The organism is Komarekiella delphini-convector SJRDD-AB1 (assembly GCF_014831675.1).
GTDB lineage: Bacteria > Cyanobacteriota > Cyanobacteriia > Cyanobacteriales > Nostocaceae > Komarekiella.
In genome coordinates, this window is the sequence record NZ_VJXY01000001.1 from 228,338 (window position 1) to 343,680 (window position 115,343).

At 41.6% G+C, this 115,343-nt stretch carries 108 protein-coding genes, 4 tRNA genes and 1 CRISPR repeat array (2 of these 113 running past the window's edge); of the genes, 70 read left to right on the forward strand and 42 right to left on the reverse strand.

Annotated elements, in window-relative coordinates:
• Positions 1–227 carry the 5' portion of a Mo-dependent nitrogenase C-terminal domain-containing protein gene (locus FNW02_RS00975; protein WP_191755729.1) on the reverse strand. 133 nt of this gene lie to the left of the window's left edge, so 227 of the gene's 360 nt are visible here — the first part of the coding sequence; its start codon is at positions 225–227; its stop codon lies beyond the left edge, outside the window.
• Between the two features lie 674 nt (positions 228–901).
• On the opposite strand from FNW02_RS00975, the gene FNW02_RS00980 reads away from it, so the two are divergent.
• Positions 902–1,075, forward strand: a complete 174-nt coding sequence (locus FNW02_RS00980) for a hypothetical protein (RefSeq protein WP_191755730.1) — start codon at positions 902–904, stop codon at positions 1,073–1,075.
• Positions 1,076–1,099: 24 nt separating this feature from the next.
• Here the strand turns inward: FNW02_RS00980 and FNW02_RS00985 are convergent, their stop codons facing one another.
• Both FNW02_RS00985 and FNW02_RS00990 read right to left on the reverse strand, forming a co-directional pair.
• Positions 1,100–1,822: a Uma2 family endonuclease gene (locus FNW02_RS00985; RefSeq protein ID WP_191755731.1), complete on the reverse strand. Its 723-nt coding sequence runs from the start codon at positions 1,820–1,822 to the stop codon at positions 1,100–1,102.
• Positions 1,823–1,872: 50 nt separating this feature from the next.
• Complete coding sequence (locus FNW02_RS00990; RefSeq protein WP_191755732.1) at positions 1,873–2,694, reverse strand: HAD family hydrolase; 822 nt, start codon at positions 2,692–2,694, stop codon at positions 1,873–1,875.
• A 105-nt stretch (positions 2,695–2,799) separates the two neighbouring features.
• Between FNW02_RS00990 and FNW02_RS00995 the strand changes: the two genes are divergently transcribed.
• The 4 genes from FNW02_RS00995 (at position 2,800) to FNW02_RS01010 (ending at position 6,942) form a co-directional block, all read left to right on the forward strand.
• On the forward strand, positions 2,800–3,621 hold the full coding sequence (locus FNW02_RS00995; protein WP_191755733.1) for a hypothetical protein: 822 nt from the start codon (positions 2,800–2,802) through the stop codon (positions 3,619–3,621).
• 333 nt (positions 3,622–3,954) lie between these two features.
• Positions 3,955–4,380, forward strand: coding sequence for a hypothetical protein (locus tag FNW02_RS01000; protein WP_191755734.1), 426 nt, complete (start codon positions 3,955–3,957; stop codon positions 4,378–4,380).
• Positions 4,381–4,390: 10 nt separating this feature from the next.
• On the forward strand, positions 4,391–4,681 hold the full coding sequence (locus tag FNW02_RS01005) for an antibiotic biosynthesis monooxygenase family protein (RefSeq protein ID WP_191755735.1): 291 nt from the start codon (positions 4,391–4,393) through the stop codon (positions 4,679–4,681).
• A gap of 110 nt (positions 4,682–4,791) precedes the next feature.
• Positions 4,792–6,942, forward strand: coding sequence for a single-stranded-DNA-specific exonuclease RecJ (locus FNW02_RS01010; RefSeq protein WP_191755736.1), 2,151 nt, complete (start codon positions 4,792–4,794; stop codon positions 6,940–6,942).
• A 132-nt stretch (positions 6,943–7,074) separates the two neighbouring features.
• Here the strand turns inward: FNW02_RS01010 and psb30 are convergent, their stop codons facing one another.
• Positions 7,075–7,206, reverse strand: a complete 132-nt coding sequence (gene psb30, locus FNW02_RS01015; protein WP_191755737.1) for a photosystem II reaction center protein Ycf12/Psb30 — start codon at positions 7,204–7,206, stop codon at positions 7,075–7,077.
• A gap of 252 nt (positions 7,207–7,458) precedes the next feature.
• Here psb30 and FNW02_RS01020 point away from each other — a divergent pair, with 252 nt between their 5' ends.
• The 3 genes from FNW02_RS01020 to FNW02_RS01030 all read left to right on the forward strand — a co-directional run bounded on the left by FNW02_RS01020 (position 7,459) and on the right by FNW02_RS01030 (position 8,751).
• Positions 7,459–7,809, forward strand: a complete 351-nt coding sequence (locus FNW02_RS01020; protein WP_191755738.1) for a YkgJ family cysteine cluster protein — start codon at positions 7,459–7,461, stop codon at positions 7,807–7,809.
• Between the two features lie 104 nt (positions 7,810–7,913).
• Positions 7,914–8,345 (forward strand): TMEM165/GDT1 family protein, encoded by a 432-nt coding sequence (locus FNW02_RS01025; protein WP_191755739.1) that lies wholly within the window; start codon positions 7,914–7,916, stop codon positions 8,343–8,345.
• Positions 8,346–8,448: 103 nt separating this feature from the next.
• Positions 8,449–8,751, forward strand: coding sequence for a TMEM165/GDT1 family protein (locus FNW02_RS01030; protein ID WP_191755740.1), 303 nt, complete (start codon positions 8,449–8,451; stop codon positions 8,749–8,751).
• Between the two features lie 96 nt (positions 8,752–8,847).
• Here the strand turns inward: FNW02_RS01030 and FNW02_RS01035 are convergent, their stop codons facing one another.
• The 3 genes from FNW02_RS01035 to FNW02_RS01045 form a co-directional block, all read right to left on the reverse strand.
• On the reverse strand, positions 8,848–9,345 hold the full coding sequence (locus tag FNW02_RS01035; RefSeq protein ID WP_191755741.1) for a hypothetical protein: 498 nt from the start codon (positions 9,343–9,345) through the stop codon (positions 8,848–8,850).
• A 664-nt stretch (positions 9,346–10,009) separates the two neighbouring features.
• Positions 10,010–12,595: a GAF domain-containing protein gene (locus FNW02_RS01040; protein WP_191755742.1), complete on the reverse strand. Its 2,586-nt coding sequence runs from the start codon at positions 12,593–12,595 to the stop codon at positions 10,010–10,012.
• A 516-nt stretch (positions 12,596–13,111) separates the two neighbouring features.
• A complete protein-coding gene (locus FNW02_RS01045; protein WP_191755743.1) occupies positions 13,112–13,321 on the reverse strand; it encodes a hypothetical protein in 210 nt (69 codons plus the stop codon).
• Between the two features lie 109 nt (positions 13,322–13,430).
• Between FNW02_RS01045 and FNW02_RS01050 the strand changes: the two genes are divergently transcribed.
• From FNW02_RS01050 to FNW02_RS01060, 3 genes are all read left to right on the forward strand, one after another.
• Positions 13,431–13,646, forward strand: coding sequence for a hypothetical protein (locus FNW02_RS01050; protein WP_191755744.1), 216 nt, complete (start codon positions 13,431–13,433; stop codon positions 13,644–13,646).
• 221 nt (positions 13,647–13,867) lie between these two features.
• Entirely contained in the window at positions 13,868–16,693 is a 2,826-nt protein-coding gene (locus FNW02_RS01055) for a beta strand repeat-containing protein (protein WP_191755745.1), read from the forward strand.
• A gap of 405 nt (positions 16,694–17,098) precedes the next feature.
• A complete protein-coding gene (locus FNW02_RS01060; RefSeq protein ID WP_191755746.1) occupies positions 17,099–18,670 on the forward strand; it encodes a S8 family peptidase in 1,572 nt (523 codons plus the stop codon).
• A 113-nt stretch (positions 18,671–18,783) separates the two neighbouring features.
• On the opposite strand, the gene FNW02_RS01065 is transcribed toward FNW02_RS01060, so the two are convergent.
• The 3 genes from FNW02_RS01065 to xth all read right to left on the reverse strand — a co-directional run bounded on the left by FNW02_RS01065 (position 18,784) and on the right by xth (position 22,622).
• A complete protein-coding gene (locus tag FNW02_RS01065; RefSeq protein WP_191755747.1) occupies positions 18,784–20,280 on the reverse strand; it encodes an HlyD family efflux transporter periplasmic adaptor subunit in 1,497 nt (498 codons plus the stop codon).
• Positions 20,281–20,457: 177 nt separating this feature from the next.
• Entirely contained in the window at positions 20,458–21,333 is an 876-nt protein-coding gene (locus tag FNW02_RS01070; RefSeq protein ID WP_191755748.1) for an SDR family oxidoreductase, read from the reverse strand.
• A gap of 506 nt (positions 21,334–21,839) precedes the next feature.
• Positions 21,840–22,622, reverse strand: coding sequence for an exodeoxyribonuclease III (gene xth, locus FNW02_RS01075; protein ID WP_191755749.1), 783 nt, complete (start codon positions 22,620–22,622; stop codon positions 21,840–21,842).
• 443 nt (positions 22,623–23,065) lie between these two features.
• Between xth and FNW02_RS01080 the strand changes: the two genes are divergently transcribed.
• The 7 genes from FNW02_RS01080 (at position 23,066) to FNW02_RS01110 (ending at position 27,459) form a co-directional block, all read left to right on the forward strand.
• The gene (locus FNW02_RS01080; RefSeq protein WP_191755750.1) at positions 23,066–24,136 is read left to right on the forward strand and encodes a glycosyltransferase family 4 protein; all 1,071 of its coding nucleotides are present in this window, start codon (positions 23,066–23,068) and stop codon (positions 24,134–24,136) included.
• A 52-nt stretch (positions 24,137–24,188) separates the two neighbouring features.
• Entirely contained in the window at positions 24,189–24,383 is a 195-nt protein-coding gene (locus FNW02_RS01085) for a hypothetical protein (RefSeq protein ID WP_191755751.1), read from the forward strand.
• Positions 24,384–24,514: 131 nt separating this feature from the next.
• Positions 24,515–25,537: a zinc-dependent alcohol dehydrogenase gene (locus tag FNW02_RS01090; protein WP_191755752.1), complete on the forward strand. Its 1,023-nt coding sequence runs from the start codon at positions 24,515–24,517 to the stop codon at positions 25,535–25,537.
• A gap of 34 nt (positions 25,538–25,571) precedes the next feature.
• Positions 25,572–25,844 (forward strand): DUF3303 domain-containing protein, encoded by a 273-nt coding sequence (locus FNW02_RS01095; protein ID WP_191755753.1) that lies wholly within the window; start codon positions 25,572–25,574, stop codon positions 25,842–25,844.
• Between the two features lie 223 nt (positions 25,845–26,067).
• On the forward strand, positions 26,068–26,328 hold the full coding sequence (locus tag FNW02_RS01100; RefSeq protein WP_191755754.1) for a hypothetical protein: 261 nt from the start codon (positions 26,068–26,070) through the stop codon (positions 26,326–26,328).
• The gene (locus tag FNW02_RS01105; RefSeq protein WP_191755755.1) at positions 26,318–26,764 is read left to right on the forward strand and encodes an HNH endonuclease; all 447 of its coding nucleotides are present in this window, start codon (positions 26,318–26,320) and stop codon (positions 26,762–26,764) included. The genes FNW02_RS01100 and FNW02_RS01105 overlap by 11 nt, the downstream gene beginning before the upstream one ends.
• 83 nt (positions 26,765–26,847) lie before the next feature.
• A complete protein-coding gene (locus tag FNW02_RS01110) occupies positions 26,848–27,459 on the forward strand; it encodes a hypothetical protein (protein ID WP_191756030.1) in 612 nt (203 codons plus the stop codon).
• Positions 27,460–27,519: 60 nt separating this feature from the next.
• Here FNW02_RS01110 and FNW02_RS01115 read toward each other — a convergent pair whose 3' ends face one another.
• From FNW02_RS01115 to cas3, 13 genes are all read right to left on the reverse strand, one after another.
• Positions 27,520–27,888 carry a Dethiobiotin synthetase gene (locus FNW02_RS01115; protein ID WP_191755756.1) on the reverse strand — a complete coding sequence of 123 codons (369 nt, stop codon included), beginning with the start codon at positions 27,886–27,888 and terminating at the stop codon, positions 27,520–27,522.
• Between the two features lie 153 nt (positions 27,889–28,041).
• Entirely contained in the window at positions 28,042–28,242 is a 201-nt protein-coding gene (locus FNW02_RS01120) for a hypothetical protein (protein ID WP_191755757.1), read from the reverse strand.
• Between the two features lie 223 nt (positions 28,243–28,465).
• Positions 28,466–32,938: direct repeats of the CRISPR family, unit length 37 nt; unit sequence GTTTCAATCCCTAATAGGGATTTTGATTGATTGGAAC.
• Between the two features lie 268 nt (positions 32,939–33,206).
• Positions 33,207–33,494 carry a CRISPR-associated endonuclease Cas2 gene (cas2, locus tag FNW02_RS01125; protein WP_191755758.1) on the reverse strand — a complete coding sequence of 96 codons (288 nt, stop codon included), beginning with the start codon at positions 33,492–33,494 and terminating at the stop codon, positions 33,207–33,209.
• Between the two features lie 40 nt (positions 33,495–33,534).
• On the reverse strand, positions 33,535–34,539 hold the full coding sequence (cas1d, locus tag FNW02_RS01130; protein ID WP_191755759.1) for a type I-D CRISPR-associated endonuclease Cas1d: 1,005 nt from the start codon (positions 34,537–34,539) through the stop codon (positions 33,535–33,537).
• Positions 34,540–34,569: 30 nt separating this feature from the next.
• Positions 34,570–35,199, reverse strand: coding sequence for a CRISPR-associated protein Cas4 (gene cas4 / locus FNW02_RS01135; RefSeq protein ID WP_225225330.1), 630 nt, complete (start codon positions 35,197–35,199; stop codon positions 34,570–34,572).
• A gap of 165 nt (positions 35,200–35,364) precedes the next feature.
• The gene (gene cas6 / locus FNW02_RS01140; RefSeq protein ID WP_191755761.1) at positions 35,365–36,213 is read right to left on the reverse strand and encodes a CRISPR-associated endoribonuclease Cas6; all 849 of its coding nucleotides are present in this window, start codon (positions 36,211–36,213) and stop codon (positions 35,365–35,367) included.
• Entirely contained in the window at positions 36,203–36,823 is a 621-nt protein-coding gene (locus tag FNW02_RS01145) for a 2OG-Fe(II) oxygenase (RefSeq protein WP_191755762.1), read from the reverse strand. The genes cas6 and FNW02_RS01145 overlap by 11 nt, the downstream gene beginning before the upstream one ends.
• A 114-nt stretch (positions 36,824–36,937) precedes the next feature.
• Entirely contained in the window at positions 36,938–37,645 is a 708-nt protein-coding gene (gene cas5d, locus FNW02_RS01150) for a type I-D CRISPR-associated protein Cas5/Csc1 (protein ID WP_191755763.1), read from the reverse strand.
• 5 nt (positions 37,646–37,650) lie between these two features.
• Positions 37,651–38,685 (reverse strand): type I-D CRISPR-associated protein Cas7/Csc2, encoded by a 1,035-nt coding sequence (gene cas7d, locus FNW02_RS01155; protein ID WP_191755764.1) that lies wholly within the window; start codon positions 38,683–38,685, stop codon positions 37,651–37,653.
• 55 nt (positions 38,686–38,740) lie between these two features.
• The gene (gene cas10d, locus FNW02_RS01160) at positions 38,741–42,043 is read right to left on the reverse strand and encodes a type I-D CRISPR-associated protein Cas10d/Csc3 (protein ID WP_191755765.1); all 3,303 of its coding nucleotides are present in this window, start codon (positions 42,041–42,043) and stop codon (positions 38,741–38,743) included.
• The gene (locus tag FNW02_RS01165; RefSeq protein ID WP_191755766.1) at positions 42,043–42,426 is read right to left on the reverse strand and encodes a DUF5615 family PIN-like protein; all 384 of its coding nucleotides are present in this window, start codon (positions 42,424–42,426) and stop codon (positions 42,043–42,045) included. The genes cas10d and FNW02_RS01165 overlap by 1 nt, the downstream gene beginning before the upstream one ends.
• Positions 42,423–42,683: a DUF433 domain-containing protein gene (locus FNW02_RS01170; RefSeq protein ID WP_191755767.1), complete on the reverse strand. Its 261-nt coding sequence runs from the start codon at positions 42,681–42,683 to the stop codon at positions 42,423–42,425. Before FNW02_RS01170 ends, FNW02_RS01165 begins: the two co-directional genes overlap by 4 nt.
• A gap of 28 nt (positions 42,684–42,711) precedes the next feature.
• Positions 42,712–44,823, reverse strand: coding sequence for a type I-D CRISPR-associated helicase Cas3' (gene cas3, locus FNW02_RS01175; RefSeq protein WP_191755768.1), 2,112 nt, complete (start codon positions 44,821–44,823; stop codon positions 42,712–42,714).
• Between the two features lie 319 nt (positions 44,824–45,142).
• Between cas3 and FNW02_RS01180 the strand changes: the two genes are divergently transcribed.
• Positions 45,143–46,006: a WCX domain-containing protein gene (locus tag FNW02_RS01180; protein WP_191755769.1), complete on the forward strand. Its 864-nt coding sequence runs from the start codon at positions 45,143–45,145 to the stop codon at positions 46,004–46,006.
• Positions 46,007–46,217: 211 nt separating this feature from the next.
• Positions 46,218–46,511, forward strand: a complete 294-nt coding sequence (locus FNW02_RS01185) for a DUF2442 domain-containing protein (RefSeq protein WP_191755770.1) — start codon at positions 46,218–46,220, stop codon at positions 46,509–46,511.
• 25 nt (positions 46,512–46,536) lie between these two features.
• Here FNW02_RS01185 and FNW02_RS01190 read toward each other — a convergent pair whose 3' ends face one another.
• Positions 46,537–47,391 (reverse strand): fructosamine kinase family protein, encoded by an 855-nt coding sequence (locus FNW02_RS01190; RefSeq protein ID WP_191756031.1) that lies wholly within the window; start codon positions 47,389–47,391, stop codon positions 46,537–46,539.
• 47 nt (positions 47,392–47,438) lie between these two features.
• Positions 47,439–48,725, reverse strand: coding sequence for a M16 family metallopeptidase (locus FNW02_RS01195; protein ID WP_191755771.1), 1,287 nt, complete (start codon positions 48,723–48,725; stop codon positions 47,439–47,441).
• Positions 48,726–48,871: 146 nt separating this feature from the next.
• Between FNW02_RS01195 and FNW02_RS39450 the strand changes: the two genes are divergently transcribed.
• Positions 48,872–49,006 (forward strand): hypothetical protein, encoded by a 135-nt coding sequence (locus FNW02_RS39450; RefSeq protein ID WP_263627707.1) that lies wholly within the window; start codon positions 48,872–48,874, stop codon positions 49,004–49,006.
• A gap of 136 nt (positions 49,007–49,142) precedes the next feature.
• Here the strand turns inward: FNW02_RS39450 and FNW02_RS01200 are convergent, their stop codons facing one another.
• Complete coding sequence (locus FNW02_RS01200; protein WP_191755772.1) at positions 49,143–49,370, reverse strand: hypothetical protein; 228 nt, start codon at positions 49,368–49,370, stop codon at positions 49,143–49,145.
• Between the two features lie 493 nt (positions 49,371–49,863).
• On the opposite strand from FNW02_RS01200, the gene tatC reads away from it, so the two are divergent.
• The gene (gene tatC, locus FNW02_RS01205) at positions 49,864–50,658 is read left to right on the forward strand and encodes a twin-arginine translocase subunit TatC (protein ID WP_191755773.1); all 795 of its coding nucleotides are present in this window, start codon (positions 49,864–49,866) and stop codon (positions 50,656–50,658) included.
• 77 nt (positions 50,659–50,735) lie between these two features.
• The gene (locus tag FNW02_RS01210; RefSeq protein WP_191755774.1) at positions 50,736–51,071 is read left to right on the forward strand and encodes a tRNA-binding protein; all 336 of its coding nucleotides are present in this window, start codon (positions 50,736–50,738) and stop codon (positions 51,069–51,071) included.
• Positions 51,072–51,284: 213 nt separating this feature from the next.
• Here the strand turns inward: FNW02_RS01210 and FNW02_RS01215 are convergent, their stop codons facing one another.
• Positions 51,285–51,593 (reverse strand): DUF3067 family protein, encoded by a 309-nt coding sequence (locus FNW02_RS01215; protein ID WP_191755775.1) that lies wholly within the window; start codon positions 51,591–51,593, stop codon positions 51,285–51,287.
• Positions 51,594–51,822: 229 nt separating this feature from the next.
• On the opposite strand from FNW02_RS01215, the gene petC reads away from it, so the two are divergent.
• The 6 genes from petC (at position 51,823) to FNW02_RS01240 (ending at position 55,168) form a co-directional block, all read left to right on the forward strand.
• The gene (petC, locus tag FNW02_RS01220; protein WP_191755776.1) at positions 51,823–52,362 is read left to right on the forward strand and encodes a cytochrome b6-f complex iron-sulfur subunit; all 540 of its coding nucleotides are present in this window, start codon (positions 51,823–51,825) and stop codon (positions 52,360–52,362) included.
• A gap of 213 nt (positions 52,363–52,575) precedes the next feature.
• Positions 52,576–53,577, forward strand: a complete 1,002-nt coding sequence (gene petA / locus FNW02_RS01225; RefSeq protein ID WP_191756032.1) for a cytochrome f — start codon at positions 52,576–52,578, stop codon at positions 53,575–53,577.
• A gap of 293 nt (positions 53,578–53,870) precedes the next feature.
• Positions 53,871–54,188: a hypothetical protein gene (locus tag FNW02_RS01230; protein ID WP_191755777.1), complete on the forward strand. Its 318-nt coding sequence runs from the start codon at positions 53,871–53,873 to the stop codon at positions 54,186–54,188.
• Positions 54,188–54,625, forward strand: a complete 438-nt coding sequence (locus FNW02_RS01235; RefSeq protein WP_191755778.1) for a type II toxin-antitoxin system YhaV family toxin — start codon at positions 54,188–54,190, stop codon at positions 54,623–54,625. The genes FNW02_RS01230 and FNW02_RS01235 overlap by 1 nt, the downstream gene beginning before the upstream one ends.
• Before the next feature lie 130 nt (positions 54,626–54,755).
• On the forward strand, positions 54,756–54,947 hold the full coding sequence (locus FNW02_RS40065; protein WP_431356785.1) for a DUF6888 family protein: 192 nt from the start codon (positions 54,756–54,758) through the stop codon (positions 54,945–54,947).
• Entirely contained in the window at positions 54,944–55,168 is a 225-nt protein-coding gene (locus tag FNW02_RS01240; RefSeq protein WP_191755779.1) for a DUF6887 family protein, read from the forward strand. Before FNW02_RS40065 ends, FNW02_RS01240 begins: the two co-directional genes overlap by 4 nt.
• A 184-nt stretch (positions 55,169–55,352) precedes the next feature.
• On the opposite strand, the gene ald is transcribed toward FNW02_RS01240, so the two are convergent.
• The gene (gene ald, locus FNW02_RS01245) at positions 55,353–56,444 is read right to left on the reverse strand and encodes an alanine dehydrogenase (RefSeq protein WP_191755780.1); all 1,092 of its coding nucleotides are present in this window, start codon (positions 56,442–56,444) and stop codon (positions 55,353–55,355) included.
• Positions 56,445–56,756: 312 nt separating this feature from the next.
• On the opposite strand from ald, the gene FNW02_RS01250 reads away from it, so the two are divergent.
• From FNW02_RS01250 to FNW02_RS01260, 3 genes are all read left to right on the forward strand, one after another.
• Positions 56,757–56,927 carry a chlorophyll a/b-binding protein gene (locus FNW02_RS01250; protein WP_191755781.1) on the forward strand — a complete coding sequence of 57 codons (171 nt, stop codon included), beginning with the start codon at positions 56,757–56,759 and terminating at the stop codon, positions 56,925–56,927.
• A 343-nt stretch (positions 56,928–57,270) separates the two neighbouring features.
• Positions 57,271–57,564: a hypothetical protein gene (locus FNW02_RS01255; RefSeq protein ID WP_191756033.1), complete on the forward strand. Its 294-nt coding sequence runs from the start codon at positions 57,271–57,273 to the stop codon at positions 57,562–57,564.
• Between the two features lie 111 nt (positions 57,565–57,675).
• Positions 57,676–58,725: a WD40 domain-containing protein gene (locus FNW02_RS01260; protein ID WP_191756034.1), complete on the forward strand. Its 1,050-nt coding sequence runs from the start codon at positions 57,676–57,678 to the stop codon at positions 58,723–58,725.
• 27 nt (positions 58,726–58,752) lie between these two features.
• Here the strand turns inward: FNW02_RS01260 and FNW02_RS01265 are convergent, their stop codons facing one another.
• The 3 genes from FNW02_RS01265 to FNW02_RS01275 all read right to left on the reverse strand — a co-directional run bounded on the left by FNW02_RS01265 (position 58,753) and on the right by FNW02_RS01275 (position 62,266).
• Positions 58,753–59,823, reverse strand: coding sequence for a PstS family phosphate ABC transporter substrate-binding protein (locus FNW02_RS01265; protein WP_191755782.1), 1,071 nt, complete (start codon positions 59,821–59,823; stop codon positions 58,753–58,755).
• Positions 59,824–59,917: 94 nt separating this feature from the next.
• Positions 59,918–61,081: a serine/threonine-protein kinase gene (locus FNW02_RS01270; protein WP_191755783.1), complete on the reverse strand. Its 1,164-nt coding sequence runs from the start codon at positions 61,079–61,081 to the stop codon at positions 59,918–59,920.
• Between the two features lie 579 nt (positions 61,082–61,660).
• On the reverse strand, positions 61,661–62,266 hold the full coding sequence (locus tag FNW02_RS01275; protein ID WP_191755784.1) for a J domain-containing protein: 606 nt from the start codon (positions 62,264–62,266) through the stop codon (positions 61,661–61,663).
• A gap of 28 nt (positions 62,267–62,294) precedes the next feature.
• Here FNW02_RS01275 and FNW02_RS01280 point away from each other — a divergent pair, with 28 nt between their 5' ends.
• From FNW02_RS01280 to trxA, 5 genes are all read left to right on the forward strand, one after another.
• Positions 62,295–63,392 (forward strand): tocopherol cyclase family protein, encoded by a 1,098-nt coding sequence (locus tag FNW02_RS01280; RefSeq protein ID WP_191755785.1) that lies wholly within the window; start codon positions 62,295–62,297, stop codon positions 63,390–63,392.
• 33 nt (positions 63,393–63,425) lie between these two features.
• Positions 63,426–63,499: transfer RNA gene (locus FNW02_RS01285), tRNA-Arg, on the forward strand.
• A gap of 267 nt (positions 63,500–63,766) precedes the next feature.
• A complete protein-coding gene (locus FNW02_RS01290) occupies positions 63,767–64,294 on the forward strand; it encodes a YdcF family protein (RefSeq protein ID WP_191755786.1) in 528 nt (175 codons plus the stop codon).
• Positions 64,295–64,635: 341 nt separating this feature from the next.
• Positions 64,636–65,799: a GuaB3 family IMP dehydrogenase-related protein gene (locus tag FNW02_RS01295; RefSeq protein WP_191755787.1), complete on the forward strand. Its 1,164-nt coding sequence runs from the start codon at positions 64,636–64,638 to the stop codon at positions 65,797–65,799.
• Positions 65,800–66,292: 493 nt separating this feature from the next.
• A complete protein-coding gene (trxA, locus tag FNW02_RS01300; RefSeq protein WP_162395912.1) occupies positions 66,293–66,616 on the forward strand; it encodes a thioredoxin in 324 nt (107 codons plus the stop codon).
• A gap of 481 nt (positions 66,617–67,097) precedes the next feature.
• Here trxA and FNW02_RS01305 read toward each other — a convergent pair whose 3' ends face one another.
• From FNW02_RS01305 to FNW02_RS01320, 4 genes are all read right to left on the reverse strand, one after another.
• Positions 67,098–68,552 (reverse strand): amidohydrolase, encoded by a 1,455-nt coding sequence (locus FNW02_RS01305; RefSeq protein WP_348535347.1) that lies wholly within the window; start codon positions 68,550–68,552, stop codon positions 67,098–67,100.
• A 193-nt stretch (positions 68,553–68,745) separates the two neighbouring features.
• The gene (locus tag FNW02_RS01310) at positions 68,746–69,303 is read right to left on the reverse strand and encodes a PEP-CTERM sorting domain-containing protein (RefSeq protein ID WP_191755788.1); all 558 of its coding nucleotides are present in this window, start codon (positions 69,301–69,303) and stop codon (positions 68,746–68,748) included.
• 306 nt (positions 69,304–69,609) lie between these two features.
• The gene (locus FNW02_RS01315; protein ID WP_191755789.1) at positions 69,610–70,563 is read right to left on the reverse strand and encodes a heme o synthase; all 954 of its coding nucleotides are present in this window, start codon (positions 70,561–70,563) and stop codon (positions 69,610–69,612) included.
• Positions 70,564–70,849: 286 nt separating this feature from the next.
• A complete protein-coding gene (locus FNW02_RS01320; protein ID WP_191755790.1) occupies positions 70,850–71,785 on the reverse strand; it encodes a COX15/CtaA family protein in 936 nt (311 codons plus the stop codon).
• 480 nt (positions 71,786–72,265) lie between these two features.
• Here FNW02_RS01320 and FNW02_RS01325 point away from each other — a divergent pair, with 480 nt between their 5' ends.
• The 10 genes from FNW02_RS01325 (at position 72,266) to FNW02_RS01370 (ending at position 81,352) form a co-directional block, all read left to right on the forward strand.
• Positions 72,266–73,354 carry a cytochrome c oxidase subunit II transmembrane domain-containing protein gene (locus FNW02_RS01325; RefSeq protein ID WP_191755791.1) on the forward strand — a complete coding sequence of 363 codons (1,089 nt, stop codon included), beginning with the start codon at positions 72,266–72,268 and terminating at the stop codon, positions 73,352–73,354.
• A gap of 72 nt (positions 73,355–73,426) precedes the next feature.
• Positions 73,427–75,163, forward strand: coding sequence for a cytochrome c oxidase subunit I (gene ctaD / locus FNW02_RS01330; RefSeq protein WP_191755792.1), 1,737 nt, complete (start codon positions 73,427–73,429; stop codon positions 75,161–75,163).
• A 197-nt stretch (positions 75,164–75,360) separates the two neighbouring features.
• Positions 75,361–75,987, forward strand: coding sequence for a cytochrome c oxidase subunit 3 (locus FNW02_RS01335; RefSeq protein WP_191755793.1), 627 nt, complete (start codon positions 75,361–75,363; stop codon positions 75,985–75,987).
• A gap of 450 nt (positions 75,988–76,437) precedes the next feature.
• Complete coding sequence (locus FNW02_RS01340) at positions 76,438–76,671, forward strand: hypothetical protein (protein WP_191755794.1); 234 nt, start codon at positions 76,438–76,440, stop codon at positions 76,669–76,671.
• Between the two features lie 9 nt (positions 76,672–76,680).
• Positions 76,681–77,160: a hypothetical protein gene (locus FNW02_RS01345; protein WP_191755795.1), complete on the forward strand. Its 480-nt coding sequence runs from the start codon at positions 76,681–76,683 to the stop codon at positions 77,158–77,160.
• Between the two features lie 232 nt (positions 77,161–77,392).
• Positions 77,393–78,859 (forward strand): signal recognition particle protein, encoded by a 1,467-nt coding sequence (ffh, locus tag FNW02_RS01350; protein ID WP_191755796.1) that lies wholly within the window; start codon positions 77,393–77,395, stop codon positions 78,857–78,859.
• 158 nt (positions 78,860–79,017) lie between these two features.
• Complete coding sequence (gene rpsP / locus FNW02_RS01355) at positions 79,018–79,275, forward strand: 30S ribosomal protein S16 (RefSeq protein WP_162398688.1); 258 nt, start codon at positions 79,018–79,020, stop codon at positions 79,273–79,275.
• Positions 79,241–79,672, forward strand: coding sequence for a KH domain-containing protein (locus FNW02_RS01360; protein ID WP_191755797.1), 432 nt, complete (start codon positions 79,241–79,243; stop codon positions 79,670–79,672). Before rpsP ends, FNW02_RS01360 begins: the two co-directional genes overlap by 35 nt.
• A gap of 259 nt (positions 79,673–79,931) precedes the next feature.
• On the forward strand, positions 79,932–80,885 hold the full coding sequence (locus tag FNW02_RS01365; protein ID WP_191755798.1) for a PhoH family protein: 954 nt from the start codon (positions 79,932–79,934) through the stop codon (positions 80,883–80,885).
• Between the two features lie 62 nt (positions 80,886–80,947).
• Positions 80,948–81,352, forward strand: a complete 405-nt coding sequence (locus tag FNW02_RS01370; protein ID WP_191755799.1) for a ChuX/HutX family heme-like substrate-binding protein — start codon at positions 80,948–80,950, stop codon at positions 81,350–81,352.
• Between the two features lie 43 nt (positions 81,353–81,395).
• Here the strand turns inward: FNW02_RS01370 and FNW02_RS01375 are convergent, their stop codons facing one another.
• Positions 81,396–82,475, reverse strand: coding sequence for a toll/interleukin-1 receptor domain-containing protein (locus tag FNW02_RS01375; RefSeq protein ID WP_191755800.1), 1,080 nt, complete (start codon positions 82,473–82,475; stop codon positions 81,396–81,398).
• 395 nt (positions 82,476–82,870) lie between these two features.
• On the opposite strand from FNW02_RS01375, the gene FNW02_RS01380 reads away from it, so the two are divergent.
• The 4 genes from FNW02_RS01380 (at position 82,871) to FNW02_RS01395 (ending at position 85,887) form a co-directional block, all read left to right on the forward strand.
• Complete coding sequence (locus FNW02_RS01380; protein ID WP_191755801.1) at positions 82,871–83,668, forward strand: DUF6816 family protein; 798 nt, start codon at positions 82,871–82,873, stop codon at positions 83,666–83,668.
• Positions 83,669–83,753: 85 nt separating this feature from the next.
• Positions 83,754–85,562 (forward strand): ABC transporter ATP-binding protein, encoded by a 1,809-nt coding sequence (locus FNW02_RS01385; protein ID WP_191755802.1) that lies wholly within the window; start codon positions 83,754–83,756, stop codon positions 85,560–85,562.
• A 94-nt stretch (positions 85,563–85,656) separates the two neighbouring features.
• A tRNA-Tyr gene (locus FNW02_RS01390) sits at positions 85,657–85,739 on the forward strand.
• 76 nt (positions 85,740–85,815) lie between these two features.
• Positions 85,816–85,887 (forward strand) — tRNA-Thr (locus tag FNW02_RS01395).
• 113 nt (positions 85,888–86,000) lie between these two features.
• Here FNW02_RS01395 and FNW02_RS01400 read toward each other — a convergent pair.
• A tRNA-Arg gene (locus FNW02_RS01400) sits at positions 86,001–86,073 on the reverse strand.
• 341 nt (positions 86,074–86,414) lie between these two features.
• On the opposite strand from FNW02_RS01400, the gene FNW02_RS01405 reads away from it, so the two are divergent.
• The 4 genes from FNW02_RS01405 (at position 86,415) to cutA (ending at position 89,422) form a co-directional block, all read left to right on the forward strand.
• Complete coding sequence (locus tag FNW02_RS01405) at positions 86,415–87,074, forward strand: Npun_F0813 family protein (protein WP_191755803.1); 660 nt, start codon at positions 86,415–86,417, stop codon at positions 87,072–87,074.
• 141 nt (positions 87,075–87,215) lie between these two features.
• Positions 87,216–88,067, forward strand: coding sequence for a hypothetical protein (locus FNW02_RS01410; protein ID WP_191755804.1), 852 nt, complete (start codon positions 87,216–87,218; stop codon positions 88,065–88,067).
• Between the two features lie 21 nt (positions 88,068–88,088).
• Positions 88,089–89,090: a transposase gene (locus tag FNW02_RS01415; RefSeq protein WP_191755805.1), complete on the forward strand. Its 1,002-nt coding sequence runs from the start codon at positions 88,089–88,091 to the stop codon at positions 89,088–89,090.
• 5 nt (positions 89,091–89,095) lie between these two features.
• Positions 89,096–89,422, forward strand: coding sequence for a divalent-cation tolerance protein CutA (gene cutA / locus FNW02_RS01420; protein WP_191755806.1), 327 nt, complete (start codon positions 89,096–89,098; stop codon positions 89,420–89,422).
• Between the two features lie 38 nt (positions 89,423–89,460).
• Here the strand turns inward: cutA and FNW02_RS01425 are convergent, their stop codons facing one another.
• Complete coding sequence (locus tag FNW02_RS01425; RefSeq protein WP_191755807.1) at positions 89,461–90,402, reverse strand: ADP-ribosylglycohydrolase family protein; 942 nt, start codon at positions 90,400–90,402, stop codon at positions 89,461–89,463.
• Positions 90,403–90,796: 394 nt separating this feature from the next.
• Here FNW02_RS01425 and FNW02_RS01430 point away from each other — a divergent pair, with 394 nt between their 5' ends.
• From FNW02_RS01430 to FNW02_RS01445, 4 genes are all read left to right on the forward strand, one after another.
• Entirely contained in the window at positions 90,797–91,336 is a 540-nt protein-coding gene (locus FNW02_RS01430; RefSeq protein WP_191755808.1) for a porin family protein, read from the forward strand.
• A 244-nt stretch (positions 91,337–91,580) separates the two neighbouring features.
• Positions 91,581–93,626 (forward strand): sulfite reductase, ferredoxin dependent, encoded by a 2,046-nt coding sequence (gene sir, locus FNW02_RS01435; protein WP_191755809.1) that lies wholly within the window; start codon positions 91,581–91,583, stop codon positions 93,624–93,626.
• 38 nt (positions 93,627–93,664) lie between these two features.
• Positions 93,665–94,372 carry a 16S rRNA (uracil(1498)-N(3))-methyltransferase gene (locus tag FNW02_RS01440; protein ID WP_191755810.1) on the forward strand — a complete coding sequence of 236 codons (708 nt, stop codon included), beginning with the start codon at positions 93,665–93,667 and terminating at the stop codon, positions 94,370–94,372.
• 68 nt (positions 94,373–94,440) lie between these two features.
• Complete coding sequence (locus FNW02_RS01445; protein WP_191755811.1) at positions 94,441–95,529, forward strand: tetratricopeptide repeat protein; 1,089 nt, start codon at positions 94,441–94,443, stop codon at positions 95,527–95,529.
• A gap of 139 nt (positions 95,530–95,668) precedes the next feature.
• On the opposite strand, the gene FNW02_RS01450 is transcribed toward FNW02_RS01445, so the two are convergent.
• Positions 95,669–96,280, reverse strand: a complete 612-nt coding sequence (locus tag FNW02_RS01450; RefSeq protein ID WP_191755812.1) for a hypothetical protein — start codon at positions 96,278–96,280, stop codon at positions 95,669–95,671.
• 416 nt (positions 96,281–96,696) lie between these two features.
• On the opposite strand from FNW02_RS01450, the gene FNW02_RS01455 reads away from it, so the two are divergent.
• Positions 96,697–97,365, forward strand: a complete 669-nt coding sequence (locus tag FNW02_RS01455) for an esterase/lipase family protein (RefSeq protein WP_191755813.1) — start codon at positions 96,697–96,699, stop codon at positions 97,363–97,365.
• Here the strand turns inward: FNW02_RS01455 and FNW02_RS01460 are convergent.
• Complete coding sequence (locus FNW02_RS01460) at positions 97,295–97,726, reverse strand: VOC family protein (protein ID WP_191755814.1); 432 nt, start codon at positions 97,724–97,726, stop codon at positions 97,295–97,297. The genes FNW02_RS01455 and FNW02_RS01460 overlap by 71 nt on opposite strands.
• Before the next feature lie 493 nt (positions 97,727–98,219).
• Between FNW02_RS01460 and FNW02_RS01465 the strand changes: the two genes are divergently transcribed.
• From FNW02_RS01465 to FNW02_RS01500, 8 genes are all read left to right on the forward strand, one after another.
• The gene (locus FNW02_RS01465) at positions 98,220–99,026 is read left to right on the forward strand and encodes a TIGR00297 family protein (RefSeq protein WP_191756036.1); all 807 of its coding nucleotides are present in this window, start codon (positions 98,220–98,222) and stop codon (positions 99,024–99,026) included.
• A gap of 330 nt (positions 99,027–99,356) precedes the next feature.
• Positions 99,357–100,115 (forward strand): peptidylprolyl isomerase, encoded by a 759-nt coding sequence (locus FNW02_RS01470; protein WP_191755815.1) that lies wholly within the window; start codon positions 99,357–99,359, stop codon positions 100,113–100,115.
• Positions 100,064–102,769: a peptidase domain-containing ABC transporter gene (locus tag FNW02_RS01475; RefSeq protein ID WP_191755816.1), complete on the forward strand. Its 2,706-nt coding sequence runs from the start codon at positions 100,064–100,066 to the stop codon at positions 102,767–102,769. The genes FNW02_RS01470 and FNW02_RS01475 overlap by 52 nt, the downstream gene beginning before the upstream one ends.
• A gap of 245 nt (positions 102,770–103,014) precedes the next feature.
• Positions 103,015–103,944 carry an SPFH domain-containing protein gene (locus FNW02_RS01480; protein ID WP_191755817.1) on the forward strand — a complete coding sequence of 310 codons (930 nt, stop codon included), beginning with the start codon at positions 103,015–103,017 and terminating at the stop codon, positions 103,942–103,944.
• 3 nt (positions 103,945–103,947) lie between these two features.
• A complete protein-coding gene (locus FNW02_RS01485) occupies positions 103,948–104,163 on the forward strand; it encodes a type II toxin-antitoxin system antitoxin (protein ID WP_191755818.1) in 216 nt (71 codons plus the stop codon).
• 323 nt (positions 104,164–104,486) lie between these two features.
• Complete coding sequence (gene treZ, locus FNW02_RS01490; protein WP_191755819.1) at positions 104,487–106,331, forward strand: malto-oligosyltrehalose trehalohydrolase; 1,845 nt, start codon at positions 104,487–104,489, stop codon at positions 106,329–106,331.
• A 114-nt stretch (positions 106,332–106,445) separates the two neighbouring features.
• Positions 106,446–109,244: a malto-oligosyltrehalose synthase gene (gene treY, locus FNW02_RS01495; protein ID WP_191755820.1), complete on the forward strand. Its 2,799-nt coding sequence runs from the start codon at positions 106,446–106,448 to the stop codon at positions 109,242–109,244.
• A gap of 173 nt (positions 109,245–109,417) precedes the next feature.
• A complete protein-coding gene (locus tag FNW02_RS01500; RefSeq protein ID WP_191755821.1) occupies positions 109,418–110,929 on the forward strand; it encodes a trehalase family glycosidase in 1,512 nt (503 codons plus the stop codon).
• A gap of 39 nt (positions 110,930–110,968) precedes the next feature.
• Here the strand turns inward: FNW02_RS01500 and FNW02_RS01505 are convergent, their stop codons facing one another.
• Entirely contained in the window at positions 110,969–111,568 is a 600-nt protein-coding gene (locus FNW02_RS01505; protein WP_191755822.1) for a Uma2 family endonuclease, read from the reverse strand.
• A gap of 211 nt (positions 111,569–111,779) precedes the next feature.
• A complete protein-coding gene (locus tag FNW02_RS01510) occupies positions 111,780–112,982 on the reverse strand; it encodes a 3-dehydroquinate synthase (RefSeq protein ID WP_191755823.1) in 1,203 nt (400 codons plus the stop codon).
• A 452-nt stretch (positions 112,983–113,434) separates the two neighbouring features.
• Between FNW02_RS01510 and FNW02_RS01515 the strand changes: the two genes are divergently transcribed.
• Together FNW02_RS01515 and FNW02_RS01520 are read left to right on the forward strand one after the other, a co-directional pair.
• Positions 113,435–114,316 (forward strand): EboA family metabolite traffic protein, encoded by an 882-nt coding sequence (locus FNW02_RS01515; protein WP_191755824.1) that lies wholly within the window; start codon positions 113,435–113,437, stop codon positions 114,314–114,316.
• Positions 114,317–114,504: 188 nt separating this feature from the next.
• On the forward strand, positions 114,505–115,343 hold the 5' portion of the coding sequence (locus tag FNW02_RS01520; RefSeq protein ID WP_225225333.1) for a TatD family hydrolase. 70 nt of this gene lie beyond the right edge of the window; only the first 839 of its 909 coding nucleotides appear in the window; its start codon is at positions 114,505–114,507; its stop codon lies beyond the right edge, outside the window.

Consider the following 115,343-nt stretch of genomic DNA (forward strand, 5'->3'; position numbering starts at 1 on the left):
AACAGCATCACATCACGCTCGAACGGACACTGAGCAGGAATCAGTTTAGCAATAAACTTAGCTAATTTCCGATTCGGAATTTCGAGTTTGTCAAGCCATATACGTAATGGTTGCAGTAAATCTAATTTAGGCTGAGCAAACTTGTTTTTATTCCCTACTTTCTGGTTTTCTCCTACAGCATTAATAAAAGCAGGGAAAACAATACGCCGATTATTTGTTTTGAGCATTGTTGTAAGCAAGGTTTTCCTTGTGTTGATAAACTATTCGCTAATTTGAGATGTTAGTATGCAACATATTTCGGTCATTTACTTTGTGCTTGTAGATATAAGACGAGCACAAAACAAATAATTAACATCCAGTATTGGAACAGGGAAATGGTTTAACTAATTGATATTTAAACCCACCAAATGATGAAGAACTGTCCCACTAAATACAAAATAACAAAGAAATTATAAAAATGGTATTTCTTTAACTTATTAATTGCTAATACCCAAAATAGCAATCTCATATCTTGAATATAAATGCTTGGTTTTGAAACTACATAGTACCTTGAGGTGTAGTTTTGCAGACAAAATTGCGGTTTTGCTCTGACTCCAGCTAGAGATTCCAGGATTAGCCCTTCATGAAAACAGATTCTAGGGTATTGAGTATCAAATCAAATGTCATGGATGTTACATAAACTGACCTGAATATTATTTAATAAGTTGCAAAACCTGGTTTGATCAGTACAAGCTAATATTCTTGTGCAATTAACTGTAATTTAGGTAAAACTGGTTACAAAAATGTGGAGCAAATACTGAGTTTGCACTCAAAGAAGACCAAAAAGTTAGAGCTTGATCTACTAATATCTGTTGACAAAGCTACTCCTGTATATGTTCCTATAAAAAAACTATCTTTGGCAATGCAAGTTGCGAGCTATGTCTACGCATCTGTGAACGGCGCAATTGCTATGGTCGGTGGTAAAAAAGAAATATGGCCAGGCGATCGCGTTATTAATCAGTTAACCAGCAGTAACAGGAACGACAATTTAAAGCCTCTACCTGAGCGAAACCTCTACCTCAATAATGATTTCTAATTCTGTATCACCTTGATTAGACTCTTATTGCAGAGTATCAGGGTCGTCAACGCCGAGCGTTCTCAACCTTGCCTTTAATTGTTCTATTTGCAATTGTGCTTGTTCTGCTCGTTGACGTTCTTGTTCTGCTCGTTCTTCTGCTTGCTGCCTTGCTGCAACTTCTAGCCGTAACGCCTCTGCTAGCTCACCGGGGATCAGTAATTTTTCACCCGTATCCTCTCGATAAAACCCAATCAGCCGACCCTCAAGCACCAAGCGCAGTTGTAAAGGTTCACTGCGGCCATCTTGAATAGCTTCGTAGGTTTCTCCCCGCAAGCGATAACCACGTAACTGTTGCTCTACCCACTCGCCTTTCGGATCAAACAACCAGTATTCCTTAACACCTAGCTGCTCATAGAGAGTCTTTTTGAAGATTTCATCTTGTTCCTTTGTACCAAAAGATGTCATTTCAAAAATGACTGTGGGTACTTGACCCTCTTCCCAGATTTTATAGTTGTCTCGACCGCCAGGTGCTACATCAAAAATTACCATCACATCTGGGGCAACCCGCAACTTGGGAAATCCCTGTGCATAGTAAAGAAATTGATTTCCCAATACTGTTGCTTGACGCTCTGCTAAATATTGTTTGAGCACTTCCAGGGTGGTAAGCAATGCATAAAGGTGATCGTAGGTTTCCGCCACTGGTTGACCATCAGCACTAGGGTAGAAGGGTTGAGATTCGATACTGACAGGTAGAATAGCTGTCATGGTTATAAATTCAGTGCTACCAATTTATTCTAGAGCAAGTCTGGCGCTCCCTAACTTCTGGGTATTTCCAAGCTTTTCAGAAGATAACTACATAACTCACAAAATCCTTCTACTTCGGCATATGTAGTTACATAAGCAGGCTGATATTGTAATTGATTGACATATTCCAGCACATTCGCCACGCCTACAGAAACCGGAAAATAGCGGGGATCAAATAAACTTTCATCATTGGGGCTATCGCCAACAGTGACAACTTGTTCTGGTGAGTACTGAACGTATCCGCGCAATACCTGTAACAAGCCCACAGCTTTATCTTGCCCTTGGGGTTTAATATGGCATTGCACATTGCTGTAGGTGAATCCCCAACCCATTTGCTGACAAAGATTATCGAGGGTTTGTAGTTCACTTAAACTCAAAGCAGCTACATCAAAAGTCCAGTCAGTAATGCGAAAGCGATTGTCAGCAGATTCCTGAATTTGGGGAAATTTGGTTTGTAATTGCTTAAAAGCTATAGCCAAATGCTGGCGATGCTCAGCTAAATCGGCAATAGGTGTTAAAGTTACTGGTTTCTGGTTCCCGGATGGAAAGAATAAACCGCCATTTTCTGCCATAGCCCCCGCAATCGGCATCAAGCTACTCAATCCACTTACCCAACCGGCTGAACGTCCCGTGACAATTAGCACTGGGATGCCAGATGCGGCCAAATCCTCCAGCGCTTGCAAGAGTGTAGCAGTGAATTTTCCTCGTTTGGTTAGAGTGCCATCCATATCTGTGGCAACAAGACGAATATTGCTCAAGCAAGTAGATGAAATCTTAGACAAGGGTATTAGGTTTGTTGAACCTTCAGCAGGGACGCTTAAGTGTCTGGACATATGCGGTTTGAGAAAAGCTGTAAAAAATATTAATGGTACAGCAAGATGGTATTCCAGATTTGGGCATCCTAAAAATCAGGAGTCAAGTTTTTCAGTTTGTCAACTATGCTCACTTCGATGTTTCTTGCCCAATCCCCAGGGTCAAAAACTAAAAAGGCATCCCAGGAAGTGCCCGCAAGCGATCCTCAAACACCACCTTTTTTGGTGATAACTTCTGGAGGACTGGCTTTAGCGGTGATTGCTTTGATTGTATATAGCAAACTCCAGATGAATCAGCTGGAGAAAAAAATCAAGTTTGAAAAATTCCGTGTGCGAGAACTAGATAAAAAGTTTAAGCTGGCGCTGGAAACAATTCGCAAAATGGAAACTAATCCCGATTTGGTCAACTCACGGGACTTTAACCTAGATTATCTGCGAATGCGGATGTCAGAGGAGGTGTTTCATTTTGCAATCCTTAATCAAGTTAAGATCAAGGTCAAAGATAAAATTTCTCAAGCTCTGCGTCCAAATCAAGCTCAACAAGGAACATTAGGAATTGCTAATAGTACTGGACGACAGGTCGATGAAACTTTTGATGTAGAGTATGAAACTGGTAGCCCAGCGAACCCTGCTAAGCGAGTACTGTTTCGCATCCAAATCCGGTTAATGAAGTTACCTACGCAAGCAACTTCTGCGACTATTAGCCAAATTATTGACTGTATTGAAACTTACCTGAGTCCAATAGAAGATGAAGATACATGGCAACCGACAATTCAAGGTCGGATTGCTTCCATGCATTGGGATCAAAAGGCTAAGCCTACGCCTCTTTTAGTGCTAGAACAATCGAATGAAGGCGTGAATGTGACTTTTCGCACTAGTCGCCAACCAAATGCCCCAACTCAACCTCAGCAACCTGGAATGAAAAAATCAGGCTCGGCTAGACAATAAACCTGCTTTGAAAGTCTACTTTCATCATTCTTTGTGAGCGCAGCTAATAGAGTCTCTTGCATATAAAAGGCTTCATTTGTGTACTTGACTTACATAGAGAGAGCGATTTATCGCTCACTACGAACAAAATCTTTATCTAATATTGGGCTAGGAGTTTACTTCTTCAGTAGATTAAATATTCTTATTGACTAAAAACACTGTAATGATGCTACGGAATTATTTTGAGCGCTTTCGCAAGTTTTAAGTAAAAAATTTGACACAAATATTACACAAATAATCGTGGATAATGCTAGATTCAGGTATTAAAATTTACATAAATATAATTGTGATTTCATGTTGAAGCTAGTACCAGTAACTTTAATAGCAACAGTTCTTAGCCTTGCATTAATCGATAACCCCAGCGCTACACTGGCTGGAACTTGCGCTTCTAAGTGCGGTTCACGCCCAGTTCAGTTTATACCTGGTCAACGTGTCCGCTTGGAAGTGGTAAATACCACATCTGGCTTGGTGAAACTAGAGAAACTGCAAGGAACCACTCCAATTCCCTTGCAACCTGGGCAGAAATTACGATTGGAGCAAGGAGACGGTACACAACCAAATGTCTCTCTTGTATTCTGGGATGAAACAGGGTTGCCATTACAAGCAATTGTTTCTAAACCAAATTTTGGTACATTACGTCTAGAAATCCGTCCTGGTAATAGTTACCCAGGCGATCGCTCTCTCTACATACTCAACGATGGTCGCGTAAACGTATTTTAAAATACACATTATGATTTTGGAAGTAGTAATGCTCAGTGTCAAAAGTAATACAGAGCAAGATTTTGAAAGCGCTTTCCAACAAGCCTCAGATCTGATTTCGTCGATGCATGGTTATATATCCCATGAACTCCACAAATGTCTTGAAGTTAAAGGCAAATATTTATTGCTGGTGAGATGGGAAACTTTAGAAGCGCATACAGTCGGATTTAGAAGATCTCCTGAATATCAGGAATGGAAACAACTTCTGCATCATTTTTACGATCCATTTCCAAAAGTTGAACATTTTGAACTCATCTTATAAAGTAAACAGTTGGTAGAGTTTTTTGACCTTTGGGTATAAGTAATCAAAAGGGTGAAGTATGCTTCACCCTTTTGACTGTAAGCTGATACCTGATAGCAGCTAATAGCTAAATGCCTGATAGACCTTCATCCGAACCCCCAAAACGCCACAGACGCTTGCCTGATCAACGCTGGCAGATTTCGCCACAGCAAACGGAATTAGCTCAAAAGCTAGCGGTTGCGACAAATATCTCACCCACAATCGGCCAGCTATTGATTAATCGCGGTATTGAAACACCAAAGCAAGTAGAAACATTTTTAGATCCAGAGTCTTTAATATTGCCTTCACCACTAGAAGAATTCCCAGATTTGGCGATTAGTTTGGAGTTGTTGCAAGAAGCGATCGCTTTTCAAAAAAAAATCGCCATTTGCGGTGATTATGATGCTGATGGCATGACTAGCACTGCTTTATTATTGCGTAGTCTCCGCGCTTTAGGCGCACAAGTAGATTACGCAATTCCCAGTCGGATGCATGAAGGCTATGGCATTAATAAACGCATTGTTGAAGAATTTCACAGCGAAGATGTATGGCTCATTCTGACTGTCGATAACGGTATATCAGCATTTGAACCCATAGCCAGAGCTAGAGAACTTGGTCTTGCTGTTATTGTCACCGACCACCACGACATTCCCCAACAATTACCACCAGCTAATGCTATCCTCAACCCCAAATTGATCGCAGAATTTTCACCTTATCGCGGTGTTGCTGGCGTTGGTGTTGCTTATATCTTGGCTGTGTGTCTAGCACAACATCTAGGTCAGGTGCAAGGTTTGATTAAGCCGATGCTAGCATTGTTTACCCTAGGCACGATCGCAGATTTAGCTCCGTTAACTGGTGTGAATCGCCGCTGGGTAAAACGCGGTTTACAGCATTTACCGAAATCACAATTACCTGGAATACAGGCGTTAATTCAAGTAGCTGGGGTGCAGGCGCGGGGGGATGAGAGAGCAGGGGGAGCAGGGGGAGCAGGGGGAGCAGAGGAGCAGGGGAAGAGTAGCAATAACCAAATAACAATTACCAATCCAAAATCTAAAATCCAAAATCCAAAATCGTTGAAGCCGGAAGATATTGGGTTTCGCTTAGGGCCGCGAATTAATGCTATCGGTCGGATTGGTAATCCCCAGACAGTAATTGAACTGCTGACTACAGATGATATGGGGATAGCGTTAGAACTTGCAATGCAGTGCGAACAAACAAACACTAGTCGCCAGCAAATGTGTGAGCAAATTGAACAAGAAGCGATCGCTTATGTAGAGACAGAATTTGTTACCTCTCTACAACAAGATCGTGTATTGTTTATTGTCCAACCCAACTGGCATCATGGCGTTATTGGAATTGTTGCCTCCCGCTTACTAGAACGCTATGGCGTCCCGGTGTTCATCGGTACTTATGAGGATGAAGAACACATACGCGGTTCAGCAAGAGGAATTCCAGAGTTTCATATATTTGAAGCTTTGGAATATTGTCACGATTTACTCGGCAAATTTGGCGGACACAAAGCAGCCGGGGGATTTTCTCTAAAGGCGCAGAATTTGCAGGCGTTGCGATCGCGTTTGAGTGAGTTTGCTAATCAGTGTCTTGAACCTCAGCACCTCAAACCTCTACTCAAAATTGATGCTCAACTCAACCTTAATGAAATCAATCAGCAGTTTTATCAACAGCTTAATGCCCTGCACCCCTGCGGTATGGACAACCCCGATCCGATATTTTGGACACCCAATGTTCAAGTAGTTGAGCAACAAACCATTGGCAAAGGTCACATCAAACTCACACTCATCCAAAATATTGATCATCAGCAGTATAAAATCAAAGCGATCGCCTGGCGTTGGCGCGACTACTTCCCTCTACCACCACGAGTGGATGTGGCATACAAACTACGAGAAAATCACTTTAATGGCAACACCACCATTGAGCTAGAGCTAATAGGTGTCAGACTCCCACAGTCTCACCAATTTTTTGCCTTGCCACGTACCCCGTCAAGCACCACCTTTGAATATCACCAGCGTCAGTATACTTGTGGTTTTTATAAAAATGGTTTGGAATCAGAATTAAGAATTAAAAATCCTGAAGGCAAAGTATTAGTTATGCAGCCAGGACATATCATTGGTTTACTAGGTACTAATCGTGAGAATGCCAAAGAAGTTGATTTATCTCAACCACAGTATGACAGTATTATCCAAGCTGCTCTTAAAGCATTGTCAGTCTTGAGTGCTGAGTTGTAAGTATCAGTAATGAGTTTTGAGTTTTAACTTCAACAAATTTCTTCAGTTTAGCAATGCCAGTTGCCACAATGGAGGAAATCCCTGCAACAAACTGGCTCCTCTACACTTCTTCATACTCAGCACTCAGCACTCTTATAGATTTCCGTTGCGAAATGCCAGCAAAAAGATTACCACTGGCCCAGCAATTATAATCAGAGCTACAGACAGTAATTGGAAAATAACTTCCCAATTGATACTAGTGAAGGTGTTAAACAAAGCGTCCATTTTTTCTCTTTTCCTCCCAATAGCCTTAAAAAATTCAATAGCTTAGTTGCAAAACCCGCCTTCGATCATATCCGGCGAGCGTCAGTCGCATTTAATTTACTTAACAAAAGTATAAGAAAAAACATAAAAACGTAAAATATGGGGATTGGGGACTGTTGACTGTTGACTGGAAGGAATTTTGCTAATTTCCAATTTTTAATCCCTAATCCCCAATACCCAGTCCCCAATACCTAATCTCTAATCCCCAAACAAATGGCAACTTGGCAATGTGTAAAGCAATGTGGAGCCTGCTGTAATCTTGATCCAGCAGAGCGTCCAGACTTAGAGCAGTATCTTTCACCAGCAGAACTGGAACTATATTTCAGCATGGTAGGTGAAGGAGGATGGTGCGTTAATTTAGACCGTACCACACGAGAATGCCGCATTTATGATAATCGTCCTCGTTTCTGCCGTGTAGATCCAAAAATATTTCAAGATATGTATGGAATTGAGCCAGAAGAACTCAACGATTTTGCCATTGACTGCTGTCGCCAGCAAATAGAGGGAGTATATGGCGATCGCAGCCTGGAAATGCTCCGCTTTGACCGATCTGTTGGGCTGTGATTTTGTTTCTCACTCTCTTTCTTCTCAATGGGGTTGCAATTTATTACAGAAATCTGAGAATATGATAAGAATATGAAAGCAACCTATGAAGAAAACTACTGCCTGTGAAACTTGATTCTGCACCTTTGGGCTTTTCTGGCATATCTCAAACTGAGATCGAGCTAGAACTGGAAGACAGCATTGATTCCAAATTAACTACTGCGACGCTAATTGAGCCAGTTCAGCCTGTAGTTGCCGATAGTCCTCAAAAGCAGCAATCAGCAGTGGCAATTTTTGGTACAACCTTCATCACCATTTTTCTAGCAGAAATCGGAGATAAGACTCAGCTATCCACTTTGTTAATGAGTGCAGAATCTCAGTCACCGTGGATAGTATTTATAGGATCTGCGGCTGCACTGATAACCACAAGTTTATTGGGTGTGCTTTTAGGTAGTTGGATAGCCAACCGACTCAGCCCCAAAATTGTGGAAAAATCAGCAGGAGTAATGTTGCTGGTGATTTCTCTAATGCTATTTTGGGATGTTTTTCAGGGGTAGTTAGAAAATAGGAGTCATTTGTTAAGAGTCAAGAGTCAAAAGTCAAAAGTCAAAGGTCATTAATTATTTTCTTCCCCCACTCCCCTACTCCCCTTTAATTAATATGGACTGGCATCTTTTAGGACTAAGCTTTATTACAGTTTTTTTATCAGAGTTAGGTGACAAAAGTCAGTTAGCGGCGATCGCACTTTCAGGGCGTTGTCAATCTCCGCGTGCTGTGTTCTTCGGTGCAGCCGGCGCACTACTATTAACTAGCCTTTTAGGAGCATTAGCAGGGGGAGCAGTAGCAGAATTATTACCCACACGCTTGTTGAAAGCGATCGCTGCTGTGGGGTTTGCTATCCTTGCTGCACGCTTGCTGTTGTTTAACAATGAAGCTTCTTCGGATTCTGAGCAAACGCCGTAACTAAATCCTTTAGGTTGTGCATTCAGATAAACCATATAGCAAAAAGACGCCAAGTGTTTCTTAGCGTCTTTACAATTTTTACGTGAGATTGAATTCTTAAAATTGTTGTCGCCAGCACCAGCTTAAAAGTGTGCCACCAGCCACTAGCTTAACTATTTCTAGTAGCCAATAGCTACCGTGCAGTAAATTCATCGTCGATGGAATTGCAGCAGCGGCTTCAAATAGATTGAGTTGAACTCCTATGGCGCACATTTGCGGAGTTAAAAAATAGGTATCAAGCAAAGCTATAGTTAGCAGCAGCGCAGATAAAACAATACCACCAAGACGCCAGTGAGATTGTGTTTTGCTTAAAGCCAGCGCCCCAGTTAATACTACAGCAGCAGATAATAATTCCATGCGATTAAAATTCCAAAAAATCACATAGCCTGCTGTAGTAAAACCAGCCTGATTCATCATCCCAGAAAGATAAAGACTAGGCATAATTACCCAATCTAAAACTACACTGGCACTGAGCCAAAAGCCCAAAGTCAGCATAATGGCGGTTTGCCAAATGGGTCGCTTTATTTCAAAGCTAGAACTAGAAATAGCAGTCATAGAATAATTGCCTGTGTTGTACTTCTAGTGTGTAACCTCACCAGTTAGTTTGACAACAAATATCAATTATCCTTTACAAAGTAATTGCCACCTCAGAAGCGATCGCTGTTATTTTTAATTCAATTCCAAGATTTTTAAACTTAATTTAAGAAATATTAATTTTATTCAGAAAACAATTTAAATATATTTTTTCTATTACAACGATCTAAATTTGAACTCAGTGTGCATATTAATATTACCTTCTGTTACAGAGCGAGTAACAGTTAATTTTAAGCTATATTCCAAGATAGCTGTACTTTCCATTTTGGGTTATAAAATCCAAATTTAGTGAATGTGAAACAATGTTTTTTATAGCTATAAAAAAAATCGCCTCTTGTGAATTTAATTAGAGGCGAGGAAATATTCATTAACAATTATTAGATGAAAAAAATGACTTAAAGTGCATCTTGAATTTCATCTAATAATGCACCACCAGCACTAATTCCAACGATAATGCCAGCAGACCCGGCAATAAAAAATCCTGCCACACCTCCTACAATGCTGCCAATGATTCTTCCAAATAACTAAATAAAAATGCGATCGCAATTGGCCATCTCAAGTTCGGACATAGTGCGATCGCATTATAAATTCAGCATGATAAATTAATTAATCACAGCTACAAAGCTTATTTCTCATGAAACGTCCAAACGCCTTCATCCCAATCTGCATCTGATGGGGGTGATTGCAACCAATGCTGGCAACGTCGCAGATGTAACATAGCAGCTTTGTCATTCTTATCAGCGGACAAAACTTTAACAAACTCGGCTTTAGCAAAAGTAAACTGGCGATTGAGATAATACTCGCGTCCTCTATGATAATGCTCAATTACTTGCAATTTTTCGCTACTAATTGGGTCAGAACGCAAACTAACTAATTCGTATATGGCTACTGGCTCATTTCTACCTTTAACGCGAATGTAATCTAGTTCTCTCGCCCAAATATCATTTTGGCAAGGTTGATAAGTGTTATTGCTAATAATAATGTCGCAACCATACTGTTTACTAACACTTTCTAATCGGGAGCCAAGATTAACACCATCACCAATGGCGGTAAATTCCATCCGTTTACTAGAGCCAATATTACCGCTGATCACGGTATCAGAATTGATGCCTATGCCGATGTTAATTCTTGGCTTATTAGCTATATAACGACGTTGATTAAAATCTTGTAGGCGATGGCGCATTTCTAGAGATGTTTGTACTGCCATCCAAGCGTGTTCTTCTAATGGTAAAGGAGAACCAAACACAGCCATGATCGCATCGCCGATGTATTTATCAAGAGTACCTTTATGTTTAAAAACTGCCTCTACCATTGATTCAAAATATTCATTGAGCATACTCACCACTTCTTCTGCTTCCAAGTTTTCCGTCAAAGTAGTGTAGCCACGAATATCAGAAAATAAAATTGAAACTTCTTTGCGATCGCCTCCTAATTTAGCATCATCCAATTTCAGCAATTCTTCCGCTAATTCCTGGGTCATATAGCGGTACATTGTACTCTTGAGGCGCTTTTCATCACTGATATCTTCCATGACAACTAGCGCCCCACGAACTTGCTGTTGATCGCTAGCATCAGCAATTGTGTTAATTGATAAATTAATACTGTGCTGTTCTGTACCAGTGGTCAGGAGTGTGCGATCAGGGTAATACTGCTGACGACTTTTGAATTCAGTTCCATGTAAAGCGTCCTGACACCACTTGCTAAAGTCGCTTTCTTTGATGCCAATTACATCATTAACTAATTTACCTTCTAAACGGTCTTCTAATTCTACCCCTAGCAAACGCTTGGCACTTTCATTTGCAGCGATAATTAACCCGGTTTTATCAGTGGAAACCACTCCATTGGAAAGACTACGCAGAATGTCCCGCTGCATTTGTTCTTGTTGTTTGACTGTGGCAAACAATTGAGCATTTTGTAATGCCACACCTGCTTGAATATTAAAAGCTTCCATGAATTCTTCATCATTGCGGTCAAAGCTAGCTTGGAAGCATTCGGGAGCCTTGGGCCAATACGCTGGATTATAAAGCGGCAAATCCCCTGATTTCTTTTTATTTACTAGCTGGGTAACACCAATCAATTCTTGATCGGCGTTAAACACTGGCATACACAGTAAACTACAGGTGCGATAGCCATTTTGTTGGTCAATTTGCTTTGCTGTTTCAGAATCAGGATGGTCATATAAATCAAAAGGAATATTTAGCTTTTTGCCAGAAGCAGCTACTATGCCAGCAAAGCCTTTACCTACAGGTATTCGCAATTCCTTTGTTGAGCCATCGTCTTGGGTGATTTTCGTCCATAATTCATGACGATCGCGATCTATTAACCATAAAGTACTGCGATCGGCGTTCATCAGTTCCTTCGCTTCATCCATCACCCGCTTTAGAGTATCTTCTAAGTCGAGACTGCTTTGAGAGAGCGATTTAATTGCTTTCATCAGCGCCGCCACCGCTCTTTGTTTTTGGGTTGCTACATAAAAAGAGCGCGACGACTCTAAAATTAGTCGAATTGAAGGAGCAAATTCTTGAAATAATTCTTCGTCAGTACTTGTAAAACCTTTAGTATCAATGCGCTCTGCAAGTGGAGCATGGGGATTATTAGAAGAGTTTAATTTATTTAGTAATTGCACCACTGCAACTAATTGCCCATGTTCATTCAACAGTGGCAAAGCCAGCATGGTGTAAGTGCGATAGCCAGTTCTTTTTTCTTGTTCCTGGGCAAAACGCGATCGCGGATCGTTATAAAAATCAAAAGGGATATTGATAACTTGCTTGAAAGTAGCGACTTCACCACCAATGCCTTTATCTGCTGGGATGCGAATTTCTAAAGAGCGATCGCCCTCCGCTTCCGCTACTATTGACCAAAGTTCTTTTTTTTCTTCATCTAATAAAAATATTGTCGTGCGGTCTGCCCCCAATAATTCCCCAGTTTTTAAGGTAATTGAATGCAACATTTCTTGCAGAATTGTTTCAAACCCCTGAGAATCAAGCATTGACAGGGTTTGATGAACAATCTGTAATTTTTGCTCGACATCCCTAACAACCTGTTTAAAAGTATCCTGAGTCAGAGGAGCAAGAAACGTAGAAATAGTTCCTTGCCTTGTGGCAAGAGCACCTACAGGAGCAGAATTTGGTTGTAAGTCATGGTTTTCTTGGTTACGAACACCAATAATCAAATCGGCGGTTTCCCCTGAACTACCTTGATACACTGACATAACTACCATTTGATATAACAGGATTAGATTTTAGGATGTTTAACAATGCAATTTAATTTATGTAAGTAGTGCTAAAAGCAACAATTGCTAGACATTATCCACAGTTTAGTCGCTTGTTCAGCTAGCGTCATCCTAGAGAGGAAGTGGGAGCAACAATTCAAAATTACTTGCACAGCCACCACAGTCCTCATCCCCCAGTTTTAAAAGCGGGATGGTTTGCCATTTACATTCAGTGACCTGAATTTTCTCAACCTCCTGCGTGAAAGCTGGCTATGGAAGTAAAACCCAGTAGAGATTTCGCTATTATCGATTACTTGGGAAGCTTAACAGCCTACTAAATGGCAGATACGGTGTAGATAACTTGCCAAATCTGAACGAACATCCAATCTGAAAATGCATTAGTTCTAACTAATCTGCGATCGCAGGACTTGCAGATGTTATCAGCCCACTTAGCTATTATTTACTTGACTAGCAATACTTGTGCAGGTAATGTATACATAGTTCCCAAATATACGGCTAAACTAACAGTTTCCTATTCAAAATAGTCAGGTCGCCAGGGCGAAAAACGTAATATTTTTCTAGGTAAGCCAGACAAATCAATCCCAGTAATGTATGGGCAGGTAAGGTACTTAGCTCAGAATCATATAAAGTTGTGTAAAAAATTTTTGGTTGTTGCATAAAACCTAGATAATAGCCGTAGATATCAAAGGAGACACTAAATTCCATCAGGAAAGTCTCCAGGTTACTAAACTACTTTTTGGTTATCGTTCATCCTCAGCAACCCATTTCAAAAGATTTATTCAATTGCTGTTTCTTGAAAGAGGTACATTTACATATGACTAACAAATCAGGGCTACTGGATAATTTAGTGAAGAGTGGGGCGATCGTTGCCACCCAATCGGGTGACAAAAAACCCACAAGACCAGGCTTTCCTCTTATAGGAACTCCACCACGTCGATTATTATCAGATGAGGAACAGCCATCCTCCCCCCCACAATCAACCCCCAATGAGCCGGAAGAGGCATCTGAACAGCCTAAAAAACTTCCTTAATCTGCCGCAAGAGCTATCTCATACCTTCCACTCACCCTAAAGCCATCCCAAAAAACATTGTTGTATTCTTCTGAAGGAAGAATCGTTAAAGGGTGTGAGAAAAAGAAAAATAACCCCCTCTCTGCTTGTGGCGAGGGGGTTTAGATATGAGGCATTTTCATAAGTAGTAAACATAGTTTTGAACGCCACTTGCGAGTTTTTGATCAGAGGCACATTCTCAAATGACTCAAAACGGTAAAGGTTGCTCTCGGCAATTAGATTTAGCAAGTTCTTTAGCGACTACTGCGGTATTGGCCTTTGGCATTGTCTTTTATTTTGCAAGTTCTGCCTTTGCCCAGAGTGTGATCACTAGTGATAACAGCTTAGGAAATGAAAGCTCTCAAGTTATCAACAACTACCTTGGTAATCCTACTGAAGCGCTGACAGGTGGGGCAACTCGTGGCAGTAATCTGTTCCACAGTTTTCGAGAATTCAATGTTAGAGAAGGTAGATCAGCCCTTTTCTTGAATCCGAGTAATATTCAGAACATTCTAGTTAGGATAACGGGTAGTAACATCTCTGAGATTCTAGGCAGGCTTGAGACTTCTTTTGGTTCTAATACTAATTTATTTTTGATTAATCCTAACGGGATTGTCTTTGGCTCAAATGCCACACTCAATGTGGGTGGCTCATTTGTGGCGAGTACAGCTAGCGGTATTAAGTTTGCTGATGATACTGTTTTTAGTGCAACTGCTGTCCAAAAAACACCCCTACTGACAGTGAGTGTACCGATTGGACTGCAATTTGGAAGGACTGCGGGAGAGATTAATCAGCAGGGGACACTAGCGGTATCAGCAGGTAAAACTTTGGCTTTGGTGGGCGGTAATGTTACCCTAGATGGCGGTAATGTTAATTTAGAGCGTAACAGTCTATTTGCTCCAGATGGTCAGATTGCATTGGGAGGCGTACTGGGAGCAGGAATAGTAGGACTGAACTTAGATAGCAAGAACCAGCAGACTTTAAACTTCCCTAATGAAGCAGCACTAGCAAATGTATTGCTGAGAAATCAAGCTCGCTTAGATGTTAGTGGCGAGGGCGGTGGTTATATCCAGATCCAAGGTAGAAGCATCACGCTCAGCGATACTTCGCAAGTATTCGCACAAACAAAAGGAAGTCAAAACGGTAGAGAAATCTATATTGAAGCAGAGCAGTTAACTCTTCAAGATGGATCGCAAGTAACAACTTCTGCTCTTGAGAGCGCGACGGGTTCTGGGGGAAGTTTAAATGTGAAAGTAACTGATTCTGTGCAAGTGATCGGAACAGTACCAAGTGGTAAGACCAATGCTGGTAATCCAAGTGGTTTATTTACTCGAACTTTTGGCGAAGGCGCGGCAGGCAACTTGACCATTGAAACGAAAAAGTTAATCGTTCAGGATGGGGGAAACGTATCAGCAAGTGCTCGTAAGGGTAGCGGTTCTGGGGGAACATTGAAAGTAAACGCCTTGGAGATTATAAAACTGAACGGAACTTCAGTAATTACTGGCAAACCTAGCGGCTTGTTTACTCAAACTGAAGATATTGGAGATGGGGGTTCCTTGTCAATTGATACGAGCCAGTTAATTGTTCAGGATGGAGCAGCGGTATCATCTAGTACGTTTAGTCAGGGCAAGGGTGGGGATATTACAGTACGCGCCTCTGACTTTGTAGAATTAAGCGGGACTAGTGGCTTGTTTGCTCAGACTGAAAATATTGGAGATGGGGGTTCTTTGTCAATTGATACAAGCCAGTTAATTGTTCAGGATGGAGCAGTGGTATCATCTAGTACGCTTCTTCAGGGCAAGGGTGGGTATATTACAGTACGCGCTTCTGACTTTGTAAAACTTAACGGAACAGATTCCGATGGATACCCTAGTGGCTTGTTTACTCAGACTCAAGGTGTCGGAAATGCAGGTTCTTTAACAATTAAGACAAGGCAATTGAGTGTGCGAGATGGAGCAGTGGTATCAGCGGGTACGAGTGGCCAAGGCAAAGGAGGAACTCTTAGCGTACACGCTTCTAACTTTGTGGAACTGAGCGGAACATCACTTGATGGTTTTCCCAGTGGTTTGTTTGCGCGGAGTCGAGGTAGCGGTGATGCAGGTTCTTTATCGATTATTACAGGGCAGTTGATTGTGCGAGATCAAGCTCTGGTAACTGTAGGTGCTTTAGAGTCAGGAAATGCAGGTAATCTGGATATTACAGCTCGTGAAATCCGTTTAGATAGAGAAGGAAAATTACTGGCTGAAACCACATCAGGGAATGGTGGCAATATTACACTGAAATTACAAGACTTGTTACTGTTACGCAATAATAGTCAAATCTCTACTACGGCAGGTACTGAGGCTGCTGGTGGTGGGAATGGCGGCAATATTACTATAGATACCCCCAATGGCTTCATCGTTGCTGTTCCTGATGAAAATAGCGACATCAGTGCTAATGCTTTTACGGGTTCTGGTGGCAAGGTCGAAATCACAGCTTATGGTGTCTTCGGTATAGAACCGCGTAGTCGAAAAGACTTGGCGAGACGCCTGCAAACCAACGAGCCAACAAAACTAGACCCACAAAATTTACAAACTAACGATATCACGGCAATTTCCCAGACTAATCCGACTTTAAACGGTGTAGTAAATATCAATACCCCCGATATTGATCCTAATGAGAGATTAATCAAATTACCAACCCAGCCAGTTGAGCCAAAAGTAGCCCAAGTTTGTAAAGCAGGTACAGGTCGCAATCAAAACACTTTTACCATTACTGGACGCGGTGGCGTGCCTTCCAGTCCTACGGAACCCCTCAGCGCTGATGCTGTTTTAGCAGATTGGATTACTCTTGATATTAGCGAAATTTCATCTAATACAACTGTTACGCAAAATCCCACTAAGCCCAACCCAGAAACTATCGTCGAGGCTACAGGGTGGGAAATAAATGCTAAGGGAGAGGTAGTTCTCATTGCTAATGTGTCTAATATTGAACCTCATAATTCCTGGCAAAAGTCAACTGATTGTAGTGAGCTTCAAGCATCGTCTTAAACTGGGGTATGAGGTAGTAGTTTTAGCACGCTCCTGAAGTAACAGTAACAATATTGATAAAATCTTTTCCCTTGTGGAATAAAAAACCATGCCTACTTTCTTGCATGGTTTTTGGCATAGGGAATGGGACATTGGCAATACTTCTCTATGCCTTATGCGGTGGTACGGCTTTCCAATAACGCCCACAAGTAAACGAGGTTTTTCGCCGCTTTCTATAAATCAACTCTTAATAAGAATCACACTTTTCATAGTGTTTTTTTGTAATAAAATTAGCATTTTATTCTCATTTTTCATAGTAATTATTGGCAATAGAAGATTTTTCATGAATTAAAACCTTTTTTTGGCAAAGGTTTTAACAGATTAATTTTTCAAAAGAAGATTGCTATCTTTGAGGAGAAAATACTTATGCCCATTGATGATATTAGTAAAAATTTGTTGTCGAATCAAGGGCTAAATTTTACTCCTATTTCTTCAGTAGATAGCTTCAATAGTAAGGAGGACTACGGTTTCAGTCTCAGCGGTCGTAGTAGCTTCAACTCAGCTATCAGTAATCTAGAAGTAGATGATACTAATGTAGAGTTGCTCAATAGTAGTGGTTCAGAAAATGTTACTGACATTACTACTACTGCTTTTAGTACTAGGAATTATAACTCTACCTATGGCTATGGCTTAATTAATGGAGCAGCAGCAGTGGCTCAAGCTGCTGGTAAAAATACTTTCGCTGATGTTCCTGATCTTGGTGGTAATAATTGGGGAGCAGATCTTGTGAAAGCTCCAGAAGTTTGGGCACAAGGATACACAGGTCAAGGTGTTGTTGTCGCTGTTGTAGATACTGGGGTTGACTATAACCATGAGGATCTAAAAAATAACATCTGGACGAATACTAAGGAAATCGCTGGAAATAGTATAGATGATGATGGCAATGGCTACATTGATGATGTTTACGGCTGGAACTTTGCCAACAACAATAACAACATCCAAGACAACAATGGTCATGGTACTCATATTTCCGGCACGATCGCAGGAGAGAATAATAACTATGGTGTCACTGGCATTGCTTATGATGCCAAGATTATGCCAGTCAAAGTTTTGAATGAATCTGGCTCTGGTTCCTCTACTTCTGTAGCCAATGGCATCTACTATGCTGTAGACAATGGAGCTGATGTCATTAACCTCAGCCTAGGAAGCAATTCTTCTAACCGGACTCTCAAGTCAGCCATTGAATATGCTAGCAGCAAAGGAGTGATTGTTGTTATGGCAGCAGGTAATGATGGCGAAGCATTACCTGACTATCCTGCTCGTTATGCAAACAAGTCGGGTATTGCAGTCGGCGCAGTAGATAGGAACAACAAAATAGCTGATTTCTCTAATCGATCTGGCAGCAATGAAATTACTTATGTTACAGCTCCAGGCGTTGGTATTTACTCCTCAGTGCCAGGAAATCAGTATGGCAGATATAGCGGTACATCTATGGCAACTCCCCATGTTGCTGGTGTAGTTGCGCTGATGCTCAGTGCTAACCCCAATCTGACTGATGCTCAAGTACGTCAAATCGTCACAGAGACGGCAGGAAATAGTACACAAGCTTCAACTCCTAGCTTTAATAGTTTCAATGTTAATTCTTTGGTAAGTCAGACAATTACACAGACGGAAAATTATCTGACACCAGCTTCAACTCCTAGCTTTAATAGTTTCAATGTTAATTCTTTGGTAAGTCAGACAATTACACAGACGGAAAATTATCTGATACCAGCCAATAATTTTAATACCATTTATCAACTTGAAAACAATGACATGTCGGTTAATCCAGAATCATGGTTGCAATTACAATACTCGGACAGAATTCTAAGCAACAATACCAACATTCCAGGTGATAATAGTGATAATAACAATGGCAATAATCCTGATTTTGGTAACTTATTACAAATAATCCAACGACGAATAGAGGCGTATAGAAAATTGTTGGGAATGAGTTAATCTGGGGACTGGGCAATTTTAAGAGAGGGAAAAGGTTAAAGAGCAAAAGGATGCTTTTTCCCTTTCCCATTTATCCCTTACCCTTTCCCCAATGCTCAGTCCCCAGTTCAAACTTATCGCACTGAAAATGCTTCATTAAACCGTCGCGTTACAGGCTCGGTGATGAATGTCAAAATCGACTTTTTACGTGTGACAATTTCACCTGTTGCTGCCATCCCTGGTGTAAATTCTACATTTTTACCTTGCACATTAACTGAATGTTTGTTGAGTTTAATTCTTGTGGGAAAAACTAAGCCTAATTCTTTATCAACAATTGAATTCGGACTAACTTGCACAACTTCGCCTGCAATAGTACCAAATTCCTGGAAGGGGAAAGTTGCCATTTTTACTTTTGCCTTCATTCCCTGACGTATAAACCCAATATCACGGTTAAGGACTTTCACCTCTAACAGCATTTCTTCACCTTCGGGTAAAATTGACAGCAATTCTTCACCCGATTGTACTGGGCCTTTAGTCGCTTTGACTCTGTAAATCGTACCGTCAAAGGGAGCCTCGATTGTTTCTAAAGCTTGTTGCTTTCTCGCCTGCTCTAGTTCACCTTGAACGGTGGTCAATTCTTCTTTGCGCTTGTTCATTAGTGTCAAAATTTCACTTTGGCGTTCTGATGCTACGCGCTGGGCTTGATTGCGTGCGGTTTGATAGGCTTGTTCAGCTTGGCGAATTTCTTGGATTTGGGCAGCAATATCTTTTTCTAGAGATGTAACTTTGTCTTGAGCCTCTGTGATTCGATTTTGGGCGTTGACTACTTCATCTTGTGCTTTGGTAATATCTGTTTTCGCACGAACTAATCTTTCTTGTGCTTCTAGGTAATCGACTCTAGGGACAGCGCCAGGAGAAATGAGGGTGCGTAAATTTTCTTCTCTTGATTGAGCGATCGCCAAGACACTTTCAATTTTGATTCGGATACTTTCAACGTTAGCAAGATTTGTCTTGGCGTTGGCCACACTGCTTTTGGCGTTGACTAAGTTGTCTTGCAATCGAGTCAAGCGGACTTTCGCCTGATCGATGAGTGCTAGTTGGCGATTTGCTTCTGCTTCCGCCCCTGCTTGACGCGCTTGGTAGTCTTGCAGGCGAGAGTTTAAAAGTTCATCTTGCAGTTTTGTACCAGCAATTTTGCCTCCAGTGCGTTCTGCATCTAAACGTTGCAAGTCGTCTTGAATCAATTTAGTAGATTGAGCGAGGCGGGTTACATCGGTTTTTTGCAAGTCTGGATCTTTTTGAACTAAGATTTGACCTTTGGTAACGCGATCGCCTTCTTGCACTCTGACAGCAACAATTGATCCCCCACCCAAGGATGTCACAGGTCTTACCTGTGTGGAAGCAATTAATTCCCCTGGTGCTGTCGCTACTTCATCGACTTTCGAGAAATGCGCCCAAGCGATCGCCCCAAAAACTATGACGCTAATTGTCCCCGCCAATAATCTAGTATATAAGGGTGGTAATTCCTGTACAGCCTTCCCCAATTCAAAAGTTAGTTGTTCTTCTGGTTTGGCGAAGCGCTCTTTTGTTTGACGTGCTTGAGCAGCATTTGTAGCTATGGGAGATCTCATAGAATTTTAGATTTTAGATTTTGGATTTTGGATTTTAAATTATCGAATATTGAGGATTGGGTATTGGCTATTAGCTATTAGGTATTAGGTATTAATTATTTATTCACCTTGTCCCCAGTCCCCAGTCCCCAGTCCCCAGTCCCCAGTCCCCAGTCCCCAGTCCCCAGTCCCTAGCCCCTAAACTGCTAGATAACGACGCAAAAAACTTTCTAAAGTCTCCAATTGAAAGTTGAAAATCGCCTCTAAATTGGCGATTTCTTCTTTTGTACAGAAAAACTCATTTGCTAGCAATGTCCGATAGGTTCCCAAAGCTGTTTGTCCTTGAGGATTAAATAAACCCAATGCACTGCGTAACCCATCAATTACAAATAGTGGCGAGTTAATTACTACTGGTTCTTTGTTGAAGATCCGACCAAAAATTTGGGGAATATCCTCTCGTAATAAAATCTCCGGGCCTCCGACGGGGAAAATCTGGTTACGAGCACCTTCAACTGTTACAGAGTCTACTACTATCCTTGCTAAATCATCGGTACTGACAATTGAAGTTCGGTTTTTGCGATCGCCAATGAGCAAATACAACTCAGTTTCGCGAAACCGTTCTGCTAATGGCAGTAAATTTGATGCTAATCCAGCTGGGCGTAAAATAGTGTAATTTAAGCCACTACCTTCCAAGTATTGCTCTACCGCTCGTTTGGCTTTGAACGTCGGAGCATCTTCATATCCCCGGTCGGCTCCCAATACAGAAATAAAAACAAAGTGCTCTACTCCATTAACTTTTGCTTGGTCAATGAGTTCAATATTGGCGCGGTAGTCCAAAGATAAAGCATCACCATCAGAACCGTGAGCGCTGATCATATAGCGGATGCCTTGACTAGCTTTTTGGATATCTTTTTCCAGGCGTAAATCACCGATGAAGATTTCTGCACCCCGATGTTCTAACTCGCTGTAGCGCGAGGTGAGGCGGACAAATGACCGCACGGATTGCTCCCGTTGACGTAGGAGTCGCACAACTCTGCGACCAATTCCTCCCGTTGCTCCAGTTACCAAAAACATATAAATACCTAAATTCAATACTTTCAGCTTTTATAGTTCTCGAAATGCTCGGTCTATGCTCAAAACCCATTTATCAATTCTTGAACATGAAGATGAGCATATTTTTATACTTAATAATCATGCTCAAGATATCCTCACGCCAACGTCGGCGAATTAGGTCACACTTTATCCATCTTAATACTCCAAAAACTATCCCCCACATCTTTGTAGATGCAGGGGATAGTGTAATCAGGTTATGAAATCCATGCCGATAATAGGGTTTCGTCCTCTTGAGAGGACTTCTGCTATCAGCCATAGGTTTTCAACCTGTGGCGGAAGATGGTTCAAATGCGAAATTTTAAACTTACGCATTTGATAATTACAGAATCTTCGCATTTCCTGCATGTCCGCTTCAGAATTAATTTTGCGGTTCATAGCAAAACTCAGCTAAAGCTGACTGAAATTGTTGTTTTCACAATTTCCAATCCCATCGAACCAATTCGCAATTGTGAATTGTTCGGTCATATCTAAAATTCAACAATTACCGGCACATGGTCACTGGGTTGGGTTAATTTTCTGGGTGCTACATCAATGATGCAACTTTTTGCCCGTTCGTAAAGCACAGGTGTAAGATAGTGGTGATCAATCCGCCAACCTAAGTTGCGACGAAAGGCAGCGGCGCGATAGTCCCACCAGCTGTAGTGTCCACCTTCTGTGGTGAATTTGCGAAAGGCATCGGCAAATCCCAGGGTAAGAATATCCCGTAAAGCTTGGCGCTCTAGTTCGGATGCCATAATGTGATTGTTTGTACTAACTTGCTCGTGAATATCTTTGGCTTCCAAGGCTATGTTGAAGTCGCCGCACACACAAATAGCAGGTTGTGATAGCAGGAGCAACTGCAAATACTCTCGCAGCACTTTCAACCAGCGCAGTTTGTATTCGTATTTCTCAGTTCCCACGGCTGCGCCATTGGGAACATATAAATTCACAATCCGAATCTTATCAATTACACCTGTAATCACCCGTTTTTGCTCATCCCATTCGGGCTGAAGTTTTGGCAGAAACGCTGTGAACCCATTACTTACATCTACGAGCGGTTGGCGGCTAATTAGGGCTACGCCGTTATAAGATTTTTGTCCTGATAAGTAAAGATGATAACCCAATTGCTCAAAAGGCGATCGCGGAAATTCGGCATCTACAACCTTGATTTCTTGCAAGCAGAGGACATCAACGGGATTTTTACTTAACCAATCGATCACCTGTTCTAGGCGAATACGAATCGAGTTGACGTTCCAAGTAGCGATTTTCATTAGTTAGTTAACAGTATTGAGTCAAGTTGAAATTAAGAATTATGTAAATTATGCACGTTTATTTAACATTAATAATTCCTTTCTTCATTTTGCTATTTCGCCAAAAGGAGGCTTTATTAAATTGATCCCATCTAATAATTTAGTATTTTCAGCTACAAAATATGCAATTTTGTAGGTTTTGCTACAAAATTTTCCAGAAAGTTATGATCCCCAAGATAGATGAAGTTAGTAAGCGATCAGCTGTAATTTAGAAGTGTAGTTGAGTACTGCTCACAAGTCTAAATTTGTCGGTGGCGAATTTGCGGTACGGTTAACCAATATTGTGCTTTTAGCAGTCAATTAGGTTAATTTAAATGTCGGAAGAGTAAGTACAAATGCTCTGCCTCATAAAATGTAATTCATTACTATTGAGGACAACTTCACCGACTGAATCAAAACAACTTATGAAAATCGCTCAAGTTGCCCCCTTATGGGAAAGAGTTCCACCTCCTAGTTATGGAGGAATTGAATTGGTAGTGAGTCGCTTAACAGATGAACTAGTTCGTCGTGGTCATGAAGTAACTTTATTTGCCTCTGGCGATTCTCACACATTGGCTCATTTAGAAACAGTTTGTCCGCGTGCATTGCGCTTAGACCCCAGTGTCAAAGAGCATGACGTGTACGAAATGCTAGAACTAAGTCAAGTTTACCAACACGCTGCGGAATTCGATATTATCCATTCTCATGTAGGGATTTCGGCACTACCTTTAGCGAGTTTAGTAACAACAACCCCGACCGTGCATACCCTGCATGGTAATTTTACTAAGGATAACCGTAACGCTTTTAGCTACTATCAAAAACAACCATACGTCAGCATTAGTAACGCGCAGCGCCAACTTAATCTCAACTATGTTGCCACGGTTCATAACGGGATCGAACTCGAAGATTACAAGTTTGTAGCCGCAGCGCAAGAACCACCGTATTTAGCATTTTTGGGACGCTTTTCACCAGAAAAGGGCCCACAACATGCGATCGCTATTGCTAAGCAGACTGGTTGGCGCTTGAAGATGGCAGGAAAAGTTGATGTAGTAGACTCTAAGTTTTTTGAACAAGAGATTGCCCCCCATATTGATGGTCAGCAAATTGAATATTTAGGCGAAATCAACCACGCCGAAAAAACTGAACTTCTGGGCAATGCTGCAATAACTCTTTTCCCAATTACTTGGCAAGAACCTTTTGGTTTAGTTATGACTGAATCAATGGCAACTGGCACACCAGTGATTGCCATGAATTTAGGTTCTGTGTCAGAAGTGATTGCTCACGGTAAAACAGGTTTTGTCTGCCAAAGCTATGAAGAAATGGCGGCAATGATTCCACTAGCTTTGAAATTAAATCGCCAGACCTGTCGAGAATACGTAGAAAGCAATTTTAGCGTTAGCCAAATGGTTAACGGTTATGAAGCTGTTTACAGACAAATTATCAAAGACCGCATAAAATCGAATGGCCGCATTCACGCAGCTAAAATCCAGTTTTAATCAACAACTTTTTTATCCATCTAAAACAACTTTTTTAAGGAGGACATTTGGTATGAGTATGAGAGCCAACACCTGCCCATGTTGCGGTGGTTCCCTCCTGCGTCATGTTCGTCATGGTGAGCTGTATTGGTTTTGTCAATCGTGCCGACAAGAAGTACCGCTGTTAACTGTAACTCGTTTACCTAATCCTACTAATGTGGAAACCCGAAACACGGGAGTACTTCCCCAACCTGCTGTCAGTTCATAGAATTTCAAATTTGTAGGATAAATGACAGGCTAATTTAGCTACTTTTGAAAATTCAAGACTGATTTAGTTTTAACCTATCAATTAGCTCCAACTGGTAAAATCAGGTATAGCTAATTGGTGGGTTAAAAACTTTGTTAGCAGCGCTGCTTTATGGGCAAGAAGATTTACGTCTAGAAGAAGTTGTTGACCCTACTCCGGCGACTGGCGAAGTGGTAATTCAAGTAGGAGTAGCAACAACCTGTGGCACAGATTTGAAAGTCTGGCGTCGTGGTGGTCATGCGAAGATGCTAAAACTGCCGACGCTATTTGGTCATGAAGCTGCTGGAAAAATTGTAGCAGTAGGCGCTGGTGTCACGAGTTGGCAAGTAGGCGATCGCGTTGTTGCTAATAATTCTGCTCCTTGCATGGAGTGCTTTTTTTGTCAACATCAAGAGTATTCGTTGTGTCCGAATTTGACATGGAATAATGGGACTTTTGCCGAATATTTGAAAATTCCTGCACCGATAGTGCAGCATAATTTGTTAAAGGTTCCCGATGAATTGCCTTGGGAATTAGCAGCTATGACTGAACCTTTAGCTTGTGTGTTGCATGGGGTAGCGCGTTCTAACATCAAAGCCAAAGATAGAGTAGTTGTCTTGGGAGATGGGGCGATCGGGCTGATGTTTGTAGCGGCGTTGAGTGGGAAAGCTGAAGTTTTACTGTGGGGAGGTAATGACCACAGGTTAGAAATTGGTAAGAAGTTAGGTGCAGCCCAGACCTTTAATTATCATCAAATCTCGGATATTCCTAGTGTAGTAAAAGACCTCACACAAGGATGGGGTGCAGATGTGGTGATTGAAGCAACTGGAGTACCAAGTGTTTGGGAAACTGCGATCGCCTGCGCCCGTCCCGGTGCAACTGTGAATTTATTCGGTGGATGTCCACGAGATACCACGATTACCGTCAACACAGAGCAGCTACACTACAGTGAACTGACGCTAAAAGGGGTATTTCACAACACACCAGAGTATGTGCGGGAGGCGCTTGCACTTATAGCTAGTTGCAAAATACCCTTTGAATTACTCATCAGTGAACAACGCCCATTAAAGGATTTAGAACAGGTGTTTTGTGAAATGAAGGCGCGTAAGGTAATCAAGGTAGCGATGATTCCTTAAATCGTATTAGTTACAGTGTGAGGAAGAAGACAAGATGTTATTTGTGGTGGTCGAGCGATTTAAGAATGGCAAGGCTAAAGAGATATACCGCCGATTTCAAGAGAAAGGGCGCATGATGCCTGAAGGTTTGAAGTATTTAGATAGCTGGGTTGAAGTCAATTTTGATCGTTGCTTTCAACTGATGGAATGTGACGATCTACGTTTATTTCAGGAGTGGATATTCCACTGGCAGGATCTTGTTGAATTCGAGATAATTCCTGTCGTTTCGTCGAAAGATACAGCAGAGGTAGTTACTAAGATGCTTTAGCACCAGACAGATACATAAATTAGCCCAGCCTCCGACTAGGAATGCCTATTAAGAGGGCTGCTGCCTCCCTGATTAAGCTAATGAGCATTTAAGTTGTATAAAAGCAGGGCTGGAGCCGCTTACTACAAGCGAATCATTCTGGAAAAATGAATGACGATGCTAGAGCAACCTGTTGCTACTACAATGACTAGATATAGCACCACAGACTTTAGGCTAAAGCACTATGACTCCTCAAGTCATTACCCCAGTATTAATGATTGAACCCTCGTCATGGCTACGCTCTGGCATCACCATCGAGAAAGTTGATAATGTTAACCTTGCTAAGTTCACAGATGAGTTACATGCTCGTCTAGAGGAATTGCTTGAGAAAAGAAAAGCTGGATTGCTGACTCCTGAAGAAGAAGCCGAATATGCTGGAATTGCTGAACTGGAGCGTATCCTGACTTTTGTTAACGCTAAACTGATTGCTAGTCGTGGGTGTTAAAGATAGCACTCGGCAGTTTGTGCGTGAAAGAGCTAAATATCTGTGCGAATATTGCCACTCTCCAGAACGTTCCAGTTCAGATCGCTTCACAATCGATCATCTTATTCCCCAATCATTAGGTGGCTCAGATGAAGATGACAACTTAGCTCTAGCTTGTCGTCGCTGTAATGAGCGTCGTTATAACTTCACAACTGGCGTTGATGCTCAAACTCAGCAAGAAGTCGCGCTATTCAATCCTCGTCAGCAAGCGTGGGTAGATCACTTCATTTGGACAGGTGATGGACTAAAGATCATTGGCAAAAGTCCTACAGGTAGAGCAACTTGTCATCGACTAGATATTAATGATGAATTTCACAACCAAGGATTTATCCAAGAATCTAGGCAGTTATGGATACAAGGAGGCTGGCATCCACCTGTAGACGATCCTCGTCTTTGACGCTTGAAATAATCTTGCTGAAAAACGGGAAAACTATGGTTACTCTCTAACGGGGAATTTCCATGAAAGTCCTGAACAGAAAAATGCTCAGAAAATCTCTGCTTAACTTTTTGATTTTGCCTTTTTCTTTAGTGCCCTGGCTGTGGGTAGGAACGCTTGTAGATTCCAAAGCTAATGCTTTACCAGGTCAAAGTACAGAAGAAGTAAGTACCTGGATTAAAGCACATCCTACACTTCGCCCCGGTGTTGGTGAACGATTATTTGTCCAAAAAAGTGACACAGCAGCCCAACGATTCACTTTTCTAGCATCGGTATTGCCTCCCGGTAAAGTGGCATTTACCCAAGACCGTGGCAGAATTCGCACTGAGCGCATAACTATGTATGATGCCATTAACGGCATGTCAGTTGCGCGTCTCCAAGAATCCTTACGGGTAATTTATAGTTTGGATGTTTATCAAGACTACGATCGCGCTCAAGTCGTGTACCAATATCCCAACCAGAGTACAATTAACTCGGCGCGTCATGCCAAAACTCCCATCAGAGAAGCTTTACAGGGAGAATTGCGAGTAGGCGATCGCTACGTCTACTGGGTGGAAGTTGCCCAACCCAAAGCAGGAAAAGCTTTCACTGGTCAGATGACGATTTTACTCAAAACTGATTTAGACAAGTTGGAAGCAGAACTGCGAACTCGTTAACAGGACAAAAGATGAAGGATGAAAGCTGATAAAAGTTTGAAATTTCATCTTTCATACTTCCTACAGCCTCCCCAACCCCACAGTAGCAAGGGTTTGCCACGTACCAGAAAAGATACTTTCAGATGCTAAGGAAATTCTTAGCAAGTCTTCCTTTAACAGTGGCGGCCATTCAATCCCCGCTTTGCGACCTGCGGCAAATAGCTGTTGAGCCTTAATACCCAACTGATAAAGAGCCAAAGCCAGTTCTCGGTCTAGACTGGGGGCATCTTTGAGGGCTTCAAATACCACTTTTAATGCCAACAAAATCGAGGTGATCTGACCGGGTACTGGGGGTTTTCCCTGCTTCATACGCGTTAACAGGGCATCTGGGTTTTCCTCAGTTGCGATTGTTTGGTCGATGAGGATTTTGCGAGCTGTTTCGTAGTTCATTACTCAAGCGTAACCCAGATTATGGCACATAGGGATGCCGTTGACTGTTACTATTATGTCCGACATGGATTCTGGTAAAAACGCTACATCATCATAGCTCTTATTTTCAAGGCGATCGCTCCTATTCAGATTGCTAAAAAGTTTCTCAACCACCTATGCAAGTAAACTTACCTTTTTCCCATGTTCAGGCAAAGGAGCGATTAATAAAATCTCTCCTGGCCGATATTTAATGCGAGGCACAGTGCGATCGCCAAACTGCAAAAGCAGCTTTTGGTAATCTTGCCAGTTTCCCAAGAGTTTCAAGACAGCGCCAGGAGGCAAATCAATTCTTTCTGGTGTAATTAGGGTATCCATCTATTTTCGCCGCTATCTTACACTCTTGCATCCATAAAACTGATTTTAGCGCCAAAGATTGTTTCAATACCTAATAGATATCTTTAGAAATTAAATATATGTTATCTAGAACCCTTGTAGAGACGTAGCAGTGCTACGTCTCTACATTCATTTTTGGAGATGTTTAATAGGGATTTTGATTAATTGGAACTCTCGCTCTAATTTGAGAGATTAGCCCAGTAGTGTTTCAATCCCTAATAGGGATTTTGATTAATTGGAACCTGGTTGTTTGAGCGCTTCTAGAGCGGCTACCAGTTTCAATCCCTAATAGGGATTTTGATTAATTGGAACGATGGCACTAGCACACTTAAACCACTAATTAATCCCGTTTCAATCCCTAATAGGGATTTTGATTAATTGGAACTCAAGTTAAAAAATGCAGCCGATGTAAAGAGATTAGTTTCAATCCCTAATAGGGATTTTGATTAATTGGAACTTAGTACCAACAATCATGGTCATCAATACTGATTTCAAAGTTTCAATCCCTAATAGGGATTTTGATTAATTGGAACTTTTAAGTTTTTCAATGATGCAGTTGAGCAATATAGTTTCAATCCCTAATAGGGATTTTGATTAATTGGAACTTTGCAACGTTCATTCGCCCCTCCAATCAGCAGCCCAGTTTCAATCCCTAATAGGGATTTTGATTAATTGGAACATTATTAGGAAGATTTGCGGAATTACCTGCTATTTTTGGTTTCAATCCCTAATAGGGATTTTGATTAATTGGAACATTAAAGCATCGAGCAACGGTATTTCATCAGAGGTTTCAATCCCTAATAGGGATTTTGATTAATTGGAACTTAAACCTGTTCTCAATTTTAGCAAAAAATACTACTAGTTTCAATCCCTAATAGGGATTTTGATTGATTGGAACGCTATGTGAGTAGTAATGTAATTTGATATTTGATTAGTCAGTTTCAATCCCTAATAGGGATTTTGATTGATTGGAACTGGATCTGATTGCATTCCCATGATCAAAGATACGGGAGTTTCAATCCCTAATAGGGATTTTGATTGATTGGAACTGCAACAGATGACATTTTTTAAAGAGATAGGTTACGAGTTTCAATCCCTAATAGGGATTTTGATTGATTGGAACTCTTTTCGCATTTCTCGATTGATTAAGTCAAAATCACCGCCGTTTCAATCCCTAATAGGGATTTTGATTGATTGGAACCCACTATCTACCACAGTTGTTACGCTGCTGTTTCGTTTCAATCCCTAATAGGGATTTTGATTGATTGGAACGAATATGATTAATCTTATTTATACAGATAAAGCTGTTTCAATCCCTAATAGGGATTTTGATTGATTGGAACGGCTGATCCGTCTAACCTGGAATTGTTGGATATCGTTTCAATCCCTAATAGGGATTTTGATTGATTGGAACCAATGATTCGGTGGGCATCTCTGTGTTTGCCGCCAAAAGTTTCAATCCCTAATAGGGATTTTGATTGATTGGAACTTATATACATTTCTTCAGGATAATAAAAGCGCTATTCAAGTTTCAATCCCTAATAGGGATTTTGATTGATTGGAACTTTACGCCTACGCGCTTTCTATGTCATACAACGAAATGTCTGTTTCAATCCCTAATAGGGATTTTGATTGATTGGAACTTTAAACATCTTGCAATATTAACCGTGGCAGTTTTATCAGGTTTCAATCCCTAATAGGGATTTTGATTGATTGGAACGGTTCCCAGTATTTAACATCATTTTTACCATTTTGGTTTCAATCCCTAATAGAGATTTTGATTGATTGGAACATTATTCTAGAATCTTCTAGAATAATATTACCACGAGTTTCAATCCCTAATAGGGATTTTGATTGATTGGAACTCCATATATAACTATTTAGTTCTCTGCGAATCGCTGTTTCAATCCCTAATAGGGATTTTGATTGATTGGAACCTTTTAAAGTAACTCCTATATATTTTGTGTTCTTTAGTTTCAATCCCTAATAGGGATTTTGATTGATTGGAACTTTAGTCTCGAAGTAGGTAAAAAGCGTACCGTTAGCGTTTCAATCCCTAATAGGGATTTTGATTGATTGGAACTGTACCAGTTTTATGTAGATCAGGAACAATCACTGAGGTTTCAATCCCTAATAGGGATTTTGATTGATTGGAACATTTTATCCCAAGCAGTTGATAGTCTCATTGAGTCTGTTTCAATCCCTAATAGGGATTTTGATTGATTGGAACAATCATTAATTTTGCTGACTGGGACTCGAATGTTTCAATCCCTAATAGGGATTTTGATTGATTGGAACCCTAAATATGGATACACCAGCGTCAGTTGGTGGGTTTCAATCCCTAATAGGGATTTTGATTGATTGGAACTTTACTAAAGTGACCAGTATGCAACAACTCTACACGTTTCAATCCCTAATAGGGATTTTGATTGATTGGAACTCTGTGTAAGAAACACCTTCAATAACCATTAGAGCCCGTTTCAATCCCTAATAGGGATTTTGATTGATTGGAACATGGCTGGCAACAGTTCCCCAGCACTGTGAACCAAGAGTTTCAATCCCTAATAGGGATTTTGATTGATTGGAACCTGCCTGCACAAGCTTTTACTTGTCCCACTCCTGGTTTCAATCCCTAATAGGGATTTTGATTGATTGGAACGATATCCACATGATTTGCGCTTTTCAATTTATCGGTTTCAATCCCTAATAGGGATTTTGATTGATTGGAACCTCGATCCATTTAAAGATGGGGCTAATGATATGGATGTTTCAATCCCTAATAGGGATTTTGATTGATTGGAACTGGCTCTGGCAAGTCTCTCTATCAACTTGAGATTGGTTTCAATCCCTAATAGGGATTTTGATTGATTGGAACCTTCTGGTGTTCAATCTCTCCGTAATTCTGCTAGAGTTTCAATCCCTAATAGGGATTTTGATTGATTGGAACTCGGAGTAGGTCAGCCCGGTCTTGGGCATCTGTCCGTTTCAATCCCTAATAGGGATTTTGATTGATTGGAACTCTAGCTCTGTTCGCGCTTGTAGTTCGGCGTATACGTTTCAATCCCTAATAGGGATTTTGATTGATTGGAACTTTGGTCAGTTTGGCTCTGGCAAGTCTCTCTATCGTTTCAATCCCTAATAGGGATTTTGATTGATTGGAACATGAATGTGGCATATCTCTCAATGCCCGTGATTGGGGTAGTTTCAATCCCTAATAGGGATTTTGATTGATTGGAACTTAAAACAGCCTGAACGTTTAGAGCATTGAAAATTGTTTCAATCCCTAATAGGGATTTTGATTGATTGGAACGCGGTACTCCAAGTGGAGAAAATCCAGTAAATCTGTTTCAATCCCTAATAGGGATTTTGATTGATTGGAACCTAACTGTGCTGATGGAGTCCGTAAGCAGAAGTAGTTTCAATCCCTAATAGGGATTTTGATTGATTGGAACCCATGTCAGCGAACTGCTCTAGGTTACGGACGTGTTTCAATCCCTAATAGGGATTTTGATTGATTGGAACGTGCTGCGAAAAAGCCAACTGCTGCAAAGGCTATGTTTCAATCCCTAATAGGGATTTTGATTGATTGGAACTACGTGCCAGCGGTGCTGTAGTTTATAGTCGTGTTGTTTCAATCCCTAATAGGGATTTTGATTGATTGGAACCCTAAGCAGCAAGAATTGTTAGAGTGGGCTGCTAGTGTTTCAATCCCTAATAGGGATTTTGATTGATTGGAACTTTGTATCAGCCAGAGAAAGGATATTTGCCAGACGTTTCAATCCCTAATAGGGATTTTGATTGATTGGAACAATTTAGGTTGATTAGCGCATTTTGAGAGCTAATGTTTCAATCCCTAATAGGGATTTTGATTGATTGGAACAAAGCAGGTTGGAAGTAGTGGGATAAACTTTAAAGTTTCAATCCCTAATAGGGATTTTGATTGATTGGAACTGAAAGTGCATCTATAGCGCTAGAAAAATGTAAAGTTTCAATCCCTAATAGGGATTTTGATTGATTGGAACTAGTCACGTTACGTAGTTGTACCACTGCGTTCGTAGTTTCAATCCCTAATAGGGATTTTGATTGATTGGAACTTGGAATGATTTTTCATTTGGGCAACTTTTTCTAAAAGTTTTGTTTCAATCCCTAATAGGGATTTTGATTGATTGGAACAACTCCGATTCTTCTGATAGTAATTCTTGGGCTATGTTTCAATCCCTAATAGGGATTTTGATTGATTGGAACCTTTTCAGTTGCTTTAACTCTTTTGCTCGACTAGAGCGTTTCAATCCCTAATAGGGATTTTGATTGATTGGAACGATTCTTGCTAATACAGGTCAAACTGCTGTTCAAGTTTCAATCCCTAATAGGGATTTTGATTGATTGGAACAATGCAATACGCTGAATAAGAGGAGAAAGCTTAGCCCGTTTCAATCCCTAATAGGGATTTTGATTGATTGGAACTCTAGGCGAAGCAAGAACACAAAATACAGCATAGTTGTTTCAATCCCTAATAGGGATTTTGATTGATTGGAACAAAACAGAGCCAGAAGGCGAAAAAGTAATGGTAGGTTTCAATCCCTAATAGGGATTTTGATTGATTGGAACCATTCTCAATGCTGCTAAGGGATACTTATTTAAGTTTCAATCCCTAATAGGGATTTTGATTGATTGGAACGGCGGGAGCCTCAAAGCCAAGCTATATTTAGTTTTCAAGGTGCGGTTGCGTTATTCAAGAGCAATCATAGCATTAGGAAAGTTGCTTGGGAAGAGAGCGGGTAAAGTGTGAAGACTGAAACCATATTTTTGTAAGCGTTTCAGAGATTGCGCGGATGAGGAATAGGTTAGTAGTGGGCTGGAATCCTTGCTGGAGTTGAGATAGAAGTACTTTTTTCAGGCTATGGAATTTGTACACCTACCCTTCCGCGCATTTGTCATACAGTAACCTAGCCAAAAGGGGACTCAGCAAAGAAAATTGTTTCGTCTCGTGGTTTTTCTCCGCCAATGCGTTCGACTTTCCCCTGACAACAGCCACAAAGAAAGTAAAAACGCACGCTATCAGTGTCAGGTTTAATCAATTTGGCTAAACGCGATCGCAGTTTAGCATACTGGGTAGAGGTCAAATCGCACTCAAACACACTCAGTTGCATCCACTGACCATACGACTTGAGAACAGAATGGATTTTTGTACGACGTTTGTCTTCTGGAATGTCGTAGCTGACAACAATATACATGATAGGTGAAAGAGAAATGGCGAGATTAAGTTGACTAAAGTTACTTGAGAACTAAGGGGGGATATTTATCGATTTCTCCCATGAGGTATTTCGCTAGTAACCTCGCTTGAACTTCAAAGGCTTCTTGGTAAGTACATTTGTTTCCCATGACTGGATGTTTAAAGTTAGACTGTTTTTTTTGTTCGTAGGCGCGAAGAAATGTATGCAGTCCTTCTTTATTTAAGGACACAGCACCACTGAGGGGTTCGGTGGTAAAATCAGCCAAGGTTAGCGATCGCTTATTGATAAGCGACAGCACTACAGCATCGACTATCAAAGGACGAAATTCTTCCATTAAGTCCAAGGCTAGAGAAGGTCTACCATAACGCTCAACGTGTAAGTATCCTAAATAAGGATCAAAGCCTACAATATTTAATGCACTTTGCACATCGTGACGTAGCAATGAATACCCAAAACTCAAAAGAGCGTTAACTGGGTCGGTTGGTGGTCGGCGGCGTCTGGCTTCAAATTGAAATTCTGAAGTTTTGATTAGCTGGTTAAAACAACCGAAATAGGCTGCACTACCAGCACCCTCTAAGCCTCTAAGGGAATCAATACTGCTAGTCTTATCTATAGGTGCGATCGCGTGTTCGAGTCGAGTGATATTATTACTCAGAGAAAGATGAGGATATTCTCGCTGAGTGCGAAGTAAAGTATGGCGGTAATTTTTCAATTTACCCCGTATAAAACCTCTAACTAAATGTATTGCGGGTTGTGATTCTCCTATTGCTTGCCATTGGGCTTTACGAACAAAGATATTTTTAGTCACTTCTGGTTCTAAGCGCCCTAAATATTTTCCATTTTGTGTGAGAAAACTTAAACAAATGTGACGTTCTAAAAGTTCACTGAGGACGGCGGGAGAAACAGTAGCTCGACCTAGTACTACAATTCCTTCAACTTTAATTAGAGGGACATCCAAGATAGTTTTTTGATCAGCTTTGACGGTGAGGCGTTCGTTAACTTTGCCGATAAAAGCATCGGTTTGTGTTACGTAAACTGTTCCCATTTTTGATTTTTCCTATTGCTAGGGTATGATTTAATTTACTTCTTGATAACTTTTGACTTTATCAGTTGCTTTAGGCAAACATTGCGAATATAGACTACATCCAGTGCAGCGTTTGCTGTAAACTGATTTTGGCATTGTTCCGGTTTTGAGGATATTTGTTACATATTTGATAGTAGCGATCGCACTTTGCCGTAACTCTGCATTAATCTCTACTAATTGACGTTGATGAGAGTGAGCATAATAGATATATCCAGTCGGAATATTTTGCCCTGTCATCTCTTCCAAACATAATGCTTGAGCGCAGACTTGCAACTCATCGTTATCCCATTCGCCTTTGCGTCCTCGTTTGTATTCCACTGGATAAACCTGACCAGATTCCGCTTCAATTAAGTCAGATTTTCCGATTAGTTTGTACTGCTCAGACTTCAACCAAATCGCCCGAATTTGCCAAGTTTCTCCTCGCTGTCCGTCGCCTGTAGAATGGACGCGATCATGTAAACTTGTACCTTCAATTGTGTATTGATTATCGCTAAATTCGCCTGCACAAAACATCCGCCAGCACCGATGCGGACAATAGGCATATTGATTCAATGCCGCAATAGGAATATATTCTAATGAAGGGGACAGGTTATAGGTTACAAGGGATAGGGAATTTTTCATATTTTTACTCATTGTGTATTGATTAGTCGATTACGAAGGATAGTAAGCATCTTGCTAATTTCTGTAAATACAACTCTATTTTCATAGGTAGTAGGTAACAGGTAACTGATTAGACTAAGTTTTATTTGATACATTGTTTATAAGTTATTCACTATCTCCTGTCGCTTATGCACTGTTCTCTGTCCTCTGTAACCTACGTGTCATTCCCATACCCATTGTTGTTTTTCGTCCCACACCTGCATATAAAGCAAAGTCGGCTAAGGTGTTAATTTGCTTAATATGTATCGGTTCAATTTCACCTAAAATTCGATAACTAACTTCTCCAATGATGCCTATAAATTTACTGCGAGAGTCGGCTAAAATTTCTGTATGAATGTTGATGAAAGAGGGAAATATTGACTCTATGGCAATGGATGAAAATTCAACACCACTATATTTATTCCATCGGGAAAGTAGGGAATTGAAGACACATTCTCTAGTAGGAAGGGTAGTGTCATACTTTCCTTGGCGGAAGGCGGTAGGCGTGGAAAATGTCAGGTCAATTGTGCTGTGGCGATCGCTAGCTTCTTCGTATAATTGAGTATAGGTCTTAGCATTTGCCCAAGGTTGCATAGATTGGGGTGTGCCTTGAATGCTGGTAATGTACAAGTCAGCAGGGCCAAGATGCCAAGGCCGATTGGGGTTAAGATTTAGCCAGAGTTGGGTAAGTTTGCCAAATAAAGTGTCATCTAATAAAGAGATGCGCCACCAACAAGGTGTCCCGGCGGGGATGGGTTGTTGATGTGAGTATTGCAATTTAGATCCCCCCTTACCCCCCTTCAAAAGGGAGGAATTAGTTTGGAGGGGAGAAAGAGTGAAGGCTTTGTCTGCGGTAGAATCGTGCAAGCGATCGCCCAATTCTTTATCTACAGAACTAACAAGGGTTAAAAATAGGGCGTGCAGATGTCTACCAGTGAGAAACTGTGGTGGAATAAGCGATTGAGGAAGCAAATTCAACACTAAGCTATGAGGCATACTTTCTTTTCTTAGTTGTAGATTGAGTAACTCTTGACTCTACAGTAAATTGGGGAATTTCCTGGAGTTCAACCTCACTCAAACTATACTGTTCACAAACCAAACTTAGGCGATTTCCTGGAGTTTTGACAGCGTTAACTGAATGAGTTAAATCACCTTGAAAATAAACTAAAGTATTGATTTGTGGCTTAATTTGTCCAAGTTGGCGTTTGTGCGATCGCAATACCAGTTCTCCCCCCTCCATATCCGCAGGTACTCGCACATAAAGGACACTAACAACCGCAGGCGGTTCAACGGTTTTGCAGTAAGAACGCAGAGAGCGATCAATGTGCGGATCAACACGGGAGCCTTCTTTGAGTTGTAAAGGATTGAGGTAAAAAGCATTACAATTCGGCTGGAGAGCTAAGTCTAAATAAGGCTTGAAATAGGGAAACATCTGCTCTAATTGTGGCAATCCAGAACGTTGAAACACCACCGAAAAGCCTTTAGTGGCAACAAAATCGCGGTTGAGATTGTTGATAGCAAAGTAAGAACAAGCTTGAATTTCTCCCCACAAGTTATTTAGGTAATCGCTGGGGAAGGCGTTGGATTGTTGTTGATAGTGTTTCACGATGGATGTGGGGAGCGTACAGAACTAACAGGGGTCAAAAATTCTAACGTAATTTGTGACTGGACGCTAGAACCTGCGAAAAAGAAAAAACGTAGTAAAGGTTTTAGGAAGTGATTAGTTCCGAAAACGATATTCTATCCGAGCCGGAATTTTTAAGTTTTGAATGCCATCAAATTGATAGTATTGCCCTCGCATTTGGACATTCTGAATTAAGCTAACTGGAGGCATATTTACAACATCATAGCTAATCACTTGATTGTTGAACATCACATCTAACGGATTTAATGGATGTGTACAAGTGAATATACCTTCAGAAATTTTATGTTTCGGTAATGGTTCTACTGTCACTTCAGCCTTGCTCATCCATTTACCCAAGCGAATCCACTTTGGTAGTTTGAGTTCTTTTTGGGAGATGACAAAAAACTCAAATATACTTTCTGCCGCTATTTCCTTTGCTCTCCCAAAACTAGGGATATTCTTCTGTGTTTTCTCCATTTCAACGTGGTAGTTGTTGTTAGCATACTTCCAGGTGTTGAGGATAGAAGAATGATTGAGCGATCGCGCCGGAGTTACGTAAATATTTTGTTGATTGAGTGGCGTTAAATGCTCATCATATTTTGGCACTTGTTCAGGGCAAAAATAGCGATAGGAATGTTCTTCAGCAACGGTAGTAGAGTAGATTTGGCTATCAACTAAACCCAGTGCATAACAGAGAGCGTAATTGTGAATTATTGGCTCTGTTTCATACAATCGCCCGATTTCACGAGTTGCGTAATAGAGGCTGTCATGTAGTTCTATTTGACAGCGGTAAATAATTACCATCTTGCTTACTCCGTTACAGCAGCAGCTTTTTTATTAACCTTGGTATCTTTCTTAGCGTCTTTCTTACCTGATTTAAGAACCCATGTTTGAGCATAAGTAGATGATTCAGCATTTGCTTGACTCAACATTTCTTGCAATCGAGTTTCATCACTGGTGATAGACTTCACTTCACTCAAAAGTTGTGTAAAGGATGCACCAACAAAATCAGTATGAGAAATGCACTCTTGGGACATAAAAGCAGTAATTGCTTGTGTAGCCGCCTCTAAAACCTCGTCTTCATTGAGCGGATCAGGTGGATTAATTTGCTTTGGAGTTGCATTGCTCATTACGTCATATATCTTTTGAGTCCAAAGAAGATTACTAACAATCTCACCATCAGCGAAAATGACTCCAACTAACTCATTACGCACTCTACCAGTGCGGGTAGTCTGCGCTCCGTAATGGCGTGTCCTGAGAATATTATTGAAAACGTAGAGAAATCCAGCTTCAGTGGGATCTTTCAGCGTGACAATACTGGGGAAAAAGACTTGAGGTAAAATATGGTCTTGACTATTAATACGGCTGGTTACTTCCCCTTGACGGCTCATCGTGCCATTTTCAAAAGGTGCATTGAGGGTAAAGTTAAGGTGAGAATCATCAAAGGGTGTAATTGAGTACGCTGTGTCTACAACTACTTTCGACTTTTCAGAACCAGAATCACCAATAGCAAAACCGTAGAGAATACAATCAGGAGTAGTTTTGCTGAAATCTACGTTGTAATCGCATTTTTCCCACTCACCAATTTTGTAGTTACGTAATAATTCTCTACCTGTTAAACGTTCTGGTGTAGACTGCTTGCGCTTAAACATTGCCAAACGACTAATAGGTTCTTTATTTTCAATTCCAGCACGTACTCTTGCTTTATTCAGTTCACCATCTGTCTGGAATAAAGGATAAGACTCAGTAACACGAATAGTAATGAAATGAGCATATTTTCCCATTGGTTTAGCAGGGATTACATCGTGGAAAAACTTAGAATCGAGTGTTTTTAAGAATTTCATGGTTTGATTGCTCCGATTTAGTTAGTTGGAAGAAAAGAATAAATTAGACTGATGGTTAAAGTTCTAATTCAGGAATATCATCAGGTTCATCTTGTGGACGTGCTTTACGTTCTTCGTCATCTGCTAGACGATAAAGGTATTCACAGGTATCTCTTATTAAATTGAGTTGAGTACCTGCTAAACGTGCGCGATCGCCTTTAAAACTTTCCTCAAAAATGTCTTTCACAAAATACTTAGAAAACTCATAAACTGCTTGACGTTCTTCTTCCGAAGTTAAAGCCGGTTTCCACTTACCATCAATTAAAGTTAGTGTGGGTTTTCCTTCAGCAGCTTTGCGACGCACATTATTCATCAGCTTTGACAAACGCGCAGCTACCACATCTGTTAAAGAATCAGTATCATTAGCTATAGATTTATCAATTTTCAAAATTACATCCGCAGCCTCATCAATTGGTTTTAGAATGGCATTAGCTTTAGCATATTGACTTTTAGAACGATAAAAACGACGGTAGAGTTCTGTTAATTTACGTAGTTGATTCACAGCTTTTCCTTCTGGTTCAAAATAGTAGTAAAAATCCAAGTATAGGCGAACTTTAGCAAGAGGTACAGAATCAATTTTGTCTTGCTTCCGTAGCCATTTATTGAGGTAATGAAAGACATAAAGAGGACTGGTTTCTAAATCTCGCGCTAAATCTGCTAATTTTCCCCAATCTGGATCGCCATCCTTTTTACGGTTAACTTCCAAGTGGATGGAGTAAGCCGCTGTCAGAGCATTGAGCGGAGAAAATTTACGCTTTTGTGAACTACGAGGGAGAATACTATCTAAACGATAGTTATCTTTTTTGATCAAAGAACGAATTGCTTGATGTTCTCCATCAATTAAAACTGTTTCTTCAAAATCAGCACCACTGATAAAAGGTGGTACAGGTGATTCGGACGCTACCACTTTCACATCAAGAACAAGCGGTAATACTAACGCCAGCCAAGCTGGTGTTACCCAAGATTCTGTGTCTGTAGCGTCTCTTCCAGGAGGTAAACCTAAAAAGAAAAATGTCAATGTTTCTTTGTCTGAAAAGCTAATTTTGAAGGTGCGATCGTCCTCTGGCTTTAGATTTTCTTTAATCAGAAGAGAATCTACTTTTAGGTAATCTTCAATTTCAAAATTTGCAACTTGATTTTCGGTAATAAAATGCTTACGCATTTCAGCATCAAACCGGGTTCGAGAAAATTGATTGTAAGCTAATTGCAAAAATTTATTGGTTTCTGGGGTAAAAAAGTAAGTTGGATAAAGATAGAGATAGCGATATTTACGTCCTTCAAAGTCTGCTCCTACAGCATTTGTTTGGTTCATCAAAATTTGTCTCAACATGATTTCAATTGACCAAATTGAGCAAATTTGCCGTTTAGCAGCTTGAGCATTAAATAAAATCTGACGATTACTGTAGACTTGAGGTGCGAATAAAGTCGCTGATTCCATTTGTTCAGTCACAGTATACGAGGAACTAGAAATTGCACAAACATTTTCTCGTCCTCTACCTGTAATTTTGGCGGCACTATAGCGTTTTAGTTCAACTAAAAACGAGTCTATCTCTGGTTCTATAGCTGCGCCTGTTGGTAATGAAATAATTCGGTTAACATAAGTTTTTAAATCATCCCAGCCATTAGGTGCATCCTGAAACTCTGCTAAAATTGGTCTAATAAAAACAGCAGCATAATTTACCATCCCTTTCATTACTTCCAGGATTTGAGCAAAGTCTAATCCTGAATGATTGCGAAAGTATTGTGATGCTAGATAATACCAATCAAGAGGTACTCCACCTGTTTTTTTCAAAGATTGAATTTGTCTGATAGCTGGAATATCTGCTGATAACTCTAAGTATTCAGCTAACTTTTGTGTCAAATCTAAATCAGGAATAGTTCTCCTCTCATTTTTTGGCTGTTGTTTCTGCCAATCATTAACTTTTTCACACCAACTACCCCAAATTCCTCGACATAGAGTATCACCAAACTCTGCCAATCTATCAATACGAACTTCATTAGCAATTTGTAAATTTAAATGTGTCGCTAGTTCACCTTGTGCTTGATAACTTTGTAAACTTTCACCTCGTTTACCAGCAGAAGCAGTTTTTGAGTCTGGAAGTAGTCGAGAAGCAGCATTAATGCTAACTTCCATTAATTCAACTACATCAAAAAATAACCAGTAATAATCCGCAAACTTAAAACCTTTACCATCACGATTAAAACCTGTTTGTCTTTCTTTTAGCTTCTCTGAACACAGGTACTTAATTTTGGCAATAACTTGTTCGGGAATCTTATCAGTTGTAATCGGAGGAGCAGCAACAATAGCTAAATAGACAACACCATCAGGTAAATACAACAATGGTGTATAAAACTCTTCAGGATGTGCTGCTATTAAAGCGTTATTGAAAATATTTGTGAGAATACCGCGATTCTCGCAAAGGGAGTGATAAGTAAGTTTTAGCTGATGATTACTTAATCTTGTCAGTAATGTCTGTAAGCCTCCAGATTCTACATCTCGCGGATGTTTGACAACTGAAGCAAATAAATCAGATAATCTAATTAAGTCAATTAAAACTTGTCTAATTCTACTATCTAATATTTCATTATCTGAAGGTTTGAGTCCACGAGTCGTTAAACCGAAATCAGAATCATTTTTAACACCTGCATTACTGCTAATCTCAATGATGTCATCAATAAGTTCTTCCCATTCTTCACCAAGTAAGTGATATAAACCAAAATCTAAAATCTTTTTGGCAATGTATGCACGTCCCAGATTCGGAGCATATTCTTTTTTTGGTGGTTCTTCTTCCCAATTGCGATTGATCGAGTTTTGTTCTAACCAATTTGGATAATCAGGGAATTTTTCATAGTCATGCAATAAGTAAGAAACAATAAATACAGAGGTTTGCAAGTCTTCGCAACTACGTTTAACTGGGTTTGTACCTATTTCTTCTGCTTGTAATCTTTTCAAAATTTGATAGCTGGGAAATAGACCGTTAAGTAAGTGAGCAAGTATAGATTGGTCGCCAGCATTATCTCTACGAACCGGATTTTTACCTGCGGCGGCTCTTTTGGCATTAATGATTTTTATTGTGATTTCAAAGAATTTACCACCTTTAGCAGTCGCTCCTGCTAGCTGTTTAATTAAGTTAGGTAAGACATAATCTGCGAACTTTTCTAGGATGCGATCGCCTTCATTTCCTTTTGCCTTTTTTACAGCTTCTTTAAATAACCGAATAGTGAGTAATTCGCGTTTTAAAGGTGATTGATCATCCTCATATTCTGTAGTATCAAAATCTGGTACTTCTTCGGGTAAGTCATCATCATATTCACTCATTAATTTTTATCCTCTGGCTCAATTGGTTGATACTCTTGAATATTTCCGTTGCTAATTATCCACAATTTACCCGTCACCTCTGCGGCTTCTAAACCAGCAATTAATGTCTCAATAGCTTCACGCCAATCAGCAAATTTAGAACGGGATGGTAAACGTAGCACTACTATTCCTGAATAGTTTAAGGGATTATATTTCAGACGATTTTCAAATCCTCTGTCTGAAGTAACTAATATCCTGGTTTCGCTGTGACAAATATCAATTAATTTCCCATCTGGAGTAGAAGTAAGACCTTGTTCTCTAACTGTTGCAACATCATGTCCTGCTAAATGCAACCATGTAGCCACCCGCAGGCTACCAAGATTTTCATCTAGTTTGATATTCACTTTTTTGCTTCCCTGTGAGTTCCTAGAGGAATCTCGACAAAACAATCCCTTGTCATCTCAGCACCATAGGCTATACAAGCAAGAATGTCTTCTTTTTCTAAGCCAGGATATTCTTCTAGAATGGTTTCTATTGTTTCTCCTGCCGCTAAAAGGTCGAGAATTAAAGAAACCCAAATACGATGTCCACGAATGCACGGTTTACCGAAACAAATATTTGGGTCAATAGAAATTCGAGAAAGCAAATCATTGTTACTCATGTAGCTTCACCTTTAATAGCCTCTAGTTCTAACATATCCATCCCTCATCGTCTTTTGGCTTCCAATGCCAAGTTAAGGTTTCCAGTAACAGGGCATCTTGTCCAAAAGTAATGGTGTAGCGAGGACTTCTATCCTCTGGCTCATTGGTGAGGGGGTAAGCTTGAAAGTGCATAGGTAGTCCGAGGGTGGCGCGTAAAAAGTTGCGATCGCGGTCTGAAATAAAGCACACTAGTTTACGTCTACCCACTGCATCACTAATTTGGTTGATACCGTAACCGTGTCGTTGGCAAATCTCTAAGTCATTCAGAACTTGCACCTTACCAGATTTAGCCACTTCTCTCAGATTCCCTGGATAATAAAAGTGCCAATCTTCCCGCACCTCTCGATAGCCTTTGAACTTCAAATAACACAAAGCCTTATCAAAGCGAGTAGTAACTACTCCTGCTTTCTCAGCTTTTTCTATAAAGCTATTTTTATCCCATAACTCGAAAATAAAGTTATTGAGAATGCCAGGAAGATTATACATTTTAAATTTTTCAGCTTCCGGCTCATCTGGATTAGTTAAGTCATAAATTGCACAATCTAACTGGCTACTTCCCCTAAAACTCCTAGCCTCATCAATAATTTTTGTTTTCCCTTCACTTTGACAGCGATAAAACTGTGCATTCATTTGTTTAATACTAATTCCCAAAGCATTTTGAATACTAGTAACAAATTTTTTAGCTACCTCTGGATATTTTTCTTTCATGTGATGGTTTCCTTGCAGCTTTGAATAGATATAAGCTGATTGAATCCCACCCCATCGCTGAGGATATCGCTCAAACTGATTTTTAAATGTCCAAAATCCATTAATAGCATTATTAAAATTAACGCGATCGTAAGTTTCACCATCTTGTAGAGGATGGGATTTATCTGCAAATAACCTTGCGACAAGAAAGTTAGGTATTAAAGCATAAGCTTGATAAGTTTCAAATCCTTCATGTCTACCAAGCCTACCAAAGCGTTGAATAAAATTTCCGGCATCAGCAGCTTCAAAAACTAGGAAATTAATCCGAAAATCTACACCAACATCAATTGTAGATGTACCCAAAAGTAAGTCTGCTTCAGCAACCGACTGAGATTTTTCAGTTTCTCCTGTTAAACCAGTATTTTCTCTAACCTTCCATCGCGGTTCAAAAATAGGTTTTAACTTGTCCATTAGCTTTTTGACTGCTGCAATTGAATTGAGAATGATTGCCCCTTTGCTGTTTGGATTATCTTGAAAAAACTTTAAAATTACTGTTTCGGCGTTTTCTTCTATCCATTTGTAGCTAGAACTCAAATTAGGCTCTATATCTTGAGGAAAACACAAGTTAATAGGCTGATTAATTTGTCGCCAGTCATTGTTTAAGTTATCTGAATAAAATTTATAAGCTCCAACATCAACCGGATCAATTTCTTTATATCTAAGTTGAGCTTTATCCAAAAAAGTCTTTAATAGCTCGTTAGGCGTAGCAGAAAGAAAGAGAAATTTTTTATTAGCATTGCCAGTGTGTTTCATTAAAAGTATGGTATTGATGACACTAGCTATTTGTGGAGATGAAAAAATATGAAATTCATCATAGATAAATAATTTATAATTTTCATCTATACGTCTAAATAACCTGTCAGGATTATCTATTTTTCCTCTCAAGTAGTAAAAATTATGGATGTAATGGAAGATGTCAGGATTCGTCAGCATAATTTCATAGTTAGTAGAAAAGTCTTCTATCCCATCTCGTTTAGAAGACATCTGACTAGTTGCTATAGATTTCTCCAAAATAGCTGCGGTTAATCGTCTGATTTGCGGTTCGTACTTGGGTTTAAATATATCTTTGTATCCTTGCACCTGTTTTTCTTGATCTCTTGCAAGTTCATTTGTCGGATACATGGCTAAAGTGTACGTGCGATTTGTCATCGCTGACAAATAAGCAGCCAAGCTTTTACCATCGCCTGTCATGGCTCTATTAAAGACAACATCAATATTTGGGTCTTGTAATGCTTGATAGGTTTCTGATTGATGCCAAGAAAGCGACCAATTTTTAGGTAATTTCACCCCGTCAGGTGTAATAACGGTTTGAGAATAAACAGGTTTGAGATTTATGCTGTAATTTTCGGACATATCCTTGAAAATTCTCTGCAAATGATTAGTTGATCGAAACTGCTAGTTGAAAGAATGACAAACTTATAAATCCAAATAATTTCTGCCAACTATTGGTCGCAGTTTTTATGTATGTGCTAAATACCACTTACAAATTTCTGCAACCAATGGTTGCAGTTTTTTAGATGGGTATAAAACATCTCCAGGCTATTTCTCACACCATTGGTGCGAAATTTTCACTTGACTTAAAAACTGTCCGTAACTCGTTGTTAAATTAAATATTGGCACGCAAAATAGAAGTTGACAAGAGAGTATACATATAAAGTACACGGACATTTTAATGAGTCGAAAAGGTCAGTCTATAACGCTGTCGATATCAGAACGTGATAAAGCCGAGCTAGAAGCGATCGCTCGTGAATTCGGTATGATGTGGGGAGAAGACCCTAACATCTCGAAGTTAATTAAAGCGATCGCTCAACGCAAGTTACTCATCGGTAAAAATAACGATTGGAAAGAACCACGCATCAGGGCATTACATAGATGTATCAGTGCTTTGACAGATATCGGGCAAATTGAACAAGCCCAAATCATTGCACACTTACTTCTCGAACGCAGTGAACTATCATTACCGTTGCGAGGCGAAATCGAACGTTTTTTAGAGAATTTGCCCCCATCTTGGCGCTTAGAAATAGACCGCTATATCTTGCGCGAACAGCCCTTTCAGCTTTCTTATCAAGATGCAGCAGAGCGTGTGTTTAATTTTACCGTTCGCTATGCTAAAGTTACACCCCACGAAAAGCGGCAATATCTTGATTGCTGGTGCGAAGAGACAGAAGGAAACTTTGATATACCAGAACTGGTTCACAACTGGAGTTTACGATTAGACAGGATTATAGAAGCTGCTGTTATGCCAATTTCTGGTGAGTGGCGAAATTTGGCTGAGATAGAAGTGGAAATGCATCTATTTGCTGGCTTGGCTTTTGCCTATCAAGCTAAACAAGAAGACAATATTAATGAGTGGATACCAGATAAAGCGCGAGTCCGGCGAGTTGTCAGGCGAGTATCTAGTACATTTTGGTTTAGCCGCGAAGTCATGCAATATGCGCCAGATTGTGTAGTGATGTTACCCGAAAATGTGCGCGATCGCCTGAAGCAAAAAATCCTCACCTTATGCAATCTATACGATATCGAAACCAGAGGATAAAACAATGAATGAAAAATTAGATCCCCGACTTCTCAAAGAAGTCGGGGATCTAGACAGCGAAAACCCTGGAAATTTTAGAAGGGGAACTCACTCCCAGACTTTTTAAACTAGTACAGAATGGGCGGCTTTGTATCAAGCTGAACTAATGGAAGATTGGAAACTTGCTAGAGATAATCAAACTTTAAATAAAATTTCTTCACTGGAGTAAATTATGCTCAAAGATATACTTTCAGTAGAGCCAAGAGGAAATTATCAACTTCATATCCGCTTTGAAGATGGGATTGAAGGAGTAGTTGATATTAGTAAAATTGTCCAATTTACAGGGGTATTTACGCCTTTGCAAGATAAAGAATACTTTGCCACAGTTGAAGTCAACCCTGAATATGGAACGATTCATTGGGAATCGGGGGCTGACCTTGATCCAGATGTTATTTATTCTTTAATTACAAAACAGCCAATTCCCCAGTATCAGCTAAGTGCTATTTCAGCTAATTTTACTGATTGATTTGACCACTTGTAGGAGATAAAATTCAACGCAAAATCTGGTCAATCATTCGGTTGGCTTGCGAACCATAACCGCCACCAAATAAGTTGAAGTGATTCAAAATGTGATACAGATTATAGAGCGTTTTTCTCTTCTCATAGCCTGCATCTAAAGGAAACACTTCGTTATAACCCTTGTAAAAAGCTGCTGGAAAACCACCAAACACTTCTGTCATAGCGATATCAACTTCGCGATCGCCAAAATAAGTTGCTGGATCAAAAATCACTGGTTCTCCCGACACAGTAAACCCAGCATTTCCGCCCCATAAATCACCATGTACCAAAGAGGGTTTTACTTGGTGTGCCAACAATTCTGGAATAGCCGCTAGTAGCTTTTCTTGTTGAGGGAAATTACCCCCCCGTCGTGCTAACTGAAATTGATACGAGAGTCGATGTTTAGCATAAAATTCTGCCCAGTCTGCTGTCCAAGTATTGATTTGAGGTGTGGAACCGATAGTATTATTAATTTTCCAACCAAAACCTTGGCTACTGCTGGCTTTATGCATCGCCGCCAATTTGCGCCCCATCTCTTCGCTAGAATTACTGTCACCACCAAGTTCCAACCATTCCAACACAATGTAGCTAGAATTAGCAGCTATTCCCCAGCAAACTGGTTTTGGTACGCGAATACTAGCTGTTGCTAACATATCTTCTAAACCCAGCGCCTCAGCCTCAAACATGGCAACTTGCGATGCTTGGTTGAGCTTGACAAAGTAGTTTAGCTTACCACTTGAGACAGCATAGCCTTGGTTAATACACCCACCACTAACCGATCGCCGCTGCTGACTCTGAAATTTTTCGCCAGTTACCTGGCTAATATGGGCGTCAATTTCAGTCCACATCATGCAATTTTGTCATTTGTTATTGGTCATTAGTCAATTATTTTTGACTACTTAAACGGCTTGAGGACAACTACACCATAGGCATCTGGGGCAAGATACTGATTAGCTGCAAATAACAATTCAGGAGCATTCTGAGCTTGAATATTAGCTGGGTAGTTAAACGCTGGTTCTAAATCTCCCACCATAGACTGATAGTAACCATACAACCCAGCGCGATCGCTTGGTGTTTCATTACCAAAAATAAACCTGTTAGCTGCTCGCCGCCGCACACGAGCAATTTCTGATTCTGCAATTAACTCTGTTTGTAACTTACGGATGTGTTGAGCGATTCCATCTTCCACAGCTTGTAAATTTTCCACTGCACACTTAGCCGAAATATAAAACGTCCCTTGCAGCAGATTACTCATATTACTCACAGCGATGGAAGACACTAATCCTTGTTCTTCCCGCAAATCATGTACTAGTCTTGATGTCCGTCCCTGTCCTAAAATTCCTGCCAAAACATCCAGTCCATAAGTTTGATCTATTTGAGTCAAGCCTGGAACCCTCCAAACCATAACTATCCTTGCTTGTTGGAGACTTTCATCAATAAACTCACAATGGACAATTTCTGTAAAAGCAGGTTCAGGATTAACACTTAACTGTTGACTGTTGACTGTTGACTGTTGACTGTTATTAACTTGTGCAAATCCCTCAGCAACAATTTCAATTAATTCTTCTTCAGGTAAATTCCCCACAGCCACAGCAGTAATTGATTGAGGTTGATACCAATTAGCGTGAAAATCTCGCATTTGCTGGGGTTGAAGCTGGGTAATTACTTCTTCTGGCCCCAATACTGGACGGCGATAGGGTAACAAATCAAACGCTGTCTCCATTGCCCGTCGAAACGTCCGGCGGCGGGGATTATCGTCTGAACGCCTAATTTCTTCTAAGACTACTAATCGCTCACGTTCAAAGGCATCATCAGGAATACTGGGATTAAATACTACGTCTATTTGTAGTGGAGCCAGTTCAGCAAAATCTTTAGGAGCAGTGGTTATATAGTAATGAGTATAATCTTGGCTAGTAGCGGCATTGGTAACAGCACCGCGTTCTTCAATTCGGCGTTCAAACTCGCCGCTAGCCAGTCGCTCGGTTCCCTTAAAAATCATATGCTCTAAAAAGTGAGCCATGCCGTTAATAGCATCTGATTCAACAGCCGAGCCGGCTTTAACCCACAAGCTTAGATTAACGGCTTCAACTGGCATCTGCTCCGCGATGATTGTCAAACCATTAGGCAACTGCCTGAGCTTTGGAGCATTGAGACGAGGAAATTTCAGCAGGGTTGAGGTCATTGCTCGTGGTGAGTGAGAGTTTTTTACTCCTTTATCTTAACTACGACTCAAAATAAGCACCGTCATCATATAACTGCTGGCAATCAGCACACACAAGGCTATGACTGTCATACAAGTTTTGTTGCAAGTACAAAGTCATATGCGTTATGACAGGCGATCGCCCAACAGCACCGATTTTAAGATATTGGCTGGCCCATGACTACAAGCGATCGCCCAACAGCATTTACAATCGGCTACTTAATTGGCGAGCATTTGATTCAGAGCTACAGAATTTTTCCTAAATCCAATAGGAGTCTTACCGAGTAGATATAGTATTCTATGTAAAAATAAAAATATACTAGTTTAAGCGCAAAGAGCGCATTCACTAAACTAGCCAAAGAAAAGTACTATTCACGTGTAACTGAAAATCATTCCCTATCAATCTTTGCAGATGCCTGCCCGAAGACAATCTTCTGTTTGGTCGTCTCTAGCTGGTATTCGCCACGGTACTATTTTTAACTGAGCATTTGTGGTGACGGCAATTGCAGCAGTTGTTATGCGAATTTTAGAGTTGAATATTGGCACGTCACTACTAGCAAAGCTTGAACAGGCATTGTATAAATAAACAGGTAATGCCATCAATCCAATGTAAATTTTCCTATTCATACAAAACCTCAGATCACAATTTCCGATTGCGCCATAGCACATACCACCTTAAATGAACCGGAGCTTAAATCAGTAAACAGTGAACAGTAAACAGTAAACAGTTGGGGGATTTAAACTTGCCAGATAGCGCCTGCTGCTAATCGGCTTTGGGTTATTAGTTTTCGGTTGGAAGTGAGCGCCCCCTTAGTGGTTCTCCTTAAACCCAATTATGTTTACTGTTTACCATTTACTGTTTACTGTTAAAAACTGAGCTTTGTATGTCAAAGATTTTGTATCAATTTACTAAATACTGCTTACTTGAGAGACGTAATTTGCAAATTATCGGTTCCACCCTGTTTGTAGGGTAGGCATTGGCTAAAAGATGGCTTCTTACTTAACTTATACAAATGCAACGCCAAAAAACCGGACAAAAATCTTCAAGCAGCCAAAAACATATTTTGATAGCTGCTACCCCGGATAAAATAGTTAACAAATGTTGCCTACTAGCTGACTCATGACGCCTTCACCAGATGTAGATACTGTAACCACTGCCGATATCGACCAAGAAGGATACGGCAACTCAAAAACTGATTTTCTTGATGATTTGCCAGGTGAAGTTGAGATGTCCCTTTTCGACCACCTAGAGGAGTTGCGACAGCGGATTTTTTATTCGCTGATTGTTGTAGCAGTGGGTATTATTGGCTGTTTCTTTGCCGTCAAGCCGATTGTCCAGCTATTGGAAGTCCCAGCTCAAGGAGTAAAATTTCTCCAGCTTGCTCCTGGAGAATATTTCTTTGTCTCCTTCAAAGTTGCAGCATACACAGGTTTAGTACTTTCTAGCCCCTTTATTCTTTACCAAATTATCCAGTTTGTCCTCCCAGGATTGACTCGTCGCGAACGCCGCTTGCTGGGGCCTGTGGTTTTGGGGTCAAGTGTGCTGTTTGCAGCTGGGTTAGTATTTGCCTATTTTCTCCTTATCCCAGCAGCTTTAAAATTCTTCATCAGCTATGGAGCAGATGTAGTAGAACAACTGTGGTCGATTGACAAATATTTTGAATTTGTGTTGCTTTTGTTATTCAGCACTGGTTTAGCATTTCAAATTCCTGTCATCCAAGTTTTGCTTGGTAATTTGGGAATTGTCTCTTCTGAAAAAATGCTTGCTGGTTGGCGTTACGTGATTATGGGAGCAGTAGTTTTAGGGGCTATCCTGACACCTTCTACTGACCCCCTTACCCAAAGTCTTCTGGCGGGAGCAGTACTTGGGCTTTACTTTGGTGGCGTTGGGCTAGTTAAGCTTACAGGTAAATAACAGTCGCTATCATGTGGGAACCTACTCTCTAGGCGTCTATGCTTCAATTCAAAATTAAAATGTCAATTCACAAGTAAATGTTACAAATTACCTATGATGACTTTGAAAAAATTGAGATTCGTGTTGGCAAAGTCATCAAAGTAGAAGAGTTTCTCAAAGCCAAAAAACCAGCTTATAAATTGTGGATAGACTTTGGTGATTTAAGTATCAAAAAATCTAGTGCTCAAATTACCAAACTTTATCAACAAGAGGATTTAATCAATAGATTAATATTAGCTGTTACCAATTTTCCACCTCGTCAAATCGCTGATTTCATTTCAGAAGTTTTAGTCTTAGGTGTAGTTCTGGACGATGGAGAAGTTGCATTAATCCAGCCAGACAGAGATGTGCCTTTGGGTAAAAGACTTTTATAGTTAGGTTCAATAATATACAGCAATTTTTAATTAATTAGACTACAGTTTTTAGGGTGAGTATTGTAATGCTCACCCTACTATGGTCTATGCTTATGAAACTCACTATATATGTATTTTGTAACTACATTTAATAGACTGAGAAATTATCATTTTATAACTGCTGAATTTAGTGTATGATTAAAAGTTTAAAAATAAAAAATAAAAAAAGCAAAGTCATAATATCCATTCTGAAGAACGTTCGCCCAAATCTAGAGGAATGCTAACAGCTTTGCCGAGTCGGGGGCGATCGCGTGTTTCAATGATAAATGTTTGTACTTGTGTTGCCCCGCCCAAGGCGTGAAGATAATTGGCGATACTATCAAGATGCTCTTGGTACTCTGCCTCACTTAACGGAAAAGAAGCCTGCTCTAAGTATTTCCACATGACTTGCAGAAATATTTTCCCCTGTGTCCGCCGCAACTGCACATCGTAAGAGTATCCCCACTTATCAAGCAACATTTGGCGTAATTCCTGTCCTGTCATAGCTTTTCTCAATTAGATTTTACATTTAGTTATGATGTTAAGTTCCGTAACTCAAGTATGATAGGGATATAAAGAAATGTAATGCTAACAGAAAAGATGCTAGATATATCTTGGAACAGAGAAGTACGGCATCGTTGTGGGCGTTAGCATTTCGACTTAGACAAGAGTTGCTCAAGTACTAGTACTCCTGTCAAAATGCTTAGCAAAATACATAAAGAGCGCGTAGATTATGGCTCAATTTTCTGAATCAGCAGACGTGCCCGATATGGGGCGTCGTCAATTCATGAATCTGCTCACTTTTGGGACTGTCACTGGAGTGGCTCTGGGTGCATTGTATCCCGTTGTCAAGTACTTTATTCCACCCGCTACTGGTGGTGCTGGTGGTGGTACAACAGCGAAAGATGAGTTAGGTAACGATGTCAGCGTCAGTAAATTTCTCGAAAACCGTAACCCAGGCGATCGCAATCTAGTTCAAGGACTAAAGGGCGACCCCACCTATATTGTGGTAGAAAGCAAAGAGGCGATCGCTGACTACGGTATCAATGCTATCTGCACCCACCTAGGTTGTGTTGTCCCTTGGAATGTGGCTGAAAACAAGTTTAAATGTCCTTGTCACGGTTCCCAATACGATGCAACTGGTAAGGTTGTTCGGGGCCCAGCACCACTGTCTTTAGCTTTGGCCCATACCAATGTCAACGACGACAAAATCGTCTTAACCCCTTGGACTGAAACCGACTTCCGCACCGGCGAAGAACCTTGGTGGGGTTAATCAAGTGCTGAAGCGCGGATAGCTATGGTTTAGCCCGTGCTGAGTTATTAGTTTAAAGTCCAGAGTCAAAAGTCCAAAGTATTGATTCTTGACTGCTTGACCCTTGACTAATGACTAATACTTCTCTACGAGAGGCTGCGCCAATGGCTCTGCTCAGTACAAGTGACTAATGACTAATGACCAATGACTAATTCAATCGTTGTCCTTATAGAGATGAGAAATGCTTTCATAACAGCGAGGTTAACTCGCAGTGCTAGAGCGATTGTCAAAACATTGCTCATAGCGATCGCTACCGTGACATTTTACTTCACCAGCGATCTAGTCCTTCCCCAACCGGCTGCTGCCTATCCCTTTTGGGCACAGCAAACCTACCCCGAAACCCCCCGCGAACCAACCGGACGGATTGTTTGCGCCAACTGTCACTTAGCAGCTAAGCCTATAGATGTGGAAGTTCCCCAATCGGTGCTACCTGACACTGTATTTAAAGCTGTGGTGAAAATTCCTTACGATACCAGCTTGCAGCAAGTTGGTGCCGATGGTTCTAAAGTCGGCTTGAATGTCGGTGCTGTACTGATGCTACCCGAAGGCTTTAAGATTGCTCCTGAAGACAGGATTTCTGAGGAACTTAAAGAAGAAGTCGGTGACACATTCTTCCAACCCTACAGCGAAGAGAAAGATAACGTTATCATCGTCGGCCCCCTACCCGGTGAACAGTATCAGGAAATTGTCTTCCCAGTTCTTTCTCCCAACCCCGCAACCGATAAAAACATCCACTTCGGTAAATATTCGGTTCACGTAGGTGGTAACAGAGGACGCGGACAAGTTTACCCCACTGGCGAAAAGAGCAACAACTCAGTTTACAACGCTTCCGCTACTGGCACAATTAGCAAAATTGCCAAAGAGGAAGACGGAGACGGTAACGTCAAATATGTTGTAAGCATCCAAAGTGAATCTGGTGAAGTTGTTAAGGAGACGATTCCCCTAGGCCCAGAACTGATTGTTTCTGAAGGACAAACAGTCAAGTCTGGTGATGCTTTGACCAGCAACCCGAACGTGGGTGGATTTGGTCAACAAGATGCAGAAATCGTATTGCAAGACGCATCTAGAGTCCAATGGATGATTGCGTTCATCGCTCTGGTGATGTTGGCTCAAGTTATGCTGGTGCTGAAGAAAAAGCAGGTTGAGAAAGTTCAAGCTGCCGAGATGAATTTCTAAATTCTCTGCTAAATAATTACTTGTAGGACAGGCATCTTGCCTGTCTTTTTTATATATTATGGTTCCAAGTCTGTATATAGGACTCAGAGGTTTATATGCAATTTACTTTAAAAGTATATCTACTTAATCAAAAATTATTATATTAACTTATAGTCTTTTTTTTTGGAATCTGTTATAGTTTATTTGTAAGTTATAACAGTTGTTGTAACAACAATATAACTTCTCACATCAAATTTATAGTATCTAGGTATTGTATTTGAATGCCTAGTATCTTCCTAATTAGGAATTAGCTCATGGCTGTAAAAAGTTATCCCGTAACTCATGCAAAGGTAGGAAATCAAGATGGGTTTCGCTTACCTCGCGCATTCTATAAGGATTATCCTCATTTAGCTAATGCTTCAGGCCATATTGAAGTGCTATCTGATAACACGTTCTTAGTTAGATTAGAAACCGATAATGTTGATGAAGTTGATGATGAGGGCATTATGATGAGCCTTTTTCTTGACTTTCTAATGAAGGATGCTATGCAGAACCCTTCTGAGCTAATTTCTTATACCCAAGAAATAAGCGATGAAATGGATGATTTACTGGCTGATGTAGTTATAGATTAATGGCTGCATTTACTTGTAATGGTTGGCAGATTTTTTTCTACCCATTGTTTAATAAACAATGGGTAGAATTGCGTAGTAGAGTTCATATATTAAAAAATGAGTTACCTAAAGAAGAATTTATTACACATTCAGATGTCAAATTCTTAAAAGCATTGAATATTGGCATTAAAGAAAAAATTCCTCAAGACCCTTTCGCTAGTCACTTTGCTTTGCAAAAACCTTTGCAAAAATATGGCCGTATCAAAAAAATGGGGCTACCTGAACGATATAGATTATTCTTTAGAGCATTCAAAGAACAAAAAATTATCATTATTCTTTGGTTAGGTTTTCCTCGTAAGGAAGGTGATAAAAAAGATTGTTATCAAGTTTTTACCAAAAAAGTTGAGAATGGAGAATTTCCTCAAAGTATAGATGAGCTACTTTCACATATATCTTAGAATTAGCAACCTCAAGTTGTTTCCCAATTACCTTTTGATCAGCGATCGCTACAACGAGAAACTTGACTTTCAAGACAATTGCTACAACTAACTTCAAGTGAAAATGCTAAACTTGTACTAATGAGTGTGGATGAAAGTGTCCAAAAGTCCTACGTCAGAGCAGAAAACACAATGCTTTAATCTGTGCGTCTGGTTCAGTAAGCTTTACCTACCTATAAACGTAGTTCGTATAGACGAGCGAACAGGAAATGTTTTCTTTCTGGCAGGTGAGGAAAATATTATTGAGATTTATCCCAACGGCAAATGGAGGTACGTAGGATGAGTAAGCCTGATTTTAAAGCAATGAGCCGAAAAGAATTACACACTTACGTTCTCGCTCACCGAGAGGATCAAGAAGCTTTTTATAGCTACGTAGACAAGCTACATGCAGAGGCTACTTGGATTGAAATGCCAGCATTGCAGTCCGTAGAAGATCTGGAAAATTACCCAGAATTTCTTGAGCGTCTTCGCAAAAGTGCAGAGCCACGCGATAATGCAGTCTAACAAATCAAATGCAGCGAACGGTCGAGAGCCATTGGTGCTAAGTTCGAGTATAACTGCATCAAATGCTTAATTAAAGCGATCGCAAATAGATTCCGCGTAAGCCTACTGGTTACGCGGAAATTTTAATAAAAACCTTTTACCAAAGTCAACACTGTTACCTTAAATCAAGATTACCTGTGTAAATTTAATTTACTAAATCAGGGAATACCTCTTGTACTGCCGGATGAACTAAGCGATGATTTTGTACATTCAAGCCCTTAGCTAAGACTGGATTAGTTTCCAGTGCCTTGATTCCCAGATTTGCCAACTGAATGACGTAAGGTAATGTACTGTTATTTAGTGCTTGGGTTGCTGTCCAAGGTACTGCCCCTGGCATATTGGGAACGCCATAATGGACTACGCCCTCTTCAACATATACCGGATTGGTGTGAGATGTGGCATGTAAGGTCTCAATGCAACCGCCTTGGTCAACAGCAACATCAACTATTACAGAACCAGGACGCATTTGTTTGACCAATTCACGGGATACTAGTATTGGCGCTCTACGTCCTGGCACTAAAACTGCACCGATCAGCAAGTCGGCTTCTTTAACGGCAGCTTCGATATGGGCAGAGTTGCTGTAAAGCAATTCGACTCTAGAGCCAAAAAGGGTTTCTAGGTAGGATAAGCGCTCGACACTCACATCTAAAATCTGCACGGTAGCACCCATACCCACGGCAATTTTAGCTGCTTCTGTGCCGACAACGCCGCCACCTAAAATTACTACTGTGCCTGGTTTGACTCCAGGTACACCACCCAAAAGCACACCTCTGCCACCTTGTTGGCGTTCTAGGAATCTGGCCCCAAATTGTACTGCTAGCCGACCAGCAATCACACTCATAGGGGTGAGTAAGGGTAATTTGTTAGCACCGGATTGTTCTACAGTTTCGTAGGCGATCGCACAAGTGCCACAATCAATTAAATGTTCGGTCAATTTGCGATCGGCTGCTAGATGCAGATAAGTAAACAATATCTGTCCTTTTTGTAAAAATTTATACTCGCTTGCTAGTGGTTCTTTGACTTTGACAACTAGCTCCCGATTCCAAGCCGCTTCTGGTGTGGTAACAATCTCCGCTCCAGCGCTTGCGTAGTCATCATCTGTAAATCCAGCACCACTACCTGCTAATGTCTGGACGAATATGGCATGACCATTTTCCCGCAGCACCCGCACACTAGAAGGACTCAACCCTACCCGAAACTCTTGATCCTTAGTTTCCTTCGGAACGCCAATTTCCATGTAACGCCTCTGATAATTTTTTGTTTAACTTTAGCTTGCTAATCTCAAGCTTGTTAGTTCAAGCTTGCTACTTCTGTATTATGGATAGCTGTATTAGGGATAGCTAATCTCTGTTCTAATTTTCTCAACTTTATTTGGGTAGCTCCAAACTCTACCCTTGACTATTACCCCAGTATTTATACAATGTATAAAGATTAATTACATTTTGTTAACAAAGCTCCGCCCAACGGCAACCCCTGTGGAGAACGGAGGCTTCCTTAAATCAGATTTATCCTAGTCAAGTCACGTTTGCCGAAAAGAGGTTTCTAAAAAATGACACAACCGCAACCAACAATTACACCCAAACTAGAGGAGCCTAAGTTTGGCTTTAATGAATATGCAGAGCGTTTGAATGGCCGAGCTGCAATGGTTGGCTTTGCCTTGATGGTGGTAATTGAATACGTTACCAATCAAGGTGTGCTATCATGGCTCGGTCTAAAGTAATGCCACGAGAAAGCACAGATGTGCAAGTTGTAAGCTAATAATTAAAAGAGTTATAACCAGCTGGAACACTAGCTGGTTTGACTTTAACAATCTAGAGCGAAGTACTTCGCCCTAAGCGTTTTAATTAGACTTATCCGTAAATTGTTGCCGTAGAATGTAAGCAGGGGAGGGACTGAAATATCCTAGACCCGCAATTACTACATTAAAGAGGGGTAATTACTACACTTCCTTCCCTACTGAATAAAATTATAATACTTTATGCCTTTGATTCAAAGGGCAATTTGCGGGTGAGGTATTCTCGGTAAATGTACACAAAAGGTTAATTGGAACCAACCAAGCTGTGATGAATGCTGTATTACCTCGTTTTTTAAAGTCAACCTACCGAAAAGAACCACTAATCAGTGTACTGATTACGATGGGCGTGGTGGATGCCCTGATTGGTGGATTTGATGATAGCTGGTCGTTATTCGCTTTTGGTTTGGGACTAGCAGGGATAACGCTCGTCTTTAAGTTGTGGCGTATCCAGCAGCGTCGTCCTATACCAGAGGAGCCTGTAGTGCAACACTATTTGCCCTCCCGCTCCTCTAGTGCTGCTTTACCAATGCTGAGCGTTTCTAAGAAAAAACCTCCTTTGTAGGGAGTGCTGAGTAGTGAATTATGTTAGCGGATAGCTCTGGTTTAGCCCGTGCTAACTTACAACTCAGTTAGATTGATTGGTGTAACCATATCTAAAAGTGAGGAAAATGTAGTGAGGAGTGAGGGAAGAGGTGGGGGCGGTTTTGTACTTCGCCCGTATATTGTCTTGGCATTGATGGCAGCTGTTGCTGCGGCTACGATATCGAAAGAGTTTTATATTAATACTGCTAATGCTGCTGTTGAAGTAATACCATCTCAAGTTACTAACAGCTTTGCTAATCCTCAACTACTCTACATACTCAAAGGACATAAAGGAACCATTAAATCCTTAGCCTTTAGTCCAGATAGCAAAATTCTGGCCAGCGGTGGTGCAGAAAATGAGGGAGTAATTCGCCTGTGGAATACAGAAAGAGGCAAAAAATTAGGTAACATTAGCAGAGCGCATCAAACAGCTATAGAGTCTTTGGTGATTTCGCCAGATGGCCAAACCCTCGCTAGCTGTAGTAATGACAACATAATTAACCTTTGGAACTTAAGAAATAATAAGTTTAGCCGCTCTTTTGTCGGACATACTAGTAATGTCTTATCTTTAGCAGTGTCTCCTGATAGTAAAGTGCTGATCAGTGGCGCTTTAGATGGAATTCGCATGTGGGATTTGCTACAGCAGCGCCCATTAGGTACTCTAGTACGCTTTGATAACCTAATTTATACCTTGGCTATTAGCCCTGATGGACAGACCTTAGCTAGTGGTGACAACAAAGGTGTAATTAAGCTGTGGAACTTGAGTACTGGAAAATTGATTCGTGGATTTGTGGCTCATTCTAATGCTGTTAACTCTGTAGCTTTTACACGAAATGGAGAATTAGTTAGTGCTAGCCGCGATCGCACGATTAAACTTTGGAATATTAGCAGTGGTAAACTAGTCCGTAGCTTCATCGGACATAACAACTGGGTGAATGCTGTTGCTATTCACCCCGATGGACAAACCCTTGCCAGTGCTGGCAGAGATGGGATTAAATTATGGAATCTGACTACAGGTGAGTTAAAAAATACACTCCATGGACATACAGACTGGGTAAGTGCGATCGCTTTTAGTCCTGATGGGCGAACACTTGCCAGTGGTGGCTTTGACCAAATGATACATATTTGGCGAAGTCTATAAATCTCATTAAACTATTTCCCAAATCTCCTAGCGAACCCCCACAAAACCTGCCTGCTTAATTGCTGTTTGCCCCTGGTTGGTTAATAAAAGATTGGCATAGGCTTCACCAACCTGCTGTTCTCGACCTTGGTTCTGCTTAATAATCACAAACAATTTAGCAGTAATTGGATAGCTACCATTTTTGATGGCTTCAGTATTTACCTGGTTGCGCTGACGTGGACACTGCTCAGGTGAGATTAAGGGTTCGCGGTAGGGGGAAATCAGCTCAGTAGAAGTGCGACCCACTGGCAGAGGCTTCACACTACATTGAGGTACTACCGCACGGGCAGAACCGTAATACACACCACCAGGGGTTTTACTGAGTTGCCGGACTGCCTCTGTAGTAGAGTAGACATACTTGATATTGGGACTAAGGACTTGCCCTTTTAAGTCGCTGTTAGAGAATATTGCTGTGTCTGCGTCCTCCGGTTTTTGCGAAAAAGGCGTGATGGGTATGTTTGGCCCGCCTACTTGTTGCCAGTTAGTAATTTGACCCAGATAAATCTGCTGTAACTGGTCAATAGTTAAACCCGGCACGTTAAGCGATGGATTAACAATTACGGCTATGCCATCCATGCCAACTTGGCGTTGCTCAAGTGTGAAGCCCAGCTGTTTGGCGGCGGCTCGTTCTTCATCTGTGAGGGGGCGGGAAGACTGAGCAAAGTCCAGTTGCCCGTTCAGTAACATGCGAATACCTGAGCTAGAACCAGGGCTACCATCAACAGGTTGCACATAGCGTAATTGTAGTTCAGGGCGATCGCTCTGAATCTGAGAATCTACCAATTGGCGGATAGGTGCCCAAGCTGTACTACCACCATAGTTAAATGAGTTGGTTGGCACATTTGCAACTGTTTTAAAAGTGGATGCATTACCAGAGGCAGTATTTAAACTTTGACTAGAAGATTCAGCACCGCTGCGAGTTAATAAATTCGGCTTCAGTAACCACCAAAGTAGCCCGCCAATAACCAAAAGTGTTAGCACTTTGCCAATAATCAAACCTTTAAGAAATAGGGCAATTTCTCCATTGATTAAAGCTTTTCTTTGATTTGTATTGTCCATATCATTAATTTTGTTTATTTTATTTATCCTACAGGAATCTCTGAGTATTCAGGTTCAAAGCAAATCTATAAATCAGTTGATAACACTTAGCGGTTCATTGACTCTTTCTAAAATGGTGAGATTTAATTTGCCCTTTGGTAGTTGTGTCAGTGCAATTAATTTTGCAATTTACTGGCGGGACTACTGACTTAGCTACTTGCTCATCCACTTGAGCCAACGATGATTCACCAGATTTTTCTATAAACTTCTTGAATTGAGTTGGTTGGTTATGAGGCGATGTACTTGTTTGTAAAAACGTATAAATTAACACTATTACAATTAGACTAGTGATAGTACCTAGACCCATTCCTAACAGCAAAATAAAGTTTCTATAAGTTAGTAAATAGTTATTATCAGCGTTTTCATCTTTGCTAGTAGACTCTGAAGAAAGTTGTAAGTCCATAGCAGAAATTAGCGCTTGTAAAGCTTCTGCCGCAGATTGGTAACGTTGGCCATAGCGTTCGCGAACCATATTGTCTAAAACATCTGCAAAAGCATCGCTTACCCGTGCTTTGTTGCGCCAAATAACCTCTCCAGTATTGGGATCTTCTTGTAATTGATTCGGCATTGAACCTGTCAGAGCTTGAATGCCAATCATGCCTACTGCATAGATATCACTGCAAAGCTTTGGTTTTCCTTTAGCCTGTTCGCTTGGCATATAGCCAGGAGTACCTACAGCAATTGTTAGACCGGCTCCCAGAGCACCGATTCTCTTAATGCTCCCAAAGTCAATTAGCACAATCTTTTGATCAGAGTACCGCCGCATTAAATTTTGAGGCTTAATATCCCGATGAATAATATTGTTTTGGTGGACAAAGACTAAAACTTCCAGGATGTCTTTCAATAAATTAAAGACTGTATTCTCATTAAGTGGCTGACCTGGTACGATTTCTTGAGTCAAGTCATGACCACCAATGAATTCCTGAACTAGATAGAAATCTCCATCTTCATCAAAATGAGCAAATAGTCTAGGTATTTGTTCGTGGTCATTGCCTAATTGATACAATACTTCTGCTTCGCGAGCAAACAGGCTTCTGGCGATTGGTACAATAGCAGGATTCGGATCTTTAGGATGAAAATGTTTGACGACACAGTGAGGTTTCCCTGGCAAATCTAGATCAACAGCTAAATAGGTATCACCAGATCCTCCGCTCCCCAATAGTGTGACAATTTCAAAGCGATTCCGAAGTTTTCTTTTGAGGACAGAGTGCTTATGCATGTTACGTGTCCCACCTGATAACAAGTAGGTATTGCCAGCTCCTCCGCTCCCTAACATTGTGACAGTCTCGTAGCGATTCCGAAGTTTTTTTCTGAGGAGAGGGTACTGACGCATGTGGCGGATCTTAACCTGCTAAATTACTGACCAATCAGAGTTTAGTTGAAGGTACGTAGGAATTACCTGCCATTTAGTTTACTGAGATTTGAGGCAGTAGTTTTTTCCAGCTTCGTATTTGCTTCTGGTAGTTCTGTGGTCAGCCTTTTAATGGTTTTATTTGATACTTTTGCAAGCATCATTTCGTGGCTTTTATACAATTACTTTAGCAAAAATTAGACTTTAAGTAAATTTATTAGTCTCAGCATATACGGAGATCTAACGGGAGTTAGATACAAAAGTGCTTTCTTCAGATACTTACTTATTGAAGTGTATGGCTAGGAAATAGGGGGTCTGACCCCCTAATAGAGTTGAGGTAGGCAAGTTTAGTAATACTAAAAAATAAGCAGCAAATAAAACTTTACTCGGTATTCTCAGCTACTAATCGAATATTATTCAAGCTATGGTGTCACCACCTGAAGTATCTTATCTCCTAAGCTGATTTAGCCGCAGTAAACTTTTAATTTTCTGACACAATCTTTCCACCAGAGGTCTATGCTTTGATACAGGTCTAGGTGAGCGTGATGCAGGTGTATATCCTGGATTTCTTAACTCTAGTTCTAGCTGTGCGGCTTTACTTAAATCTGAACTTGCTCTATATTCGTATCCCAGTTGAGAGCAAACTAACCCACGGTATTTGTATGCATCAATGTAGCGAGGATTAAGACGAATTGCGTGAGTAAAATCTGCGATCGCTTCCTCATATCTTCCACTAGTAACATTTTCCACTCCCCAATTATAAAAAGTTTCCGCATCCCAGCGATTGACAGATATTTTGGTAGGATTTGGGCGCGAAGATGGTTTATCAGGGGTTGGAGGCTCTGATGGACGTTCAGATTTGAGCTTGTTATAAGCTACGTTGATTTGCTTGATTTTTTCCTCAGCTTCTTGCTTTTGATCTTGATCAAAAAAGCGATCGGGATGCCAAATCTTCACCAGCTTACGGTAAGCTCGTTTCACCTGTGCTGGCGATGCACCGAGTTCCAGCCCAAGAATTTCATAAGCATGATTGATATCGAGGTCATCGCGCATACTGAGAAATAGACAACTATGTAAATCTATGTTAACTATTCCCCTAAATCTCTTTCAATCAACACAAACGCCCCATTCTGGTTATCACTGGGATAATAGTAGTCGCCGCTTCTTTGAAGGCTGGTATTACCGCGTAACTTTGCCGGAAATTGGACAAACATTTGCCTTCATGTACTCCATCGAAGACCCCATCGGCGGGAAACTCTACAGTGGTGGTGCAGCCCAAATCCTCGGCCCAGATGATCAGTATCTATGGCGTACTTTTCCTGATGTTACGAAATTTTGGGGCAGTCGGGATGTTCTGGGATTAGGTCATTGGGGCAAAACCGATTTACACGTACCACCCCTCTACCTTGTCCCAGAAGAGTTTGAACGCCATGTTCAAGAAGGTTATCAGGCTACAACCACCTTGAATCAGGGGGGAATTAGTGATCCTGCTACTGGTAACTATTGCCGTTGGCGCTATGAAATTCAGCCAGTATATGCTTGGGGAAATAAAGATAGTATTCAGCAATCAACTGCTGGTTTGCTATCGTTTTTGCCGATTTTTGAACCCGGATGGCAAATTTTGATGGCTCATGGTTTAGCTACAGGATGGATTGACTGGAATGGCAAAACCTACGAATTTACCAAAGCCCCAGCCTACGGCGAGAAAAATTGGGGTGGTGCTTTCCCTAAAAAATGGTTTTGGATAAATTGTAATTCTTTCGAGGGTGAAGCCGATTTGGCATTAACCGCTGGCGGGGGACGGCGTGGCGTGCTGTGGTGGATGGAATCTGTAGCGATGATTGGCTTGCATTATCAAGGTAAGTTTTATGAATTCGTTCCTTGGAACTCACAAGTAGATTGGCAAATTCAGCCTTGGGGTAGATGGCAAATGCAAGCCAAAAATTTAAATTACGAGATTGAGTTGACAGGAACCACGCATCTACCTGGTACATCCCTGCGTGCGCCCACAGCAGATGGCTTAAAATTTTGTTGCCGGGATACCATGCAAGGGCAACTAAAGCTAGAGTTGCGAGAACTAAATGGCAGAAAATCTAAAATTATCCTGAAAGCCCAAAGTTTTCTTTGTGGTTTAGAAGTAGGCGGCGGTTCTTGGGACAATTCTTGGCAGTCTCGCTAAAACTACTGCTATTATTATATATGCTTCGTAGTTGGGGCTGTAGCTCAGATGGATAGAGCGAGCGCCTCCTAAGCGCTAGGTCGTGCGTTCGAGCCGCACCAGTCCCGTCGTTGAAACAACTAAATATATCAAGTGGTTGCATATCTTTTGCTGGATTGTCCGATAAAGGTTAGGATAATCCATCAATTAGAAGAAAACTTCAAGCACGCTTAATCGCGCTGTAACACATTACCCCAATTTGAATTCGGGTATATTTTTGAGTAGTCTGCTACTCTACAATTGTTTTTCTTCTAGTTAGAGAAAATTATGGACTCAGTCAACTAGGTTATCGAGCCTTGAATAAGCTATTGTTTACAGGTAAAACTTTTAGGTTTATGGCTCTTGTCTTACCGCTAGCAATGTGGTGGGGATATAAAGAAGTACAAAACCAATTTGTACAGCCACAAGCAGTTTTAGTATTGGGTGGTTCAACGAGGCGTTTAGAACGAGAGAAGTTTACAGCTCAATTTGCTCGGAAGCATCCAAATATACCAATTTGGATCACTGGAGGTAGCCCACCTAAATCTACTCAACGAGTTTTTACCAAAGCTGGCATTGATCCCAAACGTTTACACTTGGATTATCAAGCAGTTGACACGGTGACTAATTTTACTACGTTGGTAGATGATTTGCAAGCTCGTGGTATCAACAGCGTTTATTTGATTACTTCAGACTTTCATATGCGTCGGGCTTGTGTCATCGGCGAGATTATTTTGGGTAGTCGAGGTATTGAGTTAAAACCAGTGCCAGTTCCTTCAGAAAAATCGCCTGAACCAATTGAAAAATCTATCCGCGATGGAGTTAGAGCTATACTTTGGGTAGCAACTGGTTACACTGGTACTGATGAAGCTCAACATAAATAATGAATCATCTTTTTGAATTGGCATGATCTCAATTTGACTCAACTCAGGCAAATTAGGAAAAATAATTCAAAACTGATGAGATTAACTTAAGTAATAACTGACACATCAAACTATAGGTCTTGAAAAAATACTAAAATGGCAACCCTTCGCCTACATAACATAAAAACTAATTAACAATGTTTCTTTATCTCTTCTCTTGAGTAAGTAGACGAAGTTCTAAGTGACGGTTTATAACGCTCAGAATTCTCTTTGCATTCCCTGTAGTTTGTGGAAAAAAAACTACCCCAATTCCCTCCACAATTTGATACCCTAGCTTAAACAGATTTGAGAAAAATTAAAGCGTGGAAATTCAACTTGGGCGGGGAAAAACAGCTCGCAGAGCTTACGGAATAGATGAAATTGCTCTAGTCCCCGGTAACAGAACACTAGATCCGAGTTTGGCAGATACTAAGTGGCGTATTGGCAATATTGAGCGAGAAATCCCGATAATTGCCAGTGCAATGGATGGTGTAGTAGATGTTCGCATGGCTGTACGTTTATCACAGTTAGGAGCATTGGGAGTTCTTAATTTAGAAGGTATCCAAACTCGCTATGCTGATCCAGAGCCGATTTTAGATCGAATTGCCTCCGTAGGGAAAGATGAATTTGTTGCCCTGATGCAAGAACTCTATGCCGAACCAATCAAGCCTGAATTAATTGAACAACGTATTCAGGAAATTAAACAACAAGGTGGTATTGCAGCAGTGAGTGCTACCCCAGCAGGTGCAAGCAAATATGGTGAGGTGGTGGCAAAAGCTGGGGCTGATTTATTTTTTGTGCAAGCTACGGTGGTTTCGACTGCACACCTATCGCCAGAATCATTAGTACCGCTTGACTTGGCAGAATTTTGTCGTTCGATGCCTATCCCTGTGGTGTTGGGGAATTGTGTTACTTACGAAGTTACTTTGAATTTGTTGAAAGCTGGAGCAGCAGGGGTACTTGTGGGAATTGGCCCTGGTGCTGCTTGTACATCTCGTGGCGTGTTGGGTGTGGGTGTACCGCAGGCGAGTGCGATCGCTGATTGTGCCGCGGCACGAGATGATTATTATAAAGAGACTGGTAACTATATCCCCATCATTGCCGATGGCGGTTTAATCACTGGTGGCGACATTTGTAAGTGCATCGCTTGCGGTGCTGATGGTGTGATGATTGGTTCCCCCTTTGCCAGAGCCGCCGAAGCGCCAGGAAGAGGCTATCATTGGGGCATGGCGACTCCAAGCCCAGTGTTACCCCGTGGTACTCGCATTCGTGTTGCCACAACTGGCAGCCTAGAGCAAATACTCATTGGGCCCGCAGGACTAGATGATGGCACTCATAATCTTGTCGGAGCCTTAAAGACAAGTATGGGGACATTGGGAGCCAAAAACATTAAAGAAATGCAGCAAGTAGAAGTTGTGATTGCTCCTTCACTGCTAACTGAAGGTAAAGTCTACCAAAAAGCTCAACAATTAGGCATGGGTAAATAAGGGGACTGGGGACTGGTGAGACAGCGCTGCGGGAGGGTTTCCAACGCCAGTCGCTCGTAGGGAGCCACCCCCTTGGCGCAGCCTCCTCCGCAGGCGACTGCGTTCGCTTTTGGCGTGCCGGAGGCATCACCCGAAGGGGGACTTATGGTTGAGGTATAAGCTTAAATTAATAACTTCTAGCTCCTAACTGCCAACTTTTACTAATGCTCAATCCCTAATCCCCAATCCTTAATTCTTCAAGAAATTTTTCCAGCCATCCTAAACAATTACTGGAAAAATCCCATATCTAGCCTACAATAGAAATAGCGGAGACGCATGTTTCCGTTCACTCCTCACACCACACTCCGCCCGGACTACTGTTCGGGCGGTTCCTTATGTTTGTGAATAAATTCTAGAGCTTCTTTGTAAATGTATATCCTTTACTCCCAAGCAACTGTTTTTGCTATGGTAGAATTTTCACGAAGCTCAGATATAATTGGCGAAGGTTTTAGGCATGTCAGCAGCCGCACAAGTTACAGACTCTACTTTTAAGCAAGAAGTACTCGACAGCGATGTACCCGTATTAGTTGACTTTTGGGCCCCCTGGTGCGGCCCTTGCCGGATGGTAGCTCCTGTTGTCGATGAAATCTCTTCTCAGTATGAAGGTCAACTAAAGGTCGTGAAAGTCAACACTGACGAGAATCCTCAAGTTGCCAGTCAGTATGGTATCCGTAGTATTCCCACATTAATGATTTTTAAAGGGGGACAAAAAGTAGATATGGTGGTCGGCGCCGTACCTAAAACTACACTAGCTAGTACTTTGGAAAAGTATCTTTGAAACTCAATCGGCAACAAAATTCTTTTGAGTTGTTCATTTGCTTTAGCTTTAGGTGAATATTTGTAAATATGTTTTAGAGACGCGAACTTCGCGTCTCCATAAAACTTTTTACTTCAAATAGTAAGAAAGCTATTACTAAACCTGTACCTAGGTTAGTGATGAGATAAATTGTGAGACAAAAACTAGATGTTCTCACAAATTTTTTCTGCGTAGTTAAGAACAACGTAGTTGTTAACTGATGACAGTTAACGGTTAACAGTCAACCTTTATGTTGAGGTAATGTGCAATTTAAATGCATAACAGCTTAGCAACAACGTTTTAGTTATTTATAAACCCCATGCAGCTTAAACATTGTTATTCACAATACAGTTATTTATAAATTTTCAAACTAAATAGATTTATTCGACTCTAGTTGGTTTTTCTTTATAGACAATGTTTTCACTGCCCTGAGTTTGACCCAGAGCAGTTTAGATTTGTCTTTTTAATTAGAAGGTCGGAACTCAGCTTTGATATTCTCGGCAATTGAGCTAGCTTCACGGCGAATCCGTTCCAGGTCAACCGTGAGCATCTCACGTTTATGCATTAGAACTTGCCCATTAACAATGACTGTATCAACATCTTGAGCATCGGCTGCATAAACTAAATGCGAAATGACATCGTAAAGCGGGAGTAGATGAGGCTCTTTGAGATGGACTTGAATGAGATCTGCCTGAAGTCCCACCTTAATTGCGCCAATTTTATCTGATAGTCCGAGCGCTTCTGCGCCGCCAAGTGTTGCCATACGCAAAACTGTCTTAGCAGGGACAGCAGTGGGGTCAAGGGTTGTGCCTTTATGGATGAGAGCAGTCAGACGGATTGCATTCCACATATCAAGAACATTGTTCGATGCGGCTCCATCTGTACCCAAACCGATCTTAATTCCCGCTTTCAGCATTGCCGGAATTGGTGCAAACCCGGAAGCCAACTTCAAATTTGAGTCAGGATTGTGGATCACACCAACACCGCGTTTCGCCAACAGTGCAATTTCACTAGAGTTAGGCCAGACAACGTGCGCGGCAAAAACTCGCGGGTCTAGGAAGCCGAGATTTTCCAGGTGTTGCACTGGGGTTGCGTTATAACGCTGCTGGATATCTCTAACTTCGGTTTGTGTCTCTGCTAAGTGAATCGTAAGTGGCACATCATAATGGCGTGCAGCTCGAATAGCTTGGACAAGATGCTCTGGTGAAACGGTGTAGGGAGCGTGTGGAGCAATGGCTGGTGTAATACGCGGGTTTTTATCCTTCCAGCGTTTGACAAAATCTACTGATGCAGCAAATGCATCATCCCATCCTTTGAAACCAGGACTGGGGAAATCTATTGACGATCCTGTAATAATAGCCCGCAAGCCACATTCATCAACCACTTTGGCAGCGACATCTGACTTGAAATACATATCAACAAACGTCGTTGTACCACCGCGTATCATCTCCCAGCAAGCAAGCTGCTCACCAACACGGACAAAATTTTCATCAACGAACTTTGCTTCTGCTGGAAAGATATAATTTTGAAGCCAATCTTCTAGCGCTAAGTCATCTGCAAGACCGCGAAACAGAACCATTGCCGAGTGAGAGTGGCCATTGACAAGACCTGGCATCAGCACCATATCTTTACCTGGCAATGTCCTTTTAGCTCTGTAAGATGCCATGATTTTGTCTTGTGTATCGACCGCAACAATTTTGCCATCCTTAATAGCGATCGCGCCATTAGTGATAACAGGTTGTGCTTCGTTCATAGTCACGACAAAATCACTGCTGACAATTAGTTGTACGTTCTGCTTTCCTTGAGTGCTTAGATTGTAGTTACTTTGAGCAATAACTATCTGACCGAAAAATACAACAAATGTTGTACAAACAAAAAAAACTAACAGCCTATAATATTTTGCTAGCTGGCGTTTCACATTATTATCCTTGGCGAGATTTTTACTTTTGGCTTGAGTATTCGTTTAATTGCTGCCAATTCCACAATTAAAAATTGTGGTTTATTCTTTCTCAAGTCAGAGAATTAATCAAAAGTTGATACTTTTGAATAACTCAGGATAGATATAAATAGTTAATATTAATTGGCAGCTATGTTTGTAATAAGCTTAGTAATTAAGCTTTGGTTTGAGCATTAGCTTGCTTACGTACTAACCAACCAATGCCACCAGCAAGGACTGTTCCACCTGTTGTAAGCGGTTCTGGAACTGGGGTTGTACTTGTCACACTAATCAATCCATTATTTTGATCTATTGTTCCCTTGGCAGGATTTCTCAAACTCAGGCTTAAACCAATATTTCCGAACAGATAATAGTCTGTATTTTGCGCCTTATCCTGACCAACATCAAAAAAACCAAATAAAGACTTAGTGGCAGTATCGTAGTTAAAATCTAAAAAATCATAAGTAATACTCCCATTGATAATTGGAGCAAAACTATTTAATAATTTTTTACTTGAGTCAAATACATCAACTGTAATAAACTGAAGTTTTGATTCATCAACAGTTGCATAATCTTGAGTTTCATCATAGGCAAACGTGCCTCTAACTGAATACCCAGTATTACCAGTCCAGTCAAAGTTGAGTGTAACTGCTCCTGCTGGAACAGCTTCTAGTACACCCCAACTCATCGCTACCGCAGCAATAGCGATATATAGCTTTTGAGTTAATTTCATCAGAAGAGTTGTTCCAATTTGAATTGGATAATGAAGAGTGTTAACTCGGATGTCAACGATTAACAGATTACTACACCAACTCTCATTTGAAAAATTATTAGATGAGTTTCTTTAATTTTTCTTATTACTCTGGATAAATAATAATTTTAACTAAATTATGTAATTTTTATTTGATTAAGGTTTGAGACTTTATTGTTTAACAATAAGTAAAATTTTTAATCAAAAAGTTAAATTTGAACCTTCAACTTTTGAAAATGCGATCGCGTCCTCAAAATTTGGCAACGCGATCGCAAAATTGTACATTCCCTAACCAATAAAATGCAGTTGATTAATCACTGCACTAATTAGATGATGAGTGATCGGAAGACTATCCACTACCATACCTAGGCACAACAGCATCATGTAGGAAATGGAATAGAGAAACAACTCTTTAGCGACAGTACGATCCTCTGGATTCTGCAACAACCGCCAAGATTTGTGGATAAACAATCCTCCCAGACTGAGGGCAATCGCGGCATAGAGAATTCCACTCGCCCCCAAGGGATAAACTAACAACAGCGTTGCGGCTACCGTGACTAGAGTGTAGTACCAAATCTGCCGTACTGTTGCCGTGTCGCCTACAACCACTGGTAGCATTGGTATCCCAACTTTTGCGTAGTCATCCCGGATCATCAAAGCTAGTGCCCAGAAGTGGGGCGGTGTCCATAAAAAGACAATCGCAAAAATTAACCATGCTGACCAGCTTAAAGTGCCCGTGACAGCAGCCCATCCGACCAATGCCGGAATTGCTCCAGCTGCTCCACCAACGACGATATTCTGGGTACTGTGGCGTTTTAACCAGTGGGTGTAGACCAAAATATAAAAGACGATGCCAGAGAATGCTAGCAGGGCGGCTAAAAGATTGGCAAACACTGCTAGTAGTGTGAAGGAAATCGTAGCCAGTGCGATCGCAAAAATCAGAGCATCACGTGGCTGTACCTTACCAGAAGGCAAAGGACGATGGCGCGTCCGCTCCATTTCATAATCAATATCCCGGTCATAGATACAGTTAATCGTCTGGGCGCTTGCAGCAGCCAAAGTGCCACCAGTCAAAGTTACTAGCAACAACAATGGGTCTACTTCTCCCTTAGCAGCAATCCACATACTCCCAGCAGTAGTAATCAAAAGCAACGGGATAATCCGAGGCTTTGTTAACTGGTAGTAGCTTTGAATTACTTGTAGAAAGGTTCCGTGGTGGCGAGAGACATTAGTCTCAATCATGTTGGCTCTTGTTCCTTATTTTTCAACAACTTATATGCAGCCCCCGCTCAAGCTGGCTCTTTGAGTCAAACGAAAACTATAAATTTTCCACACCTGCGTGGGTCGCAATACTCGCCGTTGCAGCTTCCATCATTAATTTAGTGCTGAGTTCTGAGTTCTGAGTTCTGAGTTAGGAGTCAAGAGTCAGTATTTATTACCCTGCTCCTCCTGCCTCCCTAATTTTGGATTTGCAATTTTGGATTTTGGATTGAATAATCTAAAATCTAAAATTCTTCTGCTCCACTCCCTACTCAACACTCAGCACCCGTGACTCAGCACTGACTGAGTCACGCAGTGCTAGAACTGTGAAGACCACCAGAGTACCCAGCAACGCGGCTCCAACAGTTTGGTGAGAGACGGTGAGAGGCTCGACTTGCAGATGTAATCGGAAAGTAGCAAATCCCAACAAAATTTGTAAGCTCAACAATCCACCAGCCATATTTGCCAGTCGCCGTAAAGCTGGATGTAGTGCTGGTGTACGCCAACAGATAAATACCATTGCCAAGATTACCACCGTTGGTGGCAGCAAACCAGCAATATGGCTGTACATCACAGTACAAAGTTGAGAACCGCCAAAGCATTGGTGTACTGCCCAGCGAGAACCTACCAAAGCACCTAGTAGACTTTGCAGATAAACAAAAACGCTAGCTATTAAACCTACCCAAGGCAACTTACCAGCAGTTCCAGTGCCTTGGTAAGGTGTGAGTGCCGTGCCAATTATCAACAAGGTAGTGAAAAACAACAGTGCCGTTCCTAAGTGAGCGGTAACAATATCAAACCGCAACAGTTCGGTAACGGTGAGTCCTCCTAAAATGCCTTGGAAGACGATTAAAAATAGGGCAAACGTTGATGCCCAAGGCAGCCAGACGGGCAATAAACGACGATGCCACCAGGATAAACCGCACAGTGCGATCGCGCTTACACCAATCAAAGCTGCATCCAATCTGTGAAACCACTCCAAGAACACTTGGAGATTCATTTGCTTGGCTGGTACTAGTTCGCCATAGCACAAGGGCCAGTCGGGGCAAGCAAGTCCAGCATTCATCACGCGGGTGGCACTGCCTATTGCCATCAAAATTAAGGTGGCTATGCATATTTTCCACACCAAGCGACGAATCACTTCCTTGGGCTTTTGCCGCTCAGCTGCCGCTTCATTTTGTTGTTGTAGGACAAATTCGCTCATGAAGGATACCTTCTGCCCGCTCTTGGTAGTAGCTCTCTCAAAATTCTCAATTTTCAATACCGAACGGACACTTTGCAAAAGCGGGGGGAACTCCCCAAAGTTTTGTACAGAGGAAACCTCTGCTCAGACTTATCTCCACAAGCAAGTGTCCTCCCCATCTCTACCCTAGCGTATAGGCCAAGGTTTATAAATTGGCTTTTACTTATACTTTGAATCACTCTAGCTACTTTTAGCTATAAGCTTTAGGTATTTTTCAAGTTGTGAGAAATTGAATAATGGCAATTATTTTAATACTCTGAATTTTCCACTGAATTTTCATCTGTTTCGGCAGTATCTAATAAACTCCTTGTACCCAAAATTAGTAAAATAGCCAAAAAAATTAATAAAAATTTCAGACCTTCTGCCCTCATGTCTGGCAGCCTAGACTACCTTAGTAAGTGAGCAGCTTGAAGATAACGTAGTAAATTCAATTAGTAAGCCGTGAAGATTCCAAGTTCCATCTGGACACTACTCATTGGCATTGTGCTAACGCTAGTTAGCCTTTGGTACGGTCAAAATCATGGTCTGTTGCCAGTAGCAGCAACGGATGAAGCCGTCTTAGTAGATGGTTTGTTCAATACGATGATGATCGTTTCTACAGGTATATTTCTGCTGGTCGAAGGTATTTTGATTTACTCCGCATTTAAATATCGTCGGCGTGCAGGTGACAATGAAGACGGCCCACCAGTTGAAGGGAATGTGCCTCTAGAAATTCTCTGGACGGCGATCCCAGCAATTATCGTTCTCGGCATTTCTGTTTACAGCTTTGATGTGTACAACGAGATCGGTGGCTTTGATCCCCATGCTATCCATGAAGCCCCGATGTCTCAATCGATGGCAATGCCTGGGGCGGCGATTGCAGCAACTTTGAACGATACCCCACCCAGCACAGAACCCAACCTCAATCAAGAAAAATCTGATGAGGCGATGCAAGACCCAGCTACCGCAGCAATTCGCAATGCTGACCAAATTCCCCAAAAGCGTGATGCTCCTGGCGTAGGCAGTGTTGCTCCCACTATTGGAGGCAGTCCTGATAAAGCAGGGCAACCGCCAGAATTGCGGGTCAACGTCACTGGTCTTCAATACGCTTGGCTTTTCACCTATCCTGAAACTGGCATAACCACAGGTGAAATGCACGTTCCCATAGGGAAAGAGGTGCAAATCAATATGACAGCCAACGATGTCATCCATGCATTCTGGGTTCCAGAATTCCGCTTAAAACAAGATGCAATCCCCGGTAGGCAGAGCGAGATTCGCTTTACTCCCAAAAAAGCAGGCGATTATGCCCTAATCTGTGCTGAACTTTGTGGCCCATACCACGGTGCTATGAGAGCATCAGTAATAGTTGAGACGCAGGAAGCATTTGACAAATGGGTACAAGAGCAGCTAGTTGCTAGTAAAGAGCTAAATCAAGCTGTTGCGGTTAACCCTGCAAATTTATCTCCAAATGAATTTCTCGCTCCTTACACCAAGGACATGGGAATTCAACCAGAAATTATCAATCAAATTCACCCCGCTCATCATCATTAGTCAGTCATTAGTCATTGCTCATTCACTAATGACCAATGACTAATGACAACTGACAACTGACAAAGGACTCTTATGACACAAGCTCAGTTGCAAGAAACTGCCAATATCCCTGCTCTGATTGAGGAGCCAGGGATTAGAAAATGGCAAGACTACTTTGGCTTTAATACTGACCATAAGGTAATTGGGATTCAATACCTGGTAACAACGTTCATTTTCTACTGTATCGGCGGTGTTTTAGCTGACTTAGTTCGCACGGAATTGCGAACGCCAGAAGTAGATTTTGTGACGCCGGAAGTATACAACAGCTTATTTACGCTCCACGCCACAATTATGATTTTCTTGTGGATTGTGCCAGCTGGTGCGGGTTTTGCTAACTTCCTGATTCCCTTGATGATTGGCGCAAAGGATATGGCATTTCCCCGTCTCAATGCTGTTGCCTTTTGGATGATTCCGCCTTCTGGTTTATTGCTGATCGCTAGTTTAGTGGTAGGCGATGCACCGGATGCAGGTTGGACTTCCTACCCCCCTCTGAGTCTGGTAACAGGTCAAGTGGGTGAAGGAATTTGGATTATGAGCGTCCTCCTTTTAGGTACATCATCGATTCTGGGAGCAATCAATTTCCTCGTGACGTTGCTCAGAATGCGTATCCCAGGCATGGGAGTCCATCAGATGCCTTTGTTCTGCTGGGCAATGTTTGCTACCTCGGCTCTGACTCTAGTATCGACGCCAGTGCTAGCAGCTGGTCTAATTCTGCTGGCTTTTGACTTGTTGGCAGGAACAACATTTTTTAACCCGACTGGAGGTGGCGATCCAGTTGTTTACCAGCACATGTTCTGGTTTTATTCGCACCCAGCGGTTTACATTATGATTTTGCCTTTCTTTGGGGCAATTTCTGAGGTGATCCCAGTGCATTCCCGCAAGCCCATTTTTGGCTATAAAGCGATCGCCTATTCCTCTCTTGCTATCAGCTTTTTAGGGCTAATCGTCTGGGCACACCACATGTTTACCAGCGGTATCCCTGGTTGGTTACGGATGTTCTTTATGATCACCACGATGATCATCGCCGTTCCTACCGGAATTAAAATTTTTAGCTGGTTAGCAACCATGTGGGGTGGGAAAATCCAACTCAACAGTGCCATGCTATTCGCAATGGGCTTTGTTGGTACTTTTGTGATTGGTGGGATCAGTGGCGTGATGTTGGCGGCAGTACCGTTTGATATTCACGTTCACGACACCTATTTTGTGGTGGCACACTTGCATTATGTACTGTTTGGTGGTAGTGTTCTCGGCATTTATGCGGGGATTTATCATTGGTTCCCGAAAATGACAGGGCGGATGCTCAACGAATTTTGGGGTAAGGTTCACTTTGCCTTGACAATAGTTGGTTTAAACATGACCTTCTTACCTATGCACAAGTTGGGAATGATGGGTATGAACCGCCGCGTCGCCCAATATGACCCCAAATTTGCGTTTATCAACGAAATCTGCACCTATGGTGCTTATCTACTGGCAGTTTCCACATTTCCGTTCATTATCAATGCAATTTGGAGTTGGTTATACGGAGAGAAAGCTAGTAATAATCCCTGGAGAGCACTAACCTTAGAGTGGATGACTACGTCACCACCTGCGATCGAGAATTTTGACAAACTCCCAGTATTAGCCACAGGGCCTTACGACTACGGCTTGGAAAATGCTAAAGAGGGTGTACCCTTATCTGACCCCAATCCAGTCCTTTCTGGCGGCCCGAACTCGGTGTTAAGAGCAGAACCCGATCCAGCGGTTGCTGCCAATCCCGAAGACCGCAAATAATACTTTTAGGTTAGGAGCTATGAGTCTAATAAAGTTTTTAGTTCAAAACTCCTGAACGCCAGTTTGCTCAAGTCGGGGAACCCGCCCACGCAACTGGCTCCTCCTAACTCCTGAACGCCAGTTTGCTTAAGTCGGGGAACCCGCCCACGCAACTGGCTCCTCCTGACTCCTGACTTGTCCTCTAGGCATTAAGATTCATGCAAAGTCAAACTATTGACCCAGCTAAAACTGAACTAAATCATCACCACGCAGCGGAAGCGGTAGATGCTCATCACGAAGAACATCCAGACCATCGTCTGTTTGGGCTAATTGTCTTCTTGATTGCGGAGGGGATGATTTTTATGGGGTTGTTCGGAGCCTACCTGGCTTTCCGGTCTACTATACCTGTGTGGCCCCCAGCAGGTACACCAGAGTTAGAACTATTGCTACCCGGTGTTAATACCGTTAATCTGATTGCTAGCAGTTTTGTGATGCACAATGCTGATACTGCAATCAAAAAGAATGATACGCGGGGTATGCGAACTTGGTTGGCAATTACTGCGGCGATGGGTGCTATTTTCTTGGTAGGACAAGTATATGAGTACACCCATTTAGAATTTGGTCTGACTACCAACTTGTTTGCTAGTGCATTTTACGTTTTGACTGGCTTCCACGGACTGCACGTTACTATCGGCGTTTTGGCGATTGTTGCCGTATTGTGGCGATCGCGCGTTAAGGGTCACTATAGTAGCGAAAAACACTTTGGTATCGAAGCTGCCGAAATTTATTGGCACTTTGTTGACGTGATTTGGATTATTCTGTTCGGATTGCTGTATCTACTGTAAGTATCTAATTATTTAGTTATTCATTCCACGCGAATAACTTAATAAGCCCCCTTTCGGGGGTTTTTTTGTGATCGCACTTTATCAGATACCCGATTTTACTGAATTTGACTTTTAACCCAGTTACGAAAGTCCCTCACCAAATCTAAATAATCCTTTTGCCCTACTTGTTGTAAAACTTTCACTGTACTTTATCGCTGTTAGTCTCAGTTTGTGACTAGGTGCGACTATTTGTAAGTCATTACAGGCTTTACAGGCTTGGCGATCGCTCATAGTAAATCCTTGAGCCATCAATTAGCATCCTATCTCCCTGTTTCAAGCTTTACCGCACAAAAGTATGGTAAAAGTATGTATATTATATGGGTGTATTGGATATAATATAGCTAGGGAGCAATCCCCAATGTGTACAAAATTTGATCTAATGCTCTCCCCTGAGGCATTTAGGAGTAACGTATGATATCTACAGACAAAGAAAAATCTTCCCTTCAAAAGATAACCGTCAATCTTCCTCCAGAAACCATTGCGGTTCTAAAACGACTTGCTGATCAACAAGGGATTACAGCTACAGCTGCCTTACGTAAAGCAATTGCCACAGAGGACTTTTTAAGAAGAGAAGCTGTTAACAAGGAAGCAAAAGTCCTTATTCAAGAACCAAATGGTACAACCAAGCAAGTGGTTTTTATTTAGGTAAACTTTGTGGTTCCGAATCCAGGTGATTTAAATGAAAATTCAGGTACGAGTGCAGACTGTGGTTCTACCAATGTGCCAGATTTAGATTCAGTTACAAAAACTGAAGACAGACAAAGTGATTATCGTTCTCTTGAAACTAAAGTTTTCGATGGAGAACGCTGGCGAGAAAGCACTCGTACCTTTCTCTCTCTTGCACTATTACTGAGCATATGTCTGACCCAAATTTTAGTTTTAGCTTTCGTTTCTGCTCCTCTTTTACTTCCTTTCGTAGTGCCAGGTGAAAAGAGTAAAGAGCAAAATGAGGATAAAAACGTAGTTAAACTGGGTGATTCTGCCTTCATTTATGTTGTCAAAAACGAAGAAGAAGGAAAGGCCAGTAAAGAACTTATCACTTTAATTTGGACTTCTCAAGTTACTTTAATTGGTAGTGCTCTCGGTTTCTATTTTGCGGCTAACAGAGACAATAATAGCTCTAAGACTAAATGACTTAACATCATCGATTATGCAAACGGTGAGATGGTAGAAATAAAGCTCTCAGCAATGAAAATCGATCCGCAAAGAACGTTACACACATAAATAGAGATAAGTATCCAGTTGCTACACTCGGAGTAAAAACTACTAAGCTGGTAAATAGCACGTTTAAACTCTACCGGAAATTCTGAATCGCATTTATCGGTGATTCGGGCTTTCTCACTGGCTAACTACCTGTAACTGAATTATGTTTGATGCACTATCTGACCGTTTAGAAGCCGCCTGGAAGAAACTGCGGGGACAGGACAAAATTTCTCAATCCAACATTCAAGACGCTTTGCGGGAAGTGCGCCGCGCCTTGTTGGAAGCAGATGTCAATCTCCAGGTAGTCAAAGATTTTATTACCGAAGTCGAAACTAAAGCACAGGGAGCCGAAGTAATCTCTGGCGTGCGACCTGACCAACAATTCATCAAAATTGTTCATGATGAACTGGTGCAGGTGATGGGGGAAGAGAATGTTCCCCTAGCACAAGCAGAGGAGCAACCTACTGTTGTGCTAATGGCTGGATTGCAGGGTACTGGTAAAACCACAGCTACCGCCAAGTTAGCTTTGCATCTGCGTAAACTGGATCGCAGTTGCTTATTGGTGGCAACAGACGTATATCGTCCAGCAGCTATTGATCAGTTGGTGACATTAGGTAAGCAAATTGACGTGCCAGTATTTGAACTGGGAAGCGACGCCGACCCAGTAGAAATTGCTCGGCAAGGTGTTGAGCGCGGCAGAGCAGAAGGCGTCAACACAGTAATTATAGATACTGCTGGCCGTCTGCAAATCGACGAAGACATGATGGCGGAACTAGCCAGCATCAAAGCAACCGTCCAACCTCACGAAACCCTGTTAGTGGTAGACTCCATGACAGGTCAAGAGGCAGCAAATCTTACCCGCACATTTCACGAGCAAATAGGAATTACCGGGGCGATTCTCACCAAGCTGGATGGTGATAGCCGTGGTGGTGCAGCGTTGTCAGTGCGTCAAATTTCGGGAGCGCCAATTAAATTTGTGGGCGTTGGCGAGAAAGTAGAAGCGCTACAACCCTTTTACCCCGATCGCATGGCGTCGCGAATTCTCGGAATGGGCGATGTTTTGACTCTGGTAGAAAAAGCTCAAGAAGAGATTGACCTAGCAGATGCCGAGCAAATGCAGGAAAAAATCCTGTCAGCAAAATTTGACTTTACCGATTTTCTTAAGCAGTTGCGTTTGCTAAAGAACATGGGCTCGTTGGGAGGCATCATGAAGATGATCCCAGGGATGAACAAGCTGTCAGATGATCAACTTAAGCAAGGAGAAACTCAGCTTAAGCGTTGTGAAGCGATGATTAATTCTATGACTCGCCAAGAACGCCAAGACCCCGATTTATTGTCGAGTTCTCCCAGTCGGAGGCGACGGATTGCTTCTGGCTCTGGTTATAAAGAGGCGGATGTCAGCAAACTCGTGGCTGATTTTCAAAAAATGCGATCGCTCATGCAGCAAATGGGTCAAGGTGGCTTTCCTGGAATGCCGGGAATGTTTGGCGGTGGCGGTATGGGCAACGCTTTCGCAGGAGGCGCAGGCAATCATCAGGCTGCCCCTGGATGGCGCGGTTACAACAGCGGTGCAGCAGGCACGAAAAAGAAAAAGAAAGACAAAAAGAAAAAAGGTTTCGGCAATCTTTAATCACTAGTCATTGACTTTGGACAAATGACAAATGACAAATGACAAAGGATGAAGGACAAATGACTAATAGCAGTGAATGCTAAGCAAGTGCTAAAATTAGCATTTCAACATCAACTAGATGCTAGCTAAATTACCAATAGGAGAATGATTCTTTAACCATGATCAAACTGCGCTTGAAGCGATACGGTAAAAAACGGGAAGCAAGTTACCGCATTATCGCCATTAACAGTCTCGCACGCCGCGATGGCCGTCCCTTAGAAGAGTTGGGATTTTACAATCCCAGAACCGATGAAGTGCGATTAGACGTTCCCGGTATCGTCAAGCGACTGCAACAAGGCGCTCAACCCACTGACACCGTCCGTCGCATCCTAGTAAAAGCTAATGTTTTTGAACAGGTCAGTGCCACCGCATCCTAACGTCGAAACAAAATCTCCAACAGATAGTCCCAACTACGTTGGACTAGTACGCTTCTTGATGCAGCCGTTTTTAGAATCTCCAAACACTTTAAGCGTCGATTGTGAAATTTCTCACACCCTCAAACGGGCTTGGGTTCGCATTGCTTTTGATAGCACAGATAAAGGTAAAGTTTTTGGTAGAGGGGGACGCAATATTCAGGCGATTCGTACAGTAATTGCCGCAGCAGCAGAACTTGCCGGACAATCAGTCTACCTGGACATTTACGGCAGTACTACTCCTGGTCGGGAGGGTATGTCTTTCGATGAAGATCAGGAAGACCGATCGCCACCGCTAAAAACAAGAGAAGAACGTGGAAACGGGCCTAGTAGACCTGTTGTTAAACCCCGTTCTCGCTAGATTAAAAATGCAAAAGAAGTCTAAGCGGTTGCGGATATATCCTCTGTGAGCTTCTGAAGGTTTGAAAGCATTTTTAGCTCAAAGCCACACTAAGTAGAGGCGCAATTAATAGCGTCTCTATTTTTCCTACTCTACTAAAGAAATTATAATTTATACTAGTATAAATTAATTACAAAAATTAAGTAATATCGCGCTTTTGCGCCATGCAAGAAAGATATTTACCTTTGTCAAGAACTACTGTTACGAATTAAAAAATACTATGGCAGATGCCTTAACAATTCAACTGCCTAACATTCCCAGTGCGATCGCTCTAGCGGGAGATGGAGAAGAAAATCTGAAAATGCTATCTCGGCAAACAGGAGCCAGCTTAGTACTACGTGGTCAAGAATTACTCATTTCAGGTAGCCAAAAACAAATTGATCTGGCTTCGCAATTAGTGCGATCGCTTGAAGATATCTGGCTCAAAGGCAATACGCTCTCCAGTGCTGATATTTTAACAGCCCGTCAAGCTTTAGATAGCGATCGGCAAGAAGAACTACAAGAATTACAGCGAGATGTCCTCGCTAAAACTCGTCGAGGTGAAGAAGTTCGTGCCAAAACCTTTCGCCAGCGTCAATATATCGACGCCATACGTAAGCGTGACCTTACATTTGGCGTTGGGCCTGCCGGTACTGGTAAGACATACCTTGCTGTTGTCGTCGCCGTCCAAGCACTCTTAGCTAACCAATTTGAAAAACTGATTTTAACTCGTCCTGCTGTTGAAGCAGGTGAAAAACTTGGTTTTTTGCCTGGAGACTTACAACAGAAAGTTAATCCTTATCTGCGTCCACTATACGACGCCATCAATGAATTCATCGACCCTGAAAAAATTCCTAATTTAATAGAACGCGGTGTAATTGAAGTAGCACCACTCGCCTATATGCGGGGACGCACCCTTAATAATGCTTTTGTGATTGTGGATGAAGCTCAAAATACTACACCCGCTCAGATGAAAATGGTTTTAACCCGTTTGGGTTTCCGTTCTCGAATGGTGATTACCGGTGACATGACACAAACCGATTTGCCACTTCATCAGCAATCAGGCTTAGTAGTAGCTTTACAAGTTTTAAAACATGTAGAAGGCATTACTTTTTGCGAATTTTCTCAAAAAGATGTCGTGCGTCATCCCTTAGTTCAGCGCATTGTTGCTGCTTACGAACAATACGAAAAATAGTCATTTGTCATTAGTAAAAAACTAATAACTGAGAACTGACAAATAACAAAGGATAACTAATTATGAGTACAACTTTGAAAGAGTTTTTAGAGGCTTGCCAAACCTTGGGAACTTTGCGTCTAATTGTTACTAGCAGCGCCGCTGTCTTAGAAGCACGAGGCAAGGTAGAAAAGCTATTTTATGCAGAGTTGCCTAAAGGTAAATATGCGAATATGCACACCGAAGGCTTTGAGTTTCACCTGAATATGGACAAAATTACCCAAGTGAAGTTTGAAACAGGTGAAGCGAAAAGGGGTAACTTTACAACCTATGCCATTCGGTTTTTAGATGATAAGCAAGAACCTGCTTTAAGCCTATTTTTGCAATGGGGTAAACCAGGAGAATATGAACCAGGTCAGGTTGAAGGTTGGCAAGCTTTACGAGAGCAGTATGGGGAAGTTTGGCAACCTTTACCCGCAGAAATTTAATGTAAGTAATTGATAATTGAAAAAACTAAGTGCCCATTACCGATTATTTGGATAACATGATATTACGAAACTGAATACCTTTGAGTGGTTTAGATGATGTAAGTGCATTTGCTGCAATGTTAAGGACTTGTATTTGATTGATTTGTGAAGGAATCTCTACAAAATTGACACTCAGCTTAACATTAGCATTTTGGATAAATTGTGTACTAGTGTAATAAGGGACTTTAACTGCATCAATTTCAATTGATTCAGCAATATATGTGAGACCTTCCATATCCAAAAATTTACTTCTGTAATTAGTGGTATAGTTAGCATATAACCTAAGCTCTCTGTCTTTAAGAGTATTTGTGATCAATACATCACATTTGACATTTTGGTTTGATTTTTTACAACTTTGAAGTTTAAAAATAAACCCTTCTACTTCCACAGCTTTTTGAGGAGTTGAGTCACCTTTGTCATTAAGTATAGGTGTAGGAGTTGAATTTGGTAGAGGATTTTCAATAGTAGATTGAGGTGTAGGTATTGTTTGAATGGGATTTGGTAAATTAGTTTCGGAAGGTAATTGTGGAGCATTTCCAGAAGATAAATTTTCAGGACATTGTAGTTTTAAAAAACATCTAACTTCTGGAGTTGTAATGCTCAATATTACACCTATACCTGTTAAAATCAGACTAAAAATAGTGATAAATTGATTAAATCCTACTTTTTTACTGCGGTATTTTAAAACTTTGTCTTGGATGAGCCTCCAAAGTTTCACAATTTGCTCGTTTTCATGATCTCCATCCCAACCTACGAGATTGGCTGGTTGGATATCTAAAAATTCACCAGGGATTCTAACACCTTGAATTAGGACAGGAATTAGTACCTTTTTATTTCTTTTTGCTTCCGAAGCTAAGTCTTTTAACAAAGCAGATTTAATAGAATTATTTGACCATAAAACTATAACGAATTTAGCTTTCTCTAATACCTGGACAGTTTCACTTATAATTTTACTGCCGATTGAAATATTTTGGGTCTTCCAAATATCAATACTGTAGTAGTTTAAAGCATCTTCCAGTAGATTTGCTATAGCTTTGTCAGATTCGGAGTAGAGCAAACAAACTTCACTATTACGTGGGTTCATTCATTATTTCCCTAGTCTTTATGTACTTCAGTAAGTCTAAAAGTAACTATTGTTTTCCAAAAGTATAATTTGCAAAACAATTACATCTGGGATGAGAGGAGCATCCTCAAAATCAGACAATCAGTGTTTTATGGAATTGTACACTATTGATATCCTCTCATCGCTAACCTCGCGCTTTGCGTTTAGTGGGGTGTTCCTTGCGAAATTAGGCAATAATTTACTTTTCAAATAGTAATTTATCCTAACTTCTATCAAAATATTATGTATTTTATAATACTAGACATCATACCTTAATATGTAATTGGCTAGCTGAATGATGAGCGATCATTCACGTGCATGATTATCCTGTAGATGATTTTTTCTAATAAAAATAAACATTAAACAAAAAACGGCTAATGCTTGCAATAAGGACAATTTGGAGTTTTTGCTTGGTTGTTTTGTTCCTACTGTGGAGTGGCGAAGCCATTGCGGGAGAGTTGTCTGAACGGTTAGCAAATTTTCCACAGTGGGAAAAATTAACTTCAGTAAAACAGGCTTCGGGAGATTTAGTTTACCCTGAATGGATGGCTGGTTATTGGCAAGTTACAAGTACCTTGGTGGATTTGGTTGCACCTTTAGCACCAGATATCGTGACGCCTGGGTTTGAAGCTAATCGCCGACAACTAAATCGGCCTGTGAGTTTTCTAGTACGCTTTATTAGAAAGCAATCTCCTGTTACTAGCTTAAAATTCCTCCCGCAGATAGATAATAAATCATCAATTTTAGTAGCAGATAGGGCATTTAATAGTTTAAATTTGGCACGCGCTGATTTAGGGGATGAAGCTGTGCTATCAGTCAAGGTAGATCCAAATTCGCCTAATCGTCAGATTACATTTTTGCGAGGAGAACGCCAATTAATTTCTATCGTCACTGCACGCGCCACAGAAACTATACTCAATGAGAAGTTCATCACCGCAGAAGTGTTTCAACAACTGTTTAAAGGTACTTCACGTCCCTATTTAAATTCTGTAGAATCAACCACCGCTTACCATAAGCTTCCTACATCTAATCTAGCAATTGAATCAGATCAAGTTACTGCTGTCTACCTTTCACCTCAAGATCCAGATTATTTTACCGCAGGTTCTCGACCAGTTGCACTTTATCGTTATCGTCTAGAATTTGTTCCTGCACAATTACCTATTTCTAAGGAGTGATTTAGACTTTTAGTTGTTGACTACATCGTACTACACAAGTAGTATATATCCAAGCTAACGCTCGTGCTCTTGGGCAGTGTGCATCATGGCAAAATTTAGAGATATTCTCAAATACTACGATCGCTATCGAGCGCCCATAATTTTTAGTATTACCGCAGCTAGCCTTTTTGAAATAATTGATCTGGTAATACCTTATGTCACAGGACAGATTTTAAACGTACTTTCGGGACAACCGCTAGATCGTCCAGTAGAGAATGCGATCGCCGCAATTAGTAACCTCACCCAACTACCACAAAACCGATTACTATCTCTTGGGGTACTAATGAGTGTAATCTTCTTAGTAACAGTTGCCAGAGCACCAATTCAAATATGGTCAACTTGGTGGTTTCATTGGGATATTGCTTTACGTAGCCGCCGAGACAACTTCAAAAAGTCGTTAAAAAAAATACTCACTCTGCCTCTAGAATTTTACGACGAAAATAACCCCGGTCGGATTGCTGGAAAAATTTCTAAAGGATTGGAGAATCACACCTGGACTTATCCAGAAATGGCCGGACAATTGATTCCCAAGCTATTTAGAGTCTTGGGAATTTTTGTAGTTATCTTGTTGATTGAGTGGCGCATTGCCATATTATTTCTGATTTCGTTCGTGATTATTCTCGGCTTCACCATCAAGGATTTAAACAATTTGATGGAACAAGAACGACGGCTAGATAAATACATGGAAAATACCCAAAGCCGCAACTCAGAAATTATTACCAATATCAAAACAGTTAAAGCATTTGCGACAGAAGCACAGGAATTAAAACGACAAACACAAAGGCTTAACCGAGAGTTTAAAGTAGTAGATTATCGTATCCATCTTGGCTACATCAAACTGGGTACTTTAAGAACAACAATCATTCAGTTTTGTGTGTTTGTAATCTTAGGTTTAACCCTTGTGGCTACGCTAAAAGGTCAGATTTCCTTGGGACACTTTCTCACAACTTTAACAGTTTCTAGCATGGCTTATGCTGAGTTGGAACCTATTAGTAATCTCGCTGAGATTTTTGCCCGTCGTTATGCCTCAATGTTGGGGTATCACGAATTTATGCAACAACCAATAGGTGTAGATGGAGTTAGTTTAGAAGATAGTACATCAGCCTATAGTTTCACTGGAAAAATTGAGTTTTCCAATGTGACTTTTGGGTATGATGCTAACCGTCAAGTTTTGCAAAATATCAACTTGTTAATTGAGCCATACCAAACAGTGGCATTAGTAGGGCGTTCTGGTTCTGGTAAGTCTACGTTAGTAAAACTGCTATTACGTTATTTTGAACCGCAAGCAGGTCAAATTTTGATTGACGGTCAAGATATCCGCACCTTGGATGTGAGTAAGTATAGGCGGAGATTAGCGATCGTTCACCAAGAAGTAGACATTTTCAACGGTACTGTCTTGGATAACCTCACGTATGGCAAACCAAATACCAGTTTTGAGCAGGTTCAGGAAGCCTGTAGAATTGCCAGACTCGATGAAGTAATGCAGCAACTACCCCAAGGTTATTACACTGTTGTAGGGGAACGTGGTGTCAGGTTGTCTGGAGGACAAAGACAACGCTTAGGAATTGCTAGGGCGTTGCTAGTAGAACCAGATTTACTAGTTTTTGACGAAGCTACCTCTAGTTTAGATTATGAGTCCGAGCGTTCTATTCAGCTGGCGATGCGATCGCTCCAGGGAACTCGTACAACAATTGTCATTGCTCACCGTCTAAGTACGGTAAGAGAAGCAGATAAGATTGTGGTTCTAGATCAAGGAAGGATTGTCGAGGTGGGTAGCCATGATGAACTTTTGCATCACGAAGGTATTTACCACCGCTTACACTCCTTACAAGAAACAGGAGAACTCCTAAGTTAGTAGTTAGAAACTGGGTTTTGCAAGAAACCCAATTTTTTGAAAAAGCTTGAAATTTATAAAAACTGATGCTACTATTGTGAATCGTGAGACAAATGGGTCGGTGTCCGAGTGGTTAATGGAGACGGACTGTAAATCCGTTGGCTAGCGCCTACGCTGGTTCAAATCCAGCCCGGCCCACCTCACGAAAATATATTAGCGTTGTATTTTGAGCTAAAGATAGGTTAACATAGCTCATAATTCAAAATTGCATTTCGCCCGTGTGGCTCAGTGGTAGAGCACACCCTTGGTAAGGGTGAGGTCACGAGTTCAATCCTCGTCACGGGCTTTTTAAATTTTATGTAAAGTCTAACCTAAATTCAAGGGTTTTAGCCTTTCAAAGAGATTTAGAAGTTAAAAACTAAGTCCTTTATCGCTTGAAGTCTTGTATATAACTTAAAACGAGCGCGGCAGGGTTCGAACCTGCGACCAACGGATTAGAAATCCGTGGCTCTATCCACTGAGCTACGCGCCCAAAACAAAACTATGGCTCCTCAAGGAGTCAGCTAGACTATTATATCGTTCTCCGTTACCAACAAGCAATCGAAAATTGCAGATTTACTGCTAGCAAGGCTAAGATCCAAGTCGCTAGTTAGTCAACGTACATTAAAAACGAAGCAGATGGGGTATTGGTCAGATATATTGTGTTGTCAAGGGGTTATTTGCCCGTTAATTTCAATGCCCCTTGGTGGGCGATCGCGATCGCTAAGCTTATTCCATCAGCATGTTAAGTAATTCTACTCTTGGCAATACTGTCAAATGCGATTATTTATCCGATATTAAGAATGCCCCTGTGAGGAGTTATTTGCTAGTGCCATGTTTATTCTCAAACGGCAGGATGTTGAAATATCAAGCATTCAGCACCCAAAACGGGATCAGCAAGTGCCGATCCTCCATTATCAGGGGCAGACCTTTCGCTTGATTAGTGTTTTTAAAGCTAGTCAAGAGGAAGAAGCTAGAGCCTTGTGGAGAGAATTGACCGATAATCGGGGTAAAGCCTGTGTCTTGCTAGAGGAACCGGAGCGTTTTAGCGTTTGGGGTAAAATCCGTTTAGATCAGCTAGGTAGTGACACAGGTGGTCATGGCAAGACAGAGATTTTGATCCAAGCTAGTATTTTGCTACTGCAAGCAGTTTATATCGACATTGAAGAGTTTTTAGGGACTCGGCAAGCAGCATTATTTGAGAAAGATATTGCGGAAGTATTACAGCAGAAGCAATTTCCTCAACCATCTTCCCTAGAAACAGTTAAACACTTGGTATCTACGAATCCTTTGCAAACAGCTAAACTGCCTACTTGGCAAGAAAATCATCTAGTTAGCCTCTTGCAAGAACTGCATCGATTGGGAAAAGCATATTTTGGCAACGCTAACTTTGCCCATCAAGCGCTTTATAGGTTAGAAGACATGCCAGAAGCAGAGCGATCGTTGTTTATCAGTTGGCTAAATCAATCGTCACTGAGTAAACTGTGGCAGTAGCATGAACATGTTCAATAAAATTCCTGCCACTGGTACTGACTTTTGGCTGTTTGATTGTGCATTGCTTGGCGAATAGACTGCTAGCCACACAGTCCCATCAGCCAAAAGACTGGCAGAGTGCATTTACATAATCAAGTCCATATGAATAATTCTTACGACAATTCATTGCGATCTAAATCCCTTTTCACAACTGGAAATATTGTCATAGCTAGTGTGGGTTGGGCCGTACTGGCACTGTTATACTTTTTGTTGTTTAGTGCCAAAATTCCCGCAGCAGATGGCATGGAAAGCCGTGCCGAGTGGTATGTGGTTGGGACAAATATTTTTGAAGCCTTAGCTTATCTGGGTGCCTGTATCTTATGCTTGAGGAACTGGCTTAGTCCGCAAATTGTCAGTGGTCGGAATGTATGGCTCTCAATTGGCTTAGGTATGCTTTCTTATTTAGTAGGGGGGATAATTTTTGGTTATACAGAAATAGTTTTAAAAGAAGAACCGGATGTGTCTCTAAGCGATATATTTTTTGTGCTGACTTATCTGTTCCTGGGCGCAGGCATGATTTTAGCCGTGGCTTCCAGACGAATCAATCTGGAAAGATGGCAGTGGCTAATTGTGTTGGCGATTGCAGTGTTTGGGAGTTTGTTAGCATGGTGGATTTCTATGCAACAGGCAACTTCCTCAGAGCCGCTAGCCGCTATTTTGAATTGGTTTTATGTAGTGAGCGATGTAGTTCTGTTAATTATTGCCACCACTCTGCTGCTAGCCTTTTGGGGAGGAAGAGTTTCCCAGTCTTGGCGAATGATTGCAGCGGCAGCATTTTCGCTCTACATTGCAGATATGTGGTTTAAATATGCCCAGGGGCCGAATTATCAAAGTGGGGAGATATTAGAAGTGTTTTGGGTGTTTAGTGGAGTTTTATTTGGCATGGGAGCTGTTCTAGAATATGACGCATCATTAAGGCGATCGCGGCGTACCAGTGGACGAAAACGAGCTTAGCAAAGATTTTTGGTGTCTACCGTGAGAAAACTAACAGATTCCGACAAGCAAGAAATTCTCAAGTTATATCGAGAGACTGCCGAAACAACCTCAACTTTGGCAGATCGCTATGGTGTCAGTAACTCGACAATTAGCCGCCTGCTTAAAAGTACCTTGCAGGAAGAGGAGTACGAATATCTCGTTTCTTTGAAACGTGCTGCTAGAACTCCCGAAGGTAGAGCACAGGTAAACTACGAGCAGTTACCTTTGTTGATTCCGCCAGAGCCAGAGAAAGAACTCCCCCGCAGCGAAAGCCCTCGCTTGAAGTTGCCGGATATTGAACCACAGCCGCCTGTGGTTAAACAGGAACCTGACTCAGAGGATTTTACGGAGGAAGCAGAGTCAATTTCCGCTAGTAGACGAGTGCGGCGACGCTCCTCAGCAGAAGAAAAACCACGGCTTAGAATAGCAGAGAAATTAGAACCTGTAGAACAAAAGCCGCCGGAAATAACCAGCATTCCTAGCCCAATTCTAGAGAATGAACGTCCAGAAGCAACCGTGATAGCCCAAATGCTGGGCGAAGACTTGCTAGATGAATCAGAGGAGTTGGACGATTTAGATGAGGACGATTTAGATGAGGATGATTTCGAGGAGGAAGATTACGAAGATGAAGACTTCGAGGAGCCAAGACCTTTAGTTGCAAGGCGAAGACCGGGTGAAGCGCCAGTTCAAGTTTTACCGCTGTCGGCAGCTCATTTGCCCAAAACTTGCTATTTGGTGATTGACCGTTCGTCAGAGTTAATTACGCGACCACTCAGGGACTTTGGCGATTTGGGACAAATTCCCAACCTCGAAAATCAGCAAAAGACTTTGCCTGTGTTTGATAATCATCGAGTGGCAAAGCGCTTCTCTACTAAGCGCGATCGCGTAATTAAAGTTCCCGATAGTAAAATGCTGCACAAGGCTCGGACTCATCTGCAAGCCAAGGGCATCACACGACTATTGATTGATGGTCAGGTCTATTCCTTGTCTACCACGCTTTAGAGCTTATGGACACACCTGCTGGCTATGGTGTGGTATTGGTGACAGCTGGCAACCTACAAGAGGCAGAAGCAATTGCAAATGCCCTTGTGGAAAACAAACTTGCTGCTTGTGTAAGTCTGTTACCAATCCACTCAATCTACACTTGGCAAGGGAAATTGCACAAAGAGCAAGAATGGCAATTGCTGATTAAAACTGATTTGTCACAATTTCCTGTTTTGGAAGCCAAAATTAAGGAACTGCACTCTTATGAAGTGTCAGAAATTATTGCCTTACCAATTGTTGCCGGTTCTCAAGCCTACTTGCAGTGGATTTCTCAGCAAGTTAAAAGTTAGGGGTGAGGAGTTAGGATTTTTACTCTCAACTCCTAACTTTAAGCGTAAACAGCCCTTGCAAAACGCTCTGCCAAGTAGATAATGTCCTGTTTGCGAGCAATTTGGTTGATCCATTGTCGGGGAATATTTTCTATTCCGTAGTAAATTCCCGCTAACCCTCCAGTCACAGCAGCGGTAGTATCAGCATCTCCACCCAAGTTAACAGCTTTCAGTACTGCCTCAGAATAAGACGAGCTATTTAACAAACACCACAGTGATGACTCCAGTGTGTCAATCACATAGCCGCCAGAATTAATCTCTTCTACTGGTAATTTGGCAATTTCACCACTGAAAATTCTGCCAAAATGCGGCTTTTCTAACAAAAATTCCCGCACAGAATAAATTGTTTGAATATCTTGTAACGCTTGTAAGTAAGCTGTTTGCGGGTTAGCCCCTTCTAAGAGTGCCACAGCAATACTAATATAAATGCCGCAGGCCATTTGCGATCGCGCATGAGCATGAGTAATCGCAGAAACATCATGCACACGCGCCAACAATTCGCCTAAAGTTAAGTTTCTATGACAATAAGCCATCGGCAAAATTCTCATTAAAGAACCATTGCCATTGCTATTTTCTACCTTGCCACCTGCCTGATGGGGTTGAACTCCCTGTTTCAGGCGCATAATTGCTGTGTGGGTAGTTTGACCAATATCAAATACGTCGCCACGGGGAGTCCAGTAAGCTTCCTTGTACCAGCGCCAAAAGGAATTAGCTATAGCATCCAAGGAATACCCTCTACAAAGACATTCTGCTAAACAAAAGCTAAGCGAACTGTCATCTGACCAAGTTCCTGGTGGTTGATTCCACGTGCCATAACCCAACATGGACTTTACTGGAGATTTGACTCGTTCAGCGCGACTAGTAAACTCCACTGGCACACCCAACGCATCACCGACACATAAACCCATCAAACCAGACAACGTTTTTGCAGCGGTTAGCATTATTCAATCTCCATGAGAATTACCAAAACTTAACTTAATAGATTCCCTCTATGTCTTATTGCAATAGATGTTACAGCCTATTGTTTAATCCTATGTGAAAAATTTGGCAAACAAGTATTAGTTAGACATTTTATTTACCATATACTGATTACCTTTTAGTTCCAGCTTTTGTGCCAGTTTAAAAAGCGCCTGCTTTTCGCTAAACAACTTAGTTGAGAAGACATTGATATGTAATTATAACAGCTTGTTTATAAAACTGAGGGATAATTTAGCTGCAATTTTTTTGCGTCAATAGCAATGCTCATTTAATAAAAACTAGAGATTATCTGGAACATATTTGTTTAGGTTTCGACCTGGAATATACAAGTAAAAACTATAAGTTTTGGTCAAGATTATGAAACGCTTTCTCAAGTCTTTTCTGACAACTTCTGCATTTTCTTCATTAGTAATTGCTCCTGTTTTTCTATCAGTTGGTGAAGCTTCCGCTCAACCAAAAAAGGGTACTGATGCTAGTTATGTGGGTGCTGGTGTGGCAGCTGGCGTTACCAATGGTGGACAAGGCAATAACGATGCTGCAACATTTGGTGGTAATGTCACAGGTCGGGTGAAATTGAGAAACACGCCTTTTTCTGCACGCGGTAATGTTCTCTGGAGTGATAAGACGAGTGCTATCATCCCAGAAGTTTCCCTAGATGTGCCCATTGCTAATAGAACTAATGCCTATTTAACTGGTGGTTATTCATTTGTAGAGAAAGATGGCTCACCAACTCCCATCGGTAACAGAGATGCAGTAGTGCTAGGTGCTGGCGTTGAATCGGAAGTTGCTAACAATTTTCTCGTCTACACTAATGCCAAAGTAGGACTTAATGCCTACCAAAATAGCGATAGTCCTGCTGTTAGCATTAATGGTGGTATCGGCTATCGTTTTAAATAAAAAATTCCTGAGTCCTAAGTCAATCTATACTTTACTTAGGACTCAGCACTCAAAACACATAACTATAACGAGCTGGTTTTGTTAAGTGTTGCTTCACTGACAAAGCCAGCTTTTAGCGTGGTAAAATTAAAATATTCCCCATTATTCCGGCCGGATTACCGGGGATACAGCTGCAAGAATGCTCAGATTTTGCAGCTTTGCTGTTCACTGATGTCTTATTGAGAATACTATAACAATTTTACTAATGGTTAAATCTGCTCCCCCCATAGTCAACCGTAAGCCTTCAAAAGTAGAAGGCATCAAAGAAAAAAGTAACTTTTTGCGTGAACCTGTAGCAACTGAAATACTTCAGGACACAACCCACTTTACTGAAGATGCAGTACAACTCCTGAAGTTCCACGGTTCTTACCAGCAAGATAACCGTGACAATCGCGCTAAGGGTCAAGAGAAAGATTATCAATTTATGCTGCGGACAAAAAATCCGGGTGGTTTAGTACCGCCGCAGCTGTATCTGGCTTTAGACAAGTTGGCTGATGAATATGGTAATCAAACATTGCGAGCAACCACCCGTCAAGGGTTTCAACTGCACGGAATTTTAAAGAAGAATCTCAAAACAGCAATTGCCACCATCGTCAAAAATTTGGGTTCGACTTTGGGAGCTTGCGGCGACATCAACCGCAATGTGATGGCACCACCAGTTCCCTATAAGAATCGCCCAGAATACCAATATGCTTGGGAATATGCTCAGAATATTGCTGACTTGCTATCAGCGCAAACGGGCGCTTATTACGAAATTTGGTTAGATGGAGAAAAGGCAATTAGTGCTGAAGAAGACCCAAAGGTAAAGGCAGCCCGACAGCACAATGGCAATGGCACAATTGTTCATGGCACTGAAGAACCGATTTATGGCACGCACTACATGCCGCGTAAGTTCAAAATTTGCGTGACAGTGCCAGGAGATAATTCAGTTGATTTATATTCCCAAGACCTGACCTTGGTAGTAATTACCAATAAGCAGGGAGAATTAGAGGGATTTAATATCTTTGCTGGTGGTGGCTTAGGTAGGACACACAATAAAGAAGAAACATTCGCTAGACTAGCAGATCAAATTGGCTATGTAGCCAAAGATGATGTTTACGACGTAGTGAAAGCGATTGTTGCCACTCAGAGAGATTATGGCGATCGCACTGACCGCCGTCATGCCAGATTAAAATATTTAATCAACGATTGGGGTGTGGATAAATTCCGCGCTCAAGTCGAAGAATATTTTGGCAAACCAGTTGCACCCTTCAAACCACTGCCAGAGTTTAAATATCAAGACTTCCTCGGCTGGGATGAACAAGGCGATGGTAAGTTATTCTTAGGAATTTCCATTGATAATGGGCGAATTAAGAATGAAGGTACGTTTCAACTAAAAACTGCCCTAAGAGAAATTGTTGAGCAATTTAACTTGCCTATCCGCCTGACGCCCAACCATAACGTGATTTTTTACGACATCGAACCAGAGAATAAGCAAGCCATTCAAGATATTCTCAATAGTCATGGCGTCGTCTCTGAACCTGAAAAAATCGAGCCTTTGGTGCGTTATGCTATGGCTTGTCCGGCTTTGCCCACTTGCGGCTTAGCAATCACCGAATCGGAACGAGCAATACCGGGCATTTTGGAGCGGATTCGTAACCTGCTTGATAAATTAGGTTTACAAAAAGAGCATTTTGTGGTAAGGATGACAGGCTGCCCCAACGGTTGTGCTCGTCCCTACTTGGCAGAACTGGGCTTTGTCGGTAGTGCTCCAGAATCTTACCAATTATGGTTAGGGGGTTCGCCAGATCAAACTAGGCTGGCACTACCTTATATGGAACGCCTGCACCATAACGACTTAGAAACCCAGCTAAAACCGATTTTTACCTACTTTAAGCAGTCACGGAAATCTGAGGAAAGTTTTGGTGATTTTTGCGATCGCGTTGGTTTTGATGCCATCCGCGAATTTGCTGCTAATTACGAATCTGAAACCGTTGCAACAGCAGAGATTACAGACGATGCTGATGGTTTAGTGGAAACAATGGCAGACTCTACTATCGCAGAAATCACAGAAGAGAGCGGGTATCAGGAAGTAGCGATCGCTAATACTACTATTACTACTGGTAAAGCGCGGCGGCGCGTCAGCCTCCAAGATGACATATACATCAAGGTGAAGGAAACCGCAACTCGCCAAGGTAAGCCGATGACTCAGCTAGTTAATGAGGCGGTAGCAGCTTACCTAAATAATCTGCCGTCAGAACCTCATCCTTAATCTCCTCGCTGTCAACAATGAGCAGGGCAAAAAATCCCATGTCTCAACTGCAACGAATTGCGATCGCACCTTCCCAACTCCAACAAGGGCAAATTTTGCTCACCAAAGATCAGCAACATTACCTAGGGCGTGTGTTGCGTTTGCGTGAGGGCGATCGCTTTATTGCAATGGATGGGATAGGAAAATGGTGGTTAGCGCAGTTAGAAGGAGAACAAGCACAGGTTTTAGAACCACTTACAGTAGAAACCGAATTACCTGTATCGATTACCCTCATAGCGGCGTTGCCCAAAGGCAATGGATTTGATGAAGTAGTGCGGTGTTGTACGGAATTGGGAGTAGCCTGTATTGCTCCTGTGCTGAGCGATCGCACTTTACTTCATCCCAGTCCCCAAAAACTCGAACGCTGGCGACGCATCGCCGCCGAAGCCGCTGAGCAATCAGAGCGCTCTTTTGTGCCGACAATTTTAGAACCTGTTGCTTTTAGTACAGAGTTGTCATTTGTAAATAGCCAGCGATATATCTGTGTAGCACGGGGGGATTTTCCCCATTTAAGAGATTGTTTACAATACAAAAAACAAAGAGATATTGTGATTGCTATCGGCCCAGAGGGTGGATGGACAGAAAAAGAAGTTCAAGATGCGATCGCATCTGGATTCCAACCTGTTTCTCTTGGTCGTCGCATCCTCCGAGCAGTGACAGCCCCAGTAGTAGCTTTATCCTTGATTACCGCAGCTTGTGAAGTATAAATGATTTATACCTCACGCAAAGTCATCTTTGTTTGAGGCATCACTCCAGCGTGCATTTAAAGTAAGTGATGATTGAGCAAGTTGCGATCGCCTTTGAGCGTAAAGACTATCAAACAGCTGCTAAATTACTCAAACAGCTGTTAGCAGAATCACCAGAAAATCCTTGGGTGCAATTTTACCTCGCAAGACTGCACGAAGTGTCCCAAAAGCGCCAAGATGCGGAAAAAATTTATCGCCAACTGTTGCGAGATACAACCAATACCAAAATAGTCATACAAGCACGTCAAGGTTTGCGGCGACTCCAAGAACTTGAGCAGGAAGAAAGACAAAGAGCTATTTCCCAAGCAACAGCCCAAGCAAGTAACACAGAGCTTGGCATACTAATCTTAGAACCTTTGGGTAACGAGCTTAAAACAGAAGCATCTCGAAAATTTGCCCAAATTATGCAGCTAGATCCTTACACTGCAAGGTTAATGCTACCAAGCCGGGGCTGGCGATTGTACCGCAGTGGACAAATAGGAGAATTAAAATTTTATGGTCAACAGCTACAGCTCTCTAGCATTCCCTGCTTCTGGACAACCATAGCTCAGATTCAGCAAATTCAAGTTTTTCAAGTCAAATACTTTCTAGAATCTGACCGACAAGCTACTGTTGTTTGTTGTAACCAAGCAAATCAACTCGGTTCTTTAACTTTTGACTGGTTAGAAGTTAAAGCACAAGTCATGGGACTATTACCCATATTTGAGGAAGTTGTAGATCGCGGCGTGCGCGGTAAACTGGAACGGAAGACCCAAATACAAGACTATGCTCAGTTTTGTGATTTACACTTACCTGGCAGACGTTGTATTGTGCGACTCTATGATAATGGCTATAACTTCCAACAAGGTGTCAAAATTATTTCCCAAGCTAGCCAAAATACAATCAGGATTAATTGGAACAGTCTATTGAGTTGGGTTGAGAAGCAACTACCCCAAGTCAAAATTTGGTCAGATTTCACAGCCTTTGCAGACACAGTATTGGAGCAAACAGAAATGCTGGGTCAAATCCAATCTCACATTCACCTGCTTCGTAGGGAACAGACTAATTGGGACCCAGCTTTTCATTTATATAGTGGATTGGTATTTGTTAAAGATTTGGTGATGGATAATGAGTTATGACGTTTCCATCAATTACCAAAAACGAGGAATTTTAGCCTAACGTAGCCTTAGCCCCTGGACGGCGAAGACTGTTAGAGTTAGTAACCGCAAGAGCGAGATATTTGGGCACAAGTTGTAGATTTAGCTAACTACTCTTTGATTACTTTTGCTGAGGAGTTTTAACCTGACGTGCCATTTCGAGGTAAGCACTCATATTCGCCCCTGGACGGCGACGACCGTTAGAGCTAGTAACCGAAGGAGCGAGATATTTGGGCGCAAAAGTGGTTTCAGTTGGCTGCTCTTTGAGTACTTTAGCCGCCGCAGCTTTTGCATTTTTGCCAGGTTCAACCTTAAGACCTTCAGCAGTCTGAACTAACTCAACATCGGCTGGTTTTGCCTTTTTAGCTGATTTCGTCTCTTTAACTGCCTTTGCCTTAGTCTTAGCTGCGGCGGTTTTTGTTCCGTTCAATGAATCTGATTGGGATGGTTCTGGTGTATCTGATACAAATGTTTCCGTTGCTTTCTTGGCACTGGATGTAACTGTTTCCGTTGCTTTCTTCGCATTCGATGCAACTGTTTCCGCTGCTTTCTTGGCGCTTGATGCTACCTCTTTAGCTGCTTCTTTAGCCGTGTCTAGAGCAGCATCTAGCGGTTTTGCATCTTTGGTTTCGTCTAATTCTAAGAAGTAACCGTTGCCTTTTTTCTTTCCAGGTAATAGCCCAGTCACGAAACCCAGAATACTGGTGATTAATTTTTTGATAAAACCGATCATTACAATTGCTCCTGCCTCTTAACTATCTGGAGTTTGACCGCAATTATTAAGAATTACGGCTAAATGTTACATTTTTTTACGCCACTTTATTCTGGTGACAACCCTTAACTTAAGGTTTGTGCTTAATTAACATTGTAGTAACACTACAGGGCAAATGTTCTCAACTCTTTCTTGCAACCACTTGCAACCTGTATACACCAAGAACTAATTATGAAATTTTAATGTAACTAAGAGCAAGATTCTGAAAGTATACTTAATAAAAATTAACCTTTCTTTGTTTGGCAGATACTCAATTTTGAGTGAAGTCAATGGTTTGCTCTTAACCAATGCAAGGAGTGTCATAGCCTGTTGGCAAATGGCGATTGTATCCAGTTAAATTTTCTACAGACTTGATTGAGCCGAACTTTATAGAATAGATGAGTACTAAAAATCAACAGCGCAATCCCGTTGTGTTAGCACATGGCATTGATGATACAGGGGCAGTCTTCTATAGAATGGCAGACTACTTGAAACAACAGGGTTGGTCTGTATATACTCTAAACCTAGTGCCAAATAATGGTGATGTGGGTCTTGATGAGTTGGCAAAGCAGTTAGCCAATTACATTGCTGCTACCTTTGTGTCAGAACAACCACTGGATTTGGTAGGCTTCAGTATGGGGGGAATTGTCAGCCGTTACTATGTGCAACGGTTGGGGGGAATTGAACGTGTACAGCGATTTATTACTATATCTTCGCCCCATTATGGAACCGTGACTGCGTATGCTTCCCAGCGTCCTGGATGCGTGCAAATGCGTCCCAACAGCATTTTTCTGCAAGATTTGAATTCTGATGCTGCCATTCTAAAGCAGCTAAATTTTACTTCTATCTGGACGCCTTATGATTTGATGATTGTACCAGCAAGGAGTTCACAAATGCCCGTGGGAGGAGAAGTAATAGTGCCAGTGGCGATGCACCCCTGGATGCTGAGAGACTCTAGAAGCTTAGCAGTAGTAGCAGAAGCCCTAACAGAGCCTATTAAGTCCTATCCCCAATTTGAGCATGTTCGTAACTCCCAAAAATTGCCTCTGGGTGGCGGTAATACTTGAACTCCATCAAATTATAAAAGGGATCTTCTAAAAAGAAAGTCCGATGTTCCAGAAGAGAACCAACAAAGCGATTTTTGGGTTCTTCTCTAAAAATTAGCTGTTGTAGTTGTGCCCTTTCTAATAAGTCTTCCCAATCACGTTCTTGGGTAAAAATTAGCCCAAAGTGTCTGGGATAAATAGTACGTTGAGGTGACAAGGGTTCTTTAGTGACATGGGCTACTAATTGATGACCGTAGAGATTGAGAATTAGAGCATGGTGATTTTCACGACCAGAAATGCAGCCCAAGCCTTCAACATAATATGCTTTTGTTTGGGCAATATTAGTCACAGGGAAGGCAAGATGAAATAAAGTTTGGTTCATAGCTTGCATTGAGGAGACTGGTGGTTAATACTATCTATAAATTTATGTTAATGAGATTCAGTTACGGTCAATGTGAACACAGTTTTAATTGACCTTAACTTATATGCTTATGGCCAAGTTTAGATTTAAACGCTATATAATTTGCGACTAAGCTTTTGGCTATGATTAAAATTCTGATAGTTCTAACTTCATCCTAGCCTGCGGCAAGCTGCTACCGACGTTCTGCCTATAGGAAGCTGAACCTTGAACTTTCTTATGCGTCTACATAATTCATACTTATAACGATTTGTGTGCAGTCATAGTCATTTATATTTGCGTGGACAAGCGTGTAAATATTCAGGCGTTGCGCTTATAAGATATTGCCTGTATTTTGACATTCTTGCTTTGGGAGCGATCGCTATTCAGTAAATAATATAAACATATTACATAGTTTGGAGGAGGTAGGGTCAAACGGTTAAGCTTTGAATGTAAAACAACTTGTGATTGATTAGTGATGATATCTTTAATTAATTCTGTAAATCCCTGGTTAGTTGGAGTAAGTTTAAACACAATTTTGTTAGGCATAGCAGCAATCGCTCCCAAAAAATTGCTGACCCCGGCTGGATTATTCCACGCTTGGTTATTAGGTGTACTAATTTGGGGAACTCTCGGCTGGCAAGGATATGTAGTAGTCATGTTCTATTTTATAGTCGGTTCTGGAGTTACACGCATCGGCATGGCCCAAAAAGAAGCAGAAGGAATTGCCGAAAAGCGTTCTGGGGCAAGAGGCCCAGAAAATGTCTGGGGTTCAGCTTTAACTGGGGCGTTATGTGCTTTGGGAGTAGGGATAATAAATTCAGGATTTCTCCTACCCAGTCCCCAGTCCCTAGCCCCCAGTCCCCAATCCCTACTATTGTTGGGCTATGTGGCGAGTTTCAGTACCAAACTTTCTGACACCACTGCTAGCGAAGTCGGTAAAGCATACGGTAAACGCACCTTTTTGATTACCACACTGCAACCAGTATCTCGTGGAACAGAAGGAGCAGTTAGCTTAGAGGGAACTTTAGCTGGTGTAGTAGCGTCTGTGGCGATCGCTTTGGTTGGTTGGGGAGTGGGTTTGATTGATCTATGGGGAGTCGCTTGGTGTGTGCTAGCAGCGTTTATTGCCACCAACTTAGAAAGTGTAATTGGAGCAACGCTGCAATCTAAATACACCTGGCTAACCAACGAAGTGGTAAATATTTTCAACACATTAATAGGTGCGATCGCCGCAATAGTACTTGCCTGGACATCGACAAGTATCATTGCCGGAGCATTTTGACATTTGTAAAGCTTTTTTACACAATCCGCTCTTGATTAAAAATAATAAAGTCTCTGAGCAAGTGACTTTCAGTCGTCAGGACAACCCATGCAATGACTTGATTGCTTAGATAATATGCTATTACCCAGATGCAGCATACTATTTTGTTGCTAGACCATATAGCGATCAGGCGAAATTAATTTATTTACTAGTTATATAACTTTGCACTCATTTTCTATGTAATTAGTTCACAAAATCTTTATCATATTTATCCATAAATGACAAGCTGATTTCTATATGATTTAATTTGAAAGATGCTTAAGTGTTTAACCATTTCCACGTAATTAGTTCATGGAATCTTCATCCTTTTTAACCATCAATGACCAGCCAATTTCTTTAGAGGAAGTAGTAAAATACCTGCAAGCCTCTGGAAAATTGGGACAATTCATTGGGGACATTCTCCGTCAGCGCGTAATTGAGCAGGAAATACAAACGCGAGATGATATTGAAATCAGTTCAGCATTAACTGAACAGACAATTATTGATTTTAGGCTAAAAAATCAACTGGCCGACCCCCAAAGTTTTCAAGAGTGGTTAAATAAAAACAACACAGACTACGCTACCTTCCATGCATCAGTCGTTTTTGGCTTCAAATTAGAAAAGCTGAAAGCTGTAGTTACAGAAGCCAAAATCCCAGAATATTTCATTGAACGTAAAATTTTTCTGGATCGGATAGTACTCTCTCGCATTTTGGTTGAAAATCGGGAACTGAGTGAAGAACTACAAACCCAAATCGAAGAAGGAGGTAGCTTTGAGCAATTAGCTAAAGAATATTCAGTTGCAGATGACCGAATTGTACACGGCATGATGGGGCCAATCAGTCGAGGAAGTTTACCAGATATACTACGGGCGGCTATTGATGTGGCAAGTCCTGGACAATTAGTAGGGCCAGTAGAACTTGAAGGACGCTATGGTTTGTTTCGAGTAGAACAATTTCTGCCAGCGTCTTTAGAAGATACTCAACTAAAGCAAGCACTACAAAATGAGTTATTTGAGAAATGGCTAGCAGAGAAAATTCAAAAGCTGACAGTGAAATTACAAGTGAGTTAAAAATTCTGGATAATGAATCTCTACTAAGCGTGCTAGCCTCTTTACCTTGGAATCAGCCACCTCTAACCTGGCTCACGCCCGAACAAAAATCCCGATTACAAAATCAGTCCCAAATCCGTCAATATCGCCTCGGAGAAAAAATTTGGTCAAATGGAACTGGAGGTTATCAGTTCTTTATTGTGGTTGGTAAAGTCCGCCTGCGGAAAGAACTCCGAGGAAACTTTGGAGAAGAAAATATTGGTAAGCCGTTAGCAGCTTTAGAGGCGGGAGATTGGTTTGGCGACTTGCAAAAGCTCGCTGAAGATTGTAAAGCTGTAGCTGCTAGTAAAGAAGTGGTAGTAGTGTGTTGGGAAACAGCTTTGTGGGATGAAGTTTCTAACCCACAACTAGAGGAATTCTGGCAAGGGCCTTTAGAAGAAAAAGAGAAAGGAACAGAGGCAGAGGGAGGGACATTTTCTCGCTCCCCCACTTCTTTACTCCCTCATTCCTCAACTGCTTCACTTTCCCACTCTTCCACTCTGGTAATCCCAAATTATCCTTTTGTTGCTAGCTGGAATACGGCTGCTGCTTGTTTAACAATGGCGGCGCAACAGTTGGAAACTGGTGTGCAACTGGAATGGGTGCAACGCCAACTCAGAGGACAACGCCCAAAACATGTTGTGGAAGCAGGGGAAAAATTAGGATTGCTATTGCGGCGATTGCAAGTGAATTGGCGTGAGTTGCGCCAGTTGTCATTTCCAGCCTTATTGTTGTGGAATCCTGACTCAGTTCCGACTCCCTCTTGGGTGGTGGCGTATGGGGTAAAGGGCGATCGCCTAATTATCGCTAATCCTCTAAATCCTGATCGAACTTGTGAAAGTTTGCCGCAGTCGGTAGTTGAAGCGTCCTGGGATGGACAACTGTGGCAAGCAGAACTCATATCCAAGCAAGAAAAATTTAACCTCGGTTGGTTCACACCAGCGGTTTGGAAGTATCGGGGATTGCTAGGTGAAGTTTTGCTGGCATCTTTTACATTGCAGCTTTTAGGATTAACAACACCGCTGATTACGCAAGTCGTTATTGATAAGGTGATGGTGCAGGAGAGCTTGGCAACACTGGATGTCATGGCGATCGCACTTTTATCGGTAGCCATATTTGAGGCCATACTCGGTACTCTGCGCCTATTCATATTTACACATACAGCCCGTCGCTTAGATCTAAGTTTATCAGCACAGCTATTTCGCCACCTGATGCGTCTACCTTTGGCTTATTTTGAGTCACGGCGTGTCGGAGACACAGTAGCACGAGTCCAGGAACTCGAACAAATCCGCCAGTTTCTTACAGGTACAGCATTAACCGTGATTCTGGATAGCATCTTTGCTGTGGTCTACCTGGCATTGATGTTTTACTATAATGTCCCACTTACCTTTGTGGCTTTGGGAGTACTGCCACTGTTTGCCATTTTGACAATAGTTGCAACACCAATTCTTCGCAACTGGCTCAACGAAACGTTTAACCGCAGTGCCGATAGTCAATCGTTTCTAGTGGAGACAATGACGGGAATTCACTCCGTCAAAGCTCATGCAGCCGAACCAGTAGCACGCGATCGCTGGGAAGGCTTATTTGCCAGATTTATTCGCACAGGCTTTAAAGCCTCCACCACCTCCAACATCAGCAGCAATATTGGTGATTTTCTCACCAATTTTTCCACCATGCTGATTCTCTGGTTTGGAGCCAAGTTAGTCATCGAACAAAAACTCACCGTTGGTCAACTTGTTGCCTTTCAAATGCTATCTGGGAGAGTCACAGGGCCACTTTTGCGCTTAGTGCAGTTGTGGCAAAATCTGCAACAAGTCCTACTTTCCGTAGACCGGATTGGTGACATTCTTAACGTTGCTCCAGAAGCCGAACTTGGAACTGGTCTAGTTTTACCACCCCTTAAAGGTCAAGTCACCTTCGAGCAAGTCTTTTTCCGCTACCAACCAAACATTGAACCAGTCCTCCGAGGCATCACCTTCAATGCAGAACCAGGGCAGTTTGTTGGTATTGTTGGACGCAGTGGTTCTGGTAAAAGTACTCTTTCTAAGTTATTGCAACGTCTCTATCAAATTGAATCAGGACGCATCTTAATTGATGGTTTTGATATTAAAAGTGCTGATTTAGCTTCACTACGGCAACAAATTAGCGTAGTTCTCCAAGAAGACTTTTTATTCAATGGTTCGATCTTGGAAAATATCACTCTTGGTAATCCTGACATTGGCGCAGAGCAAGTAGTAGAAGCTGCCAGACTAGCCGTGGCACACGACTTCATCAGTCAATTACCCTACGGTTACGAAACCAACGTTGGCGAACGCGGGACAGCTTTATCTGGCGGACAAAGACAACGCATTGCCCTAGCAAGGTTATTTCTCTCCCCAGCGCCGATTTTAGTTTTGGATGAAGCTACCAGCGCTTTGGATAGTGAAACTGAACAACAGGTATTGCAAAACCTACAAAAAATTTCCGCTAACCGTACCGTGTTCCTCATCGCTCATCGCTTTGCCCCTCTCAAACGTGCTGATTTAATTTTGGTATTGGAGCAAGGCGTAATTGCTGAGCGTGGTACTCACTCACAGTTGTTGCAACAAAAGGGTTTGTACTGGTCACTATATCAACGGCAGCAAGCAAACGTATAGTAATACGAGCAGATTTACAGCAATTTTAAAATGGGTAGAATACAACTTGGTATTAGAACCTGGGAACGAGACTTTAAACAGGTTTGGCTTAAGTTGACACTAATAAATATATTGTGCCCCTAGGCGTGTAGTCTATTCAATTGAAAACCATTCTATTTTTGGTGAGTGCTACTTAGGCACTTACCATTTTTTGTTATTATTATGATATCACTTTGATAACAAAATAGTTAAATTAGGAGCAAATAATGAAACAGCAAATCGCAGAATTTTCTGCCTTTAAAGTCAACGGCTTCCTAGCTTTGAGCGTAATCCTAGCTTTAGCAATTTTTGGTAGTTGGCAGGTTTGGGCAACAATACAGGGATTAATAGAAGTATTAGGCAGAAGCCTTAAAGTGGAAGATTTTGCCGATTTAGCAGAAATAGGGGCATGGTTTGGGGCAACATTGCTCATAGTGGTGATTCCTTCGTGGTCTGGTTTCTTTACGGTTGAACCAAATCAAGCAGTAGTACTGGTCTTTTTAGGGCGTTACGTTGGTACTGTGCAGGAAGCAGGCTTTTGGTGGACTAACCCTTTTGCTAATAAACGCCAAGTATCTTTGAGGGTTCGCAACTTTAACAGCAAAATATTGAAAGTAAATGATGCTCAAGGCAGTCCGATAGAGATAGCAGCCGTAGTAGTGTGGCAAGTAGTAGAATCAGCTAAATCTAGATTTGCAGTTGATGACTACGAGCAATTTGTCGGCATCCAGAGCGAGACAGCGATTCGTACCCTAGCAATCCGTTATCCTTATGATGCACCTGATGAGCAATCAATCCCTTCGTTGCGTGCAGTACCCGATGAAATTGCGCTTTACCTTCAAAAAGAATTGCAAGCGAGACTGGAAGTTGCGGGAGTTGAAGTATTAGAAGCAAGACTTTCTCATCTTGCGTATGCTCCAGAAATTGCCCAAATGATGCTGCGTCGTCAACAAGCCAAAGCAATGATTGATGCACGGCGACAAATTGTTGACAGTGCAGTCGGGATGGTTGATGAAGCACTAAAACGGATTAGTGAACGACAAATTATTGACTTGGATGATGAACGTAAAGCAGCTATGATTAACAATCTGCTGGTTGTCTTAACCTCAGAACAGAACATTCAACCAGTGGTTAACGCTGGCAGCCTTTACACCTAAGACATGAGCCAGAAAAAACGGTTTTTACTGCGTTTAAACCTTAAGTTATACGAAGTGCTGGAGAAATGGTCTTCTGACGAACTAAGGAGCGTTAACGCTCAAATTGAGTATCTTCTAACTGAAGCTGCACGCAAAACAGGAAGATGGAAAGAAGATAAGCGCCAAAAAGATACTAAACAGCACAAGGTAGATACACAGACGCAAGATACATCAGAATAGTCGTGAATTATAGAATGGCGGAGGAAGTTGAAAAAGTGCTGACTAGAGACGCGATTAATCGCGTCTGTACAAAAGTCAGTATTTATTCTCCCCCTGCTCCTCTGCCCCCCTGCCCCTCTGCCCCTCTGCCTCCCTGCTCCCCTGCTTCCTAACTCCTACAGATAGAGTTTTTTGGTAAAAAATTCAGCCTTCCGGTGCTAGCCAAAAGTATGGTAGACCAACCATTATGCTATCTGGCGTGTTTGTAAACAGTTTGCAATGTATCGCATTTGCAGTCATGCCACGGTTCGGCACAACACATGATTCTGATGGGAGGATAGGGCGTGAAAATTGGTGCTCACTACTTGGGTAATAAAGAGTGCGAGTTTACAGTTTGGTCTCCAACGTTAAATAGTGTAGCGGTGCAAATTTTGACGCCAGAGCAGCAGGTAATTCCGCTTAAACCTCAAGCAGAGGGATACTGGCAGACAAAAGTGAACGATGTGTATCCAGGCACGCTTTATCGGTATATCTTGGATGATCAAGATGCTTTCCCTGATCCAGCATCACAGTATCAACCTGAAGGAGTTCATGGGCCGTCTCAAATTGTTGATCAACAGTTTGAGTGGACAGATGAAGCATGGAGTGGGATTCCACTGGAGTCGATGATTTTCTATGAACTCCACGTTGGTACATTCACGCCTGAAGGAACCTTTACCGCTATCATTTCTCGTCTGCCGGATTTGAAGAAACTGGGGATTAACGCCATTGAGATCATGCCGATTGCTCAGTTTCCAGGAGACACTCATATTGAAGCTGCTTTAGCGTACCGCAACTGGGGTTATGACGGCGTTTACTCCTATGCTGTGCAAAATTCCTACGGTAGTCCAGCCGATCTCAAACAACTGGTGAATGCTTGTCATCAACACGGCATTGCTGTGGTGCTAGATGTGGTATATAACCACTTTGGCCCAGAAGGTAACTATATGGGTCAGTTTGCGCCCTACTTTACTAAAACCTATAAGACACCCTGGGGCAACGCGATGAATTTCGACGATGCTCTTAGTCAAGGTGTGCGAAATTATTTCATTCAAAATGCCCTGTACTGGTTGCGAGAATTCCACATTGATGCATTGCGGCTTGATGCTATTCAGGCAATTTATGACTTGGGAGCCAAGCACTTTTTGTGGGAACTGGCTGAAGCAGTTGATAATTTATCACAAGGGCAAAAATGGAAACGCCATCTGATTGCCGAAAGTGACCTGAATAATCCGCAAATAATTCGTCCACCAGCATTGGGTGGATACGGAATCGATGCTCAATGGAGCGATGACTTTCACCATGCATTGCACGCACTTTTGACGGGCGATCGCCAAGGATATTATCAAGATTTTGGGCAATGTGCTGATTTAGCAAAAGCTTATACAGATACTTTTATCTACGATTGGAAATACGCTCCCCATCGGCTGCGATTTCATGGTATACCTTGCCGCGATCGCTCTCCATCACAATTTGCAGTCTGCATCCAGAATCACGATCAAATCGGCAACCAAATGAAGGGAGAACGCCTTACCCAGCGGATCTCATTTGAAGGATTAAAGTTAGCAGCCGGGGCTGTACTGCTGTCACCCTACTTACCCCTTTTGTTCATGGGAGAAGAATACGGAGAAACTGCACCCTTCATGTACTTTGTCAGTCACTCCGATCCAGATTTGATTCAAGCCGTTCGAGCCGGACGCAGAGAAGAATTTGAAGCATTTCATTACGAAGATGATCCACCAGATCCCGAATCTGCGGAAACCTTCCTACGTTGTAAACTCAACTGGCAATTACACAACGAAGGTAAACACAAAGTTTTGTGGGATTGGTATCGCCAATTAATTCATTTACGTAAAACGCATCCAGTATTGCTCAAGCAAGACCGCAACTTCATGGAAGCGACTAGCGATGAAGATCAGCAATTGGTTGTGGTGCGTCGTTGGGATGAATCGGGTGAATTAATATTTGTGATGAATTTTAATTCTTCTCCAGTATCAACAATCTTGCCAAATCAGCAAAATGCCCGCAAATTATTAGACTCAGCAGATACGTCATGGAATGGGCCTGGTTCTCAAGCACCTGAGCATTTATCTGTAGGGCAAGAACTGAAACTGCAACCCACTAGTTTAGTGCTGTTTGAAATTTCGTGAGTACCCGATTGAGTATTTCGTCTTCGTGTCTTAGTGTCTTAGTGGTTTGAAAATAATTTTTCTACCACAAGACACAAAGAACTACTGGCATCTCCCATCCAAAACAACAAATCTATGCGAATCCCCACCGCAACATATCGAATTCAGTTTACACCTCAGTTTGGCTTTGAAAACGCTAGAGCGATCGCCGCTTATTTAGCAGAACTAGGAATTTCCGACCTATATGCTTCTCCTATTTTCAAGGCTAGATCTGGCAGTACGCATGGCTACGATGTAGTAGATGCCACTCAACTCAATCCAGAATTAGGAACTACCGAGTCGTTTGATGCCTTAGTTGGCGAACTACAATCTTTTGGTATGGGCTGGTTACAAGATATTGTGCCCAATCACATGGCGTATACTAGCGAAAACCATTACTTGGTGGACGTGTTGGAACACGGGCCAGATTCCAGCTATACTGACTACTTTGATTTAAGTTGGAATGCTCCATTTGGCGATCGCCAAGAGCGAGTTCTAGCTCCCCTACTAGGAGACTTCTATGGTGTATCCCTGGAAAAGGGAGATATTCAGCTGCAATACGAACAAAATGGTTTAACCGTCAACTATTACAGCTTAAAACTGCCACTGCGATTAGAGTCTTACACAAAATTTCTCACCCACAATTTGGGCAAACTCACGCGCACACTGGGACGTAATCATCCTGATTTCATTAAGTTATTAGGGATTCTTTACATTCTCAAAAATGTGCCTTCAGAAGTTGCCGGTAAACAACGACAAGACCAGATTGCATTTATTAAAGGATTAGTTTGGGAACTCTACAGTACAAACGATGCCATTCGCGAGTTTGTTGACGAAAACCTCGAAGTTTTTAACGGAGAAAAAGGCAATTCAGATAGCTTTAACCTGCTAGATGAATTACTGAATGATCAGTTTTATCGTCTCGCCTTCTGGAAGGTGGGCGCGGAAGAAATGAACTATCGCCGTTTCTTTACTGTCAACGAACTAATTTCTGTGAAAGTTGAAGAACTGCGGGTATTTAATAACACTCATAGCTTGATTCAAAAACTGGTTGAAGAAGGAAAATTCACTGGTTTACGAATTGACCATATTGATGGACTTTATAACCCATTACAGTATCTTGAACGTCTCCAGGAAAAGATGGGAGATGTGTACATCACTGTTGAGAAAATTTTAGAACTTACCGAAGACTTGCCAGATAATTGGTTAATTCAAGGCACATCAGGATATGACTTTTTAAATTATGTAAATGGCGTGTTTTGCCAATGTGAAAATGAATCAAGGTTCGATAGAATCTACTTTAACTTTATTGGTTCAAGAGTAGATTATCCATCGCTGGTGAAAGAGAAAAAGCACCTGATTTTAGAAAAGAACTTAGCAGGTGACATTGATAATTTGGCTCTGTTGTTGAAGAATATTTCTAGCAAATATCGCTATGGCAATGACTTTACACTAAATGGACTCAAACGAGCGATCGCCGAAGTCCTAACTCTGTTCCCGATTTACCGCACTTATATTACTCCCGATGGCATTCATGATAGCGATCGCGACTGCATTCAGGAAGTAATTCGCCAAGCCAAAGAACAAACGCCCCTGTTGCAGCATGAGTTGACCTTTATCGAAAAGCTGATGCTACTGGAGTTTGATAACTCTCTAACTCAGACAGAACGCGAGCAGTGGATATATTTTGTACTACGGATGCAACAATACAGCGGCCCACTGATGGCGAAAGGTGTAGAAGACACCACGCTATATGTTTATAACCGTTTGCTGTCGCTCAATGAAGTGGGGGGTAATCCTAGTCATTTTGGCATCAACTTAGCCAACTTTCACAGCTTTAATCAAAAGCACCAAGCAAGGTGGCCTCACACAATGAACACCACAGCCACCCACGACACCAAACGTGGCGAAGATGTGCGAGCTAGGTTAAATGTACTATCGGAAATCCCAGATGAATGGGAACAGCAAGTAAATACCTGGAGCGCGATTAATCGAGGACATCGCAGTGAGCGCCAAGGCTTTGCCATACCAGATCGTAATGATGAGTATTTTTTATATCAAACCCTGGTAGGCGCGTTTCCTTTTGCCGAACATGAACATGAGTCTTTCGTGGAAAGGGTTAAAGACTACATAATTAAGGCAATTCGGGAAGCGAAAGTCCATACCGCATGGTTGCGACCTGACAGTGAGTACGAAGAAGCATGTGCCTCTTTTATTGAGAAGGTACTAGACTTCTCTATCTCGGCAGAATTTCTAGAAGCCTTTCGTCCCTTTCAACAACGGATTGCGGACTATGGTATTTTCAATTCCCTTTCCCAAACTTTACTGAAGTTTACTGCACCCGGTGTGCCTGATTTATACCAGGGAACGGAACTTTGGGAGTTAAGTTTGGTTGATCCAGACAACCGCCGTCCCGTGGATTTTGAGCAGCGACGGACTTATTTGAGCACCATTCAACAGCAGGCAAAGACAGATATTCTGAGCTTAATTCAGGAGTTGCTGAGCCACAAAACAGATGGCAGAATCAAACTGTTTTTAACGACTCAATTACTTAAGGCCAGAACAGAGTATCTCTCATTATTTCAAGATGGCGACTATTTGCCGTTAGAAATTCAAGGAACTTACGCCAATCATATTGTTGCATTTGCGCGGCGACAGGGGAATCAAACAGCGATCGCGATCGCGCCTCGCTTTTTAACTAGCTTGATCCAGCCTGGAGAATATCCGTTGGGCGAGTCGGTATGGCAAGATACGCACCTGCAATTACCCGTTGGAAGTTCCTTATCTTGGAAAAACGTTTTGGCTCAGCAAGCCTTAGAGGCCAAAGAAACCCTATCCATCGGAGCAGCTCTAGCGCATTTTCCAGTTGCTTTGTTGGTTAGTAATGCTGAGTAAAAAGATGCATGTGTCTCACGCGGAGGCGCAGCGAAAAGTTATGAGCGCCGGAAGTCGGCGCTCATAACTTTTCAAGACAGAGACGCAGAGAGAAGCTGCAAAAACTCTGCGTTCCTCTGCGTTTAAAAATAATCCCCAACTCTTTAACACCCCGTAAACTTGAAAACGATATTATGACCACTTCACCAGCACTTGCAACCTCGCAAATTGACGCGGTGCGGGCCCACATAAAAAAAACGTGGAAAACGTTGACGCGATCGCACGAACACTTGTTGCAATCTGCAAAGGATACCAAACTAGACCACAAAACAGAGACTCCCTGGATTGTCTATATTTCGCCCCAAGAAGATTGTCCTAATGTTCAAACGGTGTTAGAGCGATCGCTATCTCCCAAAGAGATGGAACAAATGCAAATTCGCACTCTACCAACTGAAGTTGAAGCGATTCGAGATCATGGATTGCTGTACCTACCAGGGCCTTATGTTGTACCGGGTGGGCGCTTTAACGAAATGTATGGCTGGGACAGTTACTTTATTTTGTTAGGGCTATTACGGGATGAGGAATGGGATCTAGCAAAAAGTCAAGTTGATCAACTGCTGTACCAAGTGCAGCATTACGGCACTATCCTCAATTCCAACCGGACTTACATGCTGTCGCGATCGCAGCCCCCCGTCCTCAGTATGATGGTTCTAGCGCTATTCCAGCATACCCAGGATGAAGAGTGGCTGAGATCAGCCGTACCACTGCTTGAGCAATTTTACTACTATTGGGTAGTACCGCCTCACCTGAATCCCGCCACAGGTCTGTCACGATTCTACGCCTTTGGGGAAGGCCCCGCGCCGGAAGTCTTGTTCTCCGAGCAGGATGAGCAAGGACGAAGCCACTATGATCGCGTCAAGGAGTATTACAAAACGTTTGAGGTTGATGATTATGATGTCAGTCTTTACTACGACCGGGAAAATGACGAACTGACTAACCTGTTTTACAAAGGCGATCGCACTATGCGTGAGTCTGGTTTTGATATCACTAACCGATTTGGCCCTTTCAGTGTTGATATCCTCCATTACGCTCCCGTGTGCCTCAACAGTTTGCTGTATCAGATGGAGCAAGATCTGGCGGAAATTCACACTGTGCTAGGTAATGAAGAACTGGTGCAGCAGTGGCGAGAGCGCGCAGATATCCGCCGCGATCGCATTGATCAGTGTCTCTGGGATGAAGAACAGGGACTATATCTGGATTATCACTTCCAAAGCGGAGAACGCCGCCGTTACGAGTTTGCCACCACGTTCTATCCTTTATGGATAGGACTAGCCTCAGATGCACAAGCCAAACGCGTCGCGGAAAATCTCTCTTTATTTGAAGCACCAGGAGGAATCTTTACTAGTACTCGCGTCACAGGTAATCAATGGGATGCTCCCTTCGGTTGGGCACCCCTGACGTTGATTGCAGTCCTGGGACTTCACCGCTATGGGTATCATAAAGAGGGCGATCGCATTGCCCAAAAGTTTCTAGTAATGGTCATTGAGGAATTTAAGCGTCACAAAACCTTAGTCGAGAAATACGATGTTGAACACTGTTCTGCTAACGTCTCCGATGAAATTTGTTTTGGCTACAGCTCTAACGAAGTCGGTTTTGGCTGGACTAATGGAGTTATTTTAGAACTTCTAGCAGCATTGAATTTATAACACAACACAATTTAGTAGAGACGTTGCAATGCAACGTCTCTACATAATGTCGTCAAGTTTGAGTTGCAAATTTGGAAACAAATAGGATGTAATTGCATCTCCTAAGCGATATTGTCGCTGCTGATACGTATTGTTAATTAATTGGCAGACTGTAAAAGTAGGTTGTTTGGGATTACCAATAAATTGCAAGCCTCCTAAACCACGAAAGTCTATAATCCAGTATTCTGGAATATTTAGAAAAGCATATTCTTCGACTTTTCTAGCATAATCATCTTGCCAATTTGTGCTAACAACTTCGGCAACAAGCTTAATTGTATTGCCATTACAAATAATCGGCTCTTTTTGCCAAAGCGGTTCGTTGTTAAGTTCTGCTTTATCTAAAACAATGACATCAGGACGTAGTGCTGTAGCTTCCGCAGCCGGTGGCTTAATCAAACAACTTTTTGGAATCAGCCAATTTAAATTAGAACGAAGAATTTCGACATAGATTCTACCAGCAATGCTTCCTGAAACTTCTTCATGAGGGCCTGTAGGCTCCATGTCGCGTAGTTCTCCGTCAATGAGTTCGTAGCGGGGATTGTTCCCATATTCGGTTATGAATTGCTCGAAAGTTAACAGCTTGGGTGGAGTGTAAGTCATAGGTCATGTTTTCAGATCAGACCTTAATCTGTTATTGGTTTATTTTAACGCCGTCATGGTGGAGCGATCGCACTTAGAGACTTACAATTACAGCAATTTTCAAATGAATAGACTACATTTTTATCTCACGCAGAGACGCGGAGACGCAGAGAAAGAAGAATGCTCTGGTGCTGTGGTTTAAATAAATGAAAACTACTGTAAATACACATAATTAATGCGAAAGCTCCCAATCGCGCAGCATAGAAATAGCATCTTTGTACAAAGACAGATCCACCTGATGAACTTCCATTCCCTGCCCAATTCCTTCTAGTAGGGTGATTGTCAAATTTCCTCCTAAATGTTCACGGAACTCAGTCAGTCCTCTAAATAGGCAATGGGGATGGTCTGGTTGATGTAATTGCTCTGCCAATTCAGATACGTACAAAGTGAATCCTAAGTTCTTGAGTGTGCCTAAAATCCTCTTCCATTCTGATTGCAACAGTAGCCCTGTCAAATATGAATAGGTGCTATCCAAAGCAATACCGATCGCTACAGCTTCACCATGACGTAAACTGTAATTTGTTAAATGTTCCAGTTTGTGAGCAGCCCAGTGTCCAAAATCTAAAGGACGCGATGAACCCATTTCAAAAGGATCACCACTACCAGCAATATGCTCTAAGTGCAATTGGGAACACCGATAGATTAGCTTTTCCATGATCTCCATATCTCGGTTAGCTAATTTATCGGCATAAGTCATAATGAAATCGAAGAAATCTGCATCTTTAATCAGCGCTACTTTCACGGCTTCGGCAATACCCGATCGCCAATCTCGATCATCAAGAGTGGTTAGAAAATCAAAGTCATTCAATACAGCATAAGGTGGCATAAATGTGCCAAGAAAGTTTTTCTTGCCGAAGGCATTGATTCCGTTTTTTACCCCCACACCTGAATCATTTTGCCCTAATACTGTAGTTGGTACTCGCAACAACCGAATTCCTCGATGAGCAGTTGTTGCTGCGTATCCTGCCATATCTAGTACAGCTCCACCTCCAATTGCTAAAACATAGGAGTGGCGACACAATCCAGCTACATTGATGACCTGATGAATTTGCTCAATGAATTTTGGTTCATTTTTGACTGTTTCTCCACCTGAAACTATTATTGGTTCACAACTGAGAGTAAATACATCTTCATAACTCTGAGCGTAAATTGATAATTTTTTTAGCAATTCGTCTTGATATTTTAATAGTCCTCCATCTACTACTGCTACTACTTTCTTGGGAGCTGTCTCTCCGTTTGCAGCAATCACTTGTGCTAATAAAGGATTGTCTAACTGAAACAAACCTCTAGTAAAGTGAACATCATAGTTAAAGGTGACGCGGACACATTGGTTTAGTGGTTTTAGGCTGAGATTAGTCTTTTGTTTAGTGTACATTGTAGTATTTATTTTTAAATAACTGTGACTAAATGTGCAATTAAAATTGCAAGTTGACACGCATAAAATCATTGCAAAATTTGAATCTGCAAATAATTCGGCAGTAATAAATTATGGGTTGAAAATGTTTTTTACCCAGCGAATAAAGTTAGAAAATAACATTTATTCGTAAATTTATTTGACACTTATATTTTTACTACTATGTTTGTAACAGATATCATTATTGCATAAAGTCCAAAATTTATTATTAAGCTAACTCCAGATTTACTATAGTTAAAATGACATCTTTACAGTATCTTCTTTAAAGTGGGTAGATTTTTATAGATTCAGTAAATATATTATCTTAATAATATATTCTGTAACTCGTATAATAAGAAGGTATCAATTTTAATGGCAAGTTTTATACTTGTATTCTTAGAGAAAACCGTTGAAAAACTTCTCCTGAATTAATCATGAGTAGGGTAAACAAGTTACTGCATCACTGGCTGTTACAGTCTGCTTCAGAGAAAGCTACTGCCTGGATAGAACAGAAACAGGCGCAGATTGCTAGCGGCGCTGCTGAGCGAGTGTTTTTCACGGCTTTTAGTGCTGTGCCGCGTTATCTAGGTAAAGAGAATTTACAGCTAACATCCCAAGATTTAGAAGCAGCACAGGAAGCGCTCCCCGGTTGGTTTCCTGGTCATTGGAGTGTAGATCAAGCAGGTCGCACACTCTTGCTTTTAGCTTTGCCCCATGAGGATGCACAGGAGTACGTGCGATCGCTTGATAAAGTTTTCACTACTGCCGATATGGGGGAGTTAGTTGTCCTTTATCAAAGTTTGCCTCTATTGCCACACCCAGAGTTACATCGCCAACGCGCTGCTGAGGGAATTCGCAGCAATATGAGTAATGTTTTCCAATCTATAGCACTACGAAACCCTTACCCTGCGGATTATTTAGACGATGCTGCTTGGAATCAGATGGTACTGAAAGCGGTGTTTGTAGACAGTCCTTTACATCTTATCTGGGGTCTAGATCGCCGTGCTAACCCAGAATTAGCAAAAATGTTGACAAACTATGCTCATGAACGTTGGGCAGCCAAACGCTCAGTTACGCCAGAACTTTGGCGACCTGTGGGGCGATTTGCCGATACTGCAATGATTGCTGATCTAGAAAAAGTGCTAGCTGATGGGGACATAGCCGAGCAAGAAGCAGCAGCGCTAGCTTGTGCTCAATCGCCTTTACCCGAAGCGCAAGCATTACTCTCTCGTTACCCAGATTTACATTCATCTGTTCAAAAAGGTCATTTGACTTGGAGCAGTTTTAGCCGCGATCGCCTCTTTGTCCATAACTGAAAGGACTGGGGAAGGAGCAGGGGAGCAGAGGGGCAGAGGAGCAGAGGAGCAAGGGGGGAAATAAAAGAAATTTTTCCCAGTCCCTAATCCCCAGTCCCCAGTCCCCAATCCCCATTGCCCCTTATCCCCAGAGGGGGCCCCGAGTTCCCCAATTCCCAATCCCCAATCCCCATTCATAAAACTACATCATGATGTACATCGATCCTCACATTCACATGTGTTCCCGTACTACCTACGATTACCTAGTAATGCGGGAATATGGCATTGTCGCCGTCATTGAACCAGCCTTTTGGTTAGGACAACCCCGAACCAACGCTGGCACATTCAAAGATTACTTCAGCAGTCTTGTAGGATGGGAACGGTTTCGTGCTAGTCAGTTTGGCATTCAACACTACTGCACAATCGGCTTAAACCCAAAAGAAGCTAACAATGAAGCGCTAGCAGCAGAAGTTATAGAACTCCTACCGCTTTATGCTTGTAAAGAGGGAGTTGTTGCCATTGGCGAAATTGGCTATGACGACATGACAGAAGCAGAGGATAAATACTTTTGTCAACAATTAGAATTAGCTAAAGAATTAGATATGCTGGTGCTGATTCATACACCACATCGTAATAAGAAAGAAGGTGCTAGTCGCAGTATGGATCGTTGCATCGAATATGGCTTAGATCCCTCACAAGTAGTTATTGACCACAACAACGAGGAAACCGTAGAGGAAGTACTAGAACGGGGTTTTTGGGCAGCTTTTACAATTTACCCAAAGACGAAAATGGGTAACGCCAGAATGGTGGAAATTGTACGTCAATATGGACGAGAACGCATCATTGTGGATAGTAGTGCTGATTGGGGTATTAGCGATCCTTTAGCAGTCCCGAAAACAGCTCAGTTGATGTTAGAAAGGGGCATTCCTGAAGAACATGTACAAGCAGTTTGTTACGAAAATGCCCTAGCAGCTTATAGTCAAACTGGGCAAATGAAAGCATCAGATTGGCTTAATCCTACATCCGTTGATCAGCGTCAGATGTTTAA

Excerpts from the sequence above, each read along its gene's own strand:
- FNW02_RS01195 (WP_191755771.1), bottom strand. The coding sequence starts at position 48,725 with ATGACCTCAACCCTGCTGAAATTTCCTCGTCTCAATGCTCCAAAGCTC.
- FNW02_RS01280 (WP_191755785.1), top strand. The coding sequence starts at position 62,295 with ATGTTAACTATTCCCCTAAATCTCTTTCAATCAACACAAACGCCCCAT.
- FNW02_RS01465 (WP_191756036.1), top strand. The coding sequence starts at position 98,220 with ATGATATCTTTAATTAATTCTGTAAATCCCTGGTTAGTTGGAGTAAGT.
- FNW02_RS01315 (WP_191755789.1), bottom strand. The coding sequence starts at position 70,563 with ATGATTGAGACTAATGTCTCTCGCCACCACGGAACCTTTCTACAAGTA.
- FNW02_RS01450 (WP_191755812.1), bottom strand. The coding sequence starts at position 96,280 with ATGATCGGTTTTATCAAAAAATTAATCACCAGTATTCTGGGTTTCGTG.
- FNW02_RS01430 (WP_191755808.1), top strand. The coding sequence starts at position 90,797 with ATGAAACGCTTTCTCAAGTCTTTTCTGACAACTTCTGCATTTTCTTCA.
- FNW02_RS01475 (WP_191755816.1), top strand. The coding sequence starts at position 100,064 with ATGGCTAGCAGAGAAAATTCAAAAGCTGACAGTGAAATTACAAGTGAG.
- FNW02_RS01485 (WP_191755818.1), top strand. The coding sequence starts at position 103,948 with ATGAGCCAGAAAAAACGGTTTTTACTGCGTTTAAACCTTAAGTTATAC.
- FNW02_RS01510 (WP_191755823.1), bottom strand. The coding sequence starts at position 112,982 with ATGTACACTAAACAAAAGACTAATCTCAGCCTAAAACCACTAAACCAA.
- FNW02_RS01050 (WP_191755744.1), top strand. The coding sequence starts at position 13,431 with ATGACTAACAAATCAGGGCTACTGGATAATTTAGTGAAGAGTGGGGCG.
- FNW02_RS01425 (WP_191755807.1), bottom strand. The coding sequence starts at position 90,402 with ATGCTAACCGCTGCAAAAACGTTGTCTGGTTTGATGGGTTTATGTGTC.
- ald (WP_191755780.1), bottom strand. The coding sequence starts at position 56,444 with ATGGAAATTGGCGTTCCGAAGGAAACTAAGGATCAAGAGTTTCGGGTA.
- FNW02_RS00995 (WP_191755733.1), top strand. The coding sequence starts at position 2,800 with ATGCTCACTTCGATGTTTCTTGCCCAATCCCCAGGGTCAAAAACTAAA.
- FNW02_RS01385 (WP_191755802.1), top strand. The coding sequence starts at position 83,754 with ATGGCAAAATTTAGAGATATTCTCAAATACTACGATCGCTATCGAGCG.
- FNW02_RS01045 (WP_191755743.1), bottom strand. The coding sequence starts at position 13,321 with ATGGAATTTAGTGTCTCCTTTGATATCTACGGCTATTATCTAGGTTTT.
- FNW02_RS01190 (WP_191756031.1), bottom strand. The coding sequence starts at position 47,391 with ATGTGGACTGAAATTGACGCCCATATTAGCCAGGTAACTGGCGAAAAA.
- FNW02_RS01010 (WP_191755736.1), top strand. The coding sequence starts at position 4,792 with ATGCCTGATAGACCTTCATCCGAACCCCCAAAACGCCACAGACGCTTG.
- FNW02_RS01370 (WP_191755799.1), top strand. The coding sequence starts at position 80,948 with ATGAGTACAACTTTGAAAGAGTTTTTAGAGGCTTGCCAAACCTTGGGA.
- petC (WP_191755776.1), top strand. The coding sequence starts at position 51,823 with ATGGCTCAATTTTCTGAATCAGCAGACGTGCCCGATATGGGGCGTCGT.
- FNW02_RS01470 (WP_191755815.1), top strand. The coding sequence starts at position 99,357 with ATGGAATCTTCATCCTTTTTAACCATCAATGACCAGCCAATTTCTTTA.
- treY (WP_191755820.1), top strand. The coding sequence starts at position 106,446 with ATGCGAATCCCCACCGCAACATATCGAATTCAGTTTACACCTCAGTTT.
- FNW02_RS01095 (WP_191755753.1), top strand. The coding sequence starts at position 25,572 with ATGTTATTTGTGGTGGTCGAGCGATTTAAGAATGGCAAGGCTAAAGAG.
- cas5d (WP_191755763.1), bottom strand. The coding sequence starts at position 37,645 with ATGGTAATTATTTACCGCTGTCAAATAGAACTACATGACAGCCTCTAT.
- FNW02_RS01380 (WP_191755801.1), top strand. The coding sequence starts at position 82,871 with ATGCTTGCAATAAGGACAATTTGGAGTTTTTGCTTGGTTGTTTTGTTC.
- FNW02_RS01060 (WP_191755746.1), top strand. The coding sequence starts at position 17,099 with ATGCCCATTGATGATATTAGTAAAAATTTGTTGTCGAATCAAGGGCTA.
- FNW02_RS01110 (WP_191756030.1), top strand. The coding sequence starts at position 26,848 with ATGCTCAGAAAATCTCTGCTTAACTTTTTGATTTTGCCTTTTTCTTTA.
- FNW02_RS01080 (WP_191755750.1), top strand. The coding sequence starts at position 23,066 with ATGAAAATCGCTCAAGTTGCCCCCTTATGGGAAAGAGTTCCACCTCCT.
- FNW02_RS01185 (WP_191755770.1), top strand. The coding sequence starts at position 46,218 with ATGCTCAAAGATATACTTTCAGTAGAGCCAAGAGGAAATTATCAACTT.
- FNW02_RS01505 (WP_191755822.1), bottom strand. The coding sequence starts at position 111,568 with ATGACTTACACTCCACCCAAGCTGTTAACTTTCGAGCAATTCATAACC.
- FNW02_RS01445 (WP_191755811.1), top strand. The coding sequence starts at position 94,441 with ATGATTGAGCAAGTTGCGATCGCCTTTGAGCGTAAAGACTATCAAACA.
- FNW02_RS01410 (WP_191755804.1), top strand. The coding sequence starts at position 87,216 with ATGAATAATTCTTACGACAATTCATTGCGATCTAAATCCCTTTTCACA.
- FNW02_RS01375 (WP_191755800.1), bottom strand. The coding sequence starts at position 82,475 with ATGAACCCACGTAATAGTGAAGTTTGTTTGCTCTACTCCGAATCTGAC.
- FNW02_RS40065 (WP_431356785.1), top strand. The coding sequence starts at position 54,756 with ATGAAAGTGTCCAAAAGTCCTACGTCAGAGCAGAAAACACAATGCTTT.
- FNW02_RS01290 (WP_191755786.1), top strand. The coding sequence starts at position 63,767 with ATGGCTCTTGTCTTACCGCTAGCAATGTGGTGGGGATATAAAGAAGTA.
- rpsP (WP_162398688.1), top strand. The coding sequence starts at position 79,018 with ATGATCAAACTGCGCTTGAAGCGATACGGTAAAAAACGGGAAGCAAGT.
- FNW02_RS01230 (WP_191755777.1), top strand. The coding sequence starts at position 53,871 with ATGGCTGTAAAAAGTTATCCCGTAACTCATGCAAAGGTAGGAAATCAA.
- FNW02_RS01275 (WP_191755784.1), bottom strand. The coding sequence starts at position 62,266 with ATGCGCGATGACCTCGATATCAATCATGCTTATGAAATTCTTGGGCTG.
- FNW02_RS01115 (WP_191755756.1), bottom strand. The coding sequence starts at position 27,888 with ATGAACTACGAAACAGCTCGCAAAATCCTCATCGACCAAACAATCGCA.
- FNW02_RS01405 (WP_191755803.1), top strand. The coding sequence starts at position 86,415 with ATGTTTATTCTCAAACGGCAGGATGTTGAAATATCAAGCATTCAGCAC.
- FNW02_RS01210 (WP_191755774.1), top strand. The coding sequence starts at position 50,736 with ATGTTACAAATTACCTATGATGACTTTGAAAAAATTGAGATTCGTGTT.
- FNW02_RS01020 (WP_191755738.1), top strand. The coding sequence starts at position 7,459 with ATGGCAACTTGGCAATGTGTAAAGCAATGTGGAGCCTGCTGTAATCTT.
- FNW02_RS01460 (WP_191755814.1), bottom strand. The coding sequence starts at position 97,726 with ATGAACCAAACTTTATTTCATCTTGCCTTCCCTGTGACTAATATTGCC.
- FNW02_RS01250 (WP_191755781.1), top strand. The coding sequence starts at position 56,757 with ATGACACAACCGCAACCAACAATTACACCCAAACTAGAGGAGCCTAAG.
- ctaD (WP_191755792.1), top strand. The coding sequence starts at position 73,427 with ATGACACAAGCTCAGTTGCAAGAAACTGCCAATATCCCTGCTCTGATT.
- FNW02_RS00980 (WP_191755730.1), top strand. The coding sequence starts at position 902 with ATGCAAGTTGCGAGCTATGTCTACGCATCTGTGAACGGCGCAATTGCT.
- tatC (WP_191755773.1), top strand. The coding sequence starts at position 49,864 with ATGACGCCTTCACCAGATGTAGATACTGTAACCACTGCCGATATCGAC.
- FNW02_RS01440 (WP_191755810.1), top strand. The coding sequence starts at position 93,665 with ATGTCTCAACTGCAACGAATTGCGATCGCACCTTCCCAACTCCAACAA.
- ffh (WP_191755796.1), top strand. The coding sequence starts at position 77,393 with ATGTTTGATGCACTATCTGACCGTTTAGAAGCCGCCTGGAAGAAACTG.
- psb30 (WP_191755737.1), bottom strand. The coding sequence starts at position 7,206 with ATGGACGCTTTGTTTAACACCTTCACTAGTATCAATTGGGAAGTTATT.
- FNW02_RS01200 (WP_191755772.1), bottom strand. The coding sequence starts at position 49,370 with ATGAATAGGAAAATTTACATTGGATTGATGGCATTACCTGTTTATTTA.
- cas4 (WP_225225330.1), bottom strand. The coding sequence starts at position 35,199 with ATGAAAAATTCCCTATCCCTTGTAACCTATAACCTGTCCCCTTCATTA.
- FNW02_RS01235 (WP_191755778.1), top strand. The coding sequence starts at position 54,188 with ATGGCTGCATTTACTTGTAATGGTTGGCAGATTTTTTTCTACCCATTG.
- FNW02_RS01310 (WP_191755788.1), bottom strand. The coding sequence starts at position 69,303 with ATGAAATTAACTCAAAAGCTATATATCGCTATTGCTGCGGTAGCGATG.
- FNW02_RS00990 (WP_191755732.1), bottom strand. The coding sequence starts at position 2,694 with ATGTCCAGACACTTAAGCGTCCCTGCTGAAGGTTCAACAAACCTAATA.
- FNW02_RS01215 (WP_191755775.1), bottom strand. The coding sequence starts at position 51,593 with ATGACAGGACAGGAATTACGCCAAATGTTGCTTGATAAGTGGGGATAC.
- cas7d (WP_191755764.1), bottom strand. The coding sequence starts at position 38,685 with ATGAAATTCTTAAAAACACTCGATTCTAAGTTTTTCCACGATGTAATC.
- petA (WP_191756032.1), top strand. The coding sequence starts at position 52,576 with ATGAGAAATGCTTTCATAACAGCGAGGTTAACTCGCAGTGCTAGAGCG.
- FNW02_RS01500 (WP_191755821.1), top strand. The coding sequence starts at position 109,418 with ATGACCACTTCACCAGCACTTGCAACCTCGCAAATTGACGCGGTGCGG.
- FNW02_RS01005 (WP_191755735.1), top strand. The coding sequence starts at position 4,391 with ATGATTTTGGAAGTAGTAATGCTCAGTGTCAAAAGTAATACAGAGCAA.
- FNW02_RS01070 (WP_191755748.1), bottom strand. The coding sequence starts at position 21,333 with ATGTTTTTGGTAACTGGAGCAACGGGAGGAATTGGTCGCAGAGTTGTG.
- FNW02_RS01000 (WP_191755734.1), top strand. The coding sequence starts at position 3,955 with ATGTTGAAGCTAGTACCAGTAACTTTAATAGCAACAGTTCTTAGCCTT.
- FNW02_RS01360 (WP_191755797.1), top strand. The coding sequence starts at position 79,241 with ATGTTTTTGAACAGGTCAGTGCCACCGCATCCTAACGTCGAAACAAAA.
- FNW02_RS01270 (WP_191755783.1), bottom strand. The coding sequence starts at position 61,081 with ATGCATAAGCACTCTGTCCTCAAAAGAAAACTTCGGAATCGCTTTGAA.
- FNW02_RS01340 (WP_191755794.1), top strand. The coding sequence starts at position 76,438 with ATGATATCTACAGACAAAGAAAAATCTTCCCTTCAAAAGATAACCGTC.
- FNW02_RS01265 (WP_191755782.1), bottom strand. The coding sequence starts at position 59,823 with ATGGACAATACAAATCAAAGAAAAGCTTTAATCAATGGAGAAATTGCC.
- FNW02_RS01120 (WP_191755757.1), bottom strand. The coding sequence starts at position 28,242 with ATGGATACCCTAATTACACCAGAAAGAATTGATTTGCCTCCTGGCGCT.
- FNW02_RS01320 (WP_191755790.1), bottom strand. The coding sequence starts at position 71,785 with ATGAGCGAATTTGTCCTACAACAACAAAATGAAGCGGCAGCTGAGCGG.
- cas3 (WP_191755768.1), bottom strand. The coding sequence starts at position 44,823 with ATGTCCGAAAATTACAGCATAAATCTCAAACCTGTTTATTCTCAAACC.
- xth (WP_191755749.1), bottom strand. The coding sequence starts at position 22,622 with ATGAAAATCGCTACTTGGAACGTCAACTCGATTCGTATTCGCCTAGAA.
- FNW02_RS01055 (WP_191755745.1), top strand. The coding sequence starts at position 13,868 with ATGACTCAAAACGGTAAAGGTTGCTCTCGGCAATTAGATTTAGCAAGT.
- FNW02_RS39450 (WP_263627707.1), top strand. The coding sequence starts at position 48,872 with ATGACAGGCGATCGCCCAACAGCACCGATTTTAAGATATTGGCTGGCC.
- FNW02_RS01335 (WP_191755793.1), top strand. The coding sequence starts at position 75,361 with ATGCAAAGTCAAACTATTGACCCAGCTAAAACTGAACTAAATCATCAC.
- FNW02_RS01180 (WP_191755769.1), top strand. The coding sequence starts at position 45,143 with ATGAGTCGAAAAGGTCAGTCTATAACGCTGTCGATATCAGAACGTGAT.
- cas6 (WP_191755761.1), bottom strand. The coding sequence starts at position 36,213 with ATGCCTCATAGCTTAGTGTTGAATTTGCTTCCTCAATCGCTTATTCCA.
- FNW02_RS01065 (WP_191755747.1), bottom strand. The coding sequence starts at position 20,280 with ATGAGATCTCCCATAGCTACAAATGCTGCTCAAGCACGTCAAACAAAA.
- FNW02_RS01255 (WP_191756033.1), top strand. The coding sequence starts at position 57,271 with ATGAATGCTGTATTACCTCGTTTTTTAAAGTCAACCTACCGAAAAGAA.
- cas1d (WP_191755759.1), bottom strand. The coding sequence starts at position 34,539 with ATGGGAACAGTTTACGTAACACAAACCGATGCTTTTATCGGCAAAGTT.
- cutA (WP_191755806.1), top strand. The coding sequence starts at position 89,096 with ATGGACACACCTGCTGGCTATGGTGTGGTATTGGTGACAGCTGGCAAC.
- sir (WP_191755809.1), top strand. The coding sequence starts at position 91,581 with ATGGTTAAATCTGCTCCCCCCATAGTCAACCGTAAGCCTTCAAAAGTA.
- FNW02_RS01365 (WP_191755798.1), top strand. The coding sequence starts at position 79,932 with ATGGCAGATGCCTTAACAATTCAACTGCCTAACATTCCCAGTGCGATC.
- FNW02_RS01480 (WP_191755817.1), top strand. The coding sequence starts at position 103,015 with ATGAAACAGCAAATCGCAGAATTTTCTGCCTTTAAAGTCAACGGCTTC.
- FNW02_RS01035 (WP_191755741.1), bottom strand. The coding sequence starts at position 9,345 with ATGACTGCTATTTCTAGTTCTAGCTTTGAAATAAAGCGACCCATTTGG.
- FNW02_RS01515 (WP_191755824.1), top strand. The coding sequence starts at position 113,435 with ATGAGTAGGGTAAACAAGTTACTGCATCACTGGCTGTTACAGTCTGCT.
- FNW02_RS01170 (WP_191755767.1), bottom strand. The coding sequence starts at position 42,683 with ATGAGTAACAATGATTTGCTTTCTCGAATTTCTATTGACCCAAATATT.
- FNW02_RS01040 (WP_191755742.1), bottom strand. The coding sequence starts at position 12,595 with ATGTCAGTGTATCAAGGTAGTTCAGGGGAAACCGCCGATTTGATTATT.
- FNW02_RS01085 (WP_191755751.1), top strand. The coding sequence starts at position 24,189 with ATGAGTATGAGAGCCAACACCTGCCCATGTTGCGGTGGTTCCCTCCTG.
- cas2 (WP_191755758.1), bottom strand. The coding sequence starts at position 33,494 with ATGTATATTGTTGTCAGCTACGACATTCCAGAAGACAAACGTCGTACA.
- trxA (WP_162395912.1), top strand. The coding sequence starts at position 66,293 with ATGTCAGCAGCCGCACAAGTTACAGACTCTACTTTTAAGCAAGAAGTA.
- FNW02_RS01030 (WP_191755740.1), top strand. The coding sequence starts at position 8,449 with ATGGACTGGCATCTTTTAGGACTAAGCTTTATTACAGTTTTTTTATCA.
- FNW02_RS01240 (WP_191755779.1), top strand. The coding sequence starts at position 54,944 with ATGAGTAAGCCTGATTTTAAAGCAATGAGCCGAAAAGAATTACACACT.
- FNW02_RS00985 (WP_191755731.1), bottom strand. The coding sequence starts at position 1,822 with ATGACAGCTATTCTACCTGTCAGTATCGAATCTCAACCCTTCTACCCT.
- FNW02_RS01455 (WP_191755813.1), top strand. The coding sequence starts at position 96,697 with ATGAGTACTAAAAATCAACAGCGCAATCCCGTTGTGTTAGCACATGGC.
- cas10d (WP_191755765.1), bottom strand. The coding sequence starts at position 42,043 with ATGAGTGAATATGATGATGACTTACCCGAAGAAGTACCAGATTTTGAT.
- FNW02_RS01100 (WP_191755754.1), top strand. The coding sequence starts at position 26,068 with ATGACTCCTCAAGTCATTACCCCAGTATTAATGATTGAACCCTCGTCA.